Origin of the sequence: Vreelandella aquamarina (genome assembly GCF_044805175.1) — a bacterium.
Taxonomy (GTDB): Bacteria; Pseudomonadota; Gammaproteobacteria; order Pseudomonadales; family Halomonadaceae; genus Vreelandella; species Vreelandella aquamarina_B.
This window is the reverse complement of the sequence record NZ_CP085232.1, coordinates 1554532-1666329: the sequence shown is the minus strand read 5'-3', so window position 1 is coordinate 1666329 and position 111798 is coordinate 1554532. Positions and strand designations below refer to the sequence as shown.

Annotated in this window: 120 protein-coding genes (2 of these 120 cut by a window edge); 62 read left to right on the top strand and 58 right to left on the bottom strand. The window is 55.6% G+C overall.

Annotation, left to right across the window (positions count from 1 at the left end):
• The 37 genes from LG300_RS07890 to LG300_RS07710 all read left to right on the top strand — a co-directional run.
• Positions 1-269: the 3' portion of a hypothetical protein gene (locus LG300_RS07890; protein ID WP_404377841.1), read on the top strand. 61 nt of this gene lie to the left of the window's left edge; the window shows 269 of its 330 coding nt (coding positions 62-330); its start codon lies off the left edge, out of view; its stop codon occupies positions 267-269.
• Between the two features lie 32 nt (positions 270-301).
• On the top strand, positions 302-493 hold the full coding sequence (locus LG300_RS07885) for a hypothetical protein (RefSeq protein ID WP_172416189.1): 192 nt from the start codon (positions 302-304) through the stop codon (positions 491-493).
• 535 nt (positions 494-1028) lie between these two features.
• On the top strand, positions 1029-1985 hold the full coding sequence (locus LG300_RS07880; protein WP_404377840.1) for a replication protein: 957 nt from the start codon (positions 1029-1031) through the stop codon (positions 1983-1985).
• A 2-nt stretch (positions 1986-1987) separates the two neighbouring features.
• Positions 1988-2809 (top strand): ATP-binding protein, encoded by an 822-nt coding sequence (locus LG300_RS07875; RefSeq protein WP_404377839.1) that lies wholly within the window; start codon positions 1988-1990, stop codon positions 2807-2809.
• The gene (locus LG300_RS07870; protein WP_404377837.1) at positions 2806-3315 is read left to right on the top strand and encodes a hypothetical protein; all 510 of its coding nucleotides are present in this window, start codon (positions 2806-2808) and stop codon (positions 3313-3315) included. Before LG300_RS07875 ends, LG300_RS07870 begins: the two co-directional genes overlap by 4 nt.
• Positions 3315-3626: a hypothetical protein gene (locus LG300_RS07865; protein ID WP_404378010.1), complete on the top strand. Its 312-nt coding sequence runs from the start codon at positions 3315-3317 to the stop codon at positions 3624-3626. The genes LG300_RS07870 and LG300_RS07865 overlap by 1 nt, the downstream gene beginning before the upstream one ends.
• Positions 3626-3769, top strand: coding sequence for a hypothetical protein (locus LG300_RS07860; protein WP_404377836.1), 144 nt, complete (start codon positions 3626-3628; stop codon positions 3767-3769). Before LG300_RS07865 ends, LG300_RS07860 begins: the two co-directional genes overlap by 1 nt.
• A complete protein-coding gene (locus LG300_RS07855) occupies positions 3766-4134 on the top strand; it encodes a hypothetical protein (RefSeq protein WP_404377835.1) in 369 nt (122 codons plus the stop codon). Before LG300_RS07860 ends, LG300_RS07855 begins: the two co-directional genes overlap by 4 nt.
• Before the next feature lie 11 nt (positions 4135-4145).
• On the top strand, positions 4146-4439 hold the full coding sequence (locus LG300_RS07850; RefSeq protein ID WP_404377834.1) for a hypothetical protein: 294 nt from the start codon (positions 4146-4148) through the stop codon (positions 4437-4439).
• Positions 4439-5053, top strand: a complete 615-nt coding sequence (locus LG300_RS07845) for a hypothetical protein (RefSeq protein ID WP_404377833.1) — start codon at positions 4439-4441, stop codon at positions 5051-5053. Before LG300_RS07850 ends, LG300_RS07845 begins: the two co-directional genes overlap by 1 nt.
• A 12-nt stretch (positions 5054-5065) precedes the next feature.
• Complete coding sequence (locus tag LG300_RS07840) at positions 5066-5353, top strand: hypothetical protein (RefSeq protein WP_404377832.1); 288 nt, start codon at positions 5066-5068, stop codon at positions 5351-5353.
• A gap of 271 nt (positions 5354-5624) precedes the next feature.
• Positions 5625-5978 carry a YcbK family protein gene (locus LG300_RS07835; RefSeq protein WP_404377831.1) on the top strand — a complete coding sequence of 118 codons (354 nt, stop codon included), beginning with the start codon at positions 5625-5627 and terminating at the stop codon, positions 5976-5978.
• Positions 5979-5988: 10 nt separating this feature from the next.
• Complete coding sequence (locus LG300_RS07830; RefSeq protein ID WP_404377830.1) at positions 5989-6309, top strand: hypothetical protein; 321 nt, start codon at positions 5989-5991, stop codon at positions 6307-6309.
• Positions 6306-6479: a hypothetical protein gene (locus LG300_RS07825; RefSeq protein ID WP_404377829.1), complete on the top strand. Its 174-nt coding sequence runs from the start codon at positions 6306-6308 to the stop codon at positions 6477-6479. The genes LG300_RS07830 and LG300_RS07825 overlap by 4 nt, the downstream gene beginning before the upstream one ends.
• Positions 6472-6744, top strand: coding sequence for a hypothetical protein (locus LG300_RS07820; RefSeq protein ID WP_404377828.1), 273 nt, complete (start codon positions 6472-6474; stop codon positions 6742-6744). Before LG300_RS07825 ends, LG300_RS07820 begins: the two co-directional genes overlap by 8 nt.
• Entirely contained in the window at positions 6710-7099 is a 390-nt protein-coding gene (locus LG300_RS07815; RefSeq protein ID WP_404377827.1) for a DUF1353 domain-containing protein, read from the top strand. Before LG300_RS07820 ends, LG300_RS07815 begins: the two co-directional genes overlap by 35 nt.
• Positions 7100-7211: 112 nt before the next feature.
• Positions 7212-7604 (top strand): Gp49 family protein, encoded by a 393-nt coding sequence (locus tag LG300_RS07810; protein WP_404377826.1) that lies wholly within the window; start codon positions 7212-7214, stop codon positions 7602-7604.
• Positions 7605-7832: 228 nt separating this feature from the next.
• Entirely contained in the window at positions 7833-8429 is a 597-nt protein-coding gene (locus tag LG300_RS07805) for a hypothetical protein (protein ID WP_404377824.1), read from the top strand.
• Entirely contained in the window at positions 8419-9135 is a 717-nt protein-coding gene (locus LG300_RS07800) for a terminase large subunit domain-containing protein (protein ID WP_404377823.1), read from the top strand. Before LG300_RS07805 ends, LG300_RS07800 begins: the two co-directional genes overlap by 11 nt.
• Positions 9132-9353 (top strand): hypothetical protein, encoded by a 222-nt coding sequence (locus tag LG300_RS07795; protein WP_399841731.1) that lies wholly within the window; start codon positions 9132-9134, stop codon positions 9351-9353. Before LG300_RS07800 ends, LG300_RS07795 begins: the two co-directional genes overlap by 4 nt.
• Positions 9350-10066: a hypothetical protein gene (locus LG300_RS07790; RefSeq protein ID WP_404377822.1), complete on the top strand. Its 717-nt coding sequence runs from the start codon at positions 9350-9352 to the stop codon at positions 10064-10066. The genes LG300_RS07795 and LG300_RS07790 overlap by 4 nt, the downstream gene beginning before the upstream one ends.
• 1 nt (position 10067) lies before the next feature.
• Positions 10068-12335: a hypothetical protein gene (locus tag LG300_RS07785; RefSeq protein WP_404377821.1), complete on the top strand. Its 2268-nt coding sequence runs from the start codon at positions 10068-10070 to the stop codon at positions 12333-12335.
• Entirely contained in the window at positions 12328-12531 is a 204-nt protein-coding gene (locus LG300_RS07780) for a hypothetical protein (RefSeq protein ID WP_399841726.1), read from the top strand. The genes LG300_RS07785 and LG300_RS07780 overlap by 8 nt, the downstream gene beginning before the upstream one ends.
• A gap of 83 nt (positions 12532-12614) precedes the next feature.
• Complete coding sequence (locus LG300_RS07775; RefSeq protein WP_404377820.1) at positions 12615-13508, top strand: hypothetical protein; 894 nt, start codon at positions 12615-12617, stop codon at positions 13506-13508.
• 26 nt (positions 13509-13534) lie between these two features.
• Positions 13535-14527: a N4-gp56 family major capsid protein gene (locus tag LG300_RS07770; RefSeq protein WP_404377819.1), complete on the top strand. Its 993-nt coding sequence runs from the start codon at positions 13535-13537 to the stop codon at positions 14525-14527.
• A 484-nt stretch (positions 14528-15011) separates the two neighbouring features.
• Positions 15012-15626 (top strand): hypothetical protein, encoded by a 615-nt coding sequence (locus LG300_RS07765; RefSeq protein ID WP_404377817.1) that lies wholly within the window; start codon positions 15012-15014, stop codon positions 15624-15626.
• Positions 15623-17410, top strand: a complete 1788-nt coding sequence (locus LG300_RS07760) for a hypothetical protein (protein WP_404377816.1) — start codon at positions 15623-15625, stop codon at positions 17408-17410. Before LG300_RS07765 ends, LG300_RS07760 begins: the two co-directional genes overlap by 4 nt.
• Positions 17403-18797: a hypothetical protein gene (locus LG300_RS07755; protein WP_404377815.1), complete on the top strand. Its 1395-nt coding sequence runs from the start codon at positions 17403-17405 to the stop codon at positions 18795-18797. Before LG300_RS07760 ends, LG300_RS07755 begins: the two co-directional genes overlap by 8 nt.
• Entirely contained in the window at positions 18797-20077 is a 1281-nt protein-coding gene (locus LG300_RS07750; RefSeq protein ID WP_404377814.1) for a hypothetical protein, read from the top strand. Before LG300_RS07755 ends, LG300_RS07750 begins: the two co-directional genes overlap by 1 nt.
• 3 nt (positions 20078-20080) lie before the next feature.
• The gene (locus LG300_RS07745; protein ID WP_404377813.1) at positions 20081-21205 is read left to right on the top strand and encodes a WD40 repeat domain-containing protein; all 1125 of its coding nucleotides are present in this window, start codon (positions 20081-20083) and stop codon (positions 21203-21205) included.
• A gap of 3 nt (positions 21206-21208) precedes the next feature.
• Positions 21209-21631: a hypothetical protein gene (locus LG300_RS07740; RefSeq protein ID WP_404377812.1), complete on the top strand. Its 423-nt coding sequence runs from the start codon at positions 21209-21211 to the stop codon at positions 21629-21631.
• A gap of 70 nt (positions 21632-21701) precedes the next feature.
• On the top strand, positions 21702-22817 hold the full coding sequence (locus LG300_RS07735) for a hypothetical protein (protein WP_404377810.1): 1116 nt from the start codon (positions 21702-21704) through the stop codon (positions 22815-22817).
• 8 nt (positions 22818-22825) lie between these two features.
• On the top strand, positions 22826-23197 hold the full coding sequence (locus tag LG300_RS07730) for a hypothetical protein (protein WP_404377809.1): 372 nt from the start codon (positions 22826-22828) through the stop codon (positions 23195-23197).
• Positions 23198-24301 (top strand): hypothetical protein, encoded by a 1104-nt coding sequence (locus LG300_RS07725; protein WP_404377808.1) that lies wholly within the window; start codon positions 23198-23200, stop codon positions 24299-24301.
• A gap of 8 nt (positions 24302-24309) precedes the next feature.
• Positions 24310-24909: a hypothetical protein gene (locus LG300_RS07720; protein WP_404377807.1), complete on the top strand. Its 600-nt coding sequence runs from the start codon at positions 24310-24312 to the stop codon at positions 24907-24909.
• 1 nt (position 24910) lies between these two features.
• On the top strand, positions 24911-25909 hold the full coding sequence (locus LG300_RS07715) for a hypothetical protein (protein ID WP_404377806.1): 999 nt from the start codon (positions 24911-24913) through the stop codon (positions 25907-25909).
• A 75-nt stretch (positions 25910-25984) separates the two neighbouring features.
• Positions 25985-34105, top strand: a complete 8121-nt coding sequence (locus LG300_RS07710) for an LPD38 domain-containing protein (RefSeq protein WP_404377805.1) — start codon at positions 25985-25987, stop codon at positions 34103-34105.
• Here LG300_RS07710 and LG300_RS07705 read toward each other — a convergent pair.
• From LG300_RS07705 to LG300_RS07695, 3 genes are all read right to left on the bottom strand, one after another.
• The gene (locus LG300_RS07705) at positions 34102-34335 is read right to left on the bottom strand and encodes a hypothetical protein (RefSeq protein WP_404377804.1); all 234 of its coding nucleotides are present in this window, start codon (positions 34333-34335) and stop codon (positions 34102-34104) included. The two genes, LG300_RS07710 and LG300_RS07705, sit on opposite strands and share 4 nt — an antisense overlap.
• 68 nt (positions 34336-34403) lie before the next feature.
• Complete coding sequence (locus LG300_RS07700) at positions 34404-34886, bottom strand: hypothetical protein (protein ID WP_404377803.1); 483 nt, start codon at positions 34884-34886, stop codon at positions 34404-34406.
• 13 nt (positions 34887-34899) lie between these two features.
• Positions 34900-35982, bottom strand: a complete 1083-nt coding sequence (locus LG300_RS07695) for a hypothetical protein (protein ID WP_404377802.1) — start codon at positions 35980-35982, stop codon at positions 34900-34902.
• Positions 35983-36166: 184 nt separating this feature from the next.
• Here LG300_RS07695 and LG300_RS07690 point away from each other — a divergent pair, with 184 nt between their 5' ends.
• Positions 36167-36457, top strand: coding sequence for a type II toxin-antitoxin system RelE/ParE family toxin (locus LG300_RS07690; RefSeq protein ID WP_404377801.1), 291 nt, complete (start codon positions 36167-36169; stop codon positions 36455-36457).
• A gap of 4 nt (positions 36458-36461) precedes the next feature.
• Positions 36462-36791, top strand: coding sequence for a HigA family addiction module antitoxin (locus LG300_RS07685; RefSeq protein WP_404377800.1), 330 nt, complete (start codon positions 36462-36464; stop codon positions 36789-36791).
• A gap of 32 nt (positions 36792-36823) precedes the next feature.
• Here LG300_RS07685 and LG300_RS07680 read toward each other — a convergent pair whose 3' ends face one another.
• Positions 36824-37717 carry an endonuclease gene (locus tag LG300_RS07680; RefSeq protein WP_404377799.1) on the bottom strand — a complete coding sequence of 298 codons (894 nt, stop codon included), beginning with the start codon at positions 37715-37717 and terminating at the stop codon, positions 36824-36826.
• A 166-nt stretch (positions 37718-37883) separates the two neighbouring features.
• On the opposite strand from LG300_RS07680, the gene LG300_RS07675 reads away from it, so the two are divergent.
• The gene (locus tag LG300_RS07675) at positions 37884-38051 is read left to right on the top strand and encodes a YHYH domain-containing protein (protein ID WP_172416156.1); all 168 of its coding nucleotides are present in this window, start codon (positions 37884-37886) and stop codon (positions 38049-38051) included.
• A gap of 438 nt (positions 38052-38489) precedes the next feature.
• Here the strand turns inward: LG300_RS07675 and LG300_RS07670 are convergent, their stop codons facing one another.
• The 3 genes from LG300_RS07670 to LG300_RS07660 all read right to left on the bottom strand — a co-directional run bounded on the left by LG300_RS07670 (position 38490) and on the right by LG300_RS07660 (position 39580).
• Positions 38490-38855: a YbaN family protein gene (locus tag LG300_RS07670; protein WP_404377798.1), complete on the bottom strand. Its 366-nt coding sequence runs from the start codon at positions 38853-38855 to the stop codon at positions 38490-38492.
• Between the two features lie 31 nt (positions 38856-38886).
• Entirely contained in the window at positions 38887-39285 is a 399-nt protein-coding gene (locus tag LG300_RS07665; protein WP_404377797.1) for a SirB2 family protein, read from the bottom strand.
• A 163-nt stretch (positions 39286-39448) separates the two neighbouring features.
• Positions 39449-39580, bottom strand: coding sequence for a hypothetical protein (locus tag LG300_RS07660; protein WP_404377796.1), 132 nt, complete (start codon positions 39578-39580; stop codon positions 39449-39451).
• Positions 39581-39935: 355 nt separating this feature from the next.
• Here LG300_RS07660 and LG300_RS07655 point away from each other — a divergent pair, with 355 nt between their 5' ends.
• The 9 genes from LG300_RS07655 to LG300_RS07615 all read left to right on the top strand — a co-directional run bounded on the left by LG300_RS07655 (position 39936) and on the right by LG300_RS07615 (position 46164).
• Positions 39936-41279: an APC family permease gene (locus tag LG300_RS07655; RefSeq protein ID WP_404377795.1), complete on the top strand. Its 1344-nt coding sequence runs from the start codon at positions 39936-39938 to the stop codon at positions 41277-41279.
• 154 nt (positions 41280-41433) lie between these two features.
• Complete coding sequence (locus LG300_RS07650; RefSeq protein ID WP_404377794.1) at positions 41434-42453, top strand: hydrolase; 1020 nt, start codon at positions 41434-41436, stop codon at positions 42451-42453.
• A 56-nt stretch (positions 42454-42509) separates the two neighbouring features.
• Entirely contained in the window at positions 42510-43511 is a 1002-nt protein-coding gene (locus tag LG300_RS07645; RefSeq protein WP_404377792.1) for an aldo/keto reductase, read from the top strand.
• 102 nt (positions 43512-43613) lie between these two features.
• On the top strand, positions 43614-43784 hold the full coding sequence (locus tag LG300_RS07640; RefSeq protein ID WP_404377791.1) for a hypothetical protein: 171 nt from the start codon (positions 43614-43616) through the stop codon (positions 43782-43784).
• Positions 43785-43962: 178 nt separating this feature from the next.
• The gene (locus LG300_RS07635) at positions 43963-44643 is read left to right on the top strand and encodes a Bax inhibitor-1/YccA family protein (RefSeq protein WP_404377790.1); all 681 of its coding nucleotides are present in this window, start codon (positions 43963-43965) and stop codon (positions 44641-44643) included.
• A gap of 96 nt (positions 44644-44739) precedes the next feature.
• Positions 44740-45129, top strand: a complete 390-nt coding sequence (tusD, locus tag LG300_RS07630; protein WP_404377789.1) for a sulfurtransferase complex subunit TusD — start codon at positions 44740-44742, stop codon at positions 45127-45129.
• Between the two features lie 11 nt (positions 45130-45140).
• Positions 45141-45506 (top strand): sulfurtransferase complex subunit TusC, encoded by a 366-nt coding sequence (gene tusC, locus LG300_RS07625; protein ID WP_404377788.1) that lies wholly within the window; start codon positions 45141-45143, stop codon positions 45504-45506.
• A gap of 17 nt (positions 45507-45523) precedes the next feature.
• Positions 45524-45811, top strand: a complete 288-nt coding sequence (gene tusB / locus LG300_RS07620; RefSeq protein WP_404377787.1) for a sulfurtransferase complex subunit TusB — start codon at positions 45524-45526, stop codon at positions 45809-45811.
• 2 nt (positions 45812-45813) lie between these two features.
• Positions 45814-46164, top strand: coding sequence for a TusE/DsrC/DsvC family sulfur relay protein (locus LG300_RS07615; RefSeq protein WP_404377786.1), 351 nt, complete (start codon positions 45814-45816; stop codon positions 46162-46164).
• Positions 46165-46181: 17 nt separating this feature from the next.
• On the opposite strand, the gene LG300_RS07610 is transcribed toward LG300_RS07615, so the two are convergent.
• Both LG300_RS07610 and LG300_RS07605 read right to left on the bottom strand, forming a co-directional pair.
• Positions 46182-46814: a helix-turn-helix domain-containing protein gene (locus LG300_RS07610; protein ID WP_404377785.1), complete on the bottom strand. Its 633-nt coding sequence runs from the start codon at positions 46812-46814 to the stop codon at positions 46182-46184.
• 82 nt (positions 46815-46896) lie between these two features.
• Complete coding sequence (locus LG300_RS07605; protein WP_404377784.1) at positions 46897-47838, bottom strand: histone deacetylase family protein; 942 nt, start codon at positions 47836-47838, stop codon at positions 46897-46899.
• Positions 47839-47944: 106 nt separating this feature from the next.
• Between LG300_RS07605 and LG300_RS07600 the strand changes: the two genes are divergently transcribed.
• Positions 47945-50692, top strand: a complete 2748-nt coding sequence (locus LG300_RS07600) for a GNAT family N-acetyltransferase (protein ID WP_404377783.1) — start codon at positions 47945-47947, stop codon at positions 50690-50692.
• A 79-nt stretch (positions 50693-50771) separates the two neighbouring features.
• On the opposite strand, the gene pdxH is transcribed toward LG300_RS07600, so the two are convergent.
• Positions 50772-51416, bottom strand: a complete 645-nt coding sequence (pdxH, locus tag LG300_RS07595) for a pyridoxamine 5'-phosphate oxidase (protein WP_404377782.1) — start codon at positions 51414-51416, stop codon at positions 50772-50774.
• Between the two features lie 199 nt (positions 51417-51615).
• Here pdxH and LG300_RS07590 point away from each other — a divergent pair, with 199 nt between their 5' ends.
• A complete protein-coding gene (locus tag LG300_RS07590; RefSeq protein ID WP_404377781.1) occupies positions 51616-52302 on the top strand; it encodes a cytochrome b/b6 domain-containing protein in 687 nt (228 codons plus the stop codon).
• A 6-nt stretch (positions 52303-52308) separates the two neighbouring features.
• Here LG300_RS07590 and LG300_RS07585 read toward each other — a convergent pair whose 3' ends face one another.
• From LG300_RS07585 to LG300_RS07575, 3 genes are read right to left on the bottom strand one after another with little or no spacing between them, the layout of a single operon-like run.
• Positions 52309-52704, bottom strand: coding sequence for a DUF2069 domain-containing protein (locus tag LG300_RS07585; protein WP_404377780.1), 396 nt, complete (start codon positions 52702-52704; stop codon positions 52309-52311).
• A complete protein-coding gene (gene wrbA, locus LG300_RS07580; protein WP_404377779.1) occupies positions 52701-53327 on the bottom strand; it encodes an NAD(P)H:quinone oxidoreductase in 627 nt (208 codons plus the stop codon). The genes LG300_RS07585 and wrbA overlap by 4 nt, the downstream gene beginning before the upstream one ends.
• Positions 53328-53382: 55 nt before the next feature.
• Positions 53383-53871, bottom strand: coding sequence for a gamma-glutamylcyclotransferase family protein (locus LG300_RS07575; protein ID WP_404377778.1), 489 nt, complete (start codon positions 53869-53871; stop codon positions 53383-53385).
• 165 nt (positions 53872-54036) lie between these two features.
• Between LG300_RS07575 and smrA the strand changes: the two genes are divergently transcribed.
• Positions 54037-54627, top strand: coding sequence for a DNA endonuclease SmrA (gene smrA, locus LG300_RS07570; RefSeq protein ID WP_404377777.1), 591 nt, complete (start codon positions 54037-54039; stop codon positions 54625-54627).
• A 60-nt stretch (positions 54628-54687) separates the two neighbouring features.
• Here the strand turns inward: smrA and LG300_RS07565 are convergent, their stop codons facing one another.
• From LG300_RS07565 to metH, 4 genes are all read right to left on the bottom strand, one after another.
• Positions 54688-55230 carry a DUF934 domain-containing protein gene (locus LG300_RS07565; protein ID WP_404377776.1) on the bottom strand — a complete coding sequence of 181 codons (543 nt, stop codon included), beginning with the start codon at positions 55228-55230 and terminating at the stop codon, positions 54688-54690.
• A complete protein-coding gene (locus LG300_RS07560; protein WP_404377775.1) occupies positions 55217-56875 on the bottom strand; it encodes a nitrite/sulfite reductase in 1659 nt (552 codons plus the stop codon). The genes LG300_RS07565 and LG300_RS07560 overlap by 14 nt, the downstream gene beginning before the upstream one ends.
• Positions 56876-57009: 134 nt before the next feature.
• Positions 57010-58332, bottom strand: a complete 1323-nt coding sequence (locus LG300_RS07555; protein WP_404377774.1) for an MATE family efflux transporter — start codon at positions 58330-58332, stop codon at positions 57010-57012.
• Positions 58333-58345: 13 nt separating this feature from the next.
• Positions 58346-62041, bottom strand: coding sequence for a methionine synthase (metH, locus tag LG300_RS07550; protein ID WP_404377773.1), 3696 nt, complete (start codon positions 62039-62041; stop codon positions 58346-58348).
• Positions 62042-62313: 272 nt separating this feature from the next.
• On the opposite strand from metH, the gene nfuA reads away from it, so the two are divergent.
• Positions 62314-62919: a Fe-S biogenesis protein NfuA gene (nfuA, locus tag LG300_RS07545; protein WP_404377772.1), complete on the top strand. Its 606-nt coding sequence runs from the start codon at positions 62314-62316 to the stop codon at positions 62917-62919.
• Between the two features lie 82 nt (positions 62920-63001).
• Here nfuA and LG300_RS07540 read toward each other — a convergent pair whose 3' ends face one another.
• Positions 63002-64042 carry a DNA-binding protein gene (locus LG300_RS07540; RefSeq protein ID WP_404377771.1) on the bottom strand — a complete coding sequence of 347 codons (1041 nt, stop codon included), beginning with the start codon at positions 64040-64042 and terminating at the stop codon, positions 63002-63004.
• 307 nt (positions 64043-64349) lie between these two features.
• On the opposite strand from LG300_RS07540, the gene LG300_RS07535 reads away from it, so the two are divergent.
• Entirely contained in the window at positions 64350-65447 is a 1098-nt protein-coding gene (locus LG300_RS07535) for a tyrosine-type recombinase/integrase (protein WP_404378009.1), read from the top strand.
• A 38-nt stretch (positions 65448-65485) separates the two neighbouring features.
• On the top strand, positions 65486-65902 hold the full coding sequence (locus LG300_RS07530; protein ID WP_404377770.1) for a SufE family protein: 417 nt from the start codon (positions 65486-65488) through the stop codon (positions 65900-65902).
• 17 nt (positions 65903-65919) lie between these two features.
• Here LG300_RS07530 and yidD read toward each other — a convergent pair whose 3' ends face one another.
• Genes yidD through LG300_RS07500 form a run of 6 tightly spaced genes read right to left on the bottom strand, consistent with a single transcriptional unit; the run spans position 65920 to position 70612 of the window.
• Positions 65920-66249 carry a membrane protein insertion efficiency factor YidD gene (yidD, locus tag LG300_RS07525; protein WP_404378008.1) on the bottom strand — a complete coding sequence of 110 codons (330 nt, stop codon included), beginning with the start codon at positions 66247-66249 and terminating at the stop codon, positions 65920-65922.
• 11 nt (positions 66250-66260) lie between these two features.
• A complete protein-coding gene (gene hisI / locus LG300_RS07520) occupies positions 66261-66734 on the bottom strand; it encodes a phosphoribosyl-AMP cyclohydrolase (RefSeq protein ID WP_404377769.1) in 474 nt (157 codons plus the stop codon).
• A complete protein-coding gene (locus LG300_RS07515) occupies positions 66734-67183 on the bottom strand; it encodes a transcriptional repressor (protein ID WP_404377768.1) in 450 nt (149 codons plus the stop codon). Before LG300_RS07515 ends, hisI begins: the two co-directional genes overlap by 1 nt.
• Positions 67184-67215: 32 nt before the next feature.
• Positions 67216-68214 carry an alpha-L-glutamate ligase-like protein gene (locus tag LG300_RS07510; protein ID WP_404377767.1) on the bottom strand — a complete coding sequence of 333 codons (999 nt, stop codon included), beginning with the start codon at positions 68212-68214 and terminating at the stop codon, positions 67216-67218.
• The gene (locus LG300_RS07505) at positions 68211-69734 is read right to left on the bottom strand and encodes an inactive transglutaminase family protein (RefSeq protein ID WP_404377766.1); all 1524 of its coding nucleotides are present in this window, start codon (positions 69732-69734) and stop codon (positions 68211-68213) included. The genes LG300_RS07510 and LG300_RS07505 overlap by 4 nt, the downstream gene beginning before the upstream one ends.
• 38 nt (positions 69735-69772) lie before the next feature.
• Positions 69773-70612, bottom strand: a complete 840-nt coding sequence (locus LG300_RS07500) for an ATP-dependent zinc protease (protein ID WP_404377765.1) — start codon at positions 70610-70612, stop codon at positions 69773-69775.
• Positions 70613-70834: 222 nt separating this feature from the next.
• Here LG300_RS07500 and LG300_RS07495 point away from each other — a divergent pair, with 222 nt between their 5' ends.
• Positions 70835-71383 (top strand): DUF3833 domain-containing protein, encoded by a 549-nt coding sequence (locus tag LG300_RS07495; protein WP_404377764.1) that lies wholly within the window; start codon positions 70835-70837, stop codon positions 71381-71383.
• A gap of 128 nt (positions 71384-71511) precedes the next feature.
• Here LG300_RS07495 and LG300_RS07490 read toward each other — a convergent pair whose 3' ends face one another.
• The 4 genes from LG300_RS07490 to gorA form a co-directional block, all read right to left on the bottom strand.
• On the bottom strand, positions 71512-71904 hold the full coding sequence (locus LG300_RS07490) for an ectoine synthase (protein ID WP_404377763.1): 393 nt from the start codon (positions 71902-71904) through the stop codon (positions 71512-71514).
• 105 nt (positions 71905-72009) lie between these two features.
• Complete coding sequence (gene ectB, locus LG300_RS07485; protein WP_404377761.1) at positions 72010-73278, bottom strand: diaminobutyrate--2-oxoglutarate transaminase; 1269 nt, start codon at positions 73276-73278, stop codon at positions 72010-72012.
• Between the two features lie 95 nt (positions 73279-73373).
• Positions 73374-73952 (bottom strand): diaminobutyrate acetyltransferase, encoded by a 579-nt coding sequence (gene ectA / locus LG300_RS07480; protein ID WP_062359677.1) that lies wholly within the window; start codon positions 73950-73952, stop codon positions 73374-73376.
• A 269-nt stretch (positions 73953-74221) separates the two neighbouring features.
• A complete protein-coding gene (gene gorA / locus LG300_RS07475; protein WP_404377759.1) occupies positions 74222-75604 on the bottom strand; it encodes a glutathione-disulfide reductase in 1383 nt (460 codons plus the stop codon).
• A gap of 165 nt (positions 75605-75769) precedes the next feature.
• On the opposite strand from gorA, the gene can reads away from it, so the two are divergent.
• A complete protein-coding gene (gene can, locus LG300_RS07470) occupies positions 75770-76417 on the top strand; it encodes a carbonate dehydratase (RefSeq protein ID WP_404377758.1) in 648 nt (215 codons plus the stop codon).
• 18 nt (positions 76418-76435) lie between these two features.
• Here the strand turns inward: can and LG300_RS07465 are convergent, their stop codons facing one another.
• From LG300_RS07465 to LG300_RS07440, 6 genes are all read right to left on the bottom strand, one after another.
• Positions 76436-76951 (bottom strand): c-type cytochrome, encoded by a 516-nt coding sequence (locus LG300_RS07465; protein ID WP_404377757.1) that lies wholly within the window; start codon positions 76949-76951, stop codon positions 76436-76438.
• 37 nt (positions 76952-76988) lie between these two features.
• Positions 76989-77606 (bottom strand): peptide-methionine (S)-S-oxide reductase MsrA, encoded by a 618-nt coding sequence (gene msrA / locus LG300_RS07460; protein ID WP_404377756.1) that lies wholly within the window; start codon positions 77604-77606, stop codon positions 76989-76991.
• A gap of 11 nt (positions 77607-77617) precedes the next feature.
• Positions 77618-81610, bottom strand: coding sequence for a translocation/assembly module TamB domain-containing protein (locus LG300_RS07455; protein ID WP_404378007.1), 3993 nt, complete (start codon positions 81608-81610; stop codon positions 77618-77620).
• A gap of 48 nt (positions 81611-81658) precedes the next feature.
• Complete coding sequence (locus LG300_RS07450) at positions 81659-83509, bottom strand: autotransporter assembly complex family protein (protein WP_404377755.1); 1851 nt, start codon at positions 83507-83509, stop codon at positions 81659-81661.
• Positions 83510-83574: 65 nt separating this feature from the next.
• Positions 83575-84417 (bottom strand): hypothetical protein, encoded by an 843-nt coding sequence (locus LG300_RS07445; RefSeq protein WP_404377754.1) that lies wholly within the window; start codon positions 84415-84417, stop codon positions 83575-83577.
• Positions 84418-84427: 10 nt separating this feature from the next.
• The gene (locus tag LG300_RS07440; protein ID WP_404377753.1) at positions 84428-85720 is read right to left on the bottom strand and encodes a nucleotide sugar dehydrogenase; all 1293 of its coding nucleotides are present in this window, start codon (positions 85718-85720) and stop codon (positions 84428-84430) included.
• Between the two features lie 206 nt (positions 85721-85926).
• Between LG300_RS07440 and ubiG the strand changes: the two genes are divergently transcribed.
• Positions 85927-86670 (top strand): bifunctional 2-polyprenyl-6-hydroxyphenol methylase/3-demethylubiquinol 3-O-methyltransferase UbiG, encoded by a 744-nt coding sequence (gene ubiG / locus LG300_RS07435; RefSeq protein ID WP_404377752.1) that lies wholly within the window; start codon positions 85927-85929, stop codon positions 86668-86670.
• Entirely contained in the window at positions 86670-87341 is a 672-nt protein-coding gene (locus tag LG300_RS07430) for an HAD-IA family hydrolase (protein WP_404377751.1), read from the top strand. The genes ubiG and LG300_RS07430 overlap by 1 nt, the downstream gene beginning before the upstream one ends.
• Positions 87342-87360: 19 nt before the next feature.
• Here LG300_RS07430 and LG300_RS07425 read toward each other — a convergent pair whose 3' ends face one another.
• From LG300_RS07425 to LG300_RS07365, 13 genes are all read right to left on the bottom strand, one after another.
• Positions 87361-88122, bottom strand: coding sequence for a YciK family oxidoreductase (locus LG300_RS07425; protein WP_404377750.1), 762 nt, complete (start codon positions 88120-88122; stop codon positions 87361-87363).
• A 33-nt stretch (positions 88123-88155) separates the two neighbouring features.
• Positions 88156-88965 carry a tol-pal system protein YbgF gene (gene ybgF, locus LG300_RS07420; RefSeq protein ID WP_404377749.1) on the bottom strand — a complete coding sequence of 270 codons (810 nt, stop codon included), beginning with the start codon at positions 88963-88965 and terminating at the stop codon, positions 88156-88158.
• Positions 88966-89012: 47 nt separating this feature from the next.
• Entirely contained in the window at positions 89013-89552 is a 540-nt protein-coding gene (pal, locus tag LG300_RS07415) for a peptidoglycan-associated lipoprotein Pal (protein ID WP_404377748.1), read from the bottom strand.
• 45 nt (positions 89553-89597) lie between these two features.
• Positions 89598-90884, bottom strand: a complete 1287-nt coding sequence (tolB, locus tag LG300_RS07410) for a Tol-Pal system beta propeller repeat protein TolB (RefSeq protein ID WP_404377747.1) — start codon at positions 90882-90884, stop codon at positions 89598-89600.
• Entirely contained in the window at positions 90884-92020 is a 1137-nt protein-coding gene (gene tolA, locus LG300_RS07405) for a cell envelope integrity protein TolA (protein ID WP_404377746.1), read from the bottom strand. The genes tolB and tolA overlap by 1 nt, the downstream gene beginning before the upstream one ends.
• 12 nt (positions 92021-92032) lie before the next feature.
• Positions 92033-92470 (bottom strand): protein TolR, encoded by a 438-nt coding sequence (gene tolR / locus LG300_RS07400; RefSeq protein ID WP_404377745.1) that lies wholly within the window; start codon positions 92468-92470, stop codon positions 92033-92035.
• Between the two features lie 11 nt (positions 92471-92481).
• The gene (gene tolQ / locus LG300_RS07395) at positions 92482-93177 is read right to left on the bottom strand and encodes a protein TolQ (protein WP_404377744.1); all 696 of its coding nucleotides are present in this window, start codon (positions 93175-93177) and stop codon (positions 92482-92484) included.
• Between the two features lie 28 nt (positions 93178-93205).
• On the bottom strand, positions 93206-93607 hold the full coding sequence (gene ybgC / locus LG300_RS07390) for a tol-pal system-associated acyl-CoA thioesterase (protein ID WP_404377743.1): 402 nt from the start codon (positions 93605-93607) through the stop codon (positions 93206-93208).
• Positions 93604-94641, bottom strand: a complete 1038-nt coding sequence (ruvB, locus tag LG300_RS07385; protein ID WP_404377742.1) for a Holliday junction branch migration DNA helicase RuvB — start codon at positions 94639-94641, stop codon at positions 93604-93606. Before ruvB ends, ybgC begins: the two co-directional genes overlap by 4 nt.
• Positions 94642-94699: 58 nt before the next feature.
• Entirely contained in the window at positions 94700-95308 is a 609-nt protein-coding gene (gene ruvA, locus LG300_RS07380) for a Holliday junction branch migration protein RuvA (protein WP_404377741.1), read from the bottom strand.
• A gap of 68 nt (positions 95309-95376) precedes the next feature.
• Positions 95377-95928, bottom strand: coding sequence for a crossover junction endodeoxyribonuclease RuvC (gene ruvC / locus LG300_RS07375; protein ID WP_404377740.1), 552 nt, complete (start codon positions 95926-95928; stop codon positions 95377-95379).
• Between the two features lie 82 nt (positions 95929-96010).
• The gene (gene aspS, locus LG300_RS07370) at positions 96011-97792 is read right to left on the bottom strand and encodes an aspartate--tRNA ligase (protein WP_404377739.1); all 1782 of its coding nucleotides are present in this window, start codon (positions 97790-97792) and stop codon (positions 96011-96013) included.
• 66 nt (positions 97793-97858) lie between these two features.
• A complete protein-coding gene (locus tag LG300_RS07365) occupies positions 97859-98134 on the bottom strand; it encodes an FmdB family zinc ribbon protein (protein ID WP_404377738.1) in 276 nt (91 codons plus the stop codon).
• Between the two features lie 199 nt (positions 98135-98333).
• Here LG300_RS07365 and LG300_RS07360 point away from each other — a divergent pair, with 199 nt between their 5' ends.
• Entirely contained in the window at positions 98334-99284 is a 951-nt protein-coding gene (locus LG300_RS07360) for a D-2-hydroxyacid dehydrogenase (protein ID WP_404377737.1), read from the top strand.
• A 9-nt stretch (positions 99285-99293) separates the two neighbouring features.
• On the opposite strand, the gene LG300_RS07355 is transcribed toward LG300_RS07360, so the two are convergent.
• Together LG300_RS07355 and LG300_RS07350 are read right to left on the bottom strand one after the other, a co-directional pair.
• The gene (locus LG300_RS07355) at positions 99294-99569 is read right to left on the bottom strand and encodes an acylphosphatase (protein WP_404377736.1); all 276 of its coding nucleotides are present in this window, start codon (positions 99567-99569) and stop codon (positions 99294-99296) included.
• A 15-nt stretch (positions 99570-99584) separates the two neighbouring features.
• Positions 99585-100484 (bottom strand): YihY/virulence factor BrkB family protein, encoded by a 900-nt coding sequence (locus tag LG300_RS07350; RefSeq protein WP_404377735.1) that lies wholly within the window; start codon positions 100482-100484, stop codon positions 99585-99587.
• Between the two features lie 176 nt (positions 100485-100660).
• Here LG300_RS07350 and LG300_RS07345 point away from each other — a divergent pair, with 176 nt between their 5' ends.
• Positions 100661-101755, top strand: a complete 1095-nt coding sequence (locus tag LG300_RS07345; protein WP_404377733.1) for a bifunctional nicotinamide-nucleotide adenylyltransferase/Nudix hydroxylase — start codon at positions 100661-100663, stop codon at positions 101753-101755.
• On the opposite strand, the gene LG300_RS07340 is transcribed toward LG300_RS07345, so the two are convergent.
• The 7 genes from LG300_RS07340 to LG300_RS07310 all read right to left on the bottom strand — a co-directional run bounded on the left by LG300_RS07340 (position 101752) and on the right by LG300_RS07310 (position 109450).
• Positions 101752-102669, bottom strand: a complete 918-nt coding sequence (locus tag LG300_RS07340) for a LysR substrate-binding domain-containing protein (protein ID WP_404377732.1) — start codon at positions 102667-102669, stop codon at positions 101752-101754. The genes LG300_RS07345 and LG300_RS07340 overlap by 4 nt on opposite strands.
• A gap of 58 nt (positions 102670-102727) precedes the next feature.
• A complete protein-coding gene (cls, locus tag LG300_RS07335; protein WP_404377731.1) occupies positions 102728-104146 on the bottom strand; it encodes a cardiolipin synthase in 1419 nt (472 codons plus the stop codon).
• Positions 104147-104257: 111 nt separating this feature from the next.
• On the bottom strand, positions 104258-105763 hold the full coding sequence (locus tag LG300_RS07330) for a fumarate hydratase (RefSeq protein WP_404377730.1): 1506 nt from the start codon (positions 105761-105763) through the stop codon (positions 104258-104260).
• Positions 105764-105950: 187 nt separating this feature from the next.
• Positions 105951-106775, bottom strand: a complete 825-nt coding sequence (nei, locus tag LG300_RS07325) for an endonuclease VIII (protein WP_404377729.1) — start codon at positions 106773-106775, stop codon at positions 105951-105953.
• A 3-nt stretch (positions 106776-106778) separates the two neighbouring features.
• Complete coding sequence (gene uvrB / locus LG300_RS07320) at positions 106779-108803, bottom strand: excinuclease ABC subunit UvrB (protein WP_404377728.1); 2025 nt, start codon at positions 108801-108803, stop codon at positions 106779-106781.
• A 42-nt stretch (positions 108804-108845) separates the two neighbouring features.
• Positions 108846-109253: an OsmC family protein gene (locus LG300_RS07315; RefSeq protein ID WP_404377727.1), complete on the bottom strand. Its 408-nt coding sequence runs from the start codon at positions 109251-109253 to the stop codon at positions 108846-108848.
• Complete coding sequence (locus tag LG300_RS07310) at positions 109253-109450, bottom strand: hypothetical protein (protein WP_404377726.1); 198 nt, start codon at positions 109448-109450, stop codon at positions 109253-109255. Before LG300_RS07310 ends, LG300_RS07315 begins: the two co-directional genes overlap by 1 nt.
• A 188-nt stretch (positions 109451-109638) precedes the next feature.
• Here LG300_RS07310 and LG300_RS07305 point away from each other — a divergent pair, with 188 nt between their 5' ends.
• Positions 109639-110589 carry a YgfZ/GcvT domain-containing protein gene (locus tag LG300_RS07305; protein ID WP_404377725.1) on the top strand — a complete coding sequence of 317 codons (951 nt, stop codon included), beginning with the start codon at positions 109639-109641 and terminating at the stop codon, positions 110587-110589.
• 30 nt (positions 110590-110619) lie between these two features.
• Here the strand turns inward: LG300_RS07305 and LG300_RS07300 are convergent, their stop codons facing one another.
• Both LG300_RS07300 and LG300_RS07295 read right to left on the bottom strand, forming a co-directional pair.
• The gene (locus tag LG300_RS07300; RefSeq protein ID WP_404377724.1) at positions 110620-111402 is read right to left on the bottom strand and encodes a TatD family hydrolase; all 783 of its coding nucleotides are present in this window, start codon (positions 111400-111402) and stop codon (positions 110620-110622) included.
• An 18-nt stretch (positions 111403-111420) separates the two neighbouring features.
• Positions 111421-111798, bottom strand: the final stretch of a protein-coding gene (locus LG300_RS07295; protein ID WP_404377723.1) for a peptide chain release factor 3. 1212 nt of this gene lie beyond the right edge of the window; only the last 378 of its 1590 coding nucleotides appear in the window; its start codon lies beyond the right edge, outside the window — the gene reads right to left on this strand; its stop codon occupies positions 111421-111423.

The window sequence follows — 111798 nt, the reverse complement described above, 5'->3', positions numbered from 1 at the left end:
ACCCCGCTCGCGTTCGCTTTAAGGATTCGGAATACCTCGCGCTGGAGCAGGTGGCAGAAATGCGCCACGGGGGCGTTATCTCCCATGCCATTCGGGAGTGCGCCCTGGTGGGCATGGAGGTGATTAACCTCCGGCAAGACGTGTTGCTAGACCGCTTAGCCAAAGGCGAGAGCGTACAGGCAGCACAGCAAGAAATGGTGGAAGCGCTCATGGCGCACCTCATAGAAAACCGCATCACTGAGCAGATGATGCAGCGCCTACGCGCCTAGCAGAAGGGCCGAACAAGGCCCGAGGAGTCACTGTGAATCGTGCAGCTCTGTCACGAACGTACCGGCGACTGTCGCCACAGCATCAAGCCGTGGTGGAACAGGAAGCCGCACAGCGCGGAGTGGCGGTGGAGGACGTGATGCTCGATCACGCCATTGCTATCGCGGGACCGTTGAAAGATCAGCTCTACGCCATGCGCCGAGAGCGCACGCTGCGGGCTGTTTAAGGGAAGTGCCTGACCGGGCTGCCGCCCGGCCAGGGCTTGAGGAAGTCAGAGGCGGCTAAGCACAACGATCAGCACCGTTAATGCAGAGATCGTTTTAGCCACATCGATTTTGACTTCCAGATTCAGGCGCTTTTTCACGGCTACATCCCCGTGGTCAGCGACCTGAGGCCTCAGGTCATGGAAGACCTGGTTTTGTATAGCGCCTTGCCAAGCGCTTGCTGATATCGCGCTAGCAACGAGGGATCAGCGAGCAGGCACCGCAGCGGTTAACCCTGGGATTCCCCAGGCTTGCTAGCGGCTCGTCCCCGACGAGCGGCCAGGAGCCAAGGGAGTCGAGGCGCTCCGGGTTGCGGTGCCCTTTAGCCGCCGTGTCATTGGCGACAACCAGGGGTGACGACCCTGGCACTGCCAAGCATAGCGAGTTGATAGAGAGGTAGGAAGGAAAGCGGCCCTGATAGGGCTAGGACAGAAACGCAAAAGCCCGGCAAATCGCTGGGGAGCGGCCGGGCTTTCACACATTCAATGCAGGTTAATTATGACTAATGCAGCCGAAATAATCCAGTTTCCAGACCGTCGTGATGACGGACAAGCGCCCGCGCAAGATCGGGGCAGGAGCATTCAGGTGGAAGATGGGTATACCCGAACTGCCAACGCCATCGTTGAAGCGCTAATGAAAGCCCCTCTAACCAGTCGTGAAGCACGCATCGTGCGTGCTGTTGAGCGAGCTACCTATGGGTGGAATAAACCTTCTGCCTGGTTGGCTGCCTCGGTGCTGGCTGAGATGACCGGTATGCCGGAAGGCAAATGCAGCGAGACGCTGAACGCCCTTATCAGAAAGCGAGTGCTAGTTCGCCAGGGTAGCAGTCGCTCACCGGTAAAGATCAATAAAAAAATCGATGAGTGGGATTTTAAGGCCCAAAAGTCACGAGCCACCCCAAAACGGAAAGCTGATCCAGTTTGGAGTGAGTCACCCCAACATGGGGTAACTGAATCACCCCAAGATGGAGTGACAAATAAAGACAAGAAAGACACTAAACCCTCTTCACTACGTTCAGAGGGTGAACCATCCGCGTCAGCTGAACTTGAGCTAACGCCACCGGATGCACCCAAACCAAAACCCAGCGCGACCCCATACCCCGATGACTTCGAGGCGGCATGGTCGGCTTACCCGAAACGCGCTGGTGGAAATCCGAAAAAATCAGCCTTCAAAGCGTGGAGCGCTCGCCGCAAGCAGGGCGTGCCTGCCGAAACCATGCAAGCTGGCGTAGAGCGCTACGCCGAGTACATCCGCGCCAAGGGCGACGAACGAACCGAGTTTGTCATGCAGGCACAGCGGTTCTTCGGCCCAAACGCCGAGTATGACAACGACTGGTTGCCGCCTGCTGCCCGCACACCTCAGCGCCACGATGGCCGCATGGGCTTTGCCCAACCGTTGCCCGTGGGCTCCTACGGCACCAACGATCTTGAACTCCCAGCGTGGGCGAGGGATTAACCATGGCTCAATCACTGACAACAACCCCGCAAGTGCGCGGCCAGTTAGCCAGCATGCTCGCTGGTACCGCTGAAAATAAAGCTGACCGCTGCCGGATTCATGGCGCGTTTGCCAATACCAAGATGCCTAACGGTCGGTGGGCTGGATGCCCGCACTGCGCGCTTGAGGATGCCAAAGGCGTTAGCCAGGCCGAGGTGAATCAGACCAACGAAGCCAGCAGCCGCCGGCGGCTTGAGAAGCTACGGGAAGACTCGCTGATCCCTAAACGCTTCGTGCACAAATCCCTCAACGGCTTTGAAGCGTCCAGCCGTGAGCAACAGTACGTGCTGAGCGTATGCCGTGCCTACGTCGCCAAGTTTGATGAACGCCTAGAGCAGGGTGGTGGGCTGGTCTTTACCGGCAGCGTGGGTACCGGCAAGAGCCACTTGGCCTATGCCATCGGTAACGCGCTACTAGCCAGTGGCCGCGTGGTGATGGGTATCGATGTTTACGAGTTGATCGACCTGATCAAAGAGCGTGCTTTCAGCAAGGAGAAGGGTGCCAGTGAACGTGAGGCTATCCGGGCGTTCGTCGGCGGCTTAGACCTGCTGATTCTGGATGAGGTAGGCGCACAGCTTGGTACCGAGTGGGAGCGTCTGATGCTCTTCAAAATCATCAATGAGCGCTACAAGCAGATGCTGCCGACGATCCTGATTAGCAATCTGGAAGCCGACAAGCTCGAGGAGTACATGGGCAAGCGCATCATCGACCGGATGCAGGAGGGCGGTGGTACCACGCTCAAGCTGGATTGGGGCAGCTACCGGACGCAGCGAGGTGCGGCATGACTAAGCCAGCCACCAAGCCGTTCGTATCTCGGGCCAGCACCATTCAAGAAGCGCTGGTCGCCGCTGCCAAACTGCCGAAGGTTATCACCGACGCTATCCAGCTATGGGGTGACGTGGAAATCGTGGTGCGTAAACGCCAGGTGAAGCGCAGCACCGACCAGAACAAGCTCCAACGCAAATGGCTCCTTGAGGCAGAAGCCCAAGGCGACCACACCGCCGAGGAGTACCGCGGCTTCTGCAAGCTGCACTTCGCGGTACCGATCCTGCGCTGGGAGCTGCCCGAGTTCAAAGAGAAGTACGACCGCATCGTTAAGCCGCTTCCGTATGAGGCCAAGCTGGAGTTGATGCAGGAGCCGTTGGACTTCCCCTGCACTCGCTTGATGAGCAAAGACCAGAAGACCCGCTACCTGGATGCCGTATACCAGCACTTCACCAGCTTGGGGATGCGGCTGACCGATCCCAACCTGCGTGGCTATAAGCCGGATGAGTACAAGGAGGTGGCGTGATGCTTCCCAATGAGTGCTACCTGCCCACCAAACCGCACCGTAGCCCTCAGTGGCTCAGCAACGTGCATGAGATTGAGAACTGCGTGTTGTGCGGCGCCTGGGGCATCCAAGCTGCCCATAGCAACCAGCACCGTGGCCGAGGGCAAAAGGCGAGTGATGCACTCACTGCCGCGTTGTGCCCGGCGTGTCATGCAGAGATCGACAATGGCAGGAGCCTGACCCGCGAAGAGCGCAGGGTGCGGATGAATGAAGCCATTGTGCTGACACTGGACCAACTCGCCAGGCGTGGCCTGGTTAAGGCGGTGAAGTAATGAGTCCTTGGATTCTATTAGGCCTGACTGTGGCCGGTGCACTGTTCCTGACTGGCCTGGGACTCTACCTCACGCAGGACTATGACGTTCAGGACGAACTCATGGAGTACCGAGACCACTGGCAGGAGAACGACCAACCATGATGCACAACAACAAGCGGCTGGCCGCGCTCGGGCGACTCAAAGCTGGGCAGATGAACAAGACCGAGGCGGCCTATGCACAGCACCTAGAAATGCTCAAGCGCGCCGGTGATATCCAGTGGTACTGCTTTGACGGTATCAAGCTGCGCCTAGCAGACAAGACCTTCCTGACCGTGGACTTCGCTGTTATGGATAGGGATGGCGTCATGGAGCTACACGATACCAAGGGCGGTCCGGGCGTCTTCACCGAGGATGCCAAGGTCAAGATGAAGGTAGCCGCTGAGATGTATCCGTTCCGGTTCAAGGTGGCGTTTCCCAGAGCAAAGAAGCATGGCGGCGGCTGGCTGGTTGAGGAGATAGCCGCGTGATAGAGCGCCCTATGCAATGGCCTGATGGCCGCAAGCTGGGCGGCGAGAACGGCTACCCGCCTGAGTGGCACGAATGGGCCAGGGAATGCGAGCTGAAGTTCGTCTTGCGGGAGATGCTCAGCGTGCCCAAAGAGAACCGTAAAGCCGTGCATGACAAGTGGTTAAAGAAATTCCCACACGCAACAACGCAACGCCTAAAAAGCGTTTGGGATGAAGTGGTTGCAGAGATAAACGCAACGCAGCAGGCAACAAAACGCAACAGTTGCGCAATATCGCAACGAAAACGCAACGGTAGGGGGAAGTGATGCGTTACGACTCAGCAAGGTCAATGATTTTCCAGGCGTATCACGAGCAGCGGGGCAGCGTGATGGTTTACGCCTCACAGATTGCAGAGCTGGGCGCTCAGGTGCAGACCACTCAGCGTAACAACAACGACTGGCGGATAGTGAATGGCTTGGAAGCAGGGCAAGTAATTAGTGCCGTGGAGAGCCAGCCGATGCACCTGCAGGCACTGGTACGGTATTGCTTTGGGCCGTTCACTCGCGACGAACTTGCCGAGGATCGTGAGTGGCTACACGCTGCGCTGATGCACGCGGGCATGCAGATGCGGCTGCCAGGGCAGGGGCAGAGCGAATACCCGACCGCAGAGGCGGCGCGTCAGCTGCGCTGGATAGCGTCGGCAGCAATTCACCACCACGCGGAAACCACGTACCCGTATAACCGACCAGGCCTGCATAACCCGCGCAGAATTGCCGCGTGGATTGAAGCAGAGCATGGGGAAGAGATTGATGTGCGTCGCTGGGCAGCTCATGGCCGCACGTGCTGGAAAGGCGTGTGGGAGAAGCTGCTGGATACACTGGATCGCTGGGAGTGCCAAGCGCTTCATCCTGTGGCAGAGTTGTTGCCTAAAGCCGCGTAAAAGGAGAGATGTATGACGCACGAGCTATTTGAAGGCGCCAAGCGAAAAATTAGAATTACTGACCTGAAAGCGTCGCCTGAAGAGATCCGTAAGCTTCAGGAAGAAATTCAACTGATATTTAAAGAAAAGTTGATATCTTTTGACCCCAATGATGTTGATGCTACAACGAGGGAAGGCGAATGTGCGATTTCATTGATTATCACTGGCCCCATTAGAAATCCAGAAAGCAAGCTTCATTTACTGCTTTCGAATATGGGTCTTGTGGGTTGGGACTTAGAATCAAGATCTATGATCGAATAAATCTTCTATGTTGTTTTATGTGCCTGAAGCGCTATACTAATTTCCACAATCCAATTCTGCGCCCTGGCTTTGAGCCGGGGCGTTTTCGTTTAAGGCGGCATCGAAGAGAGCTTGGCTAGTCAGGGAAATCCAGCCGAGGCAGCGCACAGTTGCGCGGCGAACCAGGAGCGCCCACCGAGTTCTCTTCCATGCAGTGTAACGACCTCAAGGCCCTGCCAGTCTCTGGCGGGGCTTTTCTGTTTTCCCCCGCCGTGAGGCGCTGGAGTCCTTCATGCCCGATCAGCTAAGCCCCCACTACCGCCGCTCAGAGTTTGCGTGCAAGTGCGGCTGCGGCTTCGATACCGTGGATACCGACACACTAGCGGTACTGGAATCGGTGCGCGCCCACTTCCGTAAGCCCGTAATTATCAATAGCGGCTGCCGCTGCCCGGAGTACAACGCCAAAGTAGGCGGTGCGCCTAACAGTCAGCACACGCTTGGCCGCGCTGCAGATATCCGCGTTCAAGGCGTGGAGCCTGATGCCGTGTACGACTGGCTTGCCGTCAACTTCCCCACCGCCAGCCTGGGGCGCTACGAGACGTTCACCCACGTCGATACGCGCACCCACGGCCCGGCGCGCTGGTGAGGAGGCGCTGATGCCATGGCGAAACCCCAACCTATTGCAGGAGGTGCTGCTGGCGTTAGGTACGTCAGTGGCCGTAGTCATGGGCCTGCTCGCTAAAATCGCGCACGAGGTCAAGAGCGGTGAGCGTGAGCGCTTCTTTACCCGCCGTCTGTGGCTGGATGCGCCCGCGCTGGTGGTGATGATTACTATCGCTGCCGGTATCAATCTGTACTTTGATCTGACCGGCTGGCCTGCGTCTGCCGTGGCAGCGGTGTGCGGCTGGGCAGGCCCGCGCAGTATCGATCTAATGCTCCTGGCCCTGGCTGACCGCGTGAGGGGTGGCAAGAAATGACGCCCGGACCCAAGACGCGCCGCAGCGCTGAAACCGTTGGCGGCGCTGCTGCCATTGTCGCCGCTTGGCTACTCAGTTTGACCGGCGTTGCCGTACCCGATCACGTACTTCAAGCCTTCACGATTCTGTTCATGGTCGTGGCTGCCCGTGTAGGAGATCACGATGCGTAACGCTATCACCGCCGCTGCGCTGCTGGCGTTGGCTGGCTGCGCGAGCATTGAGACGCCGCTAGATGATGGCTATCAGGTGGGCGACCTCACCGGCACCACGCTTGAGCTGCAGTCGCGCTACTGCGACACCGCCGACCCGTACAAGCGGGCTATCACGCTGGCAGTGATGCACCGCGCTGGCGTGCCGCTGCCGCCTAATGGCGTTTGCGTTGATCTACTGGAGGCGCTGGATGCGGATTTATATTCCCGAGCGTCTGCAGACTGAGCGAGCGCCCAAAGGCGTTAAGACGCCCTGGCTAAAGGGGCGCGCTACAAAATGGATGGTCGTTCGTGACTGGTGGGTGTGTATCGATGGCGTCTGGTTTCTGGTGCCCGCTGGCTACATTTTCAACGGCAGCTCAATACCGTGGTGGCTATGGTGGCTTTTCCCGCCATCGTTTGCACCGGCATGGGAAGCCAGCGCACTACACGATTGGTTTTACAGCCACCTCTACCACCAGGTAAGCAAGACGTTTGCCGACGCAGCTTTTCGCGCCGTGATGTTGTATGACGACGCGCCCGAGGTCGTGGCAAACGTATTTCATGCAGCGGTATCGCGCTTTGGGAAGGGTGGCTGGTGAAGATTCATAGACGCCTATCAGCGTGGCTCCGGCTGCGCTTGATTATCGCCGTGTTCCTGCTGTCTGGGTACTGGCACTACAAGCACCGCAAACACTTCGTGAGGAAGTCGAGATGAACGATCAAGCGATTGAGCAAGAAATCCAGACCAAGGGGCTGACAGCGCCGCGCGTGACCCCGCAGGACATTGAGGCGAACATTGCTAGTGAGCACTACTTCACGGCGCAAGATGGCGTGCTTGGTGCTTACAAGAACAACGATGATGTGCGTATTGAGGCGTACAAGCCCGACCATGAGGTTCCTCGTAGCATTGAAGCGCTGGGCCTATTGACCTTCTGCGTTCTGGTGCTGCGTAACGGCTTTACCGTCACTGGTGAAAGCGCTTGTGCCAGCCCAGAAAACTTTGATGCCGAGATTGGCCGCAAGATTGCACGGGACAACGCAGTGCAGAAGATGTGGCCATTGATGGGCTACCACCTCAAGCAGCAGCTGCACGAAGCAAAATAGCTTAACCATTTCTCGCCGTGAGGCGACACGCCACGCTGTGAAGCGTTGCGCACTGAATCCCCGCCGGTAATAGGAGGTGATCAGTCTCGGACACCCCTGACCGTTAGACGGGGTAGGTAGCCACGCCATGCTGTGAAGCACCGCCGACACTACCGACGCCCGCCGCACGCTGTGAAGCGTCCGGCACTTATTCTATGAGGGCGCTGCCAGCAATGGCGGCGTTTTTTTATGGCGAAACGACACGATTGGGAGCTGATCGAGCGGGAATATCGCACCGGTCGCTTTTCGCTGGCTCAGCTGGAAGCGCGGCATGGCGTGAACCGCTCCAATATCAGCCGCCGTGCCAAGAAGTACGGCTGGAAGAAAGACCTTAGCGGGCGCGTTCGTGAGCGCACCCAGGAGAAGATTGCACGCGTATCGCTGCCGCCAGAAGCCCAAGAGGCGCTGGACGAGCAAGACGATGCCATCATCGAGTTTGCGGCGAACGAGAACGCGGCTGTCGTCAAAGGGCACCGCACTACGCTAGAGCGCTGGCGAGGCATTACGAACCGCTATGCCGAGATTCTTGAAGGGCAGGTTGAAAGGGGCACGATGACCGTCGAAGTGCCAGACGGCACCGCCGAGATCGATGTGCCGCTGGATTATGTCGGCAAATGTCTAGGCTTCGGCACCCAGGCGCTTGAGCGCGTGGTCAAGCTGGAGCGCCAGAACTACGGCCTCGACTTGAAAGAGAGCGACGACAAGGCACCAGAAGCCGAGCTCACCGACGAAGAGCTAGAGGCGCGTATCGCCAAGTTGACGCAGCAGGTGGGCGGTGAGCAGTGATAACCGCGCTGCCCGCTTGGCGCTACTGGCAGCGCTGGAAGAAAAGGCGCGGCGCAAACGCTACAACCTGATACGCGAGCTATTCCCCGATGAAGGCCCGTATCGGCGTGAGCTTTACACCAAGCACATGGAGTTCTTTAGGGCAGGCAAATATCACAAAGAGCGCCTGTTCATGGCCGGTAACCGCGTAGGCAAGACGATTGCCGGTGGCGGCGAGATGACTTACCACCTCACCGGCGAGTACCCGCACTGGTGGGAAGGCCGCACGTTCGACAAGCCAATCACCGCACTGGCTGCAGGCGATACCAGCCAAACCACCCGCGACATTATCCAGAGCAAGCTACTCGGCGGGCTATGGAATACCGACGAGTTTGGCAGCGGTCTGATACCACGCGACAAGCTAGGCAAACCGACCCCCGCCAGGGGCGTGGCCAACTTGTACGAAGAGATCAACGTCAGCCACGCCAGCGGCGGCACTAGCCGTTTGATGCTTCGCAGCTATGACCAGGGCCGCCGAATCTTCCAGGGTACCGAGCAGGATGTTGTCTGGCTCGATGAAGAGGTACCCAAAGACGTATACGACGAGGCGCTGATCCGCACGATGACAACACGCGGCATCGTGATGATGACGTTTACGCCGCTGTCCGGCCTGACTGAGCTGGTGGTGTCGTTCCTCGAATCCAAGCATGAGCAGGAGCCGGTATGACCGACCCCATCCAAGGTGAATATCTCGCCGCGAGTGTCAGCACCAAGTACCAGGAGCGCACCACGGCTGCAGCCAAGCGCATTGCCGACCTAGTGAAAGAGCGCGGCATTGAAGGCGGCATGCTGTCAATAAAAGTGGCGCGCATGGTAGACCCGCACGCTAGCACTGGCGATGTGCTGACCATTGCAGGCGCACAGTTCATGGTAGGTCTGCGTTGAGTCGCTATGTCGTACAAGCGGGCTGGAAAGATGCTCCGCACCTCAAGCAGGAGGACATAGACGATATGGCCAAGGGTATCAGCCCACACCAGCTAGAGGCGCGGATGAACGGCATTCCAACGTTAGGCAGCGGTGCGATCTACCCGGTGCCGGAAGAGGACATTATCTGTGACCCGTTTCAGATACCCGGCTGGTGGGCCCGTGCTTATGGCCTCGACGTTGGCTGGAAAAAGACCGCTGCGATATGGGGCGCGCTCGACCGGGACACCGACATTCTCTACCTGAATAGCGAGCATTACCGAGGCCAAGCCGAGCCGACCGTTCACGCCAAGGCAATCAAGATGCGTGGCAGCTGGATGCCGGGAATCATCGACTACGCAGGCACGAACCAGAGCGACGGCAAGCGCGTGATGACGCTGTACGAGAACGAAGGCCTGAACCTCATTCGTGCTGACAAGAGCGTTGAGGCTGGGCTGCTGGAAGTGCTGGACCGGTTAAGCACTGGACGCCTGAAAGTGTTCAGCACGCTGCAGCACTGGCTAGGCGAGTACCGGCTGTACCGCCGCGATGAGAAAGGCCGCGTGGTGAAGCAGAACGACCACCTCATGGACGCCACCCGCTACCTAGTGATGAAGCTCCACCACGCCACCACGCGCCCCGTTCAAAATATCGGCGCAGGCAGCGCCCCCGGCGACTACACGACAGGGTATTAGAATGCGAAACCCAGCGACTGCCGAGAGGGCAGACGAGCAAGACACAGCGCCCGTTGAGCTAGACGCCGACGAGCGCGAGGCGCTACGCCAGCAGCAGGAAGAAGAGCTAAACATGCTGGGCACCAAGCTGCACCGCTTGGCCCATGAGCAGGTAGCCGCTAAAGAGCAGATCGAAACCCGCTGGCTGGAAGATTTACGTCAGTACAACGGCAAGTACACCGAAGATCAGCTTGCCCGGATGCGCGAGAAGGGCGGCAGCCAGGTGTTCGTCAATATCACGCGCAACAAGACGCGGGCAGCGATTGCGCGGCTCAGCGATATGTTGCTGCCCAACGACGACACCAATTTCGGCATTAAGCCCACGCCCGTGCCGGCGATGAGCAAGCAGCAGGGCATGATGCAGGCGGACGCACAGCAGCCGGGGATGATGCCACAAGGCATGCCGCCGGAAATGCAAGGCCAGCCCGGCATGATGCCAGAGCAGGGCATGCCGCCGTCGCAGCCAGAGCAGCCCGACCCGCAGGCGATTGCCGACGAAGCGGCACGGCAAATGCAGCAGCAGATCGAGGACGACTTCGCGGAGAGCCGCTACAACGCCCATACCCGCGACGTGATCGAGGACGCATGCATCTTGGGTACCGGTATTCTGAAAGGCCCGGCCATCGTGAACCGCACTCGCCGCGCCTGGACGACCGACCCGAGCACTGGCCAGAGCGTGATGGAGATTCAAGAGGAGTTCCGGCCAGCGGTCGAGCGTGTAGACCCCTGGGACTTCTTCCCTGATATGTCAGCGGCCAAGATGAGCGAGGCCGAGTTCGTGTTCGAGCGCAAGTTGCTCAACCGTAAGCAGCTGCGCGACCTGGCCGACCTGCCCGGCGTGATGCTGCCCCAGCTGCGCCGAGCGCTGGAAGATAAAGACGGCCACCATATTTCCCACGACCGCCGCGACGAGATGCGCGCCATTACCGGCGTGGATACCGTGGTGAGCGATGCCCGCTACGAGCTATGGGAGTATTGGGGGCCGCTGGACAAGGAGGAGCTGGAAGCGTGTGGCTGCGACGTAGACGATGACCCGTTAGTGGAATACACCGGCTGCGTGCTGATGGTGGGCAATCACGTTATCAAAGCCGCTCTGAACCCGCTGGAAACCGACGACCTGCCTTATTCGGTATTCAACTGGGAGGAGGATAGCTCCACCATCTTCGGCTTTGGTGTGCCGTACCTGATGCGGCAGCCGCAGAAGGTGGTCAACGCTGCGTGGCGCATGATGATGGACAACGCTGGGCTGTCTGCAGGCCCGCAGATCGTGGTCAACAAGCGCGCCGTACAGCCGAAGGACGGCGACTGGACGATACGCAGCAATAAGGTGTGGGAATACACCGGCGATGCGCCCATCGATCAAGCGTTCCTGTCGGTGCAAATCCAGAACAACCAAGCCGATATGGCCGCCATCTTCAACATGGCACAAGAACTGGCCGACACTGAAACCAACCTGCCGGTGCTACTGCAGGGCGAGGGCATGAGCGGCGGTCCCGGTGCCAGAACGGCCACCGGCATGCAGATGTTGATGAATAACTCCAACATCGTGCTGCGCTCAGCCGTGAAGAACTTCGATGACGGTATTAGCGTGCCGACCGTTCGCCGCTTCTACGACTACCACATGATGTACACCGACCGCGCCGAGATTAAGGGTGACTTTGATGTGGTTGCCAAGGGTACCAGCGTTTTGATTGCCCGCGAGGAGCAGCAAGAGAAGCTGATGATGCTGTCTCAAGTGGCGGCCAATAACCCCATCTTTGCTGAGCTGACAAACTGGCAGGGGCTTTATAAAGAAATCCTGCGAACGCTCCAGGTGCCGGTGGATACCGTGACATACACCGATGAGGAAGTGGAGCAGCGGCAGCAGAACCAGGGGCAGGAAGGCCCACCGCCCGAGCTACAGATCAAGATGCAGGAGCTACAGCTTAAACAGCAGGAAATACAGTTAAAGTCCCAGCAACAGCAGTTTGATCAGCAGTACAAGGCTGCGCAGCTTCAAAGCGACCAAGAGATTGCCCGCCAAGAGATGGCCATTAAGTACAACATGACTATGGCGCAGCTGGAGGCCAAGTTAGGCCTAGACAGCCAGAGGCTTGAGATGGAAATGCAGAAAACGGCTGCGCAACTACAGAACCAGCGTGACGTGAAAGCCGCCGAGCTTACCGAGCGGCAGAACGACCGTATGGCGCGCCGTGACAACATGGCTCAAGGGTACGATTCCTATGGATAACCTCGACCGCCACTCAGGCACTTGGCAAGCCGTGACCCAATGGCTGCAGGATCGCCGCCAGCAGTGCGTTGAGTCGCTGATTAACGGCAGCCCCAACGACGACAAGCTGCGCGGGGAGATTCGCGTCATTGATGACCTGATTGCTAACGCGGACGACACGCCCACGCGAGAGCCGCTACCTGATACCGATTACTAACCTGCCGCCGCGCGGGTTTTTTATTGCCTGCACGCAGGCCAACCGCGTCGTGAGACGCCACAGCCGTTCGGGAGAACCGCTACATGAGCACCGAGAACCAGCCGCTTGATAAGCCGCAGGATACTCAAGACGACTTCGACAGCGCGTTTGACGAGTATGCCGGAAAGACCAAGGCACCCGATGAGCGCGACGAGTACCACCGCGACCAGGAGCCAGAGCAAGAGCCGGAACCAGAGGGCGAGGAAGAAGAAGCCGCCCAGCCTGAGCCGGACATTAACGAACGCCTGAGCGCGCTTGAGCAGGAGAACCAGAAGCTCAAGCACTCTGAGGCCAGCCAGCGCGGCCGCCTGGGCGCGTACCAACGACAGATCAACGAGCTGCAGCAGCAACTACAGCAACGCCAGCAGCATACCCAGCACGCCGATGGTCGTGAAAAATCCGACGACGAGCGCCGCGACGAAGCCGCCCAAGAGATGGGTAGCGACGATTGGGACGCTTTTAAGGAGGACTTTCCCGACATGGCCCGCGCCTTCGAGGCTCGTCTGAAAGCAGACCAGCAGCGGCAGGCGCAGTTAGAAAAGCAGCTCCAGCAGCTGCAATCTGCAGTGCAGCCCATCCAGCAACAGGCGCATGAACAGCAGCTTCAATCGGAATACGCCCGCCTCGAAAGCCGGCATAGCGATTGGCGTGATGTGGTCAATGCCCCTGAGTTCCAGTCATGGCTGCAAAACCAGAACCCGGCTATCCAGCAGCTTGCAGGAAGCGAAAGCGCCGATGACGCATCCGCGCTCCTCGACTTCTACAAGGGCAACATGCCGGGCGATAACAGCCGTGCCACTCAGCACGACAAACGGCAGAGCCGACTAGCGAACGCCCAGACCGTGAGCCGCCGAGGGGCCGCTCAACAACGGGGTACGCCAGACGACTTCGATGCCGCCTTTGAACACTACGCCGCCAAAAAAGCGCGGCAACGCTAATCCTTCTTACCGTGAGGTAACACGCAATGGCTACTACTACCTATGGCTCTATCTCGCAGCGTACCGCTGCCTGGGCCGCCGCTGAAATGCTGGCTCACGCCGAGCCTATTCTGGTGCTGTCCAAATTCGGCCAATCTAAGCCGATGCCCAAGAACAAAGCCGATACGGTGAAGTTCCGCCGCCCGGTGCCGTTCAACATCCCTGACACCCCGCTGGCCGAAGGCGTCACCCCGACTGCGCAACAGATGCAGTACGAGGACGTGGAAGTGCAGCTCAAGCAGTGGGGCGCCTGGGTTGAAATCACCGATGTGGTCAATGACCTGGCCGAAGACCCGGTGCTGTCTGACGCTTCCATGCTGTGCGGCGAGCAAGCAGCGGAAACCGTCGAGGTGCAGACCTGGGGCGCCATTCGCGCAGGCACCAACGTGTTCTACGCCAACGGTTCCAGCCGTTCAGCGGTGAACACCAAGATCAGCCTGGCTAAGCAGCGCGCTATCACTCGCGCACTGAAAGCCCAGCGCGCCAAGAAAGTCACCAGCATGGTGGGCGGCTCTCCGAACTACTCCACCGAGCCGGTTGATGCAGCGTTTATCGCGTTCGCACACACCGACCTCGAAGCGGATATTCGGGATATGGTCGGCTTCGTGCCCACCGAGAAGTACGGCAGCATGAAGGCGCTACCGTATGAGATCGGTAAGGTCGAGGACGTGCGCTACGCGCTTTCCCCGGTGCTGGACAAGTTCGCCGACGCGGGCGGCACTGCAGGCAGCATGGTGTCTACCACTGGCACCAACGCAGACGTATACCCCGTAGTGTACATCGCCAAGGAGTCCTACGGACTGGTGCCGCTGAAAGGCAAGAACGCGGTCACGCCCAAGGTGCTGAACCCGGATACCCCGCGTGGCGGCGATCCGCTCGGCCAGCGTGGCTCCGTAGGCTGGAAAACCTACTTCGTGGCCAAGGTGCTTAACGAAGCATGGCTGGCCCGATTGGAAGTCGCTGCTTCCGAGCTGGCGTAACCCCTAACCACCCCTCAAGCCCCGGCATCCGCTGGGGCTTTTTATTTCCGCTTACCGTGAGGTAACCGCAATGTCAGAAGTCAACGTCAACACCATGGACCGCGCCACGCTGGAGCAAACCGCCAACGACCTGGGCGTTAAGTTTGCACACAACGCCAGCGACGACACGCTGCGCAACAAGCTGCGTGAAGCACTAGGCGAGCCGCCAGCGCCAGAGCTGAATACGGCACCAAGCACCGCTGAAAGCACCAAAGAAAAGCGCTTTGAGATCATCATTCAAACCGATGGCAAGGATAAACAGCCGGTGCCCGTGGGCGTGAACGGCAAGATGTGGGCCATTCAGCGCGGCAAAAACGTCATCGTGCCTGAATCCGTGGTCGAGGTACTGAAAAACGCCAACCGCTACGAGTACGACCCCAAGGATATGAGCCGCACCGAAGTCTTGGCTTACCCCTTCCAGATCGTGCGCGAAGTGGAGTAAGCCATGACGTTCCTGGAATTGTGCCAACGGCTACGCCAAGAAGTTGGCGCAGCCGGGAACGGCCCTGCCAACGTGGCCGGTCAGTCTGGGGAATACGCACGCCTGATCGGCTGGGTGCAAACTGCGTGGCGGGAAATTCAGCTAGAACGCCGCTGGCGGTTTGATTGGTCGCTTGGGCAGGTGGATCTAAACACCGAGGACACCCAATACCCGCTGCCCGAGGACTTTGAAGCCTGGGCAGCGGATACCCTGCGTTTCGGCAGCCAAGTGATTCGCGTCTTGCCGTGGGAAGAGCTGCGCTATGCCGCTAACGACCACTTTACATGCACGGCGATTGCGCCGGATGGCGTGCTTCACCTTAACGCCGCGCCTGCCACCTCTGGCGCGCTGCAGTTTGAATACTGGCGCACTCCGCAGGAATTGGAGAACAACAACGATGTGCCGCGTATGCCGCCGCGCTATCACATGGCGATTGTTTACCGCGCCATGTTGCAGTACGGGCTTTACGAGAACGCCCCCGAAGTCGTGCAGCAGGCGAACGCCAATTACCGGGAAGTGATGATGCGCGTGGCCGCCACCGAGTTGCCCCCAATTAACACCGGCGAGGCACTGGCATGAGCAGCAGCGCTTACACCCCCCTCGGCGGCGGCATTGATCTTGTCACACCGCCTCGGCAAATGAAGCCCGGCCAATGCCTTTATGCCGTCAACTACGAGTGCCCGGTGAGCGGAGGCTATCGCCGCATTGCAGGCTATGCCGCCGTAGGGCCAGTGGTGCCGGGGGAAGGCCCACTGCTAGGCGTAGTGACATTTGCTGATCGCTACTATGCCGTGCGAAAAGACACCGGCGCAGACGCGGCCACGCTCTACCGCTACAACAGCGACACCAATACTTGGGACAGCGTGGGCGCTTGCCACAACGGCCGCTATGAGTTTGTGGAAGGCAACCTGACCGCGACCGAAAAAGGCCGAGCGCTGTATGGCGTCGGTGGAGGCAAGCCGTTTCAGCTATTGGCTAGTCCAGGCGAGTCCGTGGAGTACCAAAGCATTCTCGGCGTGGTATCGGCGCTACGCGGTAATCTGCCTGCTGGCGTGGTGTATATCGCCTCTAACGATAAGATGATCATTTCCGACACCAAGGGTCGCAACATTACCGGCCTGGGCGTGTTTGATAAGGCTGACGCATCGTTGACCACTGGTACCGACAAAACCGGCAATGGCGACGACACTACGCAAGCCGAGATCGACCTATCGGACCAAACACCTAATAGCATTGGCTATGTTCGGTTTACGGTAGGTAGCGAGCCGGAAACAGAGCTAGCCATACCTGAGCTGGCAAGCCCGTTCTATGAGTTATCCGCTGCTCAAAGCGGCGCGCAGTTTATTGCCTTGCACGCCAACCACCTCTTTATCGGCTTTCCTTCAGGTAGCCTGCAGCACTCTTCGATTGGTAAGCCCAATAGCTGGAACGCTGCCGTTGGGGGGGCAGGGGAAATAGGGGTCGGGCAACCTATCACCGGCCTGCTTAACGGGCGCGGCGGTACGCTCCACATCTTATGCCGCGACAGTATTAAAACGCTGTACGGATCAAGCACGGCCGATTGGCAGCTAAAGATCACGATTCCTAACAGTGGCGCAAAGCCCTACAGCGCCCAAAACCTACTGCAGCCTTACTTCATTGCCGAGCGTGGCATTACCAACCTGCAGGCGACCGACCAGTTTGGTGACTTCCAGCCGCTACAGGCGGGAGCCATGCTAGAGCCGCTGTTTACCGAGGATGGCTGGGCGGATCGCGTGGTGTGCAGCGTGATTAGCAAACGTCGTGCACAGTACCGCGTGTTCTTCGATGACGGCTCCGGCGTGTACATGAGTCCGACCGGGGCAACGACCGTGCTGTTTCCTGATGCGCCGGTCGTCGCGCATAGCGGAGAGCTGGATAGCGGCGAGGAAGTGGTGCTGTTTGGTGACGCTAACGGCCAGGTGTACCGCCTGGGCAATAACGCCGACAGCTTTGCAGGAAGCCCCATCTCTGCATTTCTGACGCTGGCCTATACCGACCTACGCAAGCCCGCTGAGCGAAAACGCTTTAGGCGCGTGTTCTGGGACGTGCGCTCCGGCTCCAATGCTGACATCACCTTTCGGCCCGACTTCGATTTTGGCGGCATTGAAAGCGCACCGCACCTACGCCAAACGCTCAGCTTCCTGCTAGGCGGTGGCCTATGGGACGTGGCCCGCTGGAATGAGTTTGCATGGTCGGCGCCGGTCGTCGGCCAGGAAGCCCACGACATTACCGGCAGCGGCACGTCAATCAACTTTGCCATCTACTCCAGCAGCATTAGCCCACCCCATGAAATTCTGGGATATGACCTGACTTACAGCGACAGGAGGTTACGCCGTGGCTAGCCGATATTACGACAACAGCGATGGCGCGCAGCGCTTCCAGCCAGGCACAACCGCCCGTGCCGATGAGGTAGACGCCAAGCTCGACCAAGTGGCCGCTGGCTTTGAGCAAGCAGAGGTGGATATTGATCGTAGCCTCAAGCTTCCCGCGTCTGAAACAAGCCAAGAACTCAACGCTAGCCCGCTACTGCGCCGCCGCCGCGTGGTCGGCTTTGATGCCGATGGCAACCTAACGCTGCTGACTGGTTTTAATTGGCGAGGTGACTGGACAACCGCGACGGAATACTTCGTCAATGACGTGTTCCGAGACCCGGCCACCAAGAATATCTATGTCACCGCGACCCGCCACACTAGCGCTGCTGCGCTCAGCACCGATATTACGGCGGGGCGTGTTGAGCTAGCTATTAATATTGAGGATGTGGAGCAGCTAAAGGCTGAAACCCAGCAGATCAAAGACGATGCCGTCAGTGAAACAACCACGATTAAAAACGCCGCGCAAGCGGCGGCCACCACTGCCACCACCAAAGCAGGGGAATCTTCCACTTCGGCAAGCCAAAGCGCTACAGCACGTAACAAAGCCCAACAGTGGGCAGAAGAGAACGAAAATACCGCCGTAGAATCAGGCCAGTTTTCCGCCAAGCATCACGCCATTAAATCCGCTGCCAGTGCCAGCGCCTCAAGCGCTTCGGCAGGACAAAGCGCCACAGCCCGCGATAAGTCGCGGGCATGGGCCGAAACCCCCGAAAACACTGAGGTCGAGGCTGGTCAATATTCAGCCAAGCACCATGCACTTAAATCATCTGCCAGCGCCTCTGCCGCGTCCGCAAGCGCTGGCACTGCCGCTACGAAAGCCGAGCAAACCGGGCAGGATGCGCTGAATACCGCCGCCGACGTAGTGCAAACCGGGCAAGACAGAGTAGCGACGGGGCAAGACCGTGTTGCTACGGGGCAGGATCGACAAGCCGCTGAGGGTGCAGCTCAAACCGCCACCGAAAAGGCTCAACAGACTGCCGCCGACCGGCAGCAAACCGGCGAAGACCGCGCCGCCGCCGCCCAGTCTGCCCAGGCCGCAGGCCAAAGCGAAAGCAACGCCGCCGCCACGCTTGAAGAGTTTCTACGTCGCTATTTGGGGTCGTTTGAAATCCCGCCCACCACCGACAATCAAGGCGATCCGCTGATAGTGGGCGCGCTGTACTACAGCACCGTGACCGGCGATGAGGGTATGCGGCAATGGACGGGCACCGCGTGGGAAAATGCGTATGCCACGATTGATGGGGTTAGCTGGGGGGATGTTAGTGGGAAGCCTGCCTTATACACCCAGGCTGAAATAGACACCAAGATCGGCGACATCGGCTCTATCTTAGATGCTATTAACGGGGAGGTAGTCTGATGGCTATCGCGGATAAGCTTCAACATACGTTGAACACTAAAAACGCTATCAAGCAGGCATTGATTGATCGCGGCGCGGCGCCCAGTGATGTGTTCTCTACCTACCCGCAAGAGATCGCTGATCTGCCTGCTGGTAACGAGGTGGTAGGCACGATTGTCGATCACCGTCTGGATGAAGCCGCGCCAGGCTACTTGAAGTGTGACGGCAGCCTGATTGACAAGAGTGCATATCCCGACCTAGCGCCACTATTAAGATATGTGAATAAGGATTACGACTTCACGCAACCCTTTGTTAGTGGTACCCCAAGCCTACCAAATCTCGGTTATGAGGTGGTTTATAGTCCTGACGGGCGCTATATCGCTATACCCCATTATGGGGCTCCCTGCTTAACAGTGATTGATACAAGCGATTGGTCAACAGTGGCGGGAACGCCTGTCTTACCTGGAACAGGGGTTAGTGCGGCCTTTAGTCCTGACGGAGAATACTTGGTAGTAACTCACGAGTACTCTCCTTATATGACGATCATCAAAACCGCCGATTGGACTGTACTGAGTGGGACACCTACCCTCCCTTATAGCAACAATAAAGGGGGTGTTGTGTATAGTCCGAATGGGGATTTTGTAGCTGTAGCTCATAGAGGTAGCCCGCACCTTACAATTATAGAAACCAGTACCTGGTCAATAATGACCGGAACCCCTAGCTTACCGAATGTCGGCTTAGGGGTTGCAATCAGCTCGGACGGTAAGTACTTAGCCGCGCTTTACTATGATTCCCCCTACATTAAAGTCATTGATACACAAACCTGGTCTGTGCTAGAAGGTACGCCCACACTATCGGGACGCAGCAATAGTCTGGCTTTCAGTCCGGATGGTAAATACCTCGCTGTAGGAGGTGAAGTGGCCCCTTGTTTAGAGGTGTTCTACACCAGTGACTGGACGCTAGTAAATGGTACACCCATTGTAGAAGATGAAGGTCTGAGTGTTCGTTTTAGCCTTGACGGGCAATATTTGGCAGTAGGGCATAACTGGAGTCCCTACCTGACGGTGATAGATACCGCTTTTTGGTCGGTGTCAGCTACCTGGCCCTCACTGTATCAGGGGTGCTATGCAGCCGGATTTTCCCCAAGCGGAAGTCATCTGTGCCTTACATTCAATGCGCCTCCATATTTTAATGCCGCCCCGGCAGCTCTTCTCGCCCCCGATGGCTACACCTTCCTGCCCCGCGTGCCGGCCAAGCAGCACGGCAACGTCTTCGCGCAACCCTTGATCAAGGCGGAGTAACCTATGATCGGTGATATTATTTATAACGACCTGAACGACGAGAAGCGTCTGCCTTGCCTGGGGAATGCGTATCCGATTGCTGAGTATCCTGAGTTGGCGGCAATCTGTGAACGGGTACCGGGGACTAATATTGACTTTCAGAGTACGGTGAGTGGTATCTCAACTATAGCCACTGTCAGTTATGGGTCGGCATTTAGCCCTGACGGGCAGTATTTAGCGGTAGTCCATTCTAATAGTTCCTATTTTTTTGTGCTGCGTACAAGCGACTGGTCTATAGTGAGCGGAACCCCGACGCTAGCTGGAGTTGGTTACGGAGTTTGTTTTAGCCCTGATGGTAAGTACCTTGCTTTAGCTCACTCTAGCAGCCCATATCTAACTGTAGTTCACACCAGCGATTGGACTGTTGTTCCTGACACACCTGCACTACCAGGCTTAGGTAGAGGGGTCGCTTTTAGTCCTGACGGGCAGTATTTGGCCACAGCACATTACTCCGGTCTTACGTTACTGCGTGTTAGTAATTGGTCTGTGGTGAGCGGACTCCCTGTACCATCCGGGATTGCTTTTGGTGTTTCATTTAGTAACCAAGGGAGGTACCTATGTATAACGAAACTGGGTACGGCCAATATATCAATTATAGACACCAGCGGGTGGGTCGAGGTAAGTGGATTACCTACTGTCGGTAACAACGCTGATCAAGCCTCATTTAGTCCAAAAGACGATTACTTAGCGGTGGCATCTCAATCTAGTCCTTATCTGACAGTTATTCGCACCAGTGACTGGTCTGTTGTTAGCGGTACGCCTTCACTCCCAAGCAATGCTTTTGCGTGTGATTTTAGTCCTAACGGCGAATACTTGGCGGTGGGTCATTATGTCACCCCCTACTTAACGGTTATAAGAACCAGCGACTGGTCAGTAGTGAACAATATTCCTTCCATACAGGGGGTAGCTAGAGGGGTTTCGTTCAGTCCTAACAATCAATATCTGATAGCAGCGCACGGCTCAAGCCCGTGCGTGACTGCAATTAACGTCACCCAGGACGCGCCCACCGGCTATTTCCACGTCCCCAAAATCCCGATGCAGAAAGGCATCAACATCGACTATCCCGTACTCATTCAGGCGGAGGAGTAAGCCATGCCGACGATTTATAAAGTAGACCATAACCGCGTGTTCACGGGAAAAACCGTGGAGATTGGGCCGAAAGACCCTATATTCCCTAACAGTATTATGACGCCGCCGCCCGAGACGGATGGCTTTGCTATCTGGGATGGGAACAAGTGGTTCACGCGAGACGAATACCCGACGCCGCCGCAACGTGTGCCGCCGCGTGTAACGAAGCTCACTCGCCTGGAGTTCCGTAACCGGTTCACTACGGCTGAGAAAGTGGCCCTGGAAAACGCTCGCGAGACTAATGCCATGGTGCGCGTGTTCTTTGATGACTTAGCGGCGGCTGAATACGTTGATATTGAGGAAGAAGCAGTCGTTGAAGGCGTGCAGTATTTAGAGAGCCAAGGGTTGATTGCCGAGGGGCGGGCAGCGGAGATTTTGAATGGGTAAGCCGTCACCACACCCACTACCATAGCGCCTAGAGCGCTTTTTTTGTATCCAGCAAGCCGGGAGGCTTCCTATGGCATTTGATGAAAGCGCGTATTACGCCAACAAAGCAAAGCAACTTAATGAAACCGGCTACCAAGGCAAGAAAAGCTGGTCTGTCAGTGATGTTAAGAAAGCCTTTGCAGATAAAGGCCTGAGCGCCAAAGACCATTACAATAAGTATGGTAAGGCAGAGGGGGTATCGCCAACTTCTTCACGCGCGATAAATTCTAGCCGACCATCCACTACTAACATCTCGTCTCGTTCTTCGATCAGCACCACCGGTAATAAGCGCTTCGATGACACTACGTATTACAACAATAAAGTGGCTCAACTTAACCAGACTAACTATCAGGGGCGGAGCGACTGGACGGTGGGGCAAGTAAAGGGCGCCTTTGCAGATAATGGCCTGAGCGCCCAGGACCACTATAATAGATACGGCAGGGAGGAGGGCGTAAACCCCTATGCAGAGGTCAGTACGCCAACTCCTAGCCAGCAGGTGGCGCGCCAAGCTCCACAATCCACGGTAACCCCCGAGCAAACGTCACAACAACAGCTAGCCCAGATCCTCAACAGTAACTCACCTCTCATGCGGCGCGCCTCTACGCAAGGTATGCAGGTAGCGAATAGTCGCGGACTGCTCAACAGCAGCATGGCTGCCGAGGCGTCACAAGGCGCTATGATTGACCGCGCTACGCCGCTCGCGCAGCAAGATGCCAGTACCTATTTTCAAAACAATCAGGCCAATGCAGGCCGTCAGCAACAAGCGTTTCTGAATGACCAGCAGTACCGCAACCAGCTATCCTTAAACGAGCAGGGCTATCAGTTCGACATGGGCCGCATGCAAGCGGACTACGGTTTCTCCAGCCAGCTTTCGACCCAAGAGGCCAGTCAAACCCTTAACCAGCTCTACGCCACCAGCACGGCGAATGCCTGGGGCGTGATGGCCAACAACCTCACCGATATTGTAGGACAGTATTCCGCGCAGCTAGAACGCATCCAGACCAACCCCGATATCGAAGAAGAAGATAAGGTGACACTCATCGAGCAAGTGCTAGCGATGCGCGACACCGACATTAATTTCCAGCGCTCGCTCTATGAGCAACTGCCTACCTACCTCGCCAATACTGGCGTTTTCCCCAACCGCTAAGGTGATGTATGAACTTACTAGATGGCCTGGACGCCGCGCTCAACAGTGACGCGGTGAGCGCCGCCGTGGACGTTGGTAGCCAGGCGGCAAGCAGCAACTGGTGGGATACCGGCATTGAGTATGCCACCAAAGCATTTGATTGGATGGAGGCCAACCCGACCACCACCAACCTGCTAGCAGGCGTGGCCGGTGGCGTGGGCCAGTACCTAATGAGCAAGGAGCAGCTTGCCCAGCAGGAGCGCTTCGCCCGCGAGCAATGGGAGCGTGAGCGCGCCGCTCGTCGCATCAAGCCCGGCAGCATGGAGGGCTACGGTTCGCACGTCGCCACGGCAAAAGGCGGCCTACTGACCAATGGGCTGATTATCGGCCAGGAGGATTAAATGGGTTACGGAGGCATAGGCGAGCAAGGCGGCGGTTTTGGCGGCGAGGCTGATACTGGCGGTGTTGCGGGCGGCAGCAGCAGTGGTAACAGCGGGAATGCTGGCGGCGGTCGTGGTGGCAACCTCGGCTCTGAGATTGGCTCCGTAGGACCGGGCAAGGGATACGGTTCTGGCCATTCAAGCACCGATGGCAGCACAGGCGGCGGAGGTGGTGGAAGTTCAGGCGCGAGCAGCAACGGCTATGGAGACACGTTCGGGGATAGCTTAGACGCCCGGAGCGCTGCACCCGAAGCGAAGGCAGGCAGCTCGATGACCGGCACGGCGGCAATGGTGAGCATGGATGATGCCGCCAAGGAGGCGAAGGCCGTATTTGGCGGCTGGGCCACGCAAGCGGATACCCAGCTAGGGCCGGAGAACGTGGGCTATGGCAACGCTACCTATGGCGGCAACGGCGCGATTGCCAATGCTTCCCAAGCGGCCGCCATGACCCGCGATCAGCACACGCAGTCGCTAGAAATGGCGGGCATTCCCGAATCACACCACGCTGCCGCACGCCCAAGCGCGCTCACAAAAGGGCTTAGCTTGGCGGCTACCATCGCCAACCCCGTGGCTGGGCTATTAGGCACAGCGATCAGCACCCATAGCGCCGCTAAAAACGCCCAGGCCAGTATTGGCGCTATCAACGATGCGTTTGGTACCAGCCTCGATAGCTCCTACGGCACAGCGCTTGGCCAGCAAGCGGTGGGCACCGCAGCAGGTACGTTAGGTGGCAAGGTCGGTGGGAATTTTGGTGCCAAAGCGGGCATGAGCGTCGCTGGCGTACCGGGGGCTGTTTTAGGAGGCCTGCTAGGGGCGGCAACGCTAGGCAACACCGCACGCGGTCTAGCCATGGGCCCCAACACCAACACCGAAGGCCCGCAAGGCCCAGCGGCAGGAGGTGACAGCATGGGCGGCATGTCGAACGCACCCAGCAGTGCCGTGGCGTCTGCGCCCTCCACACCCAAAAGCGGTTACGTCAGCATCGACAATTACGCGATGGACAGCGACCGCAACCCCTTTGACCGTTACAGCGACTACGCCGCGCAATTCTTTGGCACCGCCTAGGAGGCACCATGGCAGGACTACTACAGCAGGGCATGCAGCCCGCACCACAACAAGGCCCCCAAGGCCAGCCAATGCAGGGGCAGCCACCGCAACAGCCGCCGCAGAGTGGGCAGCCAGCGCAAGAAGGCAACGACCCCCGCGTAAACGCCACGCCAGAGGAGGCAGGCCCGCAATTTGAGGCGCTGCTAGAAGGCATGTTGGGCTACCTGTACGGCGACGGAATGCAGCAAGCCGCACAGATGCTCCAGCAGGGCGACGACATTACCCGCCGCATGGGGCAGGTGATCGGCACCGTGATGGTGACCACGTTCAATATGATTGCCCAGGAGGGCAAAACTGTGCCGCCGAACGTGATGGTGCGCGCCGGTATCGAGCTATCTAAAGCCGTGGGCGAAATGGCGATGGAAATTGGCCGCCTGCAGCCTGGCGAAGATGAAGCCATCGAAGCCGCGTTTATGCTTGGGCTTGGCATCTTCGGCAAAACCGCCGAAGGGCTAAACGACGCCCAGCGGCAGCGCTACAGCGAAATGGTGACGGCCATTCAGGACGGCAAGCGCGAAACTATGCAGGGGCAGCCGCCTCAACAACCCATGATGGAGGGCGTATAACATGGCACTAGGACTCATCGGCGCGGCATTATCTGGAGGGGCAGAAGCCGCGCAGGACAACGCCCGCACCCGCATCAAGCAGATGCATGACGAGGCGATTCTGCGTATGCGCCAAAACTTCGCCAAAAGTGAGCGCATCGCTGGGCAGGAATTCACCACCAGTGAGCGTGTGGCAGGGCAGGGCTTCACCTCAGAACAAAACGAGCTGAATAGAGGGCATGACTTAACGCTGACGCAAATGCGCGAAGCTGGTGCCGATCGTCGTACAGGCGCGCAAATTGCCGCCGGAGACCGTCGTGCTCAGTGGGGGTTATTGCAGCAAGGCATGAACGCCGAGGGCAACCCTGTGTGGTTTAACCCGGTGTCGGGGGATCGATACGATGCTCCAGAAGACGTGACTCTTAGCAGCCCAGAACTAACAGGTCGTCAAAAAGCTCAGCTTGATATGCTTGAAAATCAGGCCAAACCGCTGCGTGAAAAAATGGCTGAAGGGATGCCATTAACTCCAGAGGAAAAAACCACGCTAGGCCAATTGGAAGCGCAGGCGCAGGCCTTGATTGGTGGTGGTCAGCAGGGCATGACGCCCTATCAGCGGCTAATGCAGGGCGAGGGTGGTGGGCAAGAAGAAACGCCAGTAGCCGATCCCGACTCTATCCCCGGCCAAGTGCGCCAACAGCAGGAAGAGCGCCGCAACACTCAAGAGGCCAATGAAGCGCGCCGCCAAGCCAGCCAAGCGCGTGACTCTGCGGATGCCATACTACAGCGTATCGAGCGCGAAGCAGCGGGCGGCGCCACACGCGGCGGCTTGCTGGCTCAGGTCAATCAGGCCGCAGGGCGCGGCGAAGTAAGCCAAGAAGCCATTGCCGAAGCCCAGCAGGTGGCGCAGCAGATTCTTGAGCTCGATCAAAACCCGAATATTTCAGCAGATGAAAAGCGCTGGCTATCCGAGCGCCTAATTCGCTTGCAAGAAGCCGGTGTACCGCTCAATCTTGACCAGTAACCCGTAGCTCATCGCAGGCTGATCCACGCCAGCGGTGGCGCTACGCCTACCAGCCTTGTCGGGAGACAACGCCTCATGGCCCTGTTAGACGAAATCCGTCAAAAAAACCCCTCGCTCAGCAATCGCTCTGATGAAGAGCTAAAAGCCGTTATCCGGCAATCCCCCGAGTTCAAATACTTTAACGACGAAGAGTTCGACGCCTTCGTTACCGGCGGCAATGCTCAAGCAAACCAGCAAGAGAGCAGCCCCGGCTTTATGGCGGGCGTCTCCGCAGGTGTTGACCAACTCCAAGCCATGGGCGGCGGCCTATTGATGGCTGCTGGCGAGGCGCTGGAAAGTCCCGGCATGCTAGAGGCTGGCCGTGATATCTACAGCCACAACATGGAGGAGGCAGCAGAGAACGACCTAGGCTATGGCTTTACCGATATTCGCAGCGTGGGCGATGCCTGGAATTGGGCGCGCTATACCGCAGGTAACCAGCTCCCGATGTTGGCCGCATCCATTGTAGGTGGTGGCGTAGGTGGTGCTGCCGTTGGGCTAACTGCCCGCACGCTGGCAGGCGCTACTGCCAAGGAAGGCGCTAAGCGCGCAGGGCAGGCGCTGGGTGCTATCGGCACATCCACTGGAATGGAAACCGGTGCCCTCATGGGCGAGACCGAAGACCTGGATGTGTCGTTAGCCCATGGTGTACTGGCAGGCTCGCTAGACGCGGTGACGCCATTACGCCTGCTGCGCGCCGCTGGTAAGAGCGACATTGCCGATCAAGCGGCCAGCGAGATCAGCGACCGCGTATTGGCAGATCTACAACGCAAAGCCGCCCGCACTACTCGCAGTGCAGCTGGGCGTGGCTCGCTCACCAATTTAATGGCAGAGGCCAGCACTGAAGGCCTGCAGGGGCTAATCAATCAGCACGCCAACTACTGGGTAGAGAACAACGGCGAAACCCTATTAGCCAACTTGGGCGATGTGGATATTAAGGCGCTAGTGGACGAAGCTGCCGCAGGTGGCCTAATGGGTGGCGTTGTCGGCGCGCCTGCTGGCGTACTGGAGCGTAACCAAGCACGCACCCAGGTAGATCGTGTTACCCAAGCCCGCGAACAAACCGCTGCTCAAGGCGGTGATGCCCTCGACCAAGCTACGGCAGGGTTAGGCGCCGAGCAGCAGGCGCAGGGTGAGCAACAAACCACCGAGCAATCCCCTGAAGTGCGCGCCCAACGCCAACAGCAAGCAAGCGAAGTAGGGCTGCGTATTCAGCGCGGCCTGCAAGATGCTGACGACTTGCAAGCACTGGCACGCGGCGCAAGCTTTGAGGGCTCAACTCGCCTTCGCAATATGGATAGCATTATCAAGCGAGCAGAGGCGGCGCTAGAAGCAGGCGAGATTGAGCGAGCGGGTCGCATCATGGAACGCGCCGAGAACATCGCCAACGATCTTCGCAGCGCTCTACGCACCGCAGGCACCCGCGAGCGACCGATGGAAGGCGAGCTGACCGACCCAGAGCAGCCGCAACCCATCGCGGGCTTACTGCGAGGCCGCCAAGGTCAGCTACCCCCCGGTACCGGTGACAGCATTCGCGGCGAATCACCCCAGCAGTTTGACGCCCGCCAGCGCACTCAGCAGGAGCAGGCCGACACGCTCAACCGCCGTAGCATTGGCCGTGATGACGTGATTTATGGCGAAGGCCCGACCCGCGATGTTGAGGCAGAGGAGCAAGCCCGCCGCGCCGCGTTTGAGCGTCAATACGGCACCGCTCGCAACACCGGCCTAGACGGCGAATACCTAGGGCCAGACCCGCTACCCGGGCGCCCCAACCGCCAGGGCGAAACGCTGGACGGAGAGATCTTCCGCCGCCCTGAGCGCCTACGCCAAGACACCGCGCCGCGCCTCCCACAAAGCGGCATCATCTACGGTGATGGCCCCACCGCAGGCAACGCCAACACCGGCCTCGACCAACCTTTCGAGCGCGCACGTTTTACCGATACGGGCGCACGTAATGCAATGGAAGGCCAGCGCACCCAGCAGCAAGCCAGCGCCGAGCGTGCCGCGCAGCTGGCTCGCACCCGTGGCCGTGGGCAAACTACCTATCTGCCCGACAACACCCCGATTCGCACCCGCTTCCGTGTGGTAGAGGCCTCAGAGCTGACCGCCTCCAATTCCCCCGATGGCCGTGTGAACCAGCGTTACCCGCAGGAACTGCAGCCCCGCGACCGCACCAACGCGAACAGCCAGGTACAGGTCCGCAACATCGCCGCTCGCCTAAACCCGGAGCGTTTAGGCAACAGCAACGACGCTGGCACCGGTGCGCCGATCATTGGCAGTGATGGCGTGGTGGAATCCGGCAACGGCCGCACCATGGCCATTACCACCGCTTACAGCCAGAACAGCCCGCAAGCCCAGCGCTACCGCGAGTTTGTGCGTGCCGAAGCGGAGCGCCAGGGTATCGACCCCGGCGCCGTGGACGAGATGCAACAGCCGGTCTTAGTGCGAGAGCGCATCACTAACGTAGACCGCGCCGACTTCGCCCGCCGTGCTAATGAAAGCACCGTGGCCGGCATGAACGCCTACGAGCAGGCGCAAGCCGACGCCGACAGTTTAACCGCGGCTGACCTGCAGGCATGGGCGCCGGACGAAAGCGGCGACCCGCTGGCAGCCAGCAACCGCAGCTTTCAGCGCGGCTTCGTGCAGCGCCTGGGTAACAACGAGGCCAGCCGCTATACCACACGAGATGGGCAAGCCACGCCAGAACTCGGCCAGCGGATGCAGCGCGCCGTGTTTGCTGCCGCCTACCAAGACCCCGATATGGTGGAAATGGTTACCGAGCAGGCTGAGAACATGCGTAACCTCGCCGCCGGACTGCAGGCGGCCGCCGCTGATTTAGCAGTAGCGCGCGAAACCGGCAGCCGTGAAGCGCTAGACGCCATTGGCACCATTAACGACGCTGTGCGCCTAGTGCGCCGCTCCCGCCAGGAAGGCATTAGCGTGCGTGAACTTGCCCGCCAAACCGACGCCTTTAGCGATCCGGTACCGGAAACCACCGCGCTACTCGCCATTGCCATTAACAACAACATGCGTAGCCGCCAGGCAATGACCACCGCCTTTGGCTATATTGGTCGGGCAGTACGCAACCGCGCAGAAGGCGAGGCCAACGGCGCGCTATTTGCTGACGACACCACCAACCAGGATATTTTCGATGCAGGCTTCCAAGGGCAAAATCAAAATCAGCGTACCCAACAACGACCACCTGAGAGGGATGTTCAGCCAGGCGCTCAACGACGCGAACAAGGAGCTGAAAGGCAAGGACAAGCTGAACCTACCCAGCGGCCTCAAGCAGAACCCACCCAAGAAGTAGACGACGAGCCGCTACTCAACACCTACAGCGAGCAAGAGCTAGCCGAGCGCGAGCAGGCCCAGCAGCAGGCCGAAGAGGCAGAGGCCAGCCAGCAACGCGAGCAGGCACAGCGCGCCCAGGCAGACCGGGAAGCCGATGACTTTGTGCTCAGCGGCAGCAACCGGCCTGCCGACATTGCCGTGTCACGCGGACAGAGCGACTTGCTAGGGAGTCGAATGGAAAGCACCCCGCCCAGTTTCACGCGCTCGTCAATGAGCAATTTTCCAGACGCGATCATCCAAGCCGGTCTTGGAGTGGAGCGTGAAAGCGATAATTACCAGTTGGCTAAAGCTGGCGACGTCGAGGCGGCTCAGCGCTACGTTGAACAGGTAGTGAATAGCGACGCTGTTCAGGCTATTTACAACCAGCTCCAAGGGCGAAGCCCGATAGTCACACCAGTTCGCGCACAAGAGGAGGCGGGCCGTAACAAAATTCCATCCGCCTATGCCTCGTTGCTTTCAGAAGCGCTCGACCTGCCGCTTGATAACAGCATCGTTCAGGCAAATAGGCCGCAGCGGACTAGTAAGGATGGGCTAGGGCGGCTGTTTGCTCAGCCCATCTTTGAGGGTGAGGTGCAACGTGGACGGGACTACCTGATTGTCGATGATACGCTGACTCAAGGCGGCACTTTTGCCGCGCTCAAAGGCTACATTGAGCAAAACGGTGGAAACGTTATTCTTGCGTCAGCATTGACCGGTAAGCAGTATTCAGCAAAACTATCACCAGAACCTGCACTGTTGGCCGATGTTAGAACTAAGTTCGGCGATATCGAAACAGACTTCACTGAGACACTCGGATATGGCTACGATCAGCTCACCCAATCAGAAGCGCGCTACATTTCTAGGCTCACCACAAAAGCTGAAGAGTTCAGAGATTTCGTCACTCAGGGAAGAGATGCTGACCGCCGAGAAGCGCCTATTAGCCCTATCCGCGAGCAGCCCCAAGGTGAGCCAACTGAAAGCAATGCTGCGTCGCTAACACCTAACGCGTCTGATAATCCCTCTACCCCGCAAAATACCTCATTCAAGCGCCGCAACCAGCCACTGGAATACACTGGCTACTCAGGCGAGCAGCGCAGTGTGCGTAGCTATCAGGAGGTAGGTAACTTCCGTATTGCTAAGGTGAATGACAGCCTTTACGAAGTTATCAACCCTGACGGCCAGGCCATAAGCCAGAGGACAGGCCCGAACGGCGCAGCAGAAGAAGCCGCCCGCCTAAATAGCCTCCCCGCCGACGATCAGCGCTACGCCATCGGCCAAAGTGACGCCCGCCCGGTAAGCCGTGAAGCAATAGAAGAGGCCCTGGCCGACATACCAGAATTTGAAGGTGCCAAAGTCATTAAGTCAGCTTCTGAGCTGCCGTGGCAGTCACTTGTCATAATGAACATGCAGGGCGTAGACCCTCAACGAGTTCGAGGCCTTTTCGTCGGCGATGATATGTACGTGATTGCCGATAACGTGGACAGCGTAGAGCAGGCCATAAGCACCGCTGTTCATGAGGCTGTTGGTCACAAAGGCATGCGCGCCGTATTGGGCAAAGACCTTGATAGCGTGATGCTCAGCCTTTACCGCAACTTGCCCAACAGCAAAGAAGGCCGCGAAGCGCTTCGTGAAGTTGAAGAGCTATATCCCTTCCTCGACAAGAGCGATCGCCAAGACCGCATCCGAATCGCCGAGGAAATGGTGGCCCACCTACTAGAGAAAGGGCACCGGCCGAAAGCGTGGCAGCGCGCCGTGGCAAAGATCCGCGAGCTGCTGCGCCGCTTATTCCCCTCTGTGGCATGGACCTACACCGATGCGCTAGCCCTAGGTGAGCGCAGCCGCGACTACCTGCGTAAGCGGCAGGCTGAAAACCTGGGCAGCGATGATCAGCTTTATGCTTTACGCGCCAAGCAGCGCGTGAATTTTGAAGATGCCTTTGAGGACTTCACCGATAAAGACCGCAAGGCAGCGAGCAAACACGGTGACCGCACGCCGCGCCGCCGACTCTTGGAGTGGTACAAAGAAAAAACCGACCGCGCCATGCTTAAAATCCGTCAAGGCATGGTGGATCGTTACGCGGCACTGAAAGAAATGGACGAAAAGCTGTACGGCGCCGACTTTACCGAAGGTGATGATATTCGCCGTTCTGGCTGGGTATTGGCTCGTATGAGCAATGCGGCCAACGGTGCGTTGCATACGCTGCTGCACAACAGTCGCATCCAGCTAGACGAAAACGAGCGCATCATCACGCCCAAGGAAGATGGCAGCCAAGGGCTGGGTGCCGTGCTGGGAGAGCTGGGCGAGCCCGCCGAGATTCAACGCTTCATGGGCTGGATTGCAGGCAATCGCGCCGACAAGCTACGCCAGCAAGGCCGCGAAAACCTGTTCGATATGGACGATATCGACGCCATGAAAACCTGGAACCGCGGGCAAACGAAGGATGGCCGCAACCGCGCCGAGCTATACGCCAAAGTGTTTGCCGAGTTCCAACAGTACCGAGATGACGTGCTCGCCATTGCCGAGCAGAGCGGCATTCTTGGCAAAGGTATGACCGAGCGTGATGCTTTCAACGCTGCGCTCAACGAGTTCAATATCAGTAAGCCCTTGCGTGAACGCCTGAAACGCCAGCAGAAGGCGGTAGAAAGTGCAAAAACGCCAGAGGCCAAGCAGCAGGCAGAAGAGCGCGTGGCTGCCACGACGCAAGAAATCAGAGACTTGATGGCAAAGCGGAAAGGCAGCCAGCTTTCCGACTTCGATAAGTACGTGGAGAGCCTGCAGAAAAGCCAGCGTGAGCTTTGGAGTGAAGAGTTCTACGTGCCGTTTTATCGCTTGAGCGAGGAGAAGGGCGCGCCCAGCGGGCAGATGGCCACCAGCGGCCTATCACGCCAGCAGGCTTACAAGCGCCTGAAAGGCGGCACTCAGAACCTTAACGACCTGCTGCAAAACACGATGATGAACTTCCATCATCTACTGGATGCCAGCTTAAAGAACCAGGCGGCCACCCAGGCGATTGAAAACGCCAAAGAGCTGGGCATGGCCGAGCGGGTTCCAGAGAGCAATCGAAACACGAAAACATCGACCTTTATTCTTGAGGACGGCCAAAAGGTCTTTTACGAAATCGATGACCCACTGGTGTTTACGGCGCTCACCTCGCTAAGCCACGCGGGGATGAACAGTACCATGATGCGTATCATGCGGAGCTTCAAGCGGATATTCACCAACTCGGTGACGATCACGCCTCAGTTCGTTGCAGCTAACTTGATTCGCGACAGCATCCAGGCCACCGCCACCAACGAGGTCAGTAAGAATGCGCTTTCCAACGTGCTCACGGGCTGGAAGTCGTTTCGTGACGCTAAAACCCATGCACAAATGATGGCCAGTGGAGGAGCGTTCAACTTCGGCCACCTGTACGGCAACAACCCTGACGAGCTGCGCGCCCAGATGACGCGAAGCATGCGTAATGCCAAGGTCATTGGTTCAGCTGGTAGCGGCTGGGGAAGTATTGCTACTCCTGTTGATGCAGTGAGGTTTCTCTGGAACTGGTGGGGAGATATCAATAACACAGCAGAGAACGCTAACCGCGCCGCGATCTTTACGCAGAACCAGGAGAAAGGCGGCCTGAAAGCCGCGTTTGAATCCCGCGACCTGATTGACTTCAGTGCCCACGGCGCATGGCCTGCTGTACGCATCCTGATCGATATCGTGCCGTTTCTGAATGCTCGCATTCAAGGCCTTGATAAAATCTATCGCTCAGGCATGAAACCAGGCACCAACGTTCTGCGCGAGCTATTCGGCGGCAAGAAGGCCAGTGTGACCGACAAGCAAGCGGCAGGGCGGTTCTGGGCAGTCACAGGCGCTGTGACAATGGCCGCGCTGGCGTTGTACCTGCATAACTACGATGACGAGCGCTACGAAGCGCTTGAAGAGTGGGAGAAAGACACCTACTGGCATATCTTCGCGGGTAGTGCCCACATGGTGATACCGAAGCCCTTTGAAGTGGGGGCGCTGGCCACCCTGGCCGAACGCTTTACCGAGCAGTTTGTAAATGATGAAGCCACGGGCAAGCTGTTTGCACAGCGTATGGGCCACATGATGACTGACACGTTTTCATTCAGCCCGGTACCGCAAATGCTTCAACCTGCACTGGATATCTACGCCAACAAGGATAGCTTCACTGGCCGGCCGATTGAGAGCATGGGTATGGACCGCCTTTCACCCGAGATGCGTAAGCGCTACAGCACGTCAAAACTCGGCACCGGCTTGAGCCAACTGCTCAACAGCACGATAGGCGCTATTGGCGATCCAGACAGCAACCCTGCTGCATTATCGCCTGTACAAGTGGATCACTTAATAGAAGGGTACTTGGGCGCGCTGGGTACCTGGATGCTGGGCGGCACCGATACGGTGACACGCCTCTTGCAGGGGGAGGATGCGCCCTCCACGCGGTGGTATGAGTACCAGCCGATGCGCCGTTTCTACTCCAACCTGAACGATGTGGACCCGTATACCCGATATGGCACCGTGTTTTATGAGGGGCTACGGGAAGCTGGGCGCGCCTATTCAGACGTGAAGGAGCTGCGCGAGCTGGGCCGACTGGCCGAAGCCGCTGAACGCGCCGAAAGCAAACGGGAAATGCTGCAGTTAAGACCAGCGCTCAACCGTGCCCAACGACGCTTGAGCACGCTGAATCAGCGGATTGAGATTATTCAGCGCTCTAATTTGGACGGTGAGATCAAGCGGCAACGGATAGACCGCTTACAAGCAATGAAGGTGCAGATTCAGCGTATGCAAGCAGAGCGAATCTTGGACGCCAGGGCAAATAACTAGCGGCTCATGGCCAACACGCCCGCCACAAACAAGCCCCCGAACAGTAAGCCGGGGGCATTGACCGCAATGGCAATGATGATGACAAAGGCAGGGATGCCGATATAGCTCACCAGTAGCCAGCCTTGCAGGTTTTGCCAGTCGCGTGGCACCACCGTCATGATAAACCCGCCCATCATTCCAAAGCCCATCGCGAGGGTAAACGCCACGATGTACCACGGATCGTCTGACATTGCGCACCACCTTTGGAGAGGAACGCTTATAGGGTAGCGCTTGGCAAGGGGCTGTGCGAGGGCCTAGCTTAATTACTCAGGCGCCCCCTAGCCTTAGTGATAGACCACCGAGCTTGGTCGTATTCTTGAAAAACTTCAAAGCTAACCTTGCCGACTGACTTTGGCGGTATCTCTGTATCTACTTCGTAATAATGCCTAATCGGTTCATCATCTTCTGTCGTTTCTGGATCCATAACGACAATGGTAAGTTCGGTTAAATTGAGAGACGAGCCATTGTATATATCAGCGGAAAACCTACCAGCAAGAAAGCTACCCTTCCCATCAATCATTGCTATATCTTCTTGAGAAAAATCTAAATTTGGAAGTTCATAGCCAAATCTATCCGCGCAGGCCTGCACGCCTATCGCTGGAGCTGTTGAATCTGATGCAGAAACGCTCAGGAGGCATGATTCTTTAGATATCCAGGGAGTCGCAACACTCAATGCATACCCACTACCTGCCACTAAAATTCCCATTGCCGCTATAAGTGCTGAGGCTGTTAAAAGCTTCATCCTTACCCCCTTGCTATTCTTCTTCGTCATCGCTGCTTTCTTTATGGTAAGAGATCAAATCCCCTACATCTTGTAAGGTGCCGCGCTCAAATTCGCCCGTATTAGCGTTAAGCAGCGCCTGATAGTCAATCAGCGCTCGCTTTGTGGAACTATGACGAAGCGCTTCGTGCAAGTTTTCCTCCGCCTGCGTATCCAACCCGTCAAACATGATGTATTTCAACGTCAGGGGGCGAGATGGGTAGCGAGCAGATGAGGCCGTCACTGTAACTATGCGCTTATCAGGGTTTTTTGTTATGCCATGAATTATGACAGGGTCTTTAATTTCTGACTTACCCTGAGTAGTTACTGGATCCTTGTGAGCAATGTCTTCAATCTGCTCCTTAGTAAGATGGTTGATGCCTATGTCAATGCGTTCTGCGTCGCCCGCAGCTCTTACGACTTTCTCGTAGCCATCATCGACTTGGTCACCAAACATATAAACTCGCTGCCTCGTTTCTGCGGGCAGGGCTGCTATTGCTTTATTAGCATCTTCTCGACTAGCTATAAGCGCATCCTTAATAGCATCGCCTGTGGCCTTGACGGTATCAACTTGGGCGTCTACTTGCCGCTTTGACAGTTCAGTGTCTTTATATTTGGCATACCCTCTGATGCCTACATAACCGCCTATTGTTATCACCCCGAGTGCTATCAGCAGTATTAGTATGTGCTCTGAATTCATATGCTGGAAAGCCTCCGAGGCTATATCAAGCCCCATTTTTTGGAACGCATCTGAGAACTTGCCTGCAATCTCTGTGCAGCCTTCACCAACAGTGAAGGTTAGACCTTCAAATATAGCAGCATCGTTACCTTTTAATGCGGATACCTTTGGTACGCCATACTTGAAGGCTGCATAGGCTCGCTTGAGGCTTTGAGAGAACTCATAGAGTGACTCGGCGACCTCTGGCGTTATTTCGCCATGATACTTATCACCATAGATCTTGATCTCAACCAGCGGCCATCCTTCAAAGGCTATTTGTTCGAAGTTAATCTCTTGCCCTTGGCTGGCAAGGTTTCTAAGATCCTTGACGCTCCGAACAATGTTAATTTGATCAGACATTCTCGCTCCCCGTTCATTATCGAAGAGAGCTTAGCGCGATTTGGCGTCATGAGGTAGGGTATGCCAATGAGGGGGTTGTAGCTATGGCTTGTGGTTTGATGGCCTATATCACCTTGAACCGCATAACTGTCAGTCTTGACGCTATACCGCCATATGGTATAGTAAGCTGATAAGGAGCGCACGGATGATCAAATCCTTCAGAGACGACTGGCTGCAAACGTTTTATCAAACTGGGAAAAATCCAGGCCCGATACCCGCTTCTATCGAAAGTGCTCTCAACAGAAAGCTGGACTTGATAGATGCATCTACCTCGGAAGCTGACCTCAGGGTTCCGCCCGGCAACCGATTCAAGCACCTGGATGGAAAGATGTCCCACTTATGCGCAATCCGGGTAAACAAGCAATATCGACTGATTTTTGAATGGTCAGATGGTCATGCTTGGGATATTTATTTGGACCCGCACACCTATAGGTGACGTCATGATGATGACAGAGCGAAAGCCCACAACCGTTGGTGAAATGCTCACTTATGAGTTTTTGGAGCCGCTTGAGATGACACAATCGGCGCTTGCCCGCCAAATGGGCGTTGCACCGCGTGTTGTTAATGAAATCTGTAACAACAAGCGCGCATTGTCTGCTGAAACCGCCATTATGCTGGCCACGGTGTTTGGTAACACGCCTGATTTCTGGCTCAACCTTCAGCAGAAGGGCGATCTCTGGAAAGCCTATCATAATGAGAAGAGCCAAAAGCGCATTCGCAGAGCCCATCCAATCCCGCTAGAAGCCATTCTTGAAGCAGAGCTAGCCTAACTGCCTGAAGCCGCCTACGAGCGGCTTTTTGATTATGGGCATATCGATTCACAGGGCACGCCGTCACTATCACCATCCAAACGACCATTGCCGCACTGATTCAAGTGGAATAACGCTTCTTCGCAAGAAGCCATGGCACCGCAATTCTTTCGAGTCGAACAGCTAAAGTCAGCGCTACTTGAACGCTGAGGTATAGCGGGCGCAGACCTAACTGGCTCAGGCTCGGCAGCCTGCTGAATAGCGACCTCGCCCACATAGGGATTAGCATTGCCCTGAACAGCAGCGATTCGGCGGTTTCGTTCTAGCTCCCATTCATCGACCGGGTCTTGGTTAGCCCAGGCCGTGAATAGTTGCTGTTGCTGTCGGCTGATCTCTATGCCGTAGGTGTCCTGCATGTACCAGTAGGTGCGCGCTATGTCGCCACGCCGGTGGGGTGGTGGCTGAAACGAGTCCTCTTCGTAAGAAACAGCGACTTCGCAGGCTCCATATTCATGCTCTGGTGTGTTTACCATGGCAAATCTTAGGTTAGATCGGTCGCCGTTGACCTCGCCAATTGCCGGTACCAAGTTGTGTAGATCCGCCTCTGCGCGCCTGAATACCTCATCTGTCCGGCGGCAGTTATCCCGACCGTCATCTTTCCAGCACTGCCGTTGCCGGCCAAAGTCGTAAGCTGGCATTACATGCTCCCACTCGATACGGCTTGCTCTTCGAGGCTGCTTTCTAATCTCGTAACCGCAGGCTTCCAGGTTGGGCCCAGCCTCAAAGTCGAACTGGCAGCCGCAGTAAAAAGACGTGTCCTGATCATAGTAAATCTGCTCTTCAGCGATGCGCTTTGCCGCATTGAAAGAAGAAGGCACATCGGCGACTGATTGGCCAGGCAGCAGTAGGGCAACTAGAAGGGCACTAAAGTAGGAAAGCTGTTTCATTTGGGTCATCCCTGCAAGTGAGAGGGAAGACTAATAAAATTTGGCAATTGATGCGACCTGCTGATAAAAATTAAGTAGGCTTTTGACTAAAGTCAGCTTTGCTTGAGTAGGGACAGTGCTAATCTCTTTTGGCTGGCGATGGGCCAGCGTAAATGAGGAAGCGATAATGAAAAAGGTACTGGTAGCTCTAATGCTGGCTGGCATGTTGCTAGGTGCAGGAAACGTAACGGCTGCCACCGCTATTAGCAGCGGTGACGTAGTGGAGCATGGTGGCCGTACTGATGGCAGTGGTTGCCACCGGGATACGAAAGCAGGCACGCGTCACTGCCACTAAGCTCGACAATGCAACGCCATTAACGTCGCTTCCAGCATGTCGCACGCGTTGTATTTCGGTTAGCAAGGCAGGCTCAAGGTGGTAGGATAGGGGAACGGAAAGGCTTTAGATTTAGGTGGGAACAGAGCTAAAACACACGAGTATAACCGCTTACCGTTATACTGCTGTATTCTAAGCTACTGTTTTATTGGGGGAAATTGAGGCTGGTTTTCTGGTCTTGAAAACCGGCATAGGTTAATAGCCTATCCAGGGTTCGAATCCCTGTCCCTCCGCCACTCATCTCGAAAAGCCCCTGATTCGTCAGGGGCTTTTTTCGTTTCTAGGCCCTACGTTTCCTCCCTAACAAGCCCTCTATTAAATGCACCGGTCTTTCACTGTGTTGAGATTGTGTCTTGAGGCTCTAAACCACCTTGTTAGCATGTTAGTCGCATCATTGGTTTACTGCATTGCAGGCCTAGTGAGGATAAATGCACCAACCAGTGCGAATAACAGCGCCAGCATACCCAACAGGAGGGCGCTGGCGCCGGAGAGTAGTAGGGTTAACCAACTCACGATTAATAAGACAACGGCGGTGAGTTTGGCTCGTTTAGGCACGGCCCGCTGCGTATGCCAAGCTTGCAGATAGAGGCCAAGCTGGGGGTGGTAGTAAAGCCAATTAGCTAGGCGTGGGGAGCCTTTGGTTGCTGCCCAGAACGCCAGTAGTAAGAAGGGGGTAGTGGGAAGTAGGGGCAACGCGATACCGGCCACCCCAAGGCCAATACTTAAAAAGGCGAGCACATTCCAAGCGAGCTGGGCGATTCGCATCTATCTCTCCTAACTCGTCTCTCCTAACCCGTTAGGTTGTTACCACTCCAAACCAGGAGAACGGAGTGTGTTGAATCGCAACGCCTAATATATAGACAAAAACGAGTACGGCAGCCAGCGCAAACGCACCCCGTATCGCGGGCGTTCTGCCGCGCTTAATCGCTATGGTGCCCAATAAGATATAGATAATCAGGGCAGTTATCTTGGCGATTAGCCAGGGCGGTAGTGGCCAGAAATTGAGGATTACCGCGAGTATTACGCCCAGTGTCAGCAGTGCTGTGTCAATGATATGGGGTACCGTTTTTACCCAGCGCTGATGGCGTATGGGGTGCTCAAAGACCGACCAGAATGCGCGCAGAATAAAAAAGGCAAGGCTCATGAAAGCTGCAGTCATATGCAGATGTTTGATCCAGAGGTAGTGCTCTATCACAGTCTATCAGCCCTGTTATCCGAGTATGTGTCTCGGCGTTAGTATCGTGAAATGGATGGCAGGGGGCGCTGATTTGGATCAAAGCCGGTGGTTTTAGCGCGCTGTTCCCGGCCTATGTGGCTTGGGCGATCGGGCAGTCCTGGCTGGGCTGCCGATATGTGCTTTAAGAGCGACGGAATAAATACTTGGCGAGCGCGGCGATACCCAACCCCACCAGTAGTAAGAGCATAACGGGCATTATCCACCCTAGCCAACCCATTGAACCCATCATGGCAAAGCAATCTGCACCCATCATGGCGAATCTCCTATCAGTCAGCAAGTATGTTAGCGAGCCTACAACCTATGGGTTGCCTTTAGGTCAATCGTATTAGGACGCCTTCTGGGTTTTTATTGCGCCAGGTCATGCATGTGCGGTGATATCAACTTCTAGTGGCTGATAACCCATGAAACCGTTGTTGCTGAAAATTAATGAACTGCTAGCAGAGCACTTGGCCGAAAGCCTAAAAGACAATGGTTAACGGTTTTAGGGCTAACCACTGGCGTCATCCGGCGAGTGGAGTACGGTTGGTGTTCTTGACCTTAAGGCTGCACAGGGTTCTAGGCTGTAAAGCGGAAACACAGCGTATTTCAACTTGAAGGGAGACTAGCTGATGGCTGATAAGGATAGAACGCCACATTACGAGAAAGGAAGCCTCTCGCTGATAGGGGCCATAGCGCTAGGCACAGGGGTGATGATCGGGGCTGGCATTTTTGCCTTAACGGGCCAAATGGCGGAGATGACAGGGCGTCTTTTCCCGTTTGCCTTTTTGGCGGCTGCAGCCATTGTCGCATTTAGCGCCTACTCCTATATCAAAATATCTAGTACCTATCCCTCTGCTGGGGGAATAGGTATGTACCTGCAAAAGGCTTACGGTTCAACGCTCCCCACCGCCTTTCATGCGCTTTTGATGTACTTTTCCATGGTGATTGCCCAGAGCTTTCTGGCAAGAACCTTTGGCTCTTATACCCTAGAGCTATTTGAACTGGGGGAACGGGGGCTGTTTGTGCCGTTGCTGGGTGTATGCCTATTGCTGGCGGCTTTTTTAATAAATTTATCCGCGAATAAGCTGATTGAGACGGTTGCTTCTGTACTTGGCATCATCAAAATCGGCGGCATTGTGGTATTTGGTGTGGCCGGGGTATTCGTAGCCGATTCCCTGGAAATGGGGGGCGGCGAGGCAGCGACAACCCCAACCCCGACAGTGACTGGATTTCTAGGCGCCACAGCATTGGGCATTTTGGCCTTTAAAGGCTTTACGACCATTACCAACAGTGGGTCTGAGCTGAAGAACCCCAAGCGTAACCTAGGCAGAGCAATCATGATTTCCATTGCTCTGTGTGTAGTGATCTATGCCCTGGTGGGGTTTGCCGTTGCCAGTAACCTCTCTTTAGCCGAGATTATTGAAACGCAGGACTACTCCTTGGCGGCGGCGGCTCGGCCAGCCTTGGGGGAGGCGGCGGTTGGCTTTACTGTTATTTTAGCGATGTTGGCAACGGCAGGCGGGATTATTGCAAGCGTCTTTGCCGTTTCCCGTATGTTAGCCATGCTGACGGAAATGAAGCTGGTGCCACATCGCCATTTCCACATGCCGGGTAGCCTCCAGAAGCATACGCTGGTGTATACCATCGTATTCGGCTTGGTCTTAACCATCTTTTTTGATCTTAGCCGTATCGCCGCGCTTGGCATTATTTTTTACTTGATTATGGATATTGCCATTCACTGGGGGGTAGTACGCCACCTTAGGGAGAGCGTAGGCGCTAACAGGATAATCCCAAGCATCGCTATTTTACTGGATGCCATCGTGCTGCTTGGCTTTATATGGGTAAAAGCCACCTCAGACCCTCTGGTGCTTATAGTGGCTGGCGCGGTTATGGTGACCATCTTACTTGGCGAGTGGCTATTTCTGGCTAGACGCCGTCCGCCGAAGGATAACGAGCATTCGCATCACCAGTAGTGGAGGCCGTCGGTCGTTTGGTTGCACTTTCCAAAAAGGCGCATCGCTGCGAGGTGGAGAAAGTTTGCATGTGGTAAAAGTTTGCTAAGCTATCCGGCGGTTTTCTTTGCTGGTAACAAATGGCATGCGCTCTGTTTACCCTGGTTTTCGCCCCATGCGTTGGTTATCGGGCGGGCATCTGCAAACGCTTTTTAGCACGCTGTTCCGCCCAACCCCGCAGCTGAAACGCCAACGCGAACGTATGACGCTCAGGGATGGCGATTTTATTGATTTGGATTGGTACGGCCCCCAAGTAGGTCAACCCCAAAATGACGGGGTTCGCTGCGCGATTCTGCTGCATGGGTTAACCGGCAGCTCATCATCGCTGTATATATTAGGGCAACAGCAGGCGTTGGCGGCACAAGGGTGGCAGAGCGTGGCGGTGAACTGGCGAGGCTGTTCCGGGGAGCCCAACCATCGTGCTAGAGGGTATCACTCCGGTGTCAGTGACGATCTGGCCGATATTATTCAACAGCTCATAGCGCGCTACCCGGAAAAACCTTTTGCCGCCATTGGCTATTCACTGGGTGGCAATGTGTTGCTGAAGTACTTGGGTGAGACGGGCGGTGCCTGCCCGCTGCACGCGGCTGTGGCTGTTTCGGTGCCGTTTCGTTTGGACCATTGTGCCGACCGTATCAACCAGGGCTTCTCCAAGATTTATCAGGCGCGTTTCTTGCGCGACCTGCACCACTATGTAGCAACAAAACGCCACGCTTTCCGTCGGCAAGGGCGCGAGGAGGAGCTGGCGCGGTTAACTTCCCTTGAAGCCCTGGAGAGTATGAAAACGTTCTGGGACTTTGACGACCGTGTAACCGCGCCGCTGCACGGCTATGGGAGTGCCGAGGAGTACTACCGCCGCTGTAGCAGCGCCTTCTTTGTCGAAGCGATTCAAACTCCGACCCTTATTGTTCATGCCGCAGATGATCCGTTTATCTATCCCCACACGGTTCCCAAAACTGACATGCTGCCTAGCTGCGTGTCTTTGGCGCTATTTCCAAAAGGTGGGCACGTCGGCTTTATTGAAGGCACCCCTTGGCGGCCACGGTACTATCTTGAACATCGTTTGCCTGAATGGTTAGCGGCACAGGTGCCGCTTCCAACTGTTGCGGATAGTGCCCAGGCGTTAGCGTCATAATCCATCACCACTCTATGACAATCCATTACCACTTTATCACTCTACCGAGGTCCTCTATGTCTGCGTTATATGAACGATTACAGGAAGTAGCATCGCCGCGTATCGGGCTTGGTTGTATGAACCTTTCCCATGGCTACGGGCAGTATGTGCCTGAAGAGGAAGGCGTTCGGGCACTAAATGAGGCCTTTGAAATGGGCTATCGCCATTTTGATACGGCCACACTCTACGGTGGTACCGCAAATGAGCGCTTACTGGGGAAGGCGTTGTCATCAAAGCGCCGAGAGCTGCTGCTCGCCAGCAAGTGCGGTATGGCCATAGACCCTGAGAGTGGTAAGCGGATAATTGATGGTCGGCCGGAGACACTGCGCCGCCAATGCGAGGAGAGTCTGGCGCGTTTGAAAACGGATCACTTGGATATCTACTATCTCCACCGCCTGGATCGTCAGGTGCCTATTGAAGAGAGCGTAGGAGCGCTGGGTAGGCTGGTGGAAGAGGGGAAGCTTCGCGCCATTGGGCTTTCGGAAATTTCTGCTGAAACGTTGCGTAAGGCGCACGCCGAGCATCCAGTAGCAGCGGTTCAGTCGGAGTACTCGCTGTGGACGCGTAATCCAGAGATTGCGCTGAGCCAAGCGTGTCAAGCGCTAGGCACGGCGCTAGTAGCCTTCAGCCCATTGGGCCGCGGGTTTCTCTCTGGTGCCATTCAAACTGACACCGCATTCGCCAGTGGCGATATGCGTGCCGGCATGCCGCGCTTTAACGGCGATAACCTGACCCATAATCTAACCCTGCTGGCGCAGTTTAATGCCCTGGCGACGCGCTTGGGCATCACTCCTGCCCAGTTAGCCCTTGCCTGGGTCAAGGCGCGGGGGAGCCATATTATCCCGATTCCAGGCACGCGTTCCGTTAGCCACATGCGCGAAAACCTTAAAGCCGAACATGTGGTGCTAAGTACTACCGATCTTGCCCAACTGAACGGGATGATGCTACCCGGTGATGTTGCCGGTGCCCGTTATAATGAGGCACAGCAGGCCGATATTGACACCGAAGAGTTCGCCTAAAAATAAGCGAAAAGTTATTTTTCGCATCCCGTTGCTTTCTAGTTGCTCTGGGCTACTATCGGTGAATCCAGGCGGGCTATCCGCCTTTTAAGGACGATGACCATGTTAAAAGGTTTGCTGATCTGTTTTGTGGTGCTGTTTGCACAATTAGCGCTGCTTAGTGCCATTGATGCACGGTTATATAATGCCCAGGATGCCCGCCAAGTGGCCTCTACGGCGGTTACACCGCATAAGAAAGAGGGGGAAGACGACACTGAGGCGCCTTTGGCTTGATGCCGGGGTCGTGTTGACAGAGGGAGATTTTATAGAACCTTATCCTGTCTAACTCAGTGAAGAGATTCAGCTCTATCAACCATGGTGATGGTTAGCGTGAAAGACAAAGACTTGCGTCTGGAACTAGGTAACGGCATTCTTGTCCGTTGATAGTATGACTACTAGGGAGCACAGATACATGGCTTTTAACGATTCGAACATGGCGAGAACGCAAACTCGCAGCACGGTAAGTAGTGTTAGTGCGAACAAGGTATTGCGTAATACCTACGCGCTGCTGGCGATGACGCTTCTGTTCTCTGCGCTGACGGCGGGTGCCTCCGTTGCGATGGGCATCCAGCAGATGAACATTTTTGTGTTCTTCATCGGTGCCTACGGCCTAATGTTCCTGGTTCACAAAACCGCTAACTCCGCGATGGGCCTGCTGGCGACCTTTGCGTTTACCGGCTTTATGGGCTTTACCTTAGGGCCGATTATTTCTGCATACCTAACGCTGCCTAATGGCGGTGCGCTGATCATGAACGCGCTGGCTATGACTGGCCTGACGTTTATCGGTCTCTCTGCGGTAGCGCTGACCACGAAGAAGGATTTCAGCTTCCTCGGCAACTTCCTGATGGCAGGTGCCATTGTTCTGATCCTGGCGATGGTGGCAGGCTTAATTTTCAACATTCCTGCGCTTTCACTGATGGTTTCCGCTGGCTTCGTACTGTTTGCCTCAGCGGCCATTCTGTACCAGACCAGTGAAATCGTTCACCGCGCTGGCGAGACTAACTACATCCTCGCTACCGTCACGCTCTATGTGTCCATCTACAACCTGTTCGTCAGCTTGCTGTCGATCCTGGGTATTATGAGCAACGACTGATCGTGATAGAGCGCGCAGTCACTTGATGTGACGCCGATAACAGACCCTACCCCGTAGGGTCTGTTTTTTTTCGCTGATTTAGCACGAGACAACGCTATGGAGTACGGCTTATTAGTCATGGGGGCACCCTATACAAGTGCGGCACCCCACTCTGCACTGCGCTTCGCTAGGGCGGCTATTAGCAGGGGGCACCAGGTTGCGGGCGTGTTTTTCTACCAGGACGGTATCCATAACGCCTCTACGTTGATGACACCGCCCCAGGATGAACTCAACATGCGTGACGCGTGGATTGCACTCCATCGTGAGCATGGTATTACGCTGGACGTGTGTATCGCAGCGGCGCTACGCCGGGGCGTAATGAGCGAAGCCGAGGCAAAGCGGCATGGCCAGGCACACTTTAACCTGGAAGCGCCGTTTGAATTAACCGGGTTAGGGCAGCTGCTGACGCTGCAGCAGCGCTGTGACCGTTTAGTGACTTTCGCTTAGGGGCGGCAATAATGTGCAATGAACACGAACGGCTCGTGATTATTCGTCATGCGCCGTTTAGTAACAACGCCCTACGAGAAGGGCTGGATGTGGCGTTGGTCGCCGCTGCCTTTGGTCAGCCGGTAAGCCTGCTGTTTCTTGGCCAAGGGGTGCTGGCGCTGTTGAAAGAGCAGGCAGCCGGTGCGCCGGGGCAGAAAGCGACACTGCCAACCATCGATATGCTGGAAATGTATGATATTGATCAATTGCTTGTGCCAGAGAGCGCGCTGGAAGCGTTTAATCTGGATGTGGCACAGCTAGTTGATGGGGTAACGATCGTGCCGGAGGCGCAGTTACCCAGCCTACTGGGCCGCTATCATCAGGTGCTGAATTTTTAAACGGGGCAGTGTTAACGATGCTACATATTCTAAATAAACCGCCCCATAGCGAGGCGGCACAGCAGATGCTCTCCACCTTGGCGGCAGGGGATAGCGTCCTGCTGATCGAGGATGCGGTACAGGCTGCGCTGTACCCGGATTGGCATGGGTGGAATACGACGGGCGCTGAAGTTTTTTTGCTGGAAGAGGATGCGGCAACTCGAGGGCTGCTCTCGATAGCGGCTGAGAATAACGCTTCACTGGTTGATATGGAGGGTTTTGTCGCCCTGACTGAGCAGAACGAAAAAATTATCTCCTGGTATTAAATATGAGCGATGAAAATTTATACCGTTATCTTGATAATGCTAAAAAAATTAAAGTCGACCCTGAGGGATATTTAGTAGAGCAGGAAGATTGGAGCGAAGCAGTTGCTGAGTTGCTAGCCGAGGATGAAGGCTTAGTGCTAACTGAGCAGCACTGGGAGCTTATTCGCTTAGTGCGTGATTTCTATACCCGTTATGAAATGGCACCGGCGATGCGGCCATTGGTAAAAGCCACTAAGCAAGCTTTAGGTGATGAGAAAGGGCGCTCGGTGTATCTCATGTCGCTGTTCCCGGGAAGCCCGCCTAAGCGTCTGGCGCGAATTGCAGGTTTACCGAAACCCACCAACTGCTTGTAGCCAGTAGGCTGTTGCTGCTACACCAAATCTCCACGGGTACACACCGAAAGTACGACAGCATCCTCTTGGCTGGTGGATACCAGGGCATGGCCCATATCACTATCAAAGTAGATGCTGTCGCCTTCTGTCAGCGTTAACGGCGCGTAGAACTCCGTGTAAAGCAGGATATCGCCGTGGAGAACCATCAAAAACTCTTCACCATCGTGACGCACCCACTGGTGATACTCTTCAAAAGTGCGTGCTCGCACGATGGTTTTAAACGGAATCATGCGCTTTTGCGCAAGCTGGTGGCCAAGCAGCTCATGCTCATAGGTGGGGGTAGGGTGCAGCTGCCCTTTACCCTTGCGCGTTAAATCCCGTCGCCCCATGGTATAGCGCTCGCGTTTAGGAGGGGTGAAGAGCTGGGGAAGATCAATATCGAGGCCGCTAATTAACTTCTGCACCACGCTAAACGTCGGAGAGACCTGGTCATTCTCAATTTTGGAGAGCGTGGAGCGGGCAATGCCGGTGCGTTGGCTCACGTCTTCCAGCGTCCACTGGTTGGCGAGGCGGATCTGCTTGAGCCGTTCGCCCAAGCGGAGAGGCTCTACAAAAGGTTTTCGCCCTGATGCGATACGCAGCGCTGCATGCTCTTCAGAAGTCGCGGTCATAAAAGTCACGTGGGAAGGAAAGCAACATATAAAAGCTAAAGGCGCATAATACCACAGCTGCCCACGCACTGGTGGGCAATAGCTAAGGGGTATCGGTAAAAGGCAGGCCTAATAGTGCTTTTAGATGAGCTTCGGCGCCACTCGCAAGCGACTGAGGGTTATAACCACCTTCCAATACGGAAACAACCCGGTTCTCGGCATAGAGTGCCGCTATCTCCATGGCGAGATGGGTGATCCAGTAAAAATCTTCATCTTCTAAGCAGATATCGCCTATAGGGTCGTCTTTATGCGCGTCAAATCCCGCTGAGAGCATCACTAGATCGGGTTTAAAAGCGTGCAGCGCCGGTAGCCACTGGCGCTCGATAACGCGCCGATACTCCTGGCTTGCCGTGCCGACCTCCAGCGGTGTATTTACGACGTTTTGCCACTCGCTGCGTAAATAACGCCAAGGGTAGAAAGGGTATTGAAAGCTGGTACAAATCAGCACTTCCGGGTCGTTCTTAAAAATATCGATAGTGCCGTTGCACTGGTGAACATCAAAATCGAGGATTGCAATCCGCTTGGCGCCGTATTTAGCCTTCGCATGGGCAGCCCCAACGGCAATATTGTTATAGAAGCAAAAGCCCATCGCATCTGCTGCTTCGGCATGGTGGCCAGGTGGGCGAACGGCGCAAAAGACGTTATCCGCCTGGCGTTTGAATACCTGGTCGACGCCGCGAACCACCGCACCTGCAGCGACACGAGCGGCTTTTAAGCTATCAGGGTTCATCATTGTGTCGCTATCCAGCGTGACAATACCCTCTTTGGGAACGCATTTCTCCAAGGCATGAAGGTGCCTAATCGGATGCACTCTTGCCAATACGTCTTCGTCAGCCTCTTTCGCATCGGCTTGCATGGTTTGTTGCAGTAGCCCAGACAGTGAGAGGCGTGCACGAATCGCCTCAAGGCGCAGCGGGCTTTCGGGGTGTTCTGGCCCCATGTGGTGCAATGCGCAGTCTGGATGGGTAAGGTAGGCAGTAATCATGCAAGCGCTCCGATAACGATAAAGCTACCTTAATCGCCTCGGGGGCTTGCGCGACAGTGTCAATAAGTCGTACACAGTAGACATTCATTTCCGGGGAGGCGCTTTCGTGAGCACACGCTTTTTGCATCATTTCTTCGAACCTCGCTCCATTGCAGTGTTCGGTGCCTCTGAAAAGCCCGAATCGCTAGGTGGGTTGGTGCTGGGTAATCTGCAAGAGGGCAATTTCAAGGGGAAGCTTTGGGCCGTTAACCTGAAGGGGTACGACACCGTGTTTGGTGTTAGCTGCGTGCGGAGTGTTGACGAGCTGCCTGAGGTGCCTGATCTTGCTGTGGTGTGTTCACCCATTGATGGTGTCCCCAAGCTCATTAAGAAACTCGGTAAGTTTGGCGTCAAAGCTGCCTTGGTACTCTCTGGCGGAGCCTACTTGGATCGAGACGAAGGTAATAAAGGCTCTATCCGGCAGCGTATACTTCAATCTGCCCGTGAGTCGGGTATACGGGTGCTTGGCCCTGAGTGTATGGGGCTCATTGTTCCAGGCAAAAAACTGAATGCTTCCTACGCTAGCCAACCGGTGAAGGCGGGCAGGGTTGCCTACCTAGGCCAATCGGGAATGCTCGCCAATGCCATGATTGATTGGGCAGCAGGCCGCGATGTCGGCTTTTCCCATTTGATTACCGTGGGTGATAGCGTCGATGTTCTGCTGCCTGACTTAATCGACTATGTGAACCAGTTTTCCCCTGCCCAGGCAATCTTATTGCACCTGGAGCGGGTAACAGACGCCCAGCACTTTATGACCTCCGTGCGGGATGCATCCCGCAACCGCTTGGTGGTCGCGATTAAAAGCGGTCGCACGCCGCAGTCGGACATTTCCGGCATGCCCCCCACGCCCGGCATAGCCAACCGCGATGTGGTGTTTGACGCCGCCTTTGCCCGTGCCGGTGTTGTGCGGGTCAATGACTCCGATGAGATGCTGGATGCCCTGGAAACACTGTCACGCATGAAGCCTCTACGCGGTGATCGTCTAGCGATTGTCTCCAATGGTTTGGGCCCTGCCATGCTTGCCATTGATAAGCTGATCAGTACGGGTGGAAAGCTGGCTGAGTTCAGCCAAGAAACCCAGGCGGCACTGCATAAAAGCCAGGTAGATATGAGTAAGCCGGGTGAAAATCCCGTGGATTTAGGAGGTAACGCCACGCCGGAGCGCTTTGTGGAAGCGCTGCAAATAGTCACCGCTGATCCTAATGTGGATGCCGTACTAATTGTTCATGCGCCGACCCGATTAGCCCCCTCCGTAGCAACGGCACAAGCGCTGATCGATCAACGTAAAACCTTTAAGCGCAACTTACTGACCAGTTGGATGGGGCTAAAAGAAGCCCTTAATGCTCGTCATGTATGTAATTTGGCGGGGATTCCCACCTATACGTCGCCTGAAAAAGCGGTGAAGGCCTTTATGCATATGGTGGATTACCAGCGTGTTCAGGCGCTGCTCCATGAAATTCCACCCAGCCTACCGTTTTCCACCAGCCCCGAAATCCGCGCAGAGTGCCGGGCGCTGATCAAACAGGCAAAAGAGCAGGGTAGGCAAACGCTCACCCACTCCGAAACTGCCCAGGTACTGGAAGCCTACGGTATACCTACTGCCACCAGCGCCTATATCCATTCGCCGGAAGAAGCCTTAGTGGTAGCAGAGCGTTTTCCTGGCCCGAAGGCATTAAAAGTCATTCACGAAGGTAACTGCCGGCCTTACCGTTACCGCAAGCATCCGCATAAAATATCTGCTGGCCTGCTGCAGGATCTCGAAACCCCAGAGCAGGTAGCTGAGGGCGTGCGCCAGCTAGGCGATAAGGTGCGCGAAAAATTCCCCGAACACGCTATACGTGAATACTGCTTACAGCCCATGCAGCGCGGCAAGCACTCGATGCAGATTTGTGCGGGCATTACGCGGGACCCTGTGTTCGGGCCGCTTATTGTCTTTGGTATCGGCGGCTATAAGGTCAATGTACTTGCTGACCGCCAAGTTGCGCTGCCGCCGCTTAATATGAGCCTTGCCTCGGATGTGGTTGGGCGAACCCACGCGGCATCGCTAATTAGAGAGCATTCCGCCGATCCCGAACGGGATATCCAGCGCCTTTGCCAACTGTTGGTAAAGCTATCCCAGATGGCATCTGATTTAACGGACCTACGCGGCTTAGAGCTAAACCCGCTACTGCTCAATCGGGACGGTATGCTGGCAGTCGATTTTGCGATGGATTTAGGGCACCCTGCGCGCTTTGCGATCATGCCGTATCCGGAAGAGTTAAGGGAGTGGGTAACGCTGAAGAACGGCTGGCAGGTAGAAGTGCGGCCGATTCGTGCCGAGGACGCGCCGCTCATTACTACGTTCCACCGACAACTATCGGAAGAGAGTATCCGTTTCCGGTATTTCCACAACAAATCAAACCTGACCCAGCGGGATCTTTCGATACTGTCGCATATCAACTATGACCGGCAAATGGCCTTTATTGCCGAGCACCAGCACGATGATGGCAGCAAGGAGATGTTGGGCGTTGTGAGGGTTTGGAACGATCCCGACAATATCCGCACCGAGTTTTCCATTATCATCCGCGATGACTTGCAGGGGCTCGGCATTGGCAGCCTGCTGATGAAGAAGATGATCGACTACTGCACCAGTATCGGTACGCTAGAAATGATCGGCAAAATCATGGTGGATAACCACCCCATGCGGGCGTTAATGAAGCACCTTGGTTTCCGCTGCCGATATAATATGGAAGAGCAGGTGATTGATGCAGTCCTGCGGCTTAACGAGCCTGATAGTGAATGGCAGCGCCATCGTTTAGAAAGCTTGCCGGATTAAATATTCAGATTACCAAGGCCTGCTGTTATCCAGCAGGCCGTTCTGAGTGGGATATCGCGTTAAATTGTAGCGCTGAAAGCTAGGGAGCCAAACGGAAGCGGCTCCACTCACCACCGTCGCGGCGCTCATAGCGCAATCGGTCGTGTAACCGGCTAGGCTGCCCCTGCCAAAACTCAATCATCTCAGGGTTAACGCGGTAGCCACCCCAATGAATAGGGCGCGGAATATCCTGACCTTCATACGCCTGTTCAAAACGCTTTTGGCGCTCTTCAATCCAGTTGCGATCAGGAATAACAACGCTCTGGGTTGCGATCCATGCGCCTAACTGGCTGCCCCGTGGGCGGCTGGCGAAGTACTCATCCGACTCTTCGGCGGATACTTGCTCCACTGTACCTTCAATGCGCACCTGGCGTGAGAGCGAAGGCCACCAGAACGTCAGCGCCGCAAAAGGAACGTTGTTCAATTCGCTACCTTTATGGCTGTGGTAATTGGTAAAAAATACCATACCTTGCTCATCAAATCCTTTGAGCAAGACCACCCGAGCATGAGGCCGACCTTGGTTATCCACTGTCGCTAAGGTCATGGCATTACCATCTTTCCCCTCTTTCTCCAGCGCTAAGCTGAACCACTCATCGAAAAGAACAAATGGATCGTCCGTCGTTTGCGCTTCATCTAGGCGGCCGCCTTCATAGTCACGCCTAATATCGGCAATATTACGAGTCATTGTGATTCTCCCTTGTGATGCCATGTTGAGTGTTGTGGTCCATGTTCGCCGGTCTACCGATAAAGCTCAAGTGTTGTTCGGCCTGTTGATTCAAACGGTAGCTGTACATTTTGCAACGTTGGCAGATGCATTGAATCGTTCTATGAGAAAAACGCAATAAATGAGAAACTCTACCAATATGCCAATAGAGGATAGCTTGATGCAGAGTCGCACTACACGCATAGCCGTATGGGATAAGTTAATTCGTTTGTTTCATTGGTCCCTGTTGGCAGCGGTGGTGATCTCGTTTTACACCACTAAAACCACGGGCGAACCGTTTTTATTTCCTATTGAAGTCCATGCCCAGTCAGGCTACATCATCATCGGTTTACTGGTATTTCGCTTTATTTGGGGGTTGGTAGGTACTACTTATGCGCGTTTCAGTACCTTTTTGTACGGTCCTAAAGCCACCGCCAGCTATGCTAAGGCGTTGATAACGCGACGCGCCCCGCACTATGCAAGCCACAACCCACTAGGCGGGTGGATGGTGCTGTTATTGCTGGTGTCACTCAGTTTTCAAGCTGTTAGCGGACTATTTCTCAGCGATGATATTTTCTTCCAGGCACCGCTCTACGGGCTACTAGGAGGGGAGGTTAGCGATGTGCTTGCCCGTCTGCATTCGCTGAATAGTGATTTACTACTGATTCTGATTGGCCTACATCTCGCAGGGTTGATTTGGCATACCTTGTTAGGCGAGCGCTTAGTGCCCGCAATGCTGACGGGCGTGAAGCAATTTTCAGGTGCACCCGTGGATGGACAGCCTGCCGTTCAGCGTGGTCATCGACGTTATGCAGTCGGCGCGTTGCTGGTGGCGGCAGGCGTGAGTGGTTGGCTGTGGTTTTATTAGCCAAACCTAACCGTTAAGGCGCTGTTGCCGGCTGCGAAAGCGGGCATAGCACATACAACCGGTAAACAGCGCCAACGACACCAGGGCTTCAAGCACGCCGCGCATACCTTGCCCCGGCAGCGTGGCTAACATAACACCCTGGGTGAAATAGAGCAGGCTGACAAATGCTAGCCACGCATGGCCACGAGCGCGCTGGCCAATAATCGAGGGTAGGAACAACACCAGCGGAAGCACAAACGCGACCACCGGACGCCAATTAAATGCGTCGTCTTGTATAAAAAAACCGCGGTAAATTACCAGTAACAGCAGTAATACAAAGCTGACGATTACCAACTGTCTTGCCTGTTTGGTGAGCTTGTCTAACCCGTGACGCTCCTCAATCCCTTCAAGCCACTGCCTCATTGTGCTTCCTCCTGGCGCATTTTATGCAGCGCTAATGCTAACTTAGCCAGCCGTTTCCCTTGCGCTTTGCATAGTGCCCGCTCGTGTTCATCTACCGGACGGTCGCTGCGTGGGCCGGCTACATGGCTAGCACCGTATGGTGTACCACCGTGCTGGGTGCTTAGCAGTTCGGTTTCGCTATAGGGAATGCCTGCATACACCATGCCGTGGTGAAGTAGCGGCACCAGCATCGTCAATAATGTACTCTCCTGGCCGCCATGTAGGCTGGACGTGGAGGTAAAAGCACAGGCGGGTTTATCAATTAACGCGCCGTTCATCCAGAGACTGCTGGTAGTATCGAGAAAATATTTCAGCGGCGCGGCCATATTGCCAAAGCGGGTCGGGCTACCCAGGGCAAGGGCGCTGCAGTGACGTAAATCGTCCAGGTCAGCATAGATGGCTCCCTCTTCGGGGATCTCTGGATCAACCGCTTCACAGGTTGGCGAAACCGGGGGCACGGTACGTAGGCGCGCCTCGATACCGGGAATGCTCTCAACGCCAGCAGCTAGTTGGCGTGCCATGTCTGCGGTGGCTCCGGAACGGGAGTAGTACAGAATTAATACATACGGCGTGGCTTCACTCATGGCGTATCCTAAAGAGTCGAGATAGCGGCCGCGGCTTGGGCGCGGTCACGGAAAACTAGAGGTATGTTACCAGAGCTACCCGATGGGCAGGAGGGGCGATGTCGAGTTGGCTAATTTCCGGCAATCGTACGTATACCCAGGCAGACGTGCCGTCCGCAAGCCGCTGTTCGATGCGTTCATAGCGAACGCCAAGCCGCTCATAGCGGTCCAATCGTGCCAGCTCTTTTGGCGTCACTGTGAGCAGTAGGCCATCGACATGGCTGCCTGTAGCGGAAGAAAGGTCCAACCCATGTCGCTCAACCCCATTGAGACGGGCAGGCCTGGGGGAGCCGGAGGAACCCATCACGATCCAACGAACGGGTAGGTAGCGCAGCGTGCCGTAGACAAAGACCCGGTGTGTGCGCTGTTCAATATCAGGCAGGTGCTCAGGCCGATCATAGAACCAAGGGCTAAGCATGGTCAGCCATAACCAAATTGCTAAACCAAGAAGGCAGCCAAGCAGAGAGAGTAGCGCGCCAATCACTAATCGCTTGAACCAAACCATGCTGATTTCCTAGTGTAAGTGTGAACTAGAGCGGGAATGGATGTGTGAGTGGGATTGCGTAGCGTGAAGAACCGTCCCCTATAAGGCAAGTCTTAAGCAGTGTCCATGATTTTGCTACGATGAGCGTCGTTGTCTAGGCATTACACCTAATCGGAGGAGCCTGTTATGAGCCAGTCACTTCGTGATGAGATGGATTTCCGCGCGTTAGTGGGCGATGTGAAGCCACTCCCCAAGCGTAATCGCGCAGATACAGGCCCCCAGCGTCAACGGCCCTCGGAAGCCCAGCTGGCCAGACGCGAGAGCGCTGCAGAGCCACTTGATGAGCGTAATTTCTTATCCGATGATTTCGTTGACCTGCTTCCTCCCTTCGATCCTATTGAGTTTCGTCGTGAGGGGATTCAGCAAGGAGTGGTCGACAAATTAAAGCACGGTGGTTACAGCGTGCAGGCGCAGCTGCACTTACTACGGCGTCCGTTGGCAGAGTGCCGCCGAATGCTGTTTCCCTTCATCCAGGAAGCCTATGCCCATGATTTGCGTTCGGTATTGATTGTTCACGGCCGAGGACGCGAGTTGGATAGCCCCGCCAACGTGCTGCGCTCCTATCTCGCCAAGTGGCTTACGCAGTTTGACGAAGTGCAGGCCTACGTATCCGCCCAGCCCTCTGAGGGTGGGTTAGGAGCCACCTGGGTGATGCTGCGTAAGAGTGATCGCGCCAAAGCCAATAACCGCGAGCGGCAGCAGAAGCGACGCGGATAGCGTAAAAAAACCGACAAAGGCCTGCCTTTGTCGGTTTTTGTTTATCGCGCGAAAGCCGTGTTAGCGGTTAGCGGCTAAACGACGCTCGAACAGAGCTTGACGCTCTTCAACGTCGGTCTGATAGCGAACGCTGAAAGCCTTAAGGGCGCGAATGGCATCTTCAGGGTCCTGGTCGTTTCGCAACGCCATGGTAGAGAAGCCGCAGCGGCGCATGTAATCCAGCTGGTCTACCAACACATCGCCAACAGCACGTATTTCACCCGTATAGCCATAACGCTCACGCAGCAGGCGGGCGATGGTATAGCCCCGACCGTCGGTAAAGGCCGGAAAATCAATCGCGATCGCAGGCGAGGCTTTAAGCGCGCTGCCTAGCTCGGCGGTAAGTTCCGTATCGCTGGCCAGCAGCGGGGCAAGCTCGGCGTCATCCTGGTTGGCCTGCCAGAGTGCTAGCGGCACAAAAGCAGGGCGCTGTTCCGGCAGCACTTCGCCATCGTAAGAGACGCACCAGGCGTTTTCAGCGGCTAGCTCACCGTTTTCGATTAAGTGGTCTACATGCACCGGCGCCTGTTCGGCGGCGTCGGTTTGAGTGTCATGACTGGGCATAAACACGCTCCTTAAAGGGTTTTAAGCCAATACGGCGATACGTATCCAGGAAGCGCTCATCTTCGTGACGCTCGGCCACATAGACTTCCAACACTTTTTCGATCACGCCCGGCACATCTTCACGGTAGAAGGAGGGGCCTAGGATTTTGCCTAGGGATGCATCGTCCGTGGAGTTACCACCAATTGATACTTGGTAGTACTCCTCGCCTTTTTTATCGACACCCAGAATACCGATATGACCAACGTGATGGTGACCACAGGCGTTCATGCAGCCTGAGATGTTTAAGTCCAGCGGGCCAAGGTCATAGAGGAAGTCTAAGTCTTCAAAACGCTCCTGAAGCGCCTGGGCAATCGGGATGGAAACCGCATTTGCCAACCCGCAGTAGTCACCACCAGGGCAGCAAATAATATCGTTCAGCGTGCCCACGGTAGGGTTTGCCATACCTAGCGCATCCAGCTCTTTCCAGAGCGCTTCCAGCTCATCTACTGGTACATCCGACAGCACCAAGTTCTGCTCGTGGGTGACACGCACTTCACCGAAGCTGTAGCGGTCAGCCAGGTCGGCGACGGCTTCCATTTGGTCAGCGGTGACGTCCCCTGGTGCGTGCTCACGGCGCTTCAGCGATAGGGTGACGGCTTTATAGCCAAACACCTTATGGTCAGTCACGTTGTTGGTCACAAAACGGGAGAAGCTGCGGTTCTCGCTGCGTAGTTTGTCAAACGCTTTCACGGCACTTTCCGGTACCGGACGGCGCTCAGGCTCGGGGAAATGGGCTTTCGCCGCGTCCAGCGCTGCCTGATTCAGCGTCTGCGGGCCATCTTTCAAATGTGCCCACTCTTCGTCCACACGGCGGCGGAACTCTTCAATTCCCAGCGCTTTCACCAAAATCTTGATACGCGCTTTGAATTTATTGTCCCGACGGCCAAACTGGTTATAAACCCGTACACAGGCTTCAAGATACGTCAGCAAGTGCTGCCAGGGCAGGTCTTCACGTACGACATCGCCAATCATCGGTGTACGGCCCAGGCCGCCGCCGGCCAGTACCTTAACGCGAAGCTCGCCTTCCTCGTTGCGCCACAGGCGCAGGCCGATATCGTGAACCTGAATCGCTGCGCGATCTTGTGCGGCACCGCTGACGGCGATTTTGAACTTACGCGGCAGATAGGCAAATTCAGGGTGCAGTGTGGACCATTGACGAATCAGCTCGCACCAGGGGCGCGGGTCTTCCACTTCGTCGTTGGCGATACCGGCGAACTGGTCGCTGGTAGTGTTACGGATACAGTTGCCGCTGGTTTGAATCGCGTGCATCTGTACTTTGGCAAGCTCGGCCAAAATATCCGGCACATCTTCCAGGGCCGGCCAGTTCAGCTGGAGGTTTTGGCGGGTAGTGAAGTGGCCGTAGCCGCGGTCATAGCGGCGGGTAATCGCTGCCAGCGCGCGTAGCTGATGGCCGGCCAGCATACCGTAGGGGATCGCAATACGCAGCATAGGCGCATGCTTTTGAATATACAGGCCGTTTTGCAGCCGCAGCGGGCGAAACTCTTCTTCTCCCAAACGTCCGGCCTGGTAGCGTTCCATCTGATCGCGGAACTGAGCTACGCGCTCGTCAACCAGCGTTTGGTCGTGAATATCATAACGGTACATGTGGCACGATCCTGCTAAAAGCGAAATGGTCACGTCGAGACGGACGGTAATGTGCCGCCACCTTAACGCGGGCGTCATATTCTACAAAAGAATATATAATTATCTTTTTATCGTTAAATGCTATTTAGGTGCGTCTATTTGAAGCCATGGGCTAGCCAACGGCGTCGCTGCCATACCCATAAGAAGCTGCTGGAGTTCAACAGCCGATAAAAGAGTTGTATTAACCATACTCCGACGAGGCCGTAGCCCAGCCCGACACCCACCCACCAAGCGAGCGGCAAAAAGAGTAGCCACTGCATACCAAGAGTCAGCAGCATCACGGTGCGCTGTGCGCCAGCGCCCATTAACGCTTGCGCCAGCACCAGCGCAGCGGCATCAAGCACGATCATCAAACCGGTGATTTGCAGGGGTAGTCTCCCCAGCTGAACCAGCGCCTCATCGGTAAAGAAGATGCTTAAAATCGGCTCAGGCATGAGTAGCATCGGTAGTGCTAAAACAGTCAGTAGCATACCGGCAACGCTTAACGCGTCAATGCCCCAGCGGTGGGCCGCTTGCTGGTCGTCGCGGCCCAGCGCTTCGCCTACCAAGCTCATGGCGGCCATGCCCACCCCAACACCCGGCAGAATCAGCAGCAGCGACAAATTCACTAATACATGCCCCACTGCCACGCTAGATGTGCCCATCTTACCCAGCAGCCAAAACAGCACGACGTAGCCTGCGGCAAACCAGAGCTGTTGGAGCGAGTGGGGAAAGGCGAGTTGCAGCGTAGTTTTCAGGCTCTGCACGGAAGGGGTGATACCCAGGGCACGGCTGGTTTGCCGTAGGGTGAGTACGATCCAGATCATCAGTCCCAAGAGCAGGGATAGGGTAGTGCCTATGGCCGCGCCGTTGACCCCTAACGCGGGCAGGCCAGCCATGCCGTAAATCAGCGCCGCGCTTAAGGCGACGTTGACAATATGGACAACGACAATGATGCGCAGGTAAAGGTGCGTGTGCTGCCGCCCGTTCCAGTAACCACGTAAGCAGAGGGTGAGCGCAATGATGGTGAGGGCAATCACCCGCCAGCGGAAGTAATCAATAGCGATCAGTGATACTTCATCAGACGATGATATCAGCCTTACTAGTGCGGGCGCTTGCCACCAAGCCAGGCAGGATAGCGGTAAGCCCACGGCGAAGCCGATCGCCAACCCCGCCTGCAGCGGTTGAGCGATGGAGGCATTACCCGCCCCCAGCGCATGAGCCGTTTGCGACTGCACGCTGGAGGAGAGACCAAAGACCAGCGCCGTCATCATAAACATGGCATAACCGCCGATGCCTACGCCCGCCAGTGCCTCCTGGCCTAGATGGCCGATTAGCGCAGCATCGATCAGGTTGAGCACGCTCTGCGAGAGCATGCCCAACATAATAGGGAGGGCCAAACGCATGACCTTTCCCTGGCGGTGAACCACTGGCGACATTCGTTAGAACAGCTTAGCTGGGGTCGTAAGAGAGTACCGGCGACAGCCAGCGCTCCATCTCTTCCAGCGGCATCCGCTTACGCTCGGCAAGCACTTCTACTTGGTCGCGGGTGATTTTGCCGGTAGAAAAGTACTTGGATTGTGGGTGCGAAAAGTACCAGCCTGACACGGCCGCCGCCGGCCACATGGCGAAGTTTTCAGTCAGTGCAAGGCCTGTATTTTCCGAAGCGTTAAGCAGGCGGAATAGCGTTGCCTTTTCGGTATGGTCAGGGCAGGCCGGATAGCCAGGCGCTGGCCGAATGCCTTGGTACTTCTCCGCAATCAGCGCTTCGTTATCCAGCGTTTCCTCGGGCACATAGCCCCAGAACTCTTTACGCACCCGCTCGTGCATCCGCTCGGCAAAGGCTTCTGCCAGACGGTCGGTAAGCGCTTGCACCATAATGGCGTTGTAGTCATCTCCGGCCGCTTCATAGGCTTTGGATAGCTCATCGACTCCATGGCCAGTGGTGACCGCGAAGCCGCCAATCCAGTCCGCTTTGCCGCTCTCTTTAGGAGCAATAAAGTCGGCTAGGCTGTAGCAGATACCATCTCGACCTTTAGTGGTTTGCTGGCGAATATGGTGTAAGCGCTCGACTACCTCGGTGCGGCTTTCATCGGCGTAGACTTCGATGACATCGTCATCCACGCTGTTAGCGGGCCATAAACCAATCACGCCGCGCGCTTGCACGCGCTTTTCGTCAATCAGTTTGCGTAGCATCACTTGGGCGTCGGCAAATAGGTTCTGTGCGGCTTCACCTACTACTTCGTCATTGAGGATTTTTGGATACTTCCCGGCGAGCTGCCAGCTCATAAAGAAAGGCGTCCAGTCGATGCGTTCTACCAGCTCTTCAAGGTCATAATCGTCAAACGTCATCAGGCCAAGTGTGTTCGGCTTCGTCGGCGTGTGGCTATTCCAGTCGGTACGAAAGCGCCGTTTACGTGCCTGGGTGTAGTCCAGGTCAGCGGCTTTCGGGCGGCGCTTGGCGTTCCGCTCACGAACTTTTTCGTACTCTTCGCGGATTTCCGCCACGTAGGCGGATTTCAAATTGGGCGCCAGCAGCTTACCGGCCACACCCACGGCCCGAGAGGCGTCGGTGACATAAATCACCGGATGTTCGTACTGCGGTTCGATTTTCACCGCCGTATGTGCTTTTGAGGTAGTGGCACCGCCAATCAGCAGCGGCAGGTTCATACCGCGGCGCTGCATCTCTTTGGCTACGTGTACCATCTCATCCAGCGACGGGGTGATCAGCCCGGAAAGGCCGATGATGTCGGCCTTGTGGTCAATGGCGGCCTGAAGGATTTTTTCGGTGGGCACCATCACGCCAAGGTCAATCACTTCGTAGTTATTACACTGCAGCACGACACCGACGATATTTTTACCGATGTCGTGTACATCACCCTTGACGGTAGCCATGACGATTTTGCCTTTGGCCTGGGTGTCTTCGCTCTTTTCCGCTTCGATATAGGGAATCAGGTAAGCGACAGCCTGCTTCATAACACGAGCCGACTTGACCACCTGGGGCAAAAACATTTTGCCAGCGCCAAACAGGTCACCCACCACGTTCATGCCGTCCATCAGCGGGCCTTCGATCACCTCGATGGGGCGGGCTGCCTGGGCACGTGCTTCTTCCGTATCCTCTTCGATGTAGGCGGTGATGCCTTTGACCAGTGCGTGCTCAATCCGCTTGTTAACCGGCCAGCTGCGCCACTCCAGATCCTCCTTCTTGGCGGCACCGCTGCCATCGCCTTTATACTTGTCGGCAATATCGAGCAGGCGCTCGGTGCCATCGCTGCGGCGGTTGAGCACGACATCTTCTACCGCTTCACGCAGCTCGGTGGGCAGGTCGTCATAGACCGCGAGTTGGCCCGCATTGACGATACCCATGGTGAGTCCGGCACGAATGGCGTGGTAGAGGAACACCGAATGGATCGCTTCGCGGACAGGGTTGTTACCCCGGAACGAGAACGACACGTTGGAAACACCGCCGGAGATCATGGCATGGGGCAGGTGCTCACGAATCCACTGGGTGGCTTCGATAAAATCGACGGCGTAGTTGTTGTGCTCTTCGATACCCGTGGCGATGGCAAAAATGTTCGGGTCGAAGATGATATCTTCTGGCGGGAAGCCAATTTCATCCACTAACAGCCGGTAAGCGCGCTCGCAGATTTCGGTTTTGCGGGCAAAGGTATCGGCCTGGCCCTCTTCGTCAAAGGCCATAACGACAATGGCGGCACCGAAGCGACGGCATTTGGTGGCCTGCTCGCGGAAGGCGGCTTCACCCTCTTTCAGAGAGATAGAGTTAACAACGGCCTTGCCCTGGACACACTTTAAACCTGCTTCAATGATGTCCCACTTCGAGGAGTCGATCATGATCGGCACTCGGGCAATGTCCGGCTCGCCCGCAATCAAGTTCAGGAAGCGCACCATGGCTTCCTTCGACTCCAACATACCCTCATCCATGTTGATGTCGATAATTTGCGCGCCATTCTCAACCTGCTCTAGGGCCACTTCCAGCGCCGTGGTGAAATCTTCTTCGACGATCAAACGCTTAAAACGTGCTGAGCCGGTGACGTTGGTACGCTCGCCAACGTTCACAAACAGCGAGTCGGCCTCGATGTTGTAGGGCTCAAGACCGGAGAGGCGGCAAGCCTTGCTGCGCTCGGGCACTTGGCGGGGCGTCATGGGGCGCACCGCGTCGGCAATGGCACGGATGTGTTCGGGCGTTGACCCGCAGCAGCCGCCGATAATGTTGACCAAGCCGCTCTGGGCAAACTCACTGACAATCGCCGCCATCTCTTCTGGCGTTTGGTCGTACTCACCAAACTCATTCGGTAAGCCCGCGTTGGGGTGGGCGGAGACAAACGTATCGGCTTTGGTGGAGAGCTCTTCCAAATAGGGGCGAAGCTCTTCGGCACCCAACGCGCAGTTGAGGCCGACGGAAAGCGGCTGGGCGTGACGCACGGAGTTCCAGAAGGCTTCCGTAGTTTGCCCAGAAAGGGTGCGCCCCGAGGCATCAGTAATCGTGCCGGAGATCATGACCGGCAGGCGGCGGCCAAGGTCGTCAAATAACTCTTCGAGTGCATAAATAGCGGCTTTGGCATTAAGCGTATCGAAGATGGTTTCGATCATGATCAGATCGGCCCCGCCCTTGATAAGCGCGCTGGCTGCCTCGTAATAGTTGTCGCGTAGCTCATCAAAGGTGACGTTACGCTTTGCAGGGTCGTTCACATCAGGAGAGAGCGATGCCGTGCGCGATGTCGGGCCTAGTACGCCAGCCACATAGCGGGGAGTACCGGTCTCGGCGGCAACCGCATCGCATACTTCCCGTGCCAATCGCGCTGACTCACGATTTAACTCGGGCACCAGGCCTTCCATACCGTAATCAGCCTGGGATAACCGGGTACTATTAAACGTATTCGTTTCCAGGATATCAGCGCCTGCTTCCAGGTAATCACGGTGTATCCGGGCGACGACATCAGGGCAGGTGAGCGCCAGCAGGTCGTTATTGCCTTTTAAGTCCGACGGCCAGTCGCGGAAGCGTTCGCCGCGAAAATCATCCTCGCTGAGCTGGGCATTCTGCAGCATGGTGCCCATTCCGCCATCCAGAATCAGAATACGTTGGGCAAGGCATTGGGTGAGGGAAGCAGTCAAATCACTAGCGGCCATGGCAGGGGAAAATCTCCAGCGTCTCAGTCGGAAAGGATATTTTTATCGTCGTCATCATTAGTTGAGCGGCAGCTATCATACCAAAGGGCACACCATAGGGCAGCAAGCGTGGGCGTGAAGTTATTGCAGCATCTCCATTAGACGCGCTCATAGACCACAAGCAATAGCCGACTAAAACACTCAGGATTGTGTCGGCACGCGGTTTTGCTTACCATAGTGGCAAATGACATGTGAAGTGGCCGTGCCACTACCACGGGAGGATAACATCCCTTATGACCACGACTATCGAAGCTCCTGGTATTGATATTACCGACAGCGCTCAAACCTACCTCGCTGAGCTGCTGGAAAAGCAGAACGTAGAGGGAATTGCCGTTCGTATCTTCATTACCCAACCCGGCACGCCCTATGCAGAAACCTGCCTAGCTTACTGCCGCCCAGGGGAGGAAGAGCCGACTGACGTTAAGCTGGAGCTTGAGAAAATCAATGTATTTCTCGATAAAAACAGCTTGGCATTTTTAGAAGAAGCAGTCGTTGATTTCAACGCCGACCGCATGGGTGGGCAGCTGACGATTAAAGCACCCAACGCCAAAATGCCTAAGGTGAACGCGGACAGCCCCTTGGAAGACCGCATCAACTACACGCTCTACAGCGAGATCAACCCTGGGCTGGCGGCTCATGGCGGCGAGATTAAGCTTGTTGAGCTTACTGAGGACAAAGTAGCCATCCTCGCCTTCGGTGGCGGTTGCCAAGGGTGTGCAGCGGTGGATCTCACCCTCAAGGATGGCGTTGAGAAAACCTTGATGGAGCGTATTCCCGAGCTGGCAGGCATTCGTGACGTAACCGACCACACTGATACAACGAACGCCTACTACCGCTAACGCTATAACCTACTACCGCTATAAACTGCTCTCTAAGCGACTTCTCTTCCCTTAAAAGCCCGGCAAGCACTGCTGGGCTTTTTTATTGACTCTCCCCCTCTTCGTCCTCTTTTTTCTCTGCTTGGTACAAGGTATTAGGCAACTCCGCTAGCTGTGCTTGCAGCGACGCCATGCGTTGCCATAGCTGCTGCTGCCAGTGCTCGCTATCCCTTGCTTGCTGCTGCTGTGTTTCCAGGGAGCGATGTGCTTTGGTAAGCGCTTCCTGCAGCTCCCCGTGCTGGGTGTGAAGTTCGGCGTTTTGGCGCTCAAGCTCTGCAATACGCTGCTGCTGAGCGGTGGTGTCTTGCTGGTAGCGGTGAACCGCCTCGCTCTTTTGCTGCAACTCTTTAGTGAGTGTTTCAGCGCGCTGTTCCCATTGTTGCAGCCGTTTTTGCAGGGCTTTCTCTTCCTGGGCGCGCTCCTGCCGTAGCGTGTCCAGCAGTGCCATTAGCTTGCCTTCGGCTGCTTCATTGCGCTGCTCCTCCTGAGCTAAGCGTTGCTCCCAGGCCTTCTGCTGCGCCTGTTGCTGCTCGGCAAAGCGCTCTTGTGCTGCGTGCAACGCCTGCTCCGCTTGGGTGAGTTGCTCGCGGTACCGGTTGGCCTCTCGGGTTGCGCTTTCTGCTTTCTGCTGCCAGTGGCGCTCGCTGGTTTGGCTCTCTGCCAACTCGCGGTTAAGCGCCTCCAGGCGCTGTTCTGTATGGCGGAGGTGCTCTGCTAGGGCGCTTTCACGCTGCTCTGCGTTAGCTGCCTGCTGCAGTGCTTCAGCGGCTTCTTGCTGGGCGCTCTCTACCTGGCGATTGGCGTCCTCTCGATAGTGTACTAGCGCCTGGTTGGCGGCTTCCTGGGCTTCCCGCCACAGCTCGCTTGCCACATTGACGACGACCTCTGGCACGCCTTTTGGGGGAGGCACATCTCGATTCTGCTCCCGCTCCGTTCGCCATAGGCGGAAATGTTCGCTGATGGTGGTAAAGCTGCCCGTACCCAACACCTCACGGATACGCTGCACGCTGGGCGTATCCCCACGCGCAAGCAGTGTATCGATTGCTTGTTGAACGTCACTGTACTGAATCCCGCTGCGCGCCATGTCCGCCATCCTTACCTAATAAAGAGCGCCATTTTCGGCTGAATCAATGATAAATACAATAATTACGTAATACATAAAACGTAATATTATTTATTTACAACACCATAAATTCAAGATTACGCCCATTATCTTGAATTTTATAAGCTGTAGCGCCACACTTAGCTTATTGAATAATTTGATGATAAGAAGGGCGCTGTTATCTGTTATGCCAAATGAAATAGAAGGTCGCTTTGCTCAGCTCGTAGATAACGAGCTGGAAATGGCTGTTACGCGCGATAAAAGCGGCTGGTCAGCTGTACAGAAAGGAATGGCAAGCCATGAACAGCGCATTACCGCGGACAATGACCATCAAGCCGTGATGATGTGGTTGGCAGAGTATCGGGATAGCCCGCAAACCCTGAAAAGTTACCGCAGGGAGGCGGAGCGTCTGTTGCTGTGGCTTGCTAGCCACGACCTCAAGCTGCACGACATGAACCGTGAAGCCTTACGCCAATACGAAGCCTTTTTGGCAGATCCGCAGCCGCAGGCTGTATGGGTGGGGCCTTCAAAACCTAGAAAACACCCTGAATGGCGCCCGTTTAGACGTGGGCTATCTCCAGCTAGCCGACGCCAAAGCCTGGTTATTCTGCAGGGGCTATTTAGCTGGCTAGTGGAAGCCGGCTGGGTAGGGCACAACCCCTTTGTACTCATGCGCGACAAAGCGCGGCGGCTTAATAACCAGTCGCAGACCATAGAGCGCTATTTGGAGCAAGAGCTTTGGGGGTGGCTTTGGCAGTGGCTGAACCAGCCTATCGAGGGTGATGATGCGCGCTCAGCCTACGAAAGTGCCCGGCGACACTTTATTTTTAGCTTTGCTTACTTGCTGGCACCACGTATTAGCGAGATGGCCAACGCCCAAATGGAAGACTTCCACGTGCTGGAGGGGCGCTGGTGGTGGAGCGTGGTAGGTAAGGGCAGCAAGCAGGCACGCATTCCGGTGCCCGACGATATGCTGGAATGCCTTCAAGCATGGCGAAGCGTGCTCGGTTTGGAGGCGTTACCCCGTTACAACGAGCCAACCCCGGTCATTCGTGCGTTAGATAAACGCCGAGGCATTAGCGATAACCAGCTCTATCGGTTGATTAAAGAAACCTTTGCCAAAGCTGCCAATGCGCTAGAGGAGGAGGGCGGTAAGCCTGCCTATGTGGAGGCGCTGCGGAGAGCTACCCCCCACTGGTTGAGGCATACGGCAATTACCCATCAGGCGCAATCCGGCGTTAGCTTGCGATATTTGGCGGAGAGTGCCCGCCATGCAAAACTGGATACGACAACCCGCTACCTACACACCGAAGCGAATGAGTGGCACCTGGAACAGCAGCGTCACCGTTTGAAAACGCCCCCAAAAGCAGAGCCTGAAACGTTATAATGGCCGCGAATGTGACCCATCAACCCAAAGGATATGCCATGGCAACTTCAGGCGCAGAGCTAGCCCAACAAGAGCTGGTCGAAGAGTTTGACATGTTTGATAACTGGATGGACCGCTATCAATACATTATCGATATGGGAAAACAGCTGCCTGATTTTCCGGAAGAGCAGCGAACTGACGAGTTTAAAATCCAGGGCTGCCAATCCAACGTATGGATGTGCCATGAAGAGGCTGGGGGCAAGCTGGTGTTCAAGGCCACCTCGGATGCGGCCATTGTGTCGGGCCTGATTGCCGTACTGCTGCGTATTTACAGTGAACGTACGCCGGAAGAAATAACCCAAACCGAGCCGCACTTCCTAAAAGACCTGGGGTTGGATAAGCACCTGTCTCCCACCCGCAGCAATGGTCTCCATGCGATGCTAGAGCGCATTTATCAGGTAGCCAAGCAGGCGTAATTAAACAGGCGTAACGGTTAGCTATTGCGGGAGGTGTGGCAACAACTGTCGGAAGCGTGGCCACTGTCTTCATCATCATCTTCACGGCATAACTGTTCGCTTCTGCCACCTGGCACCGGGTCCATGCCGCCTGGGCTTCCTGGGTGGCATTTAACGATGCGCCGGGCAGCTAGCCATCCGCCTTTTACGGGGCCATGTACCTGGATAGCCTCAATCGTATAAGCCGAGCAGCTGGGCCAAAAGCGGCAGCGGGGGCCTAGCAGCGGGCTGATAGTATATTGGTAGACGCGTATACAGCCCACCATCACCACCGTGATCAGCTTGCGCCCCCCTTGCTTAATCGCCATCAGCCACGTTTTCACGACGTTCTCTTACCGTACAACGCTGCAGGGTCGATTAGCGGCTCACTGGTAATCGCTGCGCTCTCACTGCTCAGTGACAGATAAAAGCAGCTGCGCCGACCGGTATGGCAAGCGGGCCCGGTTTGCTCTACCTGGAGTAACAGCGTGTCGCCATCGCAATCCAGCGCCGCACTTTTCAAGCGCTGCTGCTGGCCGGACGTCTCGCCTTTACGCCATAACGCCTGGCGTGAGCGGGAGTAATAGCATACTCGCTGTGTCGTTAACGTCTCTTCCAAGGCCACGCGGTTCATCCACGCCATCATCAGCACTTCACCGGTATCGTGCTGCTGGGCAATGGCGGGAATCAAGCCATCGTCGTTGAAGCGTACCGCGTCGAGCAGGGTGGTGAGCTGGGGTAGGGTGTCTCCTGGTCTCGCCGTTTCCAGTGCTTTAAATAGCTCCTGGGGAGCCAGCTGGTCAAAGTGTGACATTAGGCATTACTCGTTGTTTGACATGCTTGGCATAGGCCTTGAAGCTCGATGGTTTGGCGCTCAACGTTGAAGCCTTGGCGCTGTGCCAGGGCAGCCAGTTGGTCGCTGATTTCATCAAGGTGTAGCTCTTCAACATAACCGCAGTGGCGGCAGATGAGCAGCTGGAAACCGTGGGTATGCTCAGGGCAGGCGCAGGCGACATAGGCATTTTGTGATTCGATGCGATGCACCAAGCCTTGCTCGATGAGAAACTCCAACGCGCGGTAGACGGTGGGCGGACGGGCCGCCGCATGTTCCGTGGAAAGCTGGTCTAACAGGTCATACGCTTTAAGGCCGCCGCCGTTTTCAGCAATCAGTTCCAATACCCGGCGGCGTATCGGTGTGAATCGTACACCGCGCGTATGACACTGGGACTCCGCTTGTTGCAATAGCGTATTCGCTTCACTCATTGGATAACTCGTTGAAGGTCTAGCACGTAAGTCTACGCCGTTGCTGAAGGTGTGTCAGGATTCTCGGCCAGTTCGCTCTTGCGGGCAAAGTGGTGCTGGGCAAACGCAACGCGCTTTGCCACCGGTACGTTATCGGGTTGACGCTCAATTAAATCCAGCCGTCGGCGCAGCCCTTCACCGTTGGTCATTTGAATGGCGAGGCCTGGCCGTGCGTTCAGCTCCAGCAGCATCGGGCCATGCTTGCGGTCCAGCACCATGTCTGTGCCGAGATAACCGAGCCCGGTCATCTCGTAACAGCCAGCCGCCAAGTGAAGCAGCGTTTCCCACTGGGGCACCACTAGGCTTGCCAGGTCATGCCCTGTATCCGGGTGACTGTAGCAGGGGCGGTCAAACTGTACGCCACGCAGCGCAGCGCCGGTGGCAATATTCAAACCAACACCCACGGCGCCCTGGTGCAAGTTGGCCTTACCGTCAGACGCCGCGGTGGAGAGGCGCATCATGGCCATCACCGGATAGCCCTTGAAGACAATCACGCGAATGTCGGGCACACCCTCATAAGTGTACTCAAGCAGACTCTCGTCGAAGTTGATCAGCGTTTCAATAACCGCAACGTCAGGCGCCCCGCCCAGGGAGTAGAGCCCCGAGAGCAGGTTGGAAACGTGCCGCTCAATATCGTCGATGGTCAGGCTAGCTCCGCTGGGCTTGTAGAAAAGGCCGTTCTCCACCTTTTCTATGACCAAGATACCTTTCCCGCCGCTACCTTTGGCCGGCTTAATGACAAATCCTGCATGACCGGCCAGCATCTCACCAATATGCTTAACGCCGAACTGGGTGGTAACGGTGCCGATGAGTTCAGGCGTGGTGATACCATACTGCTGTGCCAACAGCTTGGTTTTCAGCTTGTCATCCACCAGCGGGTATAACCGACGGGCGTTATAACGACCGATATAACGGATGTTCCGCCGATTCATGCCAATGATGCCTTTATCCCGGAGGCGGGTGGGCCATGTCCAATTTTTTAGCCAGCTCATGAAGGCTTCTCATCTTCGGTAATGGGTTTGAAACGGCGAAGTTCCAGCAGGCGATAGCCTGTGTAATTACCCAGCAACAGAATAAAGGCCATCAAGATGAGCTGTACGCCCAGGAAATTAAAGGTAATGTGGCGGACCCATGGATTATTCATGGCGAGGAAGGCCAGCACCGCGGTGAGCAAGCTGCCGCCGCCTTGAATCAATACCTGTTTTGGGCCTTCCTCTTCCCAGAGGATCGACATCCGCTCAATGGTCCAAGCCAAAATAATCATCGGGAAGAAGGTAACCGTTAAACCGGCGCTCAAGCCCATGCGGTAAGCCAGCACGGTAAAGATAGAGATAATGGCAATCACCGTAATAATGACCGCCGATACCCTCGCCACCAGTAATAGATTTAGGTACGAAAGGTAGTTTCGGATAATCAAACCGACAGCCACAATCAGCAGAAAGCCGATCAGTCCAGTGAGTAGGGTGGTTTGAATAAACGCCAAGGCAATCAGCACCGGCATAAAGGTACCGGAGGTTTTTACCCCGACGATCACGCGCAGGAAGACCACCACCAAGGCGCCAATCGGAATCAGCAGAATCGTCTGGAATAGCGCTTGCTCTTCTAGCGGTAGGCTGTGAATCGAGAAGTTAAGCAGCGTGTCATCCGAGTAATGATTGCGAACCGCCGCTGAGGCAGGCTGATAGTGAGTCAGCATCGAGAAGGTAACACGCGAGTTGGTTCCTCCTTCAACTTCCAGCACCGCACGTCCGCTGGTCTCCCAGAGCAGCAGGTTTTCAGGCTGCCCCTGTTCACCTGTAGCAGGATTAAACAGTGTCCATGATTCAGCGGTTTGGTCGAATACTTGAATCCAGCTGCTGAGCGTTTGTCGACGGCGACCATCTTCTAACAACAGACCGCTAACTTCCCTGGCTTGTACGCCAGCTTGGTTGAGTAGCCGAACAATTAGCGCGGAAGGCTGCATCTGAGTGAGCAGCAGCCGCGCATTTTCACCTTGGCGCTCGCCATTAATATCTAAGATCAGCTCACGCGCAAAAGTTGCATTATTAGCACTACGTGCCCAGGCGCGCTCGATCAGCTGATTGGCAGCGGTGTCATAAGGGCTTTCCCATGGTGTTACCGCTGGGATGGCGGGAGGTGTCTGTACAGGGGCGCGGGCATCTGGAGATACCAGCATCTGGACTGAGTAATATAGCTGCTGGCTGCCCTCTGCCTCGCGGATGGTCCACTGCGCCTGACGACCAAGCTCATCTGCTTGGTAAGCCAGCCCATAACCCGAAGAGGCGGTGTTTTCCGTTAATACTCGGTAGCCTGCCTGATGAGACGGGAGTGCCAAATCTACTTGTACAGGGCCATTTTGTGCATTGAAGTTGATAACGGCTTCAATTTCCCACACTTGGCGTTGCTCACCTGGAACCCAGGGGATCTCAAACTGAAGATGTCGATGCACGCTGGCGGCAATACCAACCAGCAGTAGCAAGCCGACGATAAAATAAAATGGCAACCGTGACATAGTGATTCCTTTCAGCGTAAAGCGGCAGGGGAGTGATATTACTCTTCGGTATCGTCTTGATCGGCCGCTTCATCATCAGCCGCCTGGTCAGAGGGTGCTCCCCCTGGAAACTCGGGACGCTCATGCAGGTAAGTTTCTGCAACGTCGATGGTCGCAATATCCATCATGAATCGCCGGCCGAGCAGTACCGGATAATCTAAGTGAGTACGGTTGTTAAGAGTAAACTCGACGTTTTCCCGAATAGGCCCCAGTGTCATTAGCAGTGAAATAACCGGGCGTGACTCTTCACCGGACGCCTGAACGATTTTAACGCGGCGCTCGATTGGAGCTTCAATCCACTTGTCGCGAACCTGTTCTACGACCACATCATCCTCATTGAGTGCCAACTTGAAGCGCACCCAGTCCTCACCATCGCGCTCAAAGCGAGTGATTTCAGTTGCAGATAAAGAAGAAGTGTTGGCGCCTGAGTCAACGCGAGCTTTCAGATAAGTGCCGATGCTGGGCAAGCCAACCCACTCACTGCGGCCCAGCAGGGTTTTGTTATCCTGGGAAGCTTCTGCCACCGGGCACTCTTCGCGGATGATAATAGGCTCTTCATCGCGTGCCTCAAGACTTGCTACTTCCTGGCGTAAATGACGCAGCAGGCTGCCAACTTCGCGGATATCTGCCGTTAGGACTTGCTGCTGGTCTAGCTGTTGCTCATTGATCGCGGCAGATGCTTGGCACTGCTGGCTCAAGGCTGTTTCGAGCTCAAGAATGCGGGTATTGAATGACGCCTCGCTTAGTGGTGGTGGCTCATTTGATTGTGGCTGTGTAACTGCGCAGCCTGCAAGCGACATCGACAAACCGGCCATTAGCCATAAAACACCTGAGCGCATAACGAAAGACATCCTTGGGTGATGAGAGCACGAATGATAAGGAGAAGGGAGTCCGCTTGTCCAACATGGCAACATTTTTTCACAGATCCATATCTTTAATTTAACATAATATATATTATGCGAACCAAGATAGGCTGCTGCGGGCTTGAATAAAGTCTACTGCCTATCGCCATTTTCTCCTACAATGGCTATACACAAAGAACAGTATGTAGGAATTTAATAATGACCAATTTACGCCAACGACTTTTGGCCTTCTCACTTGTTTCCTCCCTCTTCTTAATCACAGGCTGCGCCAACGTTAATGTTGAGGAGTATGCCAACACCACGCCTAAGCTAGATATCGCTGAGTACTTTACCGGCCAAACCCGCGCCTGGGGGATGGTTCAAGACTACTCTGGTGAAGTGCAGCGCCGCTTTACGGTTGATATTACAGGCACATTTGAGGGCGATACACTGACGCTAGATGAAGCCTTTGTATTTGCCGATGGTGAAACCGATCAGCGCGTCTGGGAATTTGAGCGTGTTGACGAACATCACTGGATTGGTACTGCCAACGATGTCGATGGCCAAGTGGATGCCCGCCAATATGGCCATGCTTTTCATATGCGCTACCCACTTGATATTGAGGTTGGCGGTCGCACGCTGAGCTTCACTATGGATGACTGGATGTACCTGCAGCCTGATGGGCGGCTGATTAACCGCACAGCCATGCGTAAGTTTGGCCTTACTCTGGGTGAGATCACATTGGTGTTTGAACAGGTGGAGCGCTAAAAGTTGCGTATAGCGTTACACACCATGCAGGCAATCAAAAAGCACATGCTTAAAGAGAAGCAGCCTAGCACTTTCGGCTAGGCTGCTTTGTCATTACGGCGGTTAGGCTAAGCTAATGGCTGTGGAGCTTACTCATCTGCCGGCGCGTAGGAGCCATCTTCCCGATGTACTTCATTGCCGGTAATCGGTGGCGTGAATACACAGGCTAAGTGCATGGTTTTATGGGCACGCAGCAAATGCTCGTCATGCTGATCCAGGATGTAGATATCGCCTGGCTTGATCGGCCAGATTTTACCATCCGCCAGCGTCTCTACCTCGCCTTCCCCTTCAATGCAGTAGACAGACTCATAGTGGTGCTTGTAGTGGATATGCGTTTCAGTGCCTTCAAAGATGCGCGTGATATGGAACGAGAAATTCCCACCATCGCTAGCTAACACTAGGCGTGTGCTATCCCAGTTACCATTTTCAGCAGTGACAAGGCGGTCTGTTTGACGAGCTTCTTCAAGATTGCGAACGATCATAAACGTGCTCCGTTGTGTGGTAGCCAGCAGTGTGGTAGTTAGCACCCTGGCTACCTGTTCCTATAAGGGACGTAGTAGCGTGTGATGGTTTAGCCTAACGCTAAACTAGCCTTTTATAACAGCCTTAACGGATGCTTCAAGAATATCTAGTGCTTCCAGTAAGTCAGCATCGGTAATCGTCAGCGGACAGAGGCATTTCACAACTTCACCATCTTGACCACTGGTTTCGATAATCAAACCGTGCTCAAAGGCCGTACTGGTGATTTTATCGGCAATGTCGCCGGTTACGACGTCGATCCCACGCATCAGGCCGCGACCACGCTCGGTGGCGGGCATACCATTATCGCTTAGAAGCTTCGCCAGTTTTTGGAAACGCTCTTCGACAATGCGTGCCTTGCGCTGTATATCACGCTCGAAGGTATCGTTTGACCAGTACTTCTTCATCGCTGCTGTGGCGGTCACCATGGCTAAGTTAAAGCCACGGAAAGTACCGTTGTACTGGCCGGGCTTCCACTTATCTAGCTCGGGGCGCATCAGTACATGGGCAAACGGCAGACCAAAGCCCGATAACGACTTAGAGTTAGTGACAATATCCGGTGTAATACCAGCATGTTCAAAGCTGAAGAACTTACCGGTACGGCCACAGCCTGCCTGGATGTCATCCACAATCAGAAGGATGTCATGGGCGCGGCAAATGCCTTCCAGGCGCTTGAGCCATTCCAGGCCTGCTACGTTGATACCGCCCTCACCTTGCACGGTTTCAACAATCACGCCCGCCGGAATATCCAAGCCGCCCGACTTGTCGTTTAGCAGTTTTTCAAAGTAGTCCAGCGTGTCAGCGTGCTCACCCATGTAGCCATCAAAGGGTAAAAAGCTCGCGCCTTGGGTTGGAATACCGCCGGTTGCTTCACGGAATTTACGGTTACCGGTTGTTGCCAGTGCTCCCATGGTGACGCCATGGAAGCCGTTGGTGAAGGTCACAATATTATGGCGACCTTTAGCAACACGGGCCAAACGGATGGCCGCTTCCACTGCGTTAGTGCCGGTTGGGCCGGGCAAATGGACCTTATAATCAAGGCCGCGCGGCTTCAAAATGACATTTTCCAGCGTTTCCAGGTAGTCGCGCTTTGCGCTTGTCCACATATCTAGGCCATGAACGACGCCATCTGAAGAGAGATAATCAATCATTGCCTCTTTAAGATGCGGGTTGTTATGGCCGTAGTTCAGCGTGCCTGCACCGGCTAGAAAATCGATGTATTCGCGGCCGTTTTCATCTGTCAGCCGTGCATTCTTTGCTTTGGTAAAGACAACGGGAAATGAACGTGAATAGGTACGAACATTGGATTCCATGCGTTCTAGCGTTTGGGTCTGCATTAGTAGCGACCTCCTTATCTCTAGTGTGTAAGCCAGGCAAATGAACTGATGGCTGGGGCAACACAAGCGGGAAAACAGTCTGGTTTGATCGGGTGTTAAATATGATCCGTCTGAAACGGCCCAATACGTACCAAGTTTTCCGGATCGTGCTCTCCTCCAAGCTGCTCAGTAGAGAAATATTCGCGACTGTTAAGCGGCGCTTGCCAGCGTGCGGCGAGCCGACGAAACAGGCCCCATGAGGCTTGGTTATCAGGGGTAATCGTCGTTTCTAGATGATGCACATCATCGAGTTCGGGGCGAGACATAATCGCTTCCACCAAGCGGCGTGCAAGCCCGGTTCCCCTGGCCTTTTCCCCGACAGCTACTTGCCAGAGGAAATAGGTATCTGGTGCATTATCTTTAACATAACCTGACACAAACCCGACGACTTCACCCTCTTCATTCGTTGCTACTGCACAGGTGTCACGAAACTGTGTGGCAAGCAATAAATAAGCGTAAGCCGAGTTAACGTCTAATGGTGGGCAGGCTTTTATTAGCTCGTAAATGCCCCATCCATCGTCAGCATTCGGCTTGCGAATGAACAAGGGCATCTCTGCATGACCCACCACGGCATCAGCAACAGTAGGGCGGGCCAGCTCGGCGGAAGGTGTAAAAGGCTTAATAGGCGTACTCATGGTTATGCTTCGCTGTAGCGAATTCGTTGTTCATTATAACAGCTGATTATGAGCAATTCAAAAACCATATTATTCATCCTCGCATTTTCTATAATTTTTGGTTATCAATAGGACTTTAGGCACCCTGAATGCTGGCTTTCGCGCATTGCACAAGATGAGTTTAGATCAGAGTTCTGCAAGCGCGAGACAAAAAAAAGGCGAGCCGTAGTTCGGCTCGCCAGTAAGAGGGATGGGTGATGTTAATAGCGTAGGTGTTAGTAGTGTAGGTGTTAATAGCGTGCAGGAGTTCGCATAGTGACAAACTCCTCGGCACCGGTGGGGTGAATCCCGATGGTTCGGTCAAAATCCTCTTTCGTCAGTCCGGCTCTTACGGCGATAGCAATCCCTTGAATCAGCTCCCCTGCCTCTTCCCCTACCATATGGGCGCCCACTACCACGTCGCTGGCGTCATCTACGACCAGCTTCATCAGCGTGCGCTCTTGGCTACCCGATAGGGTGTGCTTCATGGCCCTAAAATCAGTGCGGTAGATACGTACTTTGGCAAACTTCTCTCTCGCCGCCTCTTCGGATAACCCTACCGTGCCGATATTGGGATGGCAGAAAACTGCAGTGGGAATTGTGTCGTAATCCAAGGGCCGAGGCGTTTTTTTATGGAAGTGTATGTCCACAAGCTGCATCGCTTCTGCAAGCGCAACGGGCGTTAACTCCGGGCCGGCGGTCAGATCGCCAAGCGCTAAAATGGACGGCACTTCGCTTTCGTAGCGTTCATTAACGGGCAGCTTGCCGTCGCTATTGAGCTCAACGCCTAAGGCCTCTAGGCCGAGACCGCCGATGTTGGCTTTTCGCCCAGTGGCAGCAAGGACAACATCTACTTCCAGCACTTCTCCATTGGTTAGCTCAACCTGCAGTGCACCATCTTGACGCTCGATACGCGCAATATTGGCGGAAAAATGTAGGTTTACCCCCTTCTTGGCCATTTCATCACGGGTGAACTCTCGAACTTCCTGATCGAAGCCTTTTATAAACAGATCGCCGCGGTAGATGAGGTGGGTTTCGCTCCCTAAGCCATTAAAAATACTGGCAAATTCAACGGCAATATAACCACCTCCTAGTACTAGAAAGCGCTTTGGAAAGGTGTCCAGGTCGAATATTTGATTTGAGGTTAAGGCGTGCTCGCTGCCTGGAAATTCTGGGACCCATGGCCACCCCCCTGTTGCCAGCAAGATCTTTTCAGCGCTAACGCTCATATCACCTTCAGGATTGGTTAATACGACCGTATGCGCATCCGCCACGCGAGCGCGGGCGTTAAACAGCGTTACTCCAGCGCCTTCTAACATACGCTGGTAAATTCCGTTAAGGCGCTTAATTTCGCTGGTTTTATTGTCTCTCAGAGTTGCCCAATCGAATGTGGCCGGCGATGCTAGCTGCCAACCGAACCCTGCAGCATCATCAAAACTATCGTGAAAGTGCGCAGCGTAGGAGTACAGCTTTTTGGGAACACAACCCACATTGACGCATGTACCGCCAAGATAGCGCTCTTCAGCGACGGCAACACGGGCACCGCTCGCTGCCGCCATGCGTGCGGCACGTACCCCGCCGGAACCCGCGCCAATGACAAATAAATCATAGTCGTATGCAGCATCCGCTGGCATGGTTATCTCCTATCCACTGCCTAGACTTACCGGTTTGAGCGGTAAGCGCTAAGATTGACCTTAAATGCGAGGGAGGTTACAACACCCTGCTCTCTTGACTAAAACGCCACTGCACAACGCTAGGCCTGCACCCAACCGCTGAACAACGGTTCCCACGGAGATTCGATGTCTGACCAAATTGCTACGCTACTGGATAATAACCGCGCCTGGGCTGAACGGATGTGCGAAGAAGATCCTGACTATTTCAAGCGCCTCTCCAGTCAGCAAAATCCCGACTACTTATGGATCGGGTGTTCGGATAGCCGTGTTCCAGCTAACCAGATTATTGCTTTACCGCCGGGTGAAGTCTTTGTCCACCGCAACGTCGCCAACCTGCTTCACCATACCGATATGAATGCTCTATCGGTTGTTCAGTATGCGGTGGACGTGCTTAAAGTGAGCCACATCATGGTAGTTGGCCACTACGGTTGCGGCGGAATTAAAGCGGCTGTTACCGGTGGCGAGTGTGGCGTTGTTGATTACTGGCTACACTCAGTCCGGGAGCAGTACAACCGGCATCGTGATTCCCTGGAACACCTGCCCATGGATCAACAGATCGACCGCATGTGCGAGCTGAACGTTAAAGCCCAGGTTAATAGCCTATGCCGCACTAAAATTCTTCAACGCGCCTGGCAGCGTGGCCAATCCATTTCCGTGCATGGCTGGGTTTACGGGCTAAGTGATGGCCGCGTCAAGGACTTAAACTGTACCATCAGTGGCCTGGAGCAGGTTGCAACCCTTTATCGTATTGATCGCGTGCAGCCAGGCGACTGATTCAGCGCTTCGCCTACCCTAATCGTAGCGGTAGGCGCGGTGGCAGCTGCGGCAGCTTAAACCGACTTCCGAAAAAGCCCGTGTGGCTGCCCGGTAATCTTCCTGTTCTGCCGCTTCCACGAGCGTGGCTACTTTTTGCTCCAGGTCAGTAAAGCCCGCTGCAAACTCATCCCACTCCTCCCAAATATCGGGCTTCGCGTCCGAGCCAGGCCCATGGGTGCCAGCAATAAAAGCAGGTAGTAAGTTGGCTTGAGTGGCACGTTCCTGTAACTCTGCCAAGCGCGGTGCAGCCCCCTGGGCATCCTGGTTATTGACTAGATCGAAGCGCAGCTGGCGCAGCAAGCGTTCTAAATCTTTTAACTCATCCTGCCGCCAGATAACCGCTTCCCGTTCGCTGCTAAAAGGCGTCTGTTCAACGGATTCAGGCATGGCCGGGGGAGTCTGCTCGGCATAAGCCGCCGTACTCAACACGCCTGTGAAAAGCGCCGCGCCAACCATACCGTTTAGCCACTGCCGTGTTAAATGATGAAGCATTTTGATTTACCCTTCTGGGATGAAACTGCTATCCACGTTAGCCAATGGGGCACGTTACGCCAGTACCTTTTAGGCCACAGTAACCACCTGGATTTTTATCCAAATATTGTTGGTGGTACGCCTCAGCATAATAGAACACATCCAGCGGCTTAATTTCGGTCGTAATTGGCCCTTTGCCCGCATTTTGCAGGGCGGTTTGAAATGTTTCAGCACTCCTCTTGGCGGCCGCTAACTGTGCATCCGTCGTGGTATAAATGGCTGAACGGTATTGGCTGCCAATATCGTTACCCTGGCGGTTACCTTGGGTGGGGTCGTGCTGCTCCCAGAATATCTGTAGCAGTGCTTCAAAACTTATCTGCTTCGGGTCATAAATCACCCTGACCACTTCGGTGTGCCCTGTAAGGCCAGTGCAGGTCTCTTTATAGGTTGGATTAGGGGTCGTGCCCCCCGCATAACCCGCTGCGGTCACATAAACCCCTGGTTGCTGCCAAAATAGGCGCTCTACTCCCCAGAAACACCCCATCCCCAGAACAATTTCTTCATAGCCTTCGGGAAACGGCGGGTGGATAGAGTGGCCGGTAATGGTATGAAGGTCGCTGGTCTCAATGGGTGTATCGCGCCCTTCTGGTGCTTGCTGTTTCGTCAATAGCGTCATAACACCCTCTTTTATTGCTGCGGATAAATGTAAGGATCGCCTGGGCGTGTAAATGTGTAAATCAGGTCAACGGCTTGGTTTGCACCAGACACCGCCTGTAAATACAGGTTCCGCCACAGGGTATAGCGTAAGGTGAGCTCGGCAATTGGGGAGAAAATACCCACGCCATAGCTAATGCGCAGATCATCGGTTAGCTGCCCGCTCACAGCCACTTGGCTGTCATCGCCGGCACCGGTGGTATCAAGGGTCAAATCATTGATACCAAAAGCTTCTCCAATAGAGCCAACAGCACCGCCGGTGCGGCCCAGGGACATACCAATGAGCGCAGTGGTGAGTGCATTGTCTACGCCTCCTCCTGATGCATCCGGCGCACGCCCGCGCAGTAGATAGGATAGCGCACGGGTTTCATCCATCGCAGGCTCTGAAAAGATCATCACATTGGGCTGTTCGGCGTTACCTGTCACGCGTAACCCAGCAATGACTTCGTCTTCGGTGACGTCTGGATTACGGATCGCCTCGAAATCAAGCACCGGTAGCCCAGGAGGGCCACTAAAGAGCAGCTGCCCACGCCGGATCAATAGATCCTGCCCGAACGCCTTGAAGCGGCCATTCACGAGATTGACATCACCAAATAGCTGAAGCGCTCCGCTATCCTGGCGGATCTCCAGGCTACCGCCTAGCCCCGACTCCAAGCCATAGGCAGAAATCTGCATATCCCGACCCAGATTCAGGGTTATCAGGACATCCAAGGCCATGCCGGTTTCCGCCAGTTCATCTGCGGCGCTGGGATCATTGCCTGCTTCTGCGGCCTCACGGGCTTTACGTTCAGCCTCACGGTCGTCGCGCTCGGTAATAATAATTTCATCCGGGCTTGGGGTGACTGCCGACGCGGGAAGGTCACCCACTTCTAGGCGAGCCCAGGGAAGGTCCACGTTGCCCCGTACCTGTAGGCGCTCTGGAGTGATACGGATTCGGATATCCGGCGCCGCTTCCAGGCGGCCAAACTGCGGTAACACAACCAATAGTGGTTCCTGGGAGGCGTTTAAATCGACGCCTATTCGCCATGCTGCATCGCCAGGCCAATAGGCATTACCGCTAATGGAAAGCCGCCCACGCTCTGCAGCAAGAAAGCCGTCTATATCGCCCTCTTCGCCATCAAAAGCGACCGCTAGCTCGCCGTCGACAATCGTGACGGGGATATCAGGCCCACTCACACGCAGGCTGCGCAATGCTAGCTCGCCTTGTAGGTCAGGCTGGCGAGTCGTACCGCTAATTTGCACGCTCCCATTCAGGTCGCCTTCCAGCTCATCCATACCAACGATCATCGGGCGATAAGGCGAAAGTGTCACACTGTCCGCCTGTAGCTGGCCTTCCAGCGTGCCCTGCCCCAAGGGGTCGCTGACTGCCAGGTTGAGCGTCAGCTCACCTGCTTCCGACAGGGAGAGCGTCACGTCCGACTGGGCCTGCGACTGGTTAGCCTCGATTTGCGCGTCCAAGGTAACGGCAGGAAGCTTCACAGGTTGCCCATAATCATTGACCGCCGTGATAGCTAACTCGCTAAGCACCTGGAGCGTAGCTTGCCATTGTGCGCCGCCTTGACGCCAGTTGGCGACCATATCCGCCGTTGTAGCGCCTTCAAAGCTCCATCCTTCAGGCAGGAAAGGTTCTAGCATCTCCATGGGAACTTCGCGGACGCTTAGAACAGCTCGCCCTTGATCCGCCGATGCAGTAATAGGCTCTTCAGAGCATACTAGGCCACCTTGCAGCCGGCGCAGGCAGAACGGTGTTAGGCGCGCCTGGCCAGTGGCTAGGTGGTAGGTGATATCCAGCGGTGCCTCCAGGCGAATGTCTCCCGCGTCTGAGTCAACTTCCAGCGGGGTTAACCTCGCCTGATATTGCTGAGCCTGCCGATTAAAGCGCCCGTACAGGGCCAAGTTAGCTTGGCTTAGCACGTTACTGGCCTCACCCGTGGCACTGAGTTGCAAAGCGTGCTCAGAAAGCCGCCCTGTGAGATCAAGCGCGACCGATGCTAGCGCTTGCCCGCCAGCGTTCACGCCTTGTAAATCCAGTTCGAGGTCAAGAGCGGGATCATCAAGGCCTTCCACCGCGCCCGATAGAGAAAGCGCGGCCAGTCTATTTTCAGCGAAGCGCAAACTGCGGCCATTCAACTCCATCACCACTTCGGGCTGCGAGAAACTGCCTTGGGCTTGAATATCGCCGGTTAACGTCCCTGCGAGATCGGGGTGTAAGCTTTGGAGCTGGTTCAGCGCAATATTGGCCTCTAATGACATCGCTTCTTGGCTGAGTTGCCCTGATGCCGTTAGCCGGTTGTCGTCCTGGGTAAAGAGCAGCTCTTCAATATCCACTTCTAGATGGCTGTTCGCTTCAAGTGCGGCTTGGAGCGTGAGCGGGTACTCTTGTAGCTGCCCCTGGATATCCAGCTCTGGCAGGCTAATGTCCCAGCGTTCGCCGCGCTGGCGCACGCTGGCGACTATATCGCCACTTAGATTGCCAGCCAGCTGCGGAACAAACAGCGATGGATCTAGATTATCCAAGCGCACATTGGTATCGACCTCAATCGCCTCTGCCCAGCTTACCCGGCCCTCGCTACTCAGCGCACTATCATTAATCGTGAGGGTGAGAGGAGACCAATGGAAAGAAGTTAAATCGCCCTCTCCACCCAAACGGATGTCGGTAGCAGGTATTTGCGGGCCTGCGGCATTTGTTTCAAGCGCTACCCGGTAAGCTTCCAGGCTGCCGTCGAGGTTAAGGCTGAAGTTTTCAAGTACATAGCTTCCTGTGCCGGTAGTGGCGTCGGGTGTCTCCGATGTTGCTTGGCTGTCATCATTCAGTGGCCACTGTAAACGTTCACTTTCCAAACGCGCTTTGAACGGAAGCGTCGGCGCTAGCGCATCGATATGTGCCGACAACGACGCGTTGACGGGGCCGGTTGCGTCTAGGCTCGCGGTGAGATCTGCCAGGCTACCAGAAAGATTTAGTGCCACCTGCTCACCGCTAAGCGCGGGGAACAACTCGGGTAACCATAGCTCTGCACGAAGCGCAGCATCCAGTGGGTAGTCGCCGCTCAAGGTGACATTAGCAGACAAGGTGGCGTCGGCATCGGGTGTAGCAAGCTCCACAGTACTTAGCGTGATGTCGCTGCCCTCGGCCTGAGCCTCTACAAGCAACCGTTCAACCTGATACTCGACCGCGCCGCTGATTGTTGCGTTAGTTGCTAGCAGCGATGCTAGCTCTACATTAATTGGCAGCTGAATCTCGGGAAGCATAAGCCGTTCCCGCTCGCTCAGGGCGATAGCCTCCTCGCCGGCAGCGGGTTCCACTGGTTGAGCTAGCTGAAGAGCACCATCAATACCTGCGGCGTTTAGCGGTGTCTCTATCTCTTGCGTTAACAGCACGCCGGGAGATGGCGGTAAGTAGAGAGACAGCTCTTCCAGTGTGGTGGGAGCGATAGTGACTTGCTGCGGCTCGGCGGTTATGGAAGTAGCAAATGCTTCCCAGGCCACTTGTGTACCGTCAGCCAGCGTCAGCTGCACATTATTGAGAGCGATATCGCGCAGCTCAATCGGAAACGGCAGATAAATGTTTAACGGGCCGCTGCTCTCCTGTGGCGGCTCCTCGGTTGCCGAGCTTTCCGCTAAGCGAATACCTGCACCTTCCACGCGTAGCGTGTCTAGGCACAGCTTGCCGGATAGCAAACAGTGATCTGACCAGGCAAGCGCTAAATCCTCAATCGCAATGTGCGTGCCACCCAAGGCCATTTGAAAACCGTGCAGGCGAAAGCTATCCAGCAGCGCCCCTTCTTGCTGCTCATAGGTGAAGAAACCACGCTGTTCTCCCTGTGAAAACAGTAGCCCCGTTCCCCAGGGAGAAAGCACTACACCGGCAACCAGGGCAACGAACCCCAACAGCCATAACGGCAATACGATGATAAGGCGTAACAGGCTCCAGAACGCTAGCCAAGTACGGCGCTTAGGTGAGAGCATCTGACGGTTTTGGGGCGCTTTTGAGTCAACCTTAGCCAAAGAGCTCTCCTAGAATTCTGGACCAATCGAAAAGTGCACACGGTACGCGTCGTCGATATCAAAGGGGTGGGCGATGTCGAAACGGATCGGGCCGACCGGTGACACCCAATGCACCCCTATTCCGGCGCCTGTCTTAAGCTCGTTAGGCCCCCAATGATCGAACGCATCCCCTGTGTCGATAAAAGCGGCTCCCCACCAGTCCCCCGTGACACGGCGCTGGTACTCCAGCGTGGAGGTCAGCATCTGTTGGCCGCCGCGTAAGCGGCCATCTTTATTACGCGGCGATAGGCTCTCGTAGGAGTAGCCGCGTACGCTGCGGTCACCGCCAGCGAAGAAGCGCAGCGATGGCGGTAGTTTGTCAAAGTCGGCGGTCTCAATAGCGCCAATGCTCAACCGAGCTAAAAAGCGGTTGTCATTGCCAATGGTGCGAATCCATTCGGTATCACCGGTTAAGCGTGTGAATTTGGCGGCGGACCCCCACGCACTGTCCGAGTACTCTAGCGATAATTGCTGCCGGTCACCCCAAAGAGGGAACCGCTGAGGGCGAGTGCGGGTTCTTGACCATTGAATACCAGGATAAAACAGCAGTACCTCGTCTGCTTCGCCACCCTGGGTAAAGTCTTCGTAAGTGGTTCTGAAATAGAGCGTTTGTACCCAGCGGTTTTCAAACTCCCAACGCCGGGCCACTTCTACCGTGCTTTCCAGAGACTTCGTGTCGCCATCGTCAATATTGCGCACACCATACTGCAGGCGGTAGTTATCCCGTACTGGATCTTCTAGGGGAATGTTGTACACCCCCGTAAGACGCTGCTCGGGGGCGGAAACATAGAGATCATGATCTAAACTGTGACCAAAGCGGTTGACCCAAGGCTGTTGCCAGCCAAACCGCAGGCGTGGCCCTATGTCAGTGGCATAGCCTACGCCCACCTCAAATTGATGACGGTCGGCTGGTTCAACACTCACATCAATGGGCAAGCGACTATCATCACGGCTATTAATACTGAGGGCACTGGCAAGTGCCGCACTACTTAACCTTGGGCGTTCAGGCTGCGATGCGGTGGCTTCGTTCCACCAAGGAGCTCCGCCTCTTGGCGGTGCAATGGTGAGTTCTTGTGCCGTTTCCAACAGAGGGCGAACAGAGACTGAACTAAACCACCCTGTTTCGGCTAAGCGCTGGTTATAGCGGGCTAGGGATTCCGCGAGGTAAGGGTCACCCGCGCGGAACGCCTGCATTTTGCGTAGTCGCTCTGGCTCAATATGGCTGCCGGTAATTAATGTGTCGCCGAAGTGATAGCGCGGCCCGCTGTCAAACGTCATATAAAGACGCGCGCTTTCCAGGTAGGGGCGCACTTCCATCCGCCGATCTGAAAAGCCCCAGTCGAAGTAACCCCGTTCAATGGCTAAACCGGAAAACTGGTTACGCAGGCTGTCCCAAGGGGCATGACGCAATGAGTCGCCTTGCTTTAAAGGGAAATCATCAAGCGCAGCTTGGAAAGGCGGGTCATTGTTGGCATCCCCGGTAATTTTAATATCGAGTACTTCAATCACCACTTGAGGACCTGCCTCTATACGCACGGCAATGGGGGATTGCGTTAACTCGATATGAATATCGGGCTCATAATAGCCATACACCCGCATGGCTTCCTGGGTGCGCTGGCGTATTTCACCCTCTAAGCGGACATCAGTGTACTGATCCGCCTTAATATTTTCTAAATAGGCCTCAATGTTAGCGAGTACACGCCCATCAACACCGCTGATGGCTGCTTCCAGCGCCCAAGAGGCCGATGGAGCGGACAGCAGTGGCAGTACCAATAAACACGCCACTTGCTTGGCCGCAGGCCATCGCCGTTGTCTTCCCATACCGTTATATCCCTAACCCAATCACCGGCTTAGTGGCTTATTTATTCTACAGCGTGATGCTGTCGTTAATTACGCAGCATTTCCATCTGCGCACTGAAGGCAAGCTGAGCCTGCCGCACCTGCCTTAAATCGCTCTCTAGCGTATTCAGGCGCTGCGACCACTGCTCTTCTAATGAGGTGATCTCAGCCTGGCTGACAGGCTCTGCCTCTGCGGCATCGGCAATCACTCCATCGACAGTGGAGGAGAGCTGCGTTAGCTGCTGCTCCATATCTTCACGCCAATCTCTTAAACGCGCTTCGATAGCAGTTTGGTCGCTGGCGAGTTGCTGCTCCATCGTTTCGAGACGTTGCCCCATGACTGCCTCTAAATGGGTAACCTCCTCTGCCAAATTTTGCCGACCCGATGTGCCAGCCTGCTCCAAGGCATCGAGCGACGTGCGGATAGCGGCCAGCTGGCTATCGCGCAGGATTGCCTGTTCCTGAATCTGCTCCAGCCGCTGTGAAAACGTCTCTAGCGCTTCATTGGAAACGAGCTCTTCACTGTCTGTGAGAAGGCCATAGAGCTCTTCACGCGTATCAGTTAATGCCATGGCTAGCTGCTCCTGCTCTTGGAACAGCGTGGACATTTGGGCTTGTACAAAGGTTAACGTATCCTGGGTCTCGGTGTCATCGGAGTCTAGCCTTGCGTGCAGATTAGACAGCTCACCGCTCACACGATGTACTTCTGCAAGTAATCTTTCTCTTTCGTACCATAATCCGGCTGCCGACGCTGCCATAAGCAACACCATAAACGTCAAGGCGAGCCAGAGCGGCCATAGTCGCGGCCCCCTACGGTGGCGTAAGTGCTGTGCTGTCAGGCTTTGCTCCACGTCGGGAACAATGCGCTGGGAAGAAGTGGCATCGGACATGTGTTTTCCCTTAGAGCGTCGTCGGATCGGCGCGTCGCCCAATCCCTCTATAATGCAAACCGCAACTGGCTACAAAGGCAGGGTCATAGATATTGCGTCCATCCAGTACCAGTTTCCCGCTTAGCTGTGCGGCTAAGCGCTGCCAATCAGGATTCCAATAGGCTTTCCATTCAGTAACCAGCATGAGGGCATCAGCCCCTTGGCAAGCAAAATAAGGATCATCCGCGAACGTGATCAAATCGTCCCGCTGACCAACCGCCGAGTAAAGTGCCGGAATAGCTGCCGGATCATGCAACCTGACCGTTACCCCCTGCGCCCACAGTGCTTCGAGGAGCGTTAATACTGGGGCATGATCAATCCGCGCGGTGCCAGGTTTGAAAGCGGCGCCCCATATTGCCACGGTTTTGCCCGCAAGATTTCCCTCGAAAAATCCCCATAATTTTCTGAACAGCGTCTCTTTTTTCTGCTCGTTGATATCCATGACCTGTTCAAGCAGCGCCGAGTAACGGCCGCTGGCCGACTGGACATCGGCTAAGCGCATTAAGTCACGCGAAAAATTCGGCCCTCCGAAACCACAGCCAGGATAGAGGTACTCAAACCCTATCCGCGTATCGGCCCCCATGCCCTGCCGGACATGCTCTACGTCTACCCCGAGCGTGTCGGCCAAGCCGGCAATCTCGTTCATGTAGCTGATGCGGGTAGCCAACATACCATTGATGGCCAGCTTGGTCAGTTCAGCCGCACGACAAGGCATGCGTTGGAATACTTCGCTACGCCGGTTAAAGGCGCGCAGTAGCTCTCTTACCATCTGCTCGCCAACGGCGTCGTCGCAGCCCAGTAGCCAGCGAGTCGGGCGAGTAAACGAGAGCCAGGCGCGCCCTTCTTCTAGGGTGTCGGGCAATGCCACGCGGCTATGCTGTTGGCCCATGAGCGAGTGTAAACGCTCTGTTTCGCCTACCGGGAACGTTGAATTATTGACCAGCACCGCACCGCTATACTCTTGAAACATCGGATGCTGTAGAAGCGTATTGGCTGACGGCCGCTGGCTCGGGGAAAGTGCCAACCACACGATGTCAGGCTCTTCTGAGGCTTCAGGCGTAGCTACAATGGTTAAATTGCCTACGGCAGTGGCGTGCTCTATCTGTGCCATCAGGGACGGTTCCCGGCGCAGCCAGTCGGCATTGGCCAGAGTTTCCCAGGGCATACTCTCGTGCAGCAACCAGTCAACACGATGCCCCACCCAAGCCAGTGCAGCAGCGGCCGTGGCGGCACTTAACTCGCTACCATGCAGTAATACACGCATTTATATGCTCTCCCTAGCAGATAAGCGTCTATAAAATAAAGTGTTAGGTATCATGCAGCGTTCCTTTCCATGCGTTCCGCTTCAGGAGTGGGTAGAATGTCCATAATACTCAACGATAGGGTGGATGCCACCTTGCCGCTTGTTTCCGTTTATGGGCAAAACAAGGTTAATCAGCGCTTTGCCTAACCGATTAGGGGAGACACACAATGCCCGCGACACTTCAGGATAGCACCACTCGCCGCTATCAAGACAACGTCGATGCCGCAGAAGTTGCGAAATTTGAAGCACTTGCCAGCCGCTGGTGGGACCCGGAGAGCGAATTTAAACCACTCCACGATATCAACCCGTTACGTTTGGATTTTATCGATGCCCGCGCCGGGCTGGCTGGCAAAAAGGTGCTGGATGTTGGCTGTGGCGGTGGCATTTTAAGTGAGGCAATGGCTCACCGCGGTGCCAACGTGACAGGTATTGACTTGGGGGAGGCGCCATTAGGGGTCGCGAGGCTGCACGCTGAAGAGAGCGGTGTTGCAGTGGAATATCGCCATATTAGCGTTGAAGGCTTGGCTGACGAACAGCCTGGCCACTACGATGTCGTGACCTGCATGGAGATGTTGGAGCATGTCCCCGACCCCGCCTCGGTCATCCGTGCCTGCAGTGTACTGGTTCGCCCCGGTGGCTATGTGTTTTTCTCAACGCTCAATCGCACGCCGAAGTCCTATGCTTTTGCCATTTTAGGGGCTGAGTACGTGCTGAAGCTGCTGCCCCGTGGTACCCACGACTACGCCAAGTTTATTCGCCCTTCCGAAATGGCGAACTGGGCGCGTGCGGCATCCCTTGAGGTGCGCGAGCAAACCGGGCTGACGTATAATCCTCTGACCCGCCACTACCGGCTGGTGCCCCATGATGTCTCTGTCAACTATATGATGTATTGCCGGAAAGCGAGCGAGTAATGCTGATGCCCACCCCTCAGGCGATACTATTTGACTTAGATGGCACGCTGGTAGACACCGCCCCCGACTTGGCGGCGGCGACTAACGCGCTGAGAACCCATCACGGCTTAGCTCCCCTGCCGTTCCAGGCCATTCGTGGGCAAGTATCCAACGGCGGCAGCGCACTGGTCACGCTGGCGCTCGGCCTTGAAAGTGGTAGTGATGAACATGATAAGGCAAGGCAGTTCCTGCTGGATGCGTACGAGCAGGCTGTAGCGGTTCATAGCACGCTTTTTGAGCCGTTAAATGAGTGGCTAGCGCAGTGGCACAGCGAAGAGCGGCTTTGGGGGATTGTGACCAATAAACCGCGGCGCTACACCCTACCGCTTTTGGAAGCGCTGGCGCTAACCCCTGGGGCACTGCTCTGCGCCGACGACTTAAGCGTTAAAAAGCCCGCGCCTGAACCGCTTTGGGAGGCAGCAAAACGCCTCGGCGTTGCCCCCGAGGCGTGCTGGTATATCGGAGATCATGTGCGCGATATGCAGGCGGCAAAAGCAGCGGGTATGACAGCCGTCGCCGTGGGTTATGGCTATATCAGCGAAGAGGACGATTACCAGAAGTGGCCTGCCGACCTGTGGTTTGCAACTTGTGACGAGTTGGTGGCCGTGCTGCACGACCACCGTATCTCTTAGTTTTGCCGGGGCTAAGACATTAGACGCGCGGCGGCTGGGCATCGAACTTCTGGCCGCTAACGCCTTGACTATCGGGGCCCATTAACCATAGGTAAGTGGGCATGATCTCTTCAGGGGTACGCAGCGTAAAGGGGTCTTCACCGGGGTAAGCGGTGCGGCGCATTTGGGTACGCGTGGCACCTGGATTCAGCGTGTTCACCCGGACGTTCGACTGATTCTCCAACTCATCCGCCAGAACCTCCATGAACCCTTCCGTAGCAAACTTAGAAACGGAATAGGCTCCCCAGTATGCTCGCCCCTTACGGCCCACACTGGAAGAGGTAAAGATGACCGATGCATCGTCAGACGCCTGGAGGAGTGGCAGCAGCGCCTGGGTCATCCAGATGGGGCCATTGATATTGACCTGCATCACCTGCTCCCAAAGCTCAGGATTATACTGCTCGAACGGTGTAATGCGGCCAAGCAGCCCAGCGTTGTGCAATAACCCATCCAAACGGCCAAACTCTTTATCCAGCGTTTCTGCCATGTCGTGGAAATCTTTGAGCGTCGCCCCTTCAAAATTGAGCGGGAAAATAGCCGGCTGCGGCCCGCCGGCTGCCTCAATCTCATCATAAACGCGCTCAAGTTTAGCGATGGTGCGGCCTAGCAATATAACGGTAGCCCCATGACGGGCATAGGTTAATGCCGCCGCGCGGCCAATCCCATCTCCCGCACCGGTTACCAACACGACGCGATTTTCTAACAGATTGGGCGCTGGTTGATAGTCGATTTTGCAGCTCATGAGGTTTCCTTAAAGCAAAAATAGTAAACGGTATTAACCAGCCGACTGACGCAAGAAGTCGTTCGCCAATCCAGCAGCACTGCTCTGGGGGTAGTCATCCCGCACCTGTTCCAGCAACTCGCGGCTACGCTCGGCTTCGCCTTTGCGCGCTTTTACCAAGCCAAGTTTGTACAGAGCATCAGGCACCTTGGTACTACCGCTGTGCTGCTCAATAACACGGGTAAAGGCTTGGTCGGCAGCGTCTAGCTCCCCTTCTGCCGCATAGAGTTCGCCTAGCCAGTAGTGACCATTAGCGGTAAGGCTGCTGTCAGGGTGATCAGTAACAAAGGCTTCAAACGCTGCAATGGCCTCATCGAACTGACGTGCCTGCACATGGGCAAAAGCAGCTTGGTAGTCGGCTTGTGCGTCTTCGCTAACATTGCGAGTAGAAGGAGCCTGGATAACCTGCTCAGCCGCTTCAGGCTCTACTTCTGGAGTAGCCTGTTCAATCTGGCTTGGCGCACTACTCATGAGGCGGTCTTCAATATCCAGATACTGCTGCTGAGTTTGATTGCGTAGCTGCTCCAGCTGGTGGCGCAACTCCTCGATTTGACCGCGTAGCTGCTGGATCTCCTGCTGATGCTCCTGCACTTGGTTAAACAGCACCAGATTCCCGCCTGCCGGCTCTTGGCGCTGGGTTTGCTGGTAAAAGCTGCTGGATGAGCCCGAGGAGAGATCCTGAACCAGCGGCTGCTGTGCGATAGCGGACACGGGTAGTAATGATAAAGGCAATACGGACAGCGGGAGCACTAAGGCTCCCGCACCGCACAGCCTCTCAAAATAGCGTTTGAGACTGTGATTCATGATAGCTCCGAAGTCAGGCTATTGGCGTGCAAGGCACGCCAACGCTATCAATAGTTAAAGACGACGCGACGGTTTTGCGAGTAAGCGCTTTCACCTTGGCCGTTGACCGCCGGGCGCTCTTCACCGTAGCTAACCACGCTCATTTGTGACGGAGAAACGCCCTGAATATTCAGGAAGCGCTGCACGGCTCCGGCACGGCGCTCGCCCAGTGCCATGTTGTATTCACGGGTACCGCGCTCGTCAGTGTGGCCATGCAGTACAACACTGGCGTTGGGGTTGGCACGCAGGTAGCGCGCATGGGCCATTACGACAGACTCGTATTCGCTCTTAATGGTATCGCGATCGTAATCGAAGTAAATGGTACGCACTTCGGGAATACGGGAGTCAGCCTGCTGGCCAGCGCCCGATCCAGACGTTGAGCCATACTGGCCACCTGTGCCCACACCCGAGGTGTTAGATCCCATACTGCTGCCATCCTGGCTTCCGTACGAGTCACCGTCTTGGGTTCCGCCGGTGCTGGAACAGCCAGCGATAACTACGATAGATAACGCGACTGCCAATGAGCGAGCCAACGGCTTAAGTTGCATAATCAGACTCCTTGCCTGAAAACAGAAATTAGTGCTGTTCATCTATTAATTTAAGAAAGGCGACCACGCGGGGTCACGTACATCACCTTGTGCTGCGGGCAACCTAAATGACGAGCGGCCATCGGCTGAAACGGCACTTAGTACACCGCTACTACCCTGTTGGGTAGCGAAGATTACCATGGTCCCGTTCGGCGCAACACTAGGAGATTCATCTCTTGTTGATTCGCTTAATACCACTAAGCGGCCACCATCAAGATCCTGCTTGGCAACTTGATATCCCCGGCTTGAGCGGTGAATCAGGAAGATCTGCTCACCGTTCGGCGAATAGCGTGCACGGGCATTGTAGTTGCCGGTAAAGGTTAGGCGGTTGGTTTCGCCACTCCCCATGGAGTACTGGTAAATCTGCGGGCCGCCACTACGATCCGAGGTAAAAAGCAGGCTACGGCCATCGGGCGACCACGCGGGTTCCGTATCGATACTGCTGCTTTGGGTAATACGATCCAGGGAGCGATTGGCAATGTCCAGCACGTAAATTTCCGGCTGCCCGTCTTTTGAGAGCGACATTGCGATTCGGCGTCCATCAGGTGACCAGGTCGGAGCGCCGTTAATACCGTCAAACGCTGTCGCCTGAACCCGCTGGCCTGAGCTTACATCTTGAATATAAATAGACGCTTTACCGGTTTCGAACGAGACATAAGCCAGTTTGCGACCATCCGGCGACCAAGCAGGCGACATAATCGGCTGATCAGACGTTAGTACTTGCTGGCTTCTACGCCCATCGGCATCAGCAACGTATAACCCGAACTGCATATTATCGCCAACGCCCTGGGCCGTTACATAGGCGATGCGGGTTGAAAACGCACCACGAATATCGGTAATGGCTTCAAAGATTTGGTCACTGATGTAATGCGCCGCGCCGCGTAAATCATTAGCACTGGCGGTGACCGTTTCACTGATCATCGTACGCTGGCCGCTGATATCGACGAGGTCAAATCCCAGCTCGTACCCACTGCCTGTTTGCTGGGCACGACCGACGACCAAATAGCGAACATCTAGCGAGCGCCACGTACCAAACTCAACATCATCGGCCTGGCTTGGGCGGTCAAACATGGCATTGCGCTCTAAGGGAGCAAAAAAGCCACTACGTTCAAGGTCATCCTGGACAATTTGTGCAACGTCTTCAGGCAGCCCCTCATTACCTGCGAAAGGCACCACCCCGATGGGGAGCGCTTGGTCGCTACCGCGCGTTATCTCAATAGTTAAATTGGCGCTTGCTACGCTGCTGATCAATAGCAGCACGCAAAAAAGCCACACTTTGCTTAAGGTTTGCATCAGCGAACATCCCCCGGGGTAAATCGCAGATTAAATTGACGTAACGTACGCTGCTGCTCCGCTGGCAAATCGCGTAATTCACCGAACGGTGCTGCATGTTCCACCGCCTGCATGGCTGAGCGGTCAAAAGCGCTATCGCCGCTGGAAGTGGCTACCGATGTGGTTAATAGCTCACCCGACGGCCCAAGCCGTACCTGTATCGTAGCACTCATTGAGTCACTTGCTCCTGGCGGGATCAGCCAAGCCTGCTCGACGGCACGACGAACGATATTAATAAAGCTATTAGCGGCCTGCTGCGCCTGCTGGGCATTGGCCGCGGCTTCCGCCTCTCCAGCTAGCTGGCGCTGCATAGCGGCCTCGGCTGCCTCAGCCGCACGGCGTGCTTCGGCTTCCCGCTGGCGGCGAGCCTCTTCCTCCCGCTGGCGCTGCGCTTCGGCTTCGCGCTCACGTTGAGCTTCGGCCTCTTCACGGGCGCGTTGTTCTTCCGCTTCACGTTGGCGGCGAGCTTCTTCCTCACGCTGACGCTGCTCTTCCGCTTCGCGCTGGCGCTGAGCCTCCTCTTCACGGGCACGCTGCTCTTCTGCTTCACGTTGGCGCTGGGCTTCAGCTTCCGCCCGTGCACGCTCGGCCTCTGCTTCACGCTGACGCTGAGCCTCCGCCTCTGCGCGGGCACGCTGCTCTTCGGCTTCGCGTGCCGCTGCTTCGGCAGCCTGCTGCTCGGCTAAACGCTCGGCCTCAGCCGCACGGCGTTCAGCTTCCGCGGCTGCTTCGGCCTGCTCTTGTTCAAGCGCCCGGGCACGCTCTGCCGCCTGGGCTTCCGCCTCGCGCTGTGCTGCCGCTTCGGCGGCTTGTTGCTCGGCAGAGGGTTCGTCGCTGGGTGGCTCTGGCTCGGTAACGTCCGGTTCGGTAACGTTATTCATCGCCGCCTGCTGTTCCGTTACCTGCTGGGCTTGGTCAGTAAAGGTCTCGGTGCTCACAAAGGTTGCCTGCACTATCGAGGAGGAGTCAGGCTCAGCGGTCGTGCTTGGCAGCTTAACCAAACTAAAAACAATCACCATAAGGTGCACAGCAATAGCCAGGATGGTTGGCCATGTATAGCCAACATCTTGCGGGTCACGCGTTGGTTTTACAGCCATGTGGACTCGCCCTTAACCATCTTGGGACGGCTCGGAGAGCAGCCCTACGTTGGCGACACCTGAGCGCTGCAGCGTGCTCATCAACAGCACAATCTGCCCATAAGGCACGTTGCGGTCTCCACGCACCATGACAGGCGTACCGGGACGACGCTGAAGAATAGCCGTGACCCGTTCCGCCATTTGCTCCAGAGAAACCGCCGTCGAGTCTTCTCCCAGAGTAATGAAGTAGCCGCCATCGCGGTCTACCGAGATAATAATCGGCTCATTATCCTCTTGGGTGTCAATAGGCTCAGAGGTGACTTGCGGCAGGTCGACCTGGACACCTTGGGTTAGCATGGGAGCGGTAATCATAAAAATAACGAGCAGTACCAGCATGACGTCGATAAAGGGGACGACGTTAATCTCCCCCATCGGCTTGCTCTTGCCGCTACGGTTGAACGGACCTTGCATGGCAGACTCCCTTAACTAGCGCCAGGTTTGCCGTCACGCCCTTGCAGATTACGGTGCAAGATTGCGTGAAACTCTTCAGCAAAGTCTTCGTATTTACCCAGTAGGCGGGACGCGTTATTGGATAGGCGGTTATAGAAAATAACGGCGGGAATAGCGGCGAAAAGCCCCATTGCGGTAGCAATCAGCGCCTCTGCGATCCAAGGAGCAACAGTCGCTAGTGTGGCTTGTTGGGTCATAGAGAGCGACTGGAAAGAGCCCATAATGCCCCATACCGTACCGAACAGACCGATATACGGACTCGCGGAGGCAACCGTCGCTAAAAACACTAGATGCTGGGTTAAACGGTCCTCTTCTCGGGACCATGCAACCCGCATACTGCGCTGAACGCCTTCCAGTATCGTGTCGGCACTGCGGGTTTTAGGCATCAGGCGGTTAAATTCCCGAAAGCCTGCCTGGAAAATATGTTCTGCTCCATGACGCGGGTCGTCAGCAGGAATTTCGCGATAGAGTTCGTTTAGATCAACACCCGACCAGAACGACTCTTCAAACTGGTTGTACTCTTGCTTGGCCCGACGTAGCGCAATGCTCCGCTGAAAAATCACCACCCATGAGAGGATCGACCCCACCACTAGTAGCAACATGACCAGCTGGACCACAGGGCTGGCACTCATTATTAAGTGGGGAATGGACATGGTGTTATCGTTCACAGTTGCCCTCTTGAATCAATTAAGGTCGTTATCGACTGGGTAGCGTGGTATTGAGCGACGACGGCCACGCCTTGGGGCGCATTGTCGCGGCACTTAAGCAGGCTATCTCGACTGTTGCAGAGCACAAGAGTTCCTCGTTTCGACGAACCTGCTGCTCGAATGTCATTCGGCACCGCCCCGTTTCCGCCACTTTGGCAGTCACCGTTAGCGACTCATCTAAACGTGCGGGTTTAGCGTAGTGGCAGGCCATGCGGTATACCACTAGCTGCGTATCTTCGTCTAGCAGCGTTTGCTGATTCAGCCCTAATTCCCTCAGCCACTCGCTGCGCGCTCGCTCCATAAACTTCAAGTAGTTAACGTAGTAGACAATCCCGCCCGCGTCAGTATCTTCCATATAAACGCGCACCGGCATCCTAAACTCGCCTGTCATGGCCGACGTTCTCCCTCTACATCGATGGATTGCTCGTGGGGGGTGCGGTCAAAGTGCCGCCAGGCTTGACGGGTGACGACACGGCCTCTTGGCGTCCGCATCATCAACCCCTGCTGAATCAGGTAAGGCTCAATAACATCTTCGATGGTGTCACGCTCTTCTCCAATGGCGGCGGAGAGTGAGTCAACGCCTACCGGACCGCCATCGAACTTATCGATCATCGCCAGCAGCAGGCGCCGGTCCATATGATCCAAGCCATGATGATCCACATTAAGCATGTTGAGCGCTGCATCCGCCAAGGTCGCATCCACCACGCCATTACCCTTGATCTCGGCATAGTCGCGAACACGGCGTAAAAGCCGGTTAGCGATACGCGGCGTGCCGCGGGAGCGGCGGGCCACTTCAACCGCCCCTTCATGGCTGGTTTCCACGCCGAGTAGCCGCGCTGAACGCGCGACGATTTCCGTCAGCTCCTCCAAGTTGTAAAACTCAAGGCGCTGGACAATGCCGAAGCGGTCACGCAGCGGCGAGGTCAAAAGACCCGCACGGGTGGTAGCACCTACCAAGGTAAATCTGGGAAGGTCGAGCTTAATCGAGCGCGCGGCTGGCCCTTCGCCAATCATGATATCGAGCTGGAAATCCTCCATGGCAGGATAGAGAACCTCTTCTACCACTGGGGAGAGACGATGAATCTCATCGATAAATAGCACATCGCCTGGCTCAAGGTTGGTCAGCATGGCGGCCAGATCCCCGGCCCGCTCAAGCACCGGGCCGGAAGTAGACTTCAGCCCTACGCCCATTTCGGTGGCAATAATATTCGCCAGCGTGGTTTTCCCTAGCCCAGGAGGGCCGAATACCAGTGTGTGGTCGAGGCTCTCTTCGCGTAGCCTGGCGGCTCCGATAAAAATCTCAAGCTGTTCGCGCACCCGGGGTTGGCCGATATAGTCCTTGAGATGTTTCGGACGAATAGCGTGGTCGATTCGCACTTCGCCCTGCTCCGGCTCAGCGGCAATTAATCGGTCATGTTCTAACATAGAGACTCTTCTGGAGTGCTGACGAGTGAGTACACGTTATTCCGCAGCCGTGACGGCATTAACCAGACATCCGCTTAGTTAACGCGGCTTTGATCAACGCTTCGGTGGTTTGGTTAGGGTCGACATCCGCTAGCATGTTTGCAGCTTCTGTCAGCTTATATCCCAGGCTCACCAGCGCGGCTTCCGCATCCGCTAAGTGATCTCGTGGGGATGCACGGCCATTTGCCGCCTCAAGTGCCAACGGCGCATCGCTGCCCTGCTCCCATTCAGGGAAACGGTCACGCATTTCGATGATAAGCCGTTCCGCCGTTTTCTTGCCAACGCCAGGTAGTTTGGTGAGCGCTTTACTGTCGTCCTCCCTAATACAGCGCATGAAGGCATCTTCGTCCATGCCCGAAAGTATGGCTAACGCAAGTTTCGGCCCAACGCCATTTACTTTAATCAAGGCGCGAAAAAGCGCGCGCTCATGCTCTCGACCAAACCCATAAAGCAAGTGTGCGTCATCGCGAATGGTGAGATGGGTATAGAGCGACACCTGCTCACCGGGGGCTGGCAGCGCAACGAAGGTAGTCATGGAGGCCTCAAGCTCATAGCCAACGCCATGCACATCTACCACCATCCAGGGCGGCTGTTTCTCTAGCAATAAGCCAGTTAAACGTCCAATCATTATGCGTCTCGCAGCAGATAAAAGCAGCAGTCACTATAAAGCCAGTCTGTACAGATGACCAGTAGCACCTAAAGCCGCCAACGGCCAGTTGAGCGCCGCTTGCTGCGCGAAGGGGTGGCAGCGGCTAACGCATTGCCAGCAAAGGCATGGGTGAGTGCTATCGCTAGCGCATCGGCAGCATCGGCTTGCGGCGTTGCCGAGAGTGACAGCAGCGTAGTGACCATATGCTGCACTTGGCTTTTATCGGCACTACCCTGTCCAGTCACTGCTTGTTTAATTTGCCGAGCGGCGTATTCGGCAATACCCAACCCATGATTAGCCAAGCAAACCAACGCTGCACCGCGTGCCTGACCCAATTTAAGCGCGGAATCAGCATTTTTAGCCATAAAAACACGCTCTACCGCCACGGCATCGGGACGATGCAAGCCAATAACTTCACTGACACCCGCGTAGATTTGGGCCAAGCGCTGCTCCAGTGCGCCATCCGTGGTACGTATGCAACCGCTAGCCACGTAGCGGGGCTTCACGCCTACCAGGTCGATCACACCATAGCCTGTAATACGCGAGCCTGGATCAATACCTAAAATTCTGACCGTAGTAGCTGGCTGTTTTTCGTCCATGCCTGTTTCTCTTTACACGTCTTTAAACAAAAACACCGACGCAAAGCGTCGGTGTTTTCCTGTTCAAAACGGATAAGCGGTCTTACTCGCCCGCTGCTTCCGCTTTGGCTTTTTGGCGTAGACGAATATTCAGCTCTTTGAGCTGGTCAGCGCTAACTTCACCCGGTGCGTCAGTCATTAAACAAGCCGCACTTTGGGTTTTCGGGAAGGCAATAACTTCACGAATGGTTTTCGCACCAGCCATCAGCATCACTAGGCGATCCAAGCCAAATGCCAAGCCGCCATGGGGCGGCGCGCCGTACTGCAGCGCGTCCAGCAGGAAGCCGAACTTCTCTTGCGCCTCTTCTTCGCCAATGCCGAGAATCTCAAACACGGTGCTTTGCATGGTTTGGTTGTGGATACGAATAGAGCCACCGCCCAACTCAGTGCCGTTGAGCACCATGTCGTAAGCACGGGAAAGCGCTTTTGCTGGGTCTGCTTTCAGCTCTTCCGGCGAGCAGGAAGGCGCTGTAAAGGGGTGGTGAAGCGGGCTTAAGCGGCCATTGTCGTCGGCTTCGAACATAGGGAAGTCAACGACCCATAGCGGCGCCCAGGCCTGGGTGTAGAGATTTAAATCCGCACCTAGCTTCACGCGCAGCGCACCGATCGCTTCATTGACGATACGCGCTTTATCCGCACCGAAGAAGATAATGTCGCCATCTTCCGCGCCGACACGGTCAAGCAGCTCTTCGACCACGTTTTCCATGAACTTAACGATGGGCGACTGCAGGCCTTCCAGCCCTTTGGCGCGTTCGTTGACTTTGATCCAGGCAAGGCCTTTAGCGCCGTAAATACCCACGAACTTGGTGTATTCGTCGATCTCTTTACGGGAAAGCTTGGCACCACCCGGCACTTTAAGAGCTGCTACGCGGCCATCTTCTGACTTGGCCGGGCCTGAGAACACATTGAAATTAACCTGCTGCATCAGGTCGTCAACGTCAGTGAGTTCCAGCGGAATACGTAGATCAGGTTTATCCGAACCAAAGCGGTCCATGGCTTCTTGCCATGACATACGCGGGAATTCCGGCAGCTCGACGCTCAGCACTTCCTGGAACAGTTGACGAATCATGGCTTCGGTAATGCCCATGATGTCGTTTTCTTCCACAAAAGAGGCCTCGATATCGATCTGCGTAAACTCAGGCTGACGATCAGCGCGCAGGTCTTCATCACGGAAGCACTTTGCGATTTGGTAGTAGCGGTCAAAACCCGCCACCATCAGCAGCTGCTTAAACAGCTGAGGAGACTGTGGCAGTGCAAAGAAGCTGCCTGCATGGGTACGGCTGGGTACGAGGTAGTCCCGGGCACCTTCCGGCGTTGCGCGGGTGAGTACCGGCGTTTCAATATCTAAAAAGCCCTGGTTCTCTAGGTAAGCACGCACGCTATGGGAAATGCGCGAACGCAGGCGCAGCTTCTCGATCATGTCCGGGCGGCGTAGATCGATATAGCGGTGTTTCAGGCGTACTTCTTCGCCTACCTTGCCATGCTCGTCAAGCTGGAAAGGCGGCGTTGCCGCGGTATTCAGTACTTCAACGTCTTTGGCCAGCACCTCAATCATGCCAGTGGGCATGTTGGGGTTCTGGGTGCCTTCCGGGCGCAGCCGAACGCGGCCGGTAATACGCAGAACATATTCGCTGCGTGCACGGTCGGCATTAGCAAACGCCTCGGCGGTATCGGGGTCGACGACAAACTGGGCGATACCATCACGGTCGCGCATGTCGAGAAAAATAACCCCACCGTGGTCACGGCGGCGATGAACCCAGCCGCAAACGGTGACCGTTTGATCCACCAATGTTTCGTTAAGCTGGCCGCAATAATGGCTGCGCATGTCTAATCCTGTTCTGTTTCGTGGCTATTAAGTTGTCTTGGGCCACTACGGCCCTGACAGCCGCGGCTAAGCCGCGGCGCCTTTTTTCTCTGACGTACTGCTAGCACCGCTTTTCGCGCTACCAGCCGCTTGTCCGTCGGCAGCTAAGTTCTTTTTGCTACCCGTCTTGAAATCGGTTTCGTACCAACCGCCACCCGCTAAGCGGAACCCGGCTGCCGAGACCAAACGCTCCAGATCGTCACGCTGGCATGCAGGACAGCTTTTTAACGGATCGGCGCTAACTTTCTGCAGTTTTTCCATGCGATGGCCGCAGGCCTTGCACTCGTACTCATAGATGGGCATGTTGATGGCTCCTGAAAAGCTCAACTCCGACAGGCGTAGTTTTGACAGATTAGTGGCAAACGTCATGCTGCCAGGCTGACAATATGTGGCCTGCTGGGATAAATTCCAAGACTGCGGTTGATAGAGCGATCATTATACCCTTTTGTGCCCCCTGCCGAGCAAGGCCAAGCGGCTTCCGGCAGTTAATGGAGAGAATAACATGCCCAATGCGGTTATATTGGATGCCCAAAGCCTTGGCCCTAATATTGATTTGACGGCAATTCGTAGCGCCGTTACGCATTTAGAAATATATCAGCAAAGTAGTACAGAGCAGGCCCGCGAGCGATTAGCGGGTGCAGAGATTGCGATTGTCAATAAAGTTAAGCTGGATGCCGACACCCTGGCACAACTGCCCTCGTTGCGGCTTATTTGTGTGTTAGCCACGGGCCTGAACAATATTGATCTTGATGCCGCCAAGGCGCATAACATCACCGTCAAGAATGTATCGGCCTATGGCACGGCTAGCGTATCCCAGCATACGCTGATGCTGATGCTATCGTTAGCCAATCGTTTACCCCGTTACCAGGCGGATATCGCTGGTGGGAAGTGGCAGACAAGCGACTTTTTCTGCTTGCAAGATCATCCAACACTCCAGCTGGCCGGCAAACAGCTGGTCATGGTGGGTCAAGGAGAGCTGGGGTCTGAAGTGGCCAGGCTAGCGGAAGCGTTTGGTATGCAAGTCACCTTTGCTGCCCGTCCGGGCAATGAAGCAAACGACCAGCGCCCCTCTCTGGATGAACTGCTCCCTTCGGCAGATGTGATTAGCCTGCACTGCCCACTCAACGATGCCACTAAGCACCTTCTCAACAAAGAGCGCCTAGCGGTTGCTAAACCTTCGCTGCTGATCGTCAACTGCGCCCGCGGGGGCATTATTGATGAGGAAGCCGCCTTGGAGGCGCTGCGTAACGGCAGCATCGGCGGGCTAGCCGTCGATGTACTGCCCAGCGAGCCTCCCAAGGACGGGCATCCGCTACTGGATGCACTGGCGAATGCGGAGCCGCTCAACCTGATCGTGACGCCGCACAATGCATGGATCACCCCTGAAGCGCGGCAAAATATCGTCGGCTTAACTGCTGACAATATCCGCTCATGGCTAGCAGATAGTCACTAACACGCCTCGCTAGTAGGTCGAAAAGTGATCTGGGGCGTGGTGGCCACCCAATGTTTCAACTGTCACATGGGTGACCTGCGCCCCTTCTGGCCCCTGCCAAAGCCATTGGCTAAGCTCGGCAACAGCCGTAGAGGGGCCGCATACCAGTACTTCAACCCTGCCATCGGGCAGGTTTTTTGCGTAACCGGTTAAGCCACGCATTAAGGCCTGCTCTTGCGCGGCACGCCGATACCAAACGCCTTGCACTTTTCCCGTGACGAAAGCTCGTACGCAGCAGTGGGGCATGGCTAAATTCTCCCGTTAAAGCAGTTCATGTTTGACCAGAACAGCGCTATTACGCGGTACCAGCGGGCGCCCACGTCGCAGTAGCAACGAGCGTGTAAACGCTGCACCGAAGAGCAGAATCAGCGAGCTGTAATAAACCCATAATAGAATCATTACCACGGAACCCGCCGCACCGTAAGTGGATGCGGTGGCTGTGTAGGCGAGATAAATGGCAATAACGCTACGGCCAATGGTAAACAGCACCGCCGTGACCACCGCACCAATCAATACATCTTGCCAGCGTAGCACGACATCGGGCAGCACTTTAAAAATCGTGGCAAACAGGAGTGCTACCATGGCAAGCGAGATTAATGACTCGGCGGTGGTAGTTAACAGGCTGGCAAAGGGTAACAAGTCGTTGGCAGCATGAAGCATTCCGCGCAGCACTACCCCTAGCACCAGTGAGACCAACAGAATAAAACCGATAGAGAGTACGACGGTTAACGACAGTAGCCGGTTTTTGATAAAAATGAGCGCGCTATTGCTTGTGGGTTTCGCGGTAACGCCCCAAATGGTATTGAGTGAAAACTGCATTTGTGCAAAGACGGTGGTCGCACCGACTAACAGGGCAAAAAAACCAAGGAGGGTCGGTAGCACTCCCGACTCTTCAATGCGTGACTGGGCAACGGCCTGCTCTACGGCAAGCGCGGCTTCAGCGCCTAGTGTCCCCTGCAGTTGAGCGACTATCTGCCCTTGCGCCGCCTCTTCACCAAGCACTACGCCAATCACCGTGACGGCAATAATCACCGTGGGTGCCAACGAAAACAGCGTGTAAAACGCCAACGACCCCGCATAGCTAAACGCGTTACGCTCAAGCCAGAGTGATGTTGCATCCTGTACTACCTTCCACCAAAAAACGACCGTGCGTTTTAGCATTATCATTCCTTTACAAGCCAATCACAGCGTCTTCAGCAACGCTTATGTACGAATTAATCAATCAGCATAACCAATGAAAACGTTGAGCGCAGGCATGATTGCGTTGCAGTGGTTTATGGGGCCGACCATAATGGCGCCGCTCTATATTTCCATTTTTCAGCGATCAAGGACACGCAATGAACTCGGATGCAGCCCGTTCCGTAACGTCTTATGACTTTGATTGCCTAGTATTTATTGGTCGCTTTCAGCCGCCCCACTTGGGGCATCTGGCCATCATCCGTGAAGCGCTTAAGCGGGCCCGCCAGGTGATCGTTATGGTAGGTTCTTCCTGGCAGGCAAGATCGTTGCGCAATCCATGGCATTTCGATGAGCGGCAGGCCATGATCCGCTCAGGGTTTGATGATGCGGATAACCAGCGGCTTGAAATCACCCCTCTGTTGGACGCGCTGTACAACGACGATGTGTGGGTCAGGGATGTGCAGCGTAAAGTGCGTGATTTAGCGGCTCCCGCTAATGCACGGCTGCCACGGATTGGACTCATTGGTGCAAGTCGTGGGCAGTCAAGCTACTACTTATCGCTCTTCCCCCAGTGGGAGTCAGTCAGCGTACCGCTGGTAGAAGGGATCTCGGCCAGCCAAATCAGGGAACGGCTGTTCCGTTCGCCTGGTTCAACCGATGACTACCTTAGCACGGGGGCTTACCACGACCTGCCTCCTGGCGTGGTAGAGAGCGTAGGTGAGTTCTGTCAGGGCGACGACTATCACCGGTTGCTAGAAGAACAGCAGTTGCTTGACCAGTATCGTCAGGCCTGGGCCCAGGCGCCCTACCCGCCGATTTTTGTGACCGTTAATGCGGTGGTTGTTCAGTCAGGGCACGTACTGCTGGTGAAACGGACGGCTGCCCCAGGAAAAGGCCTGTTTGCGCTTCCCGGCGGGTTTATCAACCCCCATGAACGGTTATTGGATGCCTGCCTGCGTGAGCTGCGTGAACGGTTACGCTTAAAAGTACCCGAACCGGTTTTAAAAGGCTCCCTGCGTGACCAGCGCCTGTTTGATGAGCCCCATCGCAGCTGGCGGGGCCGCACGCTGGCAGAAGCGTTCTACTTTGCGCTGCGACCCGACCAGCAACTACCGCGCCTTAAACCCGTTAAAGGGGGCGACCACGCCCGTTGGGTAGCGCTAGCCGATTTAGAACCAGAGAGCTTATTTGAGGACCACTTCTTTATTATTCAGAATTTCCTTGGCTTGCCCGCCGATTTTGGCTCCCTTTAAGCCTGCAAAAAATCACGCGGCAGTTTCATCATCTGCCGCCATAGCCGCTCTACACCCGGTTTGTGAACCAGGGAACAGCGGTATAAGCGGATTTCGAGCGGTATATCCCAACTTTCATCGCCTGCCCTAACCAGCTTGCCGGTTTTAAGCTCCTCGCGGATACAAAAATCGGGTATCCATGCCACGCCAACGCCCTGCAGCACCATTCCCTTTAAGCCTTCGGCCATGGCGGTTTCGTAAACCGTTCTGAGCTTCATGCGTAGGGGGTCGTTTTTGAGTAACATCCGCACACTGCGCCCCAGGAAAGCTCCCTGGGTGTAAGCCAGATAAGGAATGGAGCTGTCGCGTTGTAAGGAGAACAGCGGCTTACCGCTTTCATCGGGCAGCGAGACAGGCAGCATCTTGACCTTGCCAATGGAGAAGGAGGGAAAAACTTCCGCATCCAGCTGCATGGTGGCAAAAGGGTCGTAATAGGCCAACATCAGGTCGCAGTTGCCTTCACGCAGTACGTGGATGGCTTCGCCTACGTTCATGGCCACCAGGCGAGTTGGCAGCTCCCCTAACCCTTTTTGCAGCCTGGAGATCCACGGCGGATAAAAACTAAGCGCCAGGGAGTGTGCTGCTACAATATCTAGCGCTTCGTTAGCAATGGATAGCCCGCGTAAGTGGCTAAGTGACTCGTTTAATTGTTCAACTAAATTGCGCGCGGTTACCAGAAAGAGCTGCCCTTCCGAGGTTAAACCGATAGGCGTGGTAGATCTATCGACCAAGGTAACGCCAACAGCCTGCTCTAATGCCCGAATACGTCGGCTAAATGCGGGTTGGGTGACATGGCGTTGTCGGGCAGAGGCTGAAAAACTCCGAGTGTTTGCCAGTGCGACAAAGTCCTCTAGCCATTTTGTTTCTAAATTCACCCATGACTCCTGTTATTTGAATGTTTATTGCTTCGCCATTTGGTTAAGGCTACTTGGCTTATTGAACGGGTGCCATTAGATAGGCGGCACGGGAAACAACTTTCTTCCACATAGGGCGCTGGCTAACTTCATCAAGGGTGATTCGGCGACATTTAGCAAAATCGTTTTCCAGCATAACCGCGACATCATTAGCGAAGGCAGGGTTTGTAACGAAGGCGGTGATTTCAAAATTTAATCGAAATGATCGATTATCTAAGTTGACGGTACCGATTGTTGCTGACGATTGGTCGATAAGCATGACTTTTTGATGTAGAAAGCCAGGTTGATAACGGTATATTTTTACCCCCGCCCTCAACATATCGGGTAAAAAGGAGAACGCAGAGAGAAAAACCAACAAATGGTCAGGGCGCTCGGGAATCATCACGCGAACATCTACCCCACGCATCGCCGCTAAGCGCAAAGAGTCTTGCACACCTTGGTCGGGAACAAAGTAGGGGCTAGTGACCCAGAAGCGCTGATTAGCACTATGGATAAGCTGTTGAACTAATAGCCCTGCCGTATCCTGCTTATCGGCGGGGCCAGAAGGCACAATTACTACCTGCTTGTCTTGCTGCGGGTGGCTCTCGGCATGCCAATTTAAGGTAATCACATTGCCCGTTGCCCAGTGCCAATCTTCCCAAAAAGCCTCCTGTAGCCCGAGTACACATGGGCCTTGCACCATTAAGTGGGTATCACGCCATAAGCCATGCTTGGCATTTTTTCCCAGGTACTCATTGCCTACATTGAAGCCACCAACCCACCCTTGCTTACCATCCACGACGGTAATTTTGCGATGGTTGCGGAAATTAAGCTGGAAGCGATGCTTCAGCCCACGCGATGAGCGGAATGGGCTCACTTCTACCCCACTCTCGTCCAACTCTTTTAGATAGCCTTCGTTTAGTTTGCGGCTGCCAATTTCGTCATATAGAAAGTAAACACGCACCCCGCGTTTCACCGCCGCTATCAAGCACTGCTGCAGCTGGCGTCCCAGCTCATCATCACGAACAATAAAAAACTGGATCAGTAGATAATCTTGCGCGCGATCAATCCCGGCAAACAGGCTCGCAAAGGTCGCTTCACCATCAATCAGCAACTCTGTACTGTTGCCTTTTGTCAGTGGCATCATGGCTAGCTGCTCAACCGCCTGGATATCGGTGTTGTCCGATAGTGCCACATGAGGTTTTACATTATGGCGATAGCGCACTAGCACACGCCTTAGAACAGTATCCCTTGCCCCTCTTGCCGTCACATACCCATAAAACCGCGGGCGCCCAAATAGCCAGTACGCAGGCACCGCCGCATAGGGAAATGTGATGAGTGAAATAATCCACGCCACTGCGCCTTGCGACGTGCGGCTCGACATTAACGCCATCACCGCTGAGATGATCCCCAGCACGTGAATTAGCATTATCCCTGTCCCTAGCAACCAAGAGGCCATTTGCTATTCCTCGCCATCCATTAAGATACGTTGCATCCACTACCCCATATACAGGAGCCCCGCTAGAACGGGGCTCCTGTCAGCAAGCAACGCTAATACTGCATCAGCGTATCACGCTTTTTCTGCGATAATTTCTTTCCATTTCGCCGGGCCAGTTTGGTGAACGGAGGTGCCTTGGCTATCAACGGCAACCGTTACCGGCATGTCTTCTACCTCGAATTCGTAGATGGCTTCCATTCCCAAGTCTTCAAAGCCCACTACGCGAGACTTTTTGATCGCCTGAGCCACCAGATAAGCGGAGCCACCGACCGCCATCAAGTAGACCGCCTGATTATCACGAATGGCCTCAATCGCCGCCTGACCGCGCTCTGCCTTACCCACCATGCCTAGCAAGCCGGTCTCTTCCAGCATCGTGCGGGTAAACTTATCCATACGTGTCGCGGTAGTGGGGCCTGCCGGACCTACCACTTCATCACCTACAGGATCTACCGGGCCAACGTAGTAGATAAAGCGCCCTTTTAGATCTACCGGCAGCGGTTCACCCTTGGCGATCATATCGACCATGCGCTTGTGAGCAGCATCGCGACCAGTCAGCAGCTTGCCGTTTAACAGCAGCGTGTCGCCGGGCTGCCAGGTTTTCACCTCTTCGGGCGTTACGGTATCCAGGTTGACACGCTTGACGTTATCACCCGCTTCACGAGTAATCTCCGGCCAGTCTTCCAGCTTCGGTGCCGGCAGGGCCACGGGGCCTGAACCATCCAGCGTGAAATGCGCGTGGCGGGTCGCCGCGCAGTTAGGAATAATCGCTACCGGTTTATTGGCGGCATGGGTCGGGTAATCTTTGACTTTGATATCCAGCACGGTGGTTAAGCCGCCAAGCCCCTGGGCCCCAATCCCGCTTTTATTCACTTTATCGAACAGCTCAAGACGCAGCTCTTCAGCACGATTGCTTGCACCACGCGCTTGTAGCTCCTGGATATCGATAGGCTCTAGCAGTGCCTCCTTGGCAATTTCCATCGCTTTTTCGGCGGTACCACCAATCCCGATACCCAGCATGCCCGGCGGGCACCAGCCTGCGCCCATTTTAGGCAGTTGCTCCATCACCCAATCCACGACGCTATCGGAGGGGTTGAGCATGGCGAATTTTGACTTTGCCTCGCTACCGCCGCCCTTCGCCGCGACGTGGATATCGACCTTATCGCCAGGCACGATTTTATGGTGGATGATGGCAGGAGTATTATCCTTGGTGTTCTGGCGCTTACCATCCGGGTCGGCAAGCACGGACGCGCGAAGAACGTTATCCGGCAACTGGTAGGCACGGCGAACGCCTTCGTTAATCATGTCGTCGAGGCTTAGCTCGGCGTCCCAGGTGACGTTCATACCCACGTGAACAAAGACCGTGACAATACCGGTATCCTGACAAATCGGGCGGTGCCCTGTCGCACACATGCGCGAGTTGATCAGAATTTGTGCGATAGCATCTTTTGCGGCAGGGTTCTCTTCACGCTCATAAGCGGCGGCCATCGCATCGATGAAATCTTTCGGGTGGTAGTAAGAGATGTACTGCAGAGCATCGGCAACGCTTTGGATCACGTCGTCCTGGCGAATCACGGTCATGGATTAACAGCTCCTCGGTTATCGGCTTGGCTGCAGCCTTTGCGGCCGTCTAAGTGTGCGAGAAGTATACCGTATCAAGACCCACGCGGCAGCCAATCCCGTTACTAACCGCCCCCTGATGGTTACCGCTTTGGTCTGATTTTTTGGTATAAACTATCAAGATAACGGTATAAATTTAGCAGTAACATTAAGGGGCTGGCTGGCATTGAGGGCACCGGTAGAGCCTTCGTGAGCCGACCATCATGCGTTCAATGATACTTCCGCAGCGATGACAAGAGAGTCCTGCCCGTTCAAAAACGCTGAATCGCCACTGCCGCCGAGGCTCGCCAGAGGCAATGGCTTGCTCGATCCAAGCCTCTTGGTTAGTGACTCCCGCCGTTCGATACGCAGTACGAGTGGTGTCGACAATATGCGACGAAAGCAGGGTTAGCTGCTCATCGGTTAAATCGCTGGGACGCTGTTTGGGGTGTAGCTGGGAAAAGAACAGAATTTCCGAGCGCAGATAGTTACCCAGTCCCGCCACAAGGCCCTGATCTAAAAGTAGCGCGCCGAGGCTTCGCCGCTTGAAAGCAGGCATTAGCAGCCGCTCCTTCACGTCGTCTGCGCTGACCTGCTGGCTGAGTAGATCGGGTCCAAGACGAGCGAGAAACGGGTGATGCGCCAGCTCGTCCACTCGCCAAAGCGAGATATCAGAAGCGCTATAAAGGCTGGCGGCCTTCCCCTCCGCCACTAGCCGGACGCGTAGCGAGCGCGACGTGTTCGGCGGTTTATCCTCGGCATGCAGCTTCCAGACGCCATATAGCTGATTGTGGGAATACAGCACCCGCTGATTCGCAAACCGAATCAGCATGGCCTTACCCCGGGTATCCACAGCGGTTACTTTGATACCGATGAGCGAGCTTGCTTGGCTGGATAACTCCGGAAAAGCGAACCACACATCGTCTAACACTTTACCGCCAATCTGCTTTTCGATTCGATCCGCTGCGCGGCGGATCTCCGGACCTTCGGGCATGGGTTATCCTAGCGCCAGCTGTTTCTCTTTCATTTGGTGGAGCTGGTCGCGCAGCCGTGCTGCCTCTTCAAACTCCAGGTTTTGCGCCGCCTCAAACATGGCATCTTCCAGCTTGTTAATCGCGGCCAGTAACTCTTGCTGGCTCATGGCAGCCACATCGTAGCTACCCTCTGGTTCGGCCACTTTGCGTTCGCTAGCCTTCCGGCGGTTGCCCTTCTTGCCAGGCGTTTGCGCCGCTTCCAGAATATCCGCAACCGAACGGGTAACCGTGGTGGGAGTAATTCCATGCTTCTCGTTATGCGCCATCTGCTTGGCACGGCGACGCTCGGTCTCATCAATCGCTTTTCGCATGGAGTCGGTAATACGGTCACCGTAAAGAATTGCCTTGCCATTGGCGTTACGCGCAGCACGGCCGATAGTCTGAATCAGCGAGCGCTCGGCGCGCAGGAAGCCCTCTTTATCGGCATCCAGAATCGCCACCAACGAGACTTCGGGAATATCCAGACCCTCCCGAAGCAGGTTGATCCCCACCAGCACGTCGAACTTACCCAGGCGCAGGTCGCGGATAATCTCCACCCGCTCCACCGTATCAATATCGGAATGCAGGTAGCGCACCCGGATACCGTGCTCATCGAGATAGTCGGTCAAGTCTTCCGCCATACGTTTCGTCAGCGTAGTGACCAGCACTCGTTCGCCTACGGCGGTACGCAGACCGATCTCAGATAGCAAATCATCCACTTGCGTGCTGGCCGGACGCACTTCAATTTGAGGGTCCAGCAGCCCGGTGGGGCGAACAACCTGCTCAACCACCTGACCGGCATGCTCGGCTTCATAAGGGCCGGGGGTGGCGGAAACAAAGATTGTTTGCGGAGAGATCGCCTCCCACTCCTCAAACTTCATAGGACGGTTATCCAGTGCGGAGGGTAAGCGGAAGCCGTACTCCACCAGCGTCTCTTTACGGGAGCGGTCGCCTTTATACATCCCCCCTACCTGGGGCACGCTGACGTGTGACTCATCGATAAACAGCAGCGCATCATCGGGCAGGTAGTCAAAAAAGGTGGGTGGCGGCTCGCCAGGGGCACGCCCCGAGAGGTAACGGGAGTAGTTTTCAATACCGTTGCAGTAGCCCAGCTCCAGCATCATCTCAATGTCGTACAGGGTACGCTGCTCAAGCCGCTGGGCTTCCACCAGGCGTTCGTGCTTACGTAGCCACTCCAAGCGCTCTTTTAGCTCCGCTTTGATGGCGTCAATCGCTTCTAGAATGGTTTCCCGAGGCGTTACATAGTGGGATTTGGGGTAAATCGTCATCCGCGGGACTTGGCCGCGTACATCACCCGTGAGCGGGTCAAAGAGGCGGATGGAGTCGATTTCGTCGTCGAACAGTTCGACGCGCACAGCCTCTTCATCCGAATCTGCCGGAAAAATATCGATGACGTCGCCACGCACTCGATAGGTACCACGCCGGAAATCCATATCGTTACGGGTGTACTGCAGTTCCGCCAAACGGCGCAGGAAAGCACGCTGGTCGATCAGTTCGCCACGGGTGAAGTGCAACCGCATCTTCAGGTATTGGTCTGGGTCGCCCAAACCGTAGATCGCCGATACGGAGACCACGATCAGCGCATCACGGCGCTCTAGCAGCGCTTTCGTGGCAGAAAGGCGCATCTGCTCAATGTGGTCATTGATCGAGGCATCCTTCTCAATAAACGTATCCGACGAAGGCACATACGCCTCGGGCTGATAGTAGTCGTAATAAGAAACGAAGTATTCAACGGCGTTATCGGGGAAAAACGATTTAAATTCGCCGTACAGCTGTGCCGCCAGGGTTTTGTTCGGCGCCATGACGATGGTAGGACGCTGCAGTTGCTGTACCACATTGGCCATGGTGAAGGTTTTGCCCGAGCCAGTAACCCCGAGCAACGTTTGATGGGCAAGCCCAGACTCCAAGCCGCTGACCAACCCGCGTATGGCCGCAGGCTGGTCGCCCGCAGGCTGGAATTTTGACTGCAGACGAAATTGCTTGCTCATCGTTGCTCCTGTTGGGGAAGTGCTCCTGCTGAGAAAGCAGGTCTACTCGGTATGGGTGGCTATCTCAATCGTTGCCTGGGTCATCAGGCGCTGAATCGGGCAGCGATGGCTGATATCTTCCAGCTTTGCCCGTTGTTCGGGGTCGCTGATCCCGTGAAGCGTCAGGGTGACATCCAGCTTATAGAGGCCTTTACGCTCTTCGCTGTCGTCACGCTGTACCTTGACGGTAATGCCGTCCAGCGGCCACTGCTTGCGCTTGGCGTACATTTGGACCGTGATTGCCTTACAGGTTCCCAACGCTATATCGAAATAGTCATGGGGGTCCGGGGCGCTGTCATCACCCCCCACCGCAGCGGGCACATCGGCATAGAGATCTTCCATGCCATTTACCTCGATACGCTGGCGAAAGACGCTATTTCGTTCGCTAATTACCACGATAGGCGGATGCATTACGATACCTTGATGCGAAGGTTAAGTTTTTCAATGGCCTTGATCAGCGCTTCTCGCTTGGCGCGGCCTTCCACTTCCGCCCCATGGCGGCCCACTTCGGCACTATCGACGCCGTCGAGCATCATCAACGCCGTAGTGATTTTATTGACCTGATCGGCGGTCGTGACGCCCTGAAAACTGAGTGATTGAACTGCCATGCCATATCCTTTACGAAATAATTGCCAACTCGCCTACCACAAAGCCGTGTATAAGCGATTACCTATGCAAACCTGATACAGGATAAAGAGTCTAGCATTCTACCGAAGCCTTGCAATCCGACCCTATCGCCCGCACCTTTAGCGCAACGCTTTTTGTTATATCCCATCGACTACGCCCAGGAGTGACCATGGCCACCGCTAACACACAGCCCTCTAGCGCCGTACACTTGCCCCGGTATGCCGCGCTCGATATTAAGGGGGCCGATGCGGAGAAATTCTTACAGGGCCAAACCAGTGCACAGGTGAGCTTGGCGAATGGCACTTTCGCGCCGCTCACTTGCTTCTGCACGCCTAAAGGGCGAATGTTGGCTAATGGTCAGCTATTGCGGCTCGGCAGCGACCACTTCCGCTTGGTGCTAGATGCTTCCCTGGCAGACGCACTAGCCCATCACCTGAAAAAATTTGCCGCTTTCTATAAAGCGGAGCTTTCGGTGGTTGCTAGCGTCACGTTTGCAGGCGTCAGCGAGCCAACAGATGCCCTTGCCGAGCATTTAGGCATTACGTTCCCTGAACATCCCTATACCCACGCGACCAGCTCAACAGGCACGGCGCTGCGAATGCTTGGCAGCCCCCGCTGGTTATTGATGTTTGAAGGGGATGCGAGCGACTTGGTAAGCAGCGATGAAGCATTACACAACCAGTGGCAGCTGGCGGATATTCGCAGCGGCATTGCTTGGCTTACCGATGCCCAGCAGGATCACTTTCTCCCCCAAATGCTGAACTGGGAAGCATTAGGCGGTATTAGCTTTAAAAAGGGCTGCTATACCGGCCAAGAGGTCGTCGCACGTGCCCACTTTCGTGGCCAGGTGAAAAAACGCCTCGTCCACGCCAGTGTGAATACCACCACTCTTCCAGGCATTGGAGAGTCGCTGGTCGATGACAGCGGAAAATCCTTGGGCGAAGTCGTCAGCAGCGCAGTGAGCGATGATCAACAGGTGGAGCTGCTGGCGGTAATGAATACCAAGGTAATAGAAGATGGTCTAACCGCTTATTGGCAGCAGCAACCTATTACGCTGCATGAGCTGCCCTACCCCATTGAGCGCCTGGACCCGGAACAAATTGCCGCCCAACTGGCTTGAGCTCAGAATTTTTGCCCATCTTTAGTTAACTTAGATAGCTAACTTAAACACCTGTGCGGCGTTGGCACTGCTCAGCGCTGCCACGGTATCTAACGGCTGGCCACGCAGCCTCGCCACCTCTTGAGCCACCAGCGCTACCCGCGCAGGCTCGTTGCGCTGGCCCTGATAACCGTTTAGCGGCATATCGGGGCTATCGGTTTCCAACACAAAGCCGTCATCGGGCAGTTTTGCCACCACGCGGCGTAACTTTTGGGCCCGTTCGTAGGTTACCGCGCCGCCCAGCCCTAGCACATAACCAAGATCCAGGAACTTAACAGCCTGCTCGTAGGAGCCGGCAAAAGCGTGTATGAGCCCCGCCTCAGGCAGCGCTTGCTGACGTAGCCGCTTGCTCACTTTATCGTTCGCTTTTACGCAGTGCACCACGACTGGTAACTGGCAGCGCTTGGCGATGTGTAGCTGTTCATCGAAGTAGCGCCACTGGTCATCCAGGCTATCTGAAAAGCGCCCATCAATACCGCATTCGCCAATAGCTACCGGCTGGGCAGAATGGGCGCCAGCAAGCTGCTGGTTTACCAACGCTTCGAGCGCTTCCAGATCCTCCGGCTGGTGTTGCCCAATAAAGTAAGGGTGAAGCCCCAGGCAAACGCTAACATCGTGACGCTCCCCCAGCGCCAGCACGTGATGCCAGCGTGCACGCACCGTACCAGGCACGATAAAACGGCAAACGCCCACTGCCTGGGCGGCGGCGATCACGGCATCACGATCCGTATCGAACTCCGCAACATCCAGATGGCAGTGGGCGTCTATCAGCATACTTCTCCCTTGCGGGTATTAATGCTCGCGGGTGGGCTGGAAGCGAATGTCCGGCCAGCGCTCCTGGGTCATTTGCAGGTTTACCCGGGTAGGTGCAATGTAGGTCAGGTAGCCGCCGCCATCAATGGCAAGGTTGGCACTGGCCTTACGCTTAAACTCCTCAAGCATTTTGGCATCATCGCAATACACCCAACGGGCGGTTTGCACGTTAACGCCTTCATAGAGGCAGTCAACCTTGTACTCCTCCTTCAAACGGTGAGCGACAACGTCAAACTGCAGCGTACCCACGGCTCCCAGAATCAGGTCGTTGTTATCAAGCGGCATAAATACCTGAGTCGCGCCCTCTTCCGACAGCTGCTGCAGGCCTTTCTGTAGCGCTTTCATCTTGAGCGGATC

Excerpts from the sequence above, each read along its gene's own strand:
- LG300_RS07500 (WP_404377765.1), bottom strand. The coding sequence starts at position 70,612 with ATGCGCTCAGGTGTTTTATGGCTAATGGCCGGTTTGTCGATGTCGCTT.
- LG300_RS07855 (WP_404377835.1), top strand. The coding sequence starts at position 3,766 with ATGATGCACAACAACAAGCGGCTGGCCGCGCTCGGGCGACTCAAAGCT.
- LG300_RS07765 (WP_404377817.1), top strand. The coding sequence starts at position 15,012 with ATGACGTTCCTGGAATTGTGCCAACGGCTACGCCAAGAAGTTGGCGCA.
- LG300_RS07315 (WP_404377727.1), bottom strand. The coding sequence starts at position 109,253 with ATGCATCCGCCTATCGTGGTAATTAGCGAACGAAATAGCGTCTTTCGC.
- LG300_RS07640 (WP_404377791.1), top strand. The coding sequence starts at position 43,614 with ATGTTAAAAGGTTTGCTGATCTGTTTTGTGGTGCTGTTTGCACAATTA.
- LG300_RS07310 (WP_404377726.1), bottom strand. The coding sequence starts at position 109,450 with ATGGCAGTTCAATCACTCAGTTTTCAGGGCGTCACGACCGCCGATCAG.
- LG300_RS07770 (WP_404377819.1), top strand. The coding sequence starts at position 13,535 with ATGGCTACTACTACCTATGGCTCTATCTCGCAGCGTACCGCTGCCTGG.
- smrA (WP_404377777.1), top strand. The coding sequence starts at position 54,037 with ATGAGCCAGTCACTTCGTGATGAGATGGATTTCCGCGCGTTAGTGGGC.
- LG300_RS07695 (WP_404377802.1), bottom strand. The coding sequence starts at position 35,982 with ATGTCTGATCAAATTAACATTGTTCGGAGCGTCAAGGATCTTAGAAAC.
- LG300_RS07870 (WP_404377837.1), top strand. The coding sequence starts at position 2,806 with ATGACTAAGCCAGCCACCAAGCCGTTCGTATCTCGGGCCAGCACCATT.
- LG300_RS07505 (WP_404377766.1), bottom strand. The coding sequence starts at position 69,734 with ATGTCACGGTTGCCATTTTATTTTATCGTCGGCTTGCTACTGCTGGTT.
- tolR (WP_404377745.1), bottom strand. The coding sequence starts at position 92,470 with ATGCAAGGTCCGTTCAACCGTAGCGGCAAGAGCAAGCCGATGGGGGAG.
- LG300_RS07350 (WP_404377735.1), bottom strand. The coding sequence starts at position 100,484 with ATGCTAAAACGCACGGTCGTTTTTTGGTGGAAGGTAGTACAGGATGCA.
- can (WP_404377758.1), top strand. The coding sequence starts at position 75,770 with ATGTCTGACCAAATTGCTACGCTACTGGATAATAACCGCGCCTGGGCT.
- LG300_RS07330 (WP_404377730.1), bottom strand. The coding sequence starts at position 105,763 with ATGACCGTGATTCGCCAGGACGACGTGATCCAAAGCGTTGCCGATGCT.
- LG300_RS07760 (WP_404377816.1), top strand. The coding sequence starts at position 15,623 with ATGAGCAGCAGCGCTTACACCCCCCTCGGCGGCGGCATTGATCTTGTC.
- LG300_RS07455 (WP_404378007.1), bottom strand. The coding sequence starts at position 81,610 with ATGCTCTCACCTAAGCGCCGTACTTGGCTAGCGTTCTGGAGCCTGTTA.
- nei (WP_404377729.1), bottom strand. The coding sequence starts at position 106,775 with ATGCCCGAAGGTCCGGAGATCCGCCGCGCAGCGGATCGAATCGAAAAG.
- LG300_RS07700 (WP_404377803.1), bottom strand. The coding sequence starts at position 34,886 with ATGAAGCTTTTAACAGCCTCAGCACTTATAGCGGCAATGGGAATTTTA.
- LG300_RS07675 (WP_172416156.1), top strand. The coding sequence starts at position 37,884 with ATGAAAAAGGTACTGGTAGCTCTAATGCTGGCTGGCATGTTGCTAGGT.
- LG300_RS07730 (WP_404377809.1), top strand. The coding sequence starts at position 22,826 with ATGAACTTACTAGATGGCCTGGACGCCGCGCTCAACAGTGACGCGGTG.
- hisI (WP_404377769.1), bottom strand. The coding sequence starts at position 66,734 with ATGTCACACTTTGACCAGCTGGCTCCCCAGGAGCTATTTAAAGCACTG.
- LG300_RS07880 (WP_404377840.1), top strand. The coding sequence starts at position 1,029 with ATGACTAATGCAGCCGAAATAATCCAGTTTCCAGACCGTCGTGATGAC.
- LG300_RS07720 (WP_404377807.1), top strand. The coding sequence starts at position 24,310 with ATGGCAGGACTACTACAGCAGGGCATGCAGCCCGCACCACAACAAGGC.
- LG300_RS07795 (WP_399841731.1), top strand. The coding sequence starts at position 9,132 with ATGACCGACCCCATCCAAGGTGAATATCTCGCCGCGAGTGTCAGCACC.
- tolA (WP_404377746.1), bottom strand. The coding sequence starts at position 92,020 with ATGGCTGTAAAACCAACGCGTGACCCGCAAGATGTTGGCTATACATGG.
- wrbA (WP_404377779.1), bottom strand. The coding sequence starts at position 53,327 with ATGAGTGAAGCCACGCCGTATGTATTAATTCTGTACTACTCCCGTTCC.
- LG300_RS07825 (WP_404377829.1), top strand. The coding sequence starts at position 6,306 with ATGACGCCCGGACCCAAGACGCGCCGCAGCGCTGAAACCGTTGGCGGC.
- LG300_RS07355 (WP_404377736.1), bottom strand. The coding sequence starts at position 99,569 with ATGCCCCACTGCTGCGTACGAGCTTTCGTCACGGGAAAAGTGCAAGGC.
- LG300_RS07425 (WP_404377750.1), bottom strand. The coding sequence starts at position 88,122 with ATGAGCTGCAAAATCGACTATCAACCAGCGCCCAATCTGTTAGAAAAT.
- LG300_RS07305 (WP_404377725.1), top strand. The coding sequence starts at position 109,639 with ATGGCCACCGCTAACACACAGCCCTCTAGCGCCGTACACTTGCCCCGG.
- LG300_RS07740 (WP_404377812.1), top strand. The coding sequence starts at position 21,209 with ATGCCGACGATTTATAAAGTAGACCATAACCGCGTGTTCACGGGAAAA.
- LG300_RS07830 (WP_404377830.1), top strand. The coding sequence starts at position 5,989 with ATGCCATGGCGAAACCCCAACCTATTGCAGGAGGTGCTGCTGGCGTTA.
- ectB (WP_404377761.1), bottom strand. The coding sequence starts at position 73,278 with ATGCAGACCCAAACGCTAGAACGCATGGAATCCAATGTTCGTACCTAT.
- LG300_RS07820 (WP_404377828.1), top strand. The coding sequence starts at position 6,472 with ATGCGTAACGCTATCACCGCCGCTGCGCTGCTGGCGTTGGCTGGCTGC.
- nfuA (WP_404377772.1), top strand. The coding sequence starts at position 62,314 with ATGACCACGACTATCGAAGCTCCTGGTATTGATATTACCGACAGCGCT.
- LG300_RS07810 (WP_404377826.1), top strand. The coding sequence starts at position 7,212 with ATGAACGATCAAGCGATTGAGCAAGAAATCCAGACCAAGGGGCTGACA.
- LG300_RS07735 (WP_404377810.1), top strand. The coding sequence starts at position 21,702 with ATGGCATTTGATGAAAGCGCGTATTACGCCAACAAAGCAAAGCAACTT.
- LG300_RS07685 (WP_404377800.1), top strand. The coding sequence starts at position 36,462 with ATGATGATGACAGAGCGAAAGCCCACAACCGTTGGTGAAATGCTCACT.
- LG300_RS07590 (WP_404377781.1), top strand. The coding sequence starts at position 51,616 with ATGCAGAGTCGCACTACACGCATAGCCGTATGGGATAAGTTAATTCGT.
- LG300_RS07815 (WP_404377827.1), top strand. The coding sequence starts at position 6,710 with ATGCGGATTTATATTCCCGAGCGTCTGCAGACTGAGCGAGCGCCCAAA.
- tusD (WP_404377789.1), top strand. The coding sequence starts at position 44,740 with ATGGAGTACGGCTTATTAGTCATGGGGGCACCCTATACAAGTGCGGCA.
- LG300_RS07360 (WP_404377737.1), top strand. The coding sequence starts at position 98,334 with ATGCCCAATGCGGTTATATTGGATGCCCAAAGCCTTGGCCCTAATATT.
- LG300_RS07575 (WP_404377778.1), bottom strand. The coding sequence starts at position 53,871 with ATGGTTTGGTTCAAGCGATTAGTGATTGGCGCGCTACTCTCTCTGCTT.
- ectA (WP_062359677.1), bottom strand. The coding sequence starts at position 73,952 with ATGAGTACGCCTATTAAGCCTTTTACACCTTCCGCCGAGCTGGCCCGC.
- LG300_RS07610 (WP_404377785.1), bottom strand. The coding sequence starts at position 46,814 with ATGACCGCGACTTCTGAAGAGCATGCAGCGCTGCGTATCGCATCAGGG.
- LG300_RS07605 (WP_404377784.1), bottom strand. The coding sequence starts at position 47,838 with ATGATTACTGCCTACCTTACCCATCCAGACTGCGCATTGCACCACATG.
- LG300_RS07615 (WP_404377786.1), top strand. The coding sequence starts at position 45,814 with ATGAGCGATGAAAATTTATACCGTTATCTTGATAATGCTAAAAAAATT.
- LG300_RS07365 (WP_404377738.1), bottom strand. The coding sequence starts at position 98,134 with ATGCCCATCTATGAGTACGAGTGCAAGGCCTGCGGCCATCGCATGGAA.
- pdxH (WP_404377782.1), bottom strand. The coding sequence starts at position 51,416 with ATGACTCGTAATATTGCCGATATTAGGCGTGACTATGAAGGCGGCCGC.
- LG300_RS07560 (WP_404377775.1), bottom strand. The coding sequence starts at position 56,875 with ATGTACCGTTATGATATTCACGACCAAACGCTGGTTGACGAGCGCGTA.
- LG300_RS07300 (WP_404377724.1), bottom strand. The coding sequence starts at position 111,402 with ATGCTGATAGACGCCCACTGCCATCTGGATGTTGCGGAGTTCGATACG.
- LG300_RS07585 (WP_404377780.1), bottom strand. The coding sequence starts at position 52,704 with ATGAGGCAGTGGCTTGAAGGGATTGAGGAGCGTCACGGGTTAGACAAG.
- LG300_RS07845 (WP_404377833.1), top strand. The coding sequence starts at position 4,439 with ATGCGTTACGACTCAGCAAGGTCAATGATTTTCCAGGCGTATCACGAG.
- tolB (WP_404377747.1), bottom strand. The coding sequence starts at position 90,884 with ATGCAAACCTTAAGCAAAGTGTGGCTTTTTTGCGTGCTGCTATTGATC.
- LG300_RS07555 (WP_404377774.1), bottom strand. The coding sequence starts at position 58,332 with ATGTCGCCAGTGGTTCACCGCCAGGGAAAGGTCATGCGTTTGGCCCTC.
- ybgF (WP_404377749.1), bottom strand. The coding sequence starts at position 88,965 with ATGAATCACAGTCTCAAACGCTATTTTGAGAGGCTGTGCGGTGCGGGA.
- LG300_RS07495 (WP_404377764.1), top strand. The coding sequence starts at position 70,835 with ATGACCAATTTACGCCAACGACTTTTGGCCTTCTCACTTGTTTCCTCC.
- LG300_RS07465 (WP_404377757.1), bottom strand. The coding sequence starts at position 76,951 with ATGCTTCATCATTTAACACGGCAGTGGCTAAACGGTATGGTTGGCGCG.
- uvrB (WP_404377728.1), bottom strand. The coding sequence starts at position 108,803 with ATGAGCAAGCAATTTCGTCTGCAGTCAAAATTCCAGCCTGCGGGCGAC.
- tusB (WP_404377787.1), top strand. The coding sequence starts at position 45,524 with ATGCTACATATTCTAAATAAACCGCCCCATAGCGAGGCGGCACAGCAG.
- LG300_RS07850 (WP_404377834.1), top strand. The coding sequence starts at position 4,146 with ATGCAATGGCCTGATGGCCGCAAGCTGGGCGGCGAGAACGGCTACCCG.
- LG300_RS07345 (WP_404377733.1), top strand. The coding sequence starts at position 100,661 with ATGAACTCGGATGCAGCCCGTTCCGTAACGTCTTATGACTTTGATTGC.
- LG300_RS07875 (WP_404377839.1), top strand. The coding sequence starts at position 1,988 with ATGGCTCAATCACTGACAACAACCCCGCAAGTGCGCGGCCAGTTAGCC.
- LG300_RS07530 (WP_404377770.1), top strand. The coding sequence starts at position 65,486 with ATGGCAACTTCAGGCGCAGAGCTAGCCCAACAAGAGCTGGTCGAAGAG.
- LG300_RS07690 (WP_404377801.1), top strand. The coding sequence starts at position 36,167 with ATGATCAAATCCTTCAGAGACGACTGGCTGCAAACGTTTTATCAAACT.
- LG300_RS07780 (WP_399841726.1), top strand. The coding sequence starts at position 12,328 with ATGGATAACCTCGACCGCCACTCAGGCACTTGGCAAGCCGTGACCCAA.
- ruvA (WP_404377741.1), bottom strand. The coding sequence starts at position 95,308 with ATGATTGGACGTTTAACTGGCTTATTGCTAGAGAAACAGCCGCCCTGG.
- ruvB (WP_404377742.1), bottom strand. The coding sequence starts at position 94,641 with ATGTTAGAACATGACCGATTAATTGCCGCTGAGCCGGAGCAGGGCGAA.
- LG300_RS07645 (WP_404377792.1), top strand. The coding sequence starts at position 42,510 with ATGTCTGCGTTATATGAACGATTACAGGAAGTAGCATCGCCGCGTATC.
- LG300_RS07445 (WP_404377754.1), bottom strand. The coding sequence starts at position 84,417 with ATGTCCGATGCCACTTCTTCCCAGCGCATTGTTCCCGACGTGGAGCAA.
- LG300_RS07515 (WP_404377768.1), bottom strand. The coding sequence starts at position 67,183 with ATGAGTGAAGCGAATACGCTATTGCAACAAGCGGAGTCCCAGTGTCAT.
- LG300_RS07865 (WP_404378010.1), top strand. The coding sequence starts at position 3,315 with ATGCTTCCCAATGAGTGCTACCTGCCCACCAAACCGCACCGTAGCCCT.
- LG300_RS07710 (WP_404377805.1), top strand. The coding sequence starts at position 25,985 with ATGGCCCTGTTAGACGAAATCCGTCAAAAAAACCCCTCGCTCAGCAAT.
- LG300_RS07660 (WP_404377796.1), bottom strand. The coding sequence starts at position 39,580 with ATGATGGGTGCAGATTGCTTTGCCATGATGGGTTCAATGGGTTGGCTA.
- pal (WP_404377748.1), bottom strand. The coding sequence starts at position 89,552 with ATGCAACTTAAGCCGTTGGCTCGCTCATTGGCAGTCGCGTTATCTATC.
- LG300_RS07450 (WP_404377755.1), bottom strand. The coding sequence starts at position 83,509 with ATGGGAAGACAACGGCGATGGCCTGCGGCCAAGCAAGTGGCGTGTTTA.
- LG300_RS07535 (WP_404378009.1), top strand. The coding sequence starts at position 64,350 with ATGGCAAGCCATGAACAGCGCATTACCGCGGACAATGACCATCAAGCC.
- LG300_RS07430 (WP_404377751.1), top strand. The coding sequence starts at position 86,670 with ATGCTGATGCCCACCCCTCAGGCGATACTATTTGACTTAGATGGCACG.
- metH (WP_404377773.1), bottom strand. The coding sequence starts at position 62,041 with ATGGCCGCTAGTGATTTGACTGCTTCCCTCACCCAATGCCTTGCCCAA.
- aspS (WP_404377739.1), bottom strand. The coding sequence starts at position 97,792 with ATGCGCAGCCATTATTGCGGCCAGCTTAACGAAACATTGGTGGATCAA.
- LG300_RS07565 (WP_404377776.1), bottom strand. The coding sequence starts at position 55,230 with ATGCCCAGTCATGACACTCAAACCGACGCCGCCGAACAGGCGCCGGTG.
- ubiG (WP_404377752.1), top strand. The coding sequence starts at position 85,927 with ATGCCCGCGACACTTCAGGATAGCACCACTCGCCGCTATCAAGACAAC.
- LG300_RS07650 (WP_404377794.1), top strand. The coding sequence starts at position 41,434 with ATGCGTTGGTTATCGGGCGGGCATCTGCAAACGCTTTTTAGCACGCTG.
- ybgC (WP_404377743.1), bottom strand. The coding sequence starts at position 93,607 with ATGACAGGCGAGTTTAGGATGCCGGTGCGCGTTTATATGGAAGATACT.
- LG300_RS07860 (WP_404377836.1), top strand. The coding sequence starts at position 3,626 with ATGAGTCCTTGGATTCTATTAGGCCTGACTGTGGCCGGTGCACTGTTC.
- LG300_RS07725 (WP_404377808.1), top strand. The coding sequence starts at position 23,198 with ATGGGTTACGGAGGCATAGGCGAGCAAGGCGGCGGTTTTGGCGGCGAG.
- LG300_RS07840 (WP_404377832.1), top strand. The coding sequence starts at position 5,066 with ATGACGCACGAGCTATTTGAAGGCGCCAAGCGAAAAATTAGAATTACT.
- LG300_RS07635 (WP_404377790.1), top strand. The coding sequence starts at position 43,963 with ATGGCTTTTAACGATTCGAACATGGCGAGAACGCAAACTCGCAGCACG.
- LG300_RS07745 (WP_404377813.1), top strand. The coding sequence starts at position 20,081 with ATGATCGGTGATATTATTTATAACGACCTGAACGACGAGAAGCGTCTG.
- LG300_RS07705 (WP_404377804.1), bottom strand. The coding sequence starts at position 34,335 with ATGTCAGACGATCCGTGGTACATCGTGGCGTTTACCCTCGCGATGGGC.
- LG300_RS07775 (WP_404377820.1), top strand. The coding sequence starts at position 12,615 with ATGAGCACCGAGAACCAGCCGCTTGATAAGCCGCAGGATACTCAAGAC.
- yidD (WP_404378008.1), bottom strand. The coding sequence starts at position 66,249 with ATGGCGATTAAGCAAGGGGGGCGCAAGCTGATCACGGTGGTGATGGTG.
- LG300_RS07715 (WP_404377806.1), top strand. The coding sequence starts at position 24,911 with ATGGCACTAGGACTCATCGGCGCGGCATTATCTGGAGGGGCAGAAGCC.
- gorA (WP_404377759.1), bottom strand. The coding sequence starts at position 75,604 with ATGCCAGCGGATGCTGCATACGACTATGATTTATTTGTCATTGGCGCG.
- LG300_RS07655 (WP_404377795.1), top strand. The coding sequence starts at position 39,936 with ATGGCTGATAAGGATAGAACGCCACATTACGAGAAAGGAAGCCTCTCG.
- LG300_RS07540 (WP_404377771.1), bottom strand. The coding sequence starts at position 64,042 with ATGGCGCGCAGCGGGATTCAGTACAGTGACGTTCAACAAGCAATCGAT.
- LG300_RS07510 (WP_404377767.1), bottom strand. The coding sequence starts at position 68,214 with ATGAGCTGGCTAAAAAATTGGACATGGCCCACCCGCCTCCGGGATAAA.
- LG300_RS07750 (WP_404377814.1), top strand. The coding sequence starts at position 18,797 with ATGGCTATCGCGGATAAGCTTCAACATACGTTGAACACTAAAAACGCT.
- msrA (WP_404377756.1), bottom strand. The coding sequence starts at position 77,606 with ATGACGCTATTGACGAAACAGCAAGCACCAGAAGGGCGCGATACACCC.
- LG300_RS07805 (WP_404377824.1), top strand. The coding sequence starts at position 7,833 with ATGGCGAAACGACACGATTGGGAGCTGATCGAGCGGGAATATCGCACC.
- tusC (WP_404377788.1), top strand. The coding sequence starts at position 45,141 with ATGTGCAATGAACACGAACGGCTCGTGATTATTCGTCATGCGCCGTTT.
- cls (WP_404377731.1), bottom strand. The coding sequence starts at position 104,146 with ATGGCCTCTTGGTTGCTAGGGACAGGGATAATGCTAATTCACGTGCTG.
- LG300_RS07785 (WP_404377821.1), top strand. The coding sequence starts at position 10,068 with ATGCGAAACCCAGCGACTGCCGAGAGGGCAGACGAGCAAGACACAGCG.
- ruvC (WP_404377740.1), bottom strand. The coding sequence starts at position 95,928 with ATGGACGAAAAACAGCCAGCTACTACGGTCAGAATTTTAGGTATTGAT.
- LG300_RS07490 (WP_404377763.1), bottom strand. The coding sequence starts at position 71,904 with ATGATCGTTCGCAATCTTGAAGAAGCTCGTCAAACAGACCGCCTTGTC.
- LG300_RS07670 (WP_404377798.1), bottom strand. The coding sequence starts at position 38,855 with ATGCGAATCGCCCAGCTCGCTTGGAATGTGCTCGCCTTTTTAAGTATT.
- LG300_RS07835 (WP_404377831.1), top strand. The coding sequence starts at position 5,625 with ATGCCCGATCAGCTAAGCCCCCACTACCGCCGCTCAGAGTTTGCGTGC.
- LG300_RS07440 (WP_404377753.1), bottom strand. The coding sequence starts at position 85,720 with ATGCGTGTATTACTGCATGGTAGCGAGTTAAGTGCCGCCACGGCCGCT.
- LG300_RS07680 (WP_404377799.1), bottom strand. The coding sequence starts at position 37,717 with ATGAAACAGCTTTCCTACTTTAGTGCCCTTCTAGTTGCCCTACTGCTG.